Below are 111,103 nucleotides of genomic sequence, written 5' to 3'. Positions count from 1 at the left end.
AGCGCTGGCGTGCCCGGTGGCCCATGGCCTGGGCCTCGACGTCATCGGCGATGAGGCGGTTCATCGCCGCTGCCAGCGATTCGGGATCCTCGGGGGGGACGACAAAACCGGTTTCCAGATGCTGGTTGATGAAACTGGTGCCGGTGCCGATGTCGCAACTGATTTGCGGTTTGCTGTGCATGGCGGCTTCGAGCAGCACCATTCCGTAGGCCTCGGATCGCAGGTGTGAGGGCAGTGCCAGTGCCGTGCAACGGCTGAGCAACTCGTGCTTCTCGGCTTCACTGACCTGACCGGCAAAGACCACGTTGTCGAGTCCCAGGCGGGCGACCTGCTGGCGCAGGTTCTGGTCTTCCGGGCCACTGCCCGCCAGCACGATGGTGCCGCGGGTGTGCTTCGCCGCTTCGACCAGGACATGCAGGCCCTTGTAATAGCGCAGCACACCCAATGACAGGATGAACGGCTGATCCGTCAACCCGAGCCGGGCCACTATGGAGTCCGCGCCGTCGTCGACCGCCAGTGGCAACGCATCGTTCATCCCCAGCGGGATCACCTTCAGTTGCTCTGCGCTCACCAGTTGCCGCAGCACCGGGCTGGTCTGTGCATAGGCCGGCGAGGTGGCGACGACGGCATCCATGCTGCCAAGCGTGTGCCGCATCAGCGGGTAGTACAGACGACCCAGCACCCGCTGCTTGACGATGTCGGAGTGGTAGGTCATGACTTTGGGCCTGCGCGCTGCCGGCATCAGATTGAGCAGGTCGGCAAATGGCCAGGGAAAGTGGAAATGCAGCACATCGGCCCACCGGGCGAGCTGGTCGAAGTGGCGAAACGCTTCGGGTCCACCCAGGTCGCAGGAGGCGGGGGCCCAGTACGAACGCGAGCGGTGCACCATGCCTTCGGCACGGGACAAGCTGGCCGGGAGCGGGGAGGGTGACAGCGTGAACACCGCTGACTCGATGCCGAGTGGTTGGCAGCCGGCACAGATTTGCTGAATCGCTTGTTGCAACCCGCCCGGTGGATCGGGGTAGTACGTGCGATAGACATGCAGAACTTTCATGGTCTTCGGTATCGCACTGGACTCAAAACGGGATGCAGTTCGATAGCGCTTGCCCTTGTGGTGGAATCAGTCGAACAGGTCGGCGTTTTTCAGCAGGGCACCGGCCTGGTCCTTGCCGGACAGCAAGGGCGCGGCATCGGTCGGCCACTGGATGCCGATGTCCGGATCGTTCCAGACGATGCTGCGCTCGTGGGCGGGCGCGTAGTAGTTGGTGGTCTTGTACAGAAATTCTGCGGACTCGCTCAGCACCAGAAAACCGTGGGCAAAACCTTCCGGTATCCAGAGCTGGTGTTTGTTTTCGCCGCTGAGATGGGCACCCACCCATTGACCGCAGGTCGGTGAGGAGCGGCGGATGTCCACCGCCACGTCAAAGACCTCGCCTTGAACAACGCGCACCAGCTTGCCCTGGGCCTGCTGGATCTGGTAGTGCAGACCGCGCAGCACGTGGCGCGCGGACTTGGAGTGGTTGTCCTGCACGAAATCGACCTTGCGGCCGACGGCTTCTTCAAAGCGCAGCTGGTTGAAGCTCTCGAAGAAGAACCCACGATCGTCTCCGAAGACCTTGGGCTCAAACAGAATGACGTCCGGAATGGCGAGCGGTGTGGCTTTCATGGCTTATCGCACGTCTTCCCGCAGGATCTGTTGCAGGTACTGACCGTAGCCGTTCTTTGACAGGGGCTTGATCAGGGCTTCCATCTGCCCGGCATCGATCCAGCGGTGCCGGTAGGCGATTTCTTCGGGGCAGGCGACCTTGAGGCCCTGGCGCTTTTCCAGCGTGGCGATGAACTGGCCCGCTTCGAGCAGGCTGTCGTGGGTGCCGGTGTCCAGCCAGGCGTAGCCCCGGCCCATCACCTCCACCTGCAGCTTGTTGGCTTCCAGGTACAGGCGGTTGAGATCGGTGATCTCCAGCTCGCCGCGGGGGGACGGTTTAAGGTCCTTGGCCAGGCGGGCCACATCGTTGTCGTAGAAATACAGGCCCGTGACCGCGTAGTTGCTTTTGGGGTGCTTCGGCTTTTCTTCCAGGCTCAGCACCTTGCCCGACGGGTCAAATTCGGCCACGCCATAGCGCTCCGGGTCGGTCACGTGGTAGGCGAACACCGTGGCGCCTTCGGTGCGCTGACCGGCGTTGTGAAGCAAGGCGGCGAAATCGTGGCCGTAGAAGATGTTGTCGCCGAGCACCAGGGAAGAGGGGCTGTCACCTATGAATTTTTCACCAATCACGAAGGCCTGGGCGAGGCCGTCCGGGCTGGGCTGGACCGCATATTCCAGGTTCAGGCCCCACTGGCTGCCGTCGCCCAGCAGCTCCTGGAAGCGGGGCGTGTCGTGCGGTGTCGAAATCACCAGGATGTCACGGATACCCGCCAGCATCAGGGTGCTCAAGGGGTAGTAGACCATCGGCTTGTCATACACGGGCATGAGTTGCTTGCTCACCGCCTGTGTGACCGGGTAGAGGCGTGTGCCGGACCCGCCAGCCAGGATGATGCCTTTGCGTTGAGAGGTGCTCATAAGATCTGTTGCAGTATGTGGTTCAAGCCTTGCTCCCAGTGGGGTAATTCCAGGGCGAAGCTGCGTTTGAACCTGGACGAATCCAGCCGGGAGTCCCGTGGACGTTTGGCCAGTGTGGGGTAGGCGTCGGTGGTGATGGGCATCACCCGGTCCGGGCTCGTCCGCAGTTCGTAACCCTTGATTGTCGCCTGTTCCAGAACGTACCGGGCGTACGCGTGCCAGGAGGTCTCGCCAGAGGCCGTCACGTGGTAGAGCCCGAAAGGAAAAGAGGCGTGGTCGGACTGCTGGAGCTGGCGCACCAGATGGGCCGTGAGATCGGCCAGCAGCGCAGCCGACGTGGGGGCGCCGATCTGGTCGGACACCACGCGCAGCTCGCTGCGCTCTTGGGCGAGCCGCAACATGGTCTTGGCGAAGTTCTGTCCATGCGCCCCGAACACCCAGCTGGTGCGCAGGATGAGGTGCTTGGGACAGGCCTGCCTTAGCGCGATTTCTCCCAGGAGCTTGCTGCGACCATAAACCGACTGCGGCTGGGGGGCATCGTCCTCGACATAAGGCGCCCCTTTCTCACCGTCGAACACGTAGTCGGTCGAGAAGTGGATCACCGGTGCGCCCAGCCGATGCGCTTCTTCGCCGAGCACGCCGGGCGCCACGGCATTCACGGCCATGGCTTTGTCCGCATGGGACTCGGCCAGATCCACCGCCGTGAACGCCGCAGGGTTCACCACCACCTGCGGTCGGACCCGGCGCACCAGCTCGCGCACGGCTTCGCTGTCTTCGAGGTCGCAGTCGCTGGAGTCGACCGCAAACACCCGACCCAGCGGCGCCAGCGACCGCTGCAGTTCAAAGCCCAGCTGACCATTCTTGCCGGTCAGGAGAATGTTCATGCAGCGGCACCGTATTGCGTGCCGATCCAGTTGCGGTAGGCACCACTTTGCACATGGGCCACCCACTCGGGGTTGTCGAGGTACCACTGCACCGTCTTGCGGATGCCGCTTTCAAAGGTCTCGACCGGCTTCCAGCCCAGTTCCGTGTGGATCTTCCGGGCGTCGATGGCGTAACGGCGATCGTGACCCGGGCGGTCTTTCACGTAGGTGATCTGTTCGTTGTAGGGCTTGCCATCGGCCCGCGGGCGGAATTCGTCGAGCAGGGCGCAGACCTTTTGCACGATCTCGATGTTGGCCATCTCGTTCCAGCCACCCACGTTGTAGGTTTCGCCGGGCTGGCCCGCTTCCAGCACGCGGCGGATGGCGCTGCAATGGTCCTTCACGAACAGCCAGTCGCGCACCTGCTGTCCATCGCCATAGATCGGCAGGGGCTTGCCCTGCAGGGCATTGACGATCACCAGCGGGATGAGCTTTTCGGGGAAGTGGTACGGGCCGTAGTTGTTGGAGCAGTTGGTGGTCAGGACCGGGATGCCGTAGGTGTGGTGGTAGGCGCGCACCAGGTGGTCAGACGATGCCTTGGATGCCGAATACGGGCTGTTCGGCGCGAAGGGGGTGGTCTCGGTGAACGGCGCATCGTCGGGGCCCAGGGTGCCATAGACCTCATCGGTGGACACGTGCAGGAAACGGAAGGCGGCCTTGTCGGCGTCGCCCAGCGCTGTCCAGTGGGCACGCACCGACTCCAGCAGGTTGAAGGTCCCGACCACGTTGGTCTGGATGAACTCGCCGGGGCCATGAATCGACCGGTCCACGTGGCTCTCGGCTGCAAAGTTCACCACGGCGCGGGGGGCATGGTCTTTCAGCAGCTGGTCAACCAGTGCCCGGTCGCCGATATCGCCCTGCACGAACACATGCCGTGCGTCGCCTTGCAGGTTCTTGAGATTTTCGGGGTTGCCGGCGTAGGTCAGCTTGTCCAGATTGACCACGGCCTCGCCGCTCTGGGCCAGCCAGTCAATCACAAAGTTCGATCCGATGAAGCCAGCGGCCCCTGTTACCAAAATCATGGGTATGTCCTTGAAGGTGAGTCTCTGGAGTGGAGGTGGAAGCGCGCCCAGGCGCTTCAGGAACGGGTTCTTGAGAAAGATTGCACGAACACGATCGCAAGCACCAGGCTGACGATCAGGTTGATGACCACGAAGGACATCCACTGGTGCCTGGAAATGGGTTGCCGGACTTCGAGCGTAAAGGGGAGGGACAGATTGGATGCGACGCCGTCGATCTCGGCGGGGGCCCCCTTCTTGTGGGGCGTCATGATCACCCGGGCGATGTTGGTCTGGGAGGGCGATTCGGCTGAAATCTGGATGGAAACCTGCTGGTCCTTCAGCTGGCCCAGCGTGGTGTCGTCGAAGCAGATGCGACCAAAGTCGTCCTTGATCACGGCCGTGCTGAGTACCTTGACCACATTCAGGTTGTCGCCAACCAGGGCCAGTTTGAAGGGCACGTGCTTGAAGTGGGGGAAGTTCTTGTCCAGGAACAGCGACAGGCAGATGGGCCGATCCAGGAATTCGTCACGGAAATTGATGTGACCCATGTCCATTTTCTGGCTCAGCAGAAATGACCCGCCGAACGGCCCCACAGGTGAGATGGCGGTGATTTCCTTCTGGTCCAGCACCATCGTGTTGCCGAAGTACGGCACCTTGTCTTTGCTGAGCGACCAGGTCAACGCGGCAAACCCGGCGAACAGCGCCGCAGTGAGCAGCAAGGTCTTGATGAGTTTGCTCATATCCGCACGAATTGGAAGAATGGGATCACATAGGTGGCATAGGCGTTGACATAGGCCCAGCCCATGCCCAGGCAGATCACGAACAGCAGTTGCGCCTGGTACCGGAAGGTCTTGGTGGCGAGCATGAACGAAGCCAGCAACAGGGGGACAAAGGGCAGCAGGTAGCGCCCCTGAATGCCGTGGGGTGATCCCGTCAACAGGATGGCCTTGTAGCCCTGGTAAAACAGCAGTGCCACGAACAGCGTCAGCAGCAGGGGGCCATAGGCGGTCAGCCGGTGTTGAGGCTGGTCGCTCGTGAACACGCTGGCGAGCCCCAGAAAGCCGGCAAACGCCAGCAGAAAGCTGGCGCCAAAAGGCAGTGCGGTCACCCTCCATGCGGAGTTGTGGCTGTTCATCAGCGCAAAGGCCACGCCAGCTGTGCCCAGCGTGAACAGCAAGACAAAGAGCAGCTTGCGAACCGACCCGTTGCCCAACAGGGAAGACGCCCATGCCTGGAAGCTGATCCAGCCTTTCGGCTCTGGACGAACGGCCGTCGCGCGCCAGGCGTTTCGCGCGATGGCCGCCAGCAGCGCCAGCACGCAGACCAGCGCCAGTGCGGTGAACACCCAGTAGGACGGGCCTTCCACCCGGAACAGCTTGACGCCGTGGCACAGGCGTTGAACCTGTTCTGCGGTCTGAGGTGTCTGGCAATAGCCCGAAAACCCGATCAAGGCGTAGAAGTGGTACAGCAGCCATTCGAAAAACGGCTGCTGGCGGAAGAAGTCCAGGAGGGTGTAGTCAAAAACCTTCTGCTTCAGGTGCGACCCATGGATGAAAAAGGGATCGCCAAAGTGGTAAATGTTCCGCCGCATCCACCACAGCGCGGTGCTGACCGACAGCAGCGACACAGCGAGCGCATGCCCGATCCACAACAGGCCCCGTTTGCGCATCTCAAACAACAGAATGCCCACGTAGGCTGCGATCAGAATCCACGCCGTCATCTTGGTTGCCCCGGCGCAGGCCAGCCAGAACGCACACGCGTAGGCGTGCCGGATGTGACCATCCACCACATATTTCACCAGGTAGAGCGTCGCCAGGGCGCTCATCAAGGTCAGAAACAGATCGTTGGAAATGCCCGAGGCGAGGTGGGTCACCATCGGAATGAATCCGATCAGTGAGGCACCGGCCAGGGCCGTCCCTTCGGCGATGCCCAGAAACGTCAGCATCCTGAACAGGACGAGCACCAGCAAGCCGAGCGACAAGGCCGACACCAGCCGCGCTGCACGCGAGAGGATCTGTTTGTCTTCGGTGAATTGGTGAGCGATCGCGTAGGGAATGGCGGCGATGCCGTAGTACAGCGGGGGGTGCTGGACGATGTAGTTTTTCCGGTGGTGATCGACCACGCCTTCGATGTCGCGCCAGATGGTGGGCGGTATCTCCGCCTTGCCCAGCAGGGGGAATGGCCGCCCCTTGGTCATGTCCACCACATAGGCGTAGTGCCCGGTTTCGTCTGGCAGATCACCAGGCGGCGTGACAAAAATGGCCAGGAACACGGCCAGACACGCAAACAGGGTTGCCACCAGGTACGCAGGCCAGGGTCTGTTGTTCATGGTGGGACTTGTGGACGACAAAGGGTCGGTTTCAGCGGTGGTTCTGTACGGGCGGCGGCGACATTTTCAGGCTCACCATGCCCAGCAGGAAGGCCAGCCCGTCACCCAGGATGGAGGTGACGCGCATTGTGACGGAAATGCCCAGGGTCGCGCCGGCGCCAATGACCGGGGTGAACAGCAGCAGCATCATGGCCTCGCGCACGCCCATGCCACCCGGCGATCCGGGCACCACGTAGCCGATGATCCAGGCCACGCTGAACAGCAGGGCAAACAGGAAGAAGTTGCCCCCGTGGGCCTGAAAGACCGACGTGGCCTGCAGTTTGAGCACGGCGCCCAGTACGAACAGGTTGAACAGGATGATCCCGCCCACCACCAGGCTGGTCACGACCCGGGGGGGCTTGACCAGGGATCCGCCACCGAGCTTCAGGCTCAGCCGGGGAAACACCCGGTTCATCACCATGATGCCCACCGTGGGCGCGGCCACCGACACCAGCAGCAGTGCGACCAGCATTTCGGTCGTCGCGAAGCTGTCTTCCAGAACCGACTCGAACCCGCCGATGCCCAGCGCTAGTGCCAGCAGCGTCAGCGCCGCACCCACGATGATGTTCCAGATGGTCTCGATCGAGGTGGTGGCCACCGTCACGCCCATTGGAATGCCCTGTTCCTTGCCCAGCACCGCCCGGCCGGCGAAATGGCCCACATTGCCCGGCAGGTATTTGCCGATCTGCGAAACCGCCACCATCTGCCAGACGTGCAGCAGCGAGACATGCACATCCTGATCCCTGAGCAACAGGCGCCAGTTGAGGGCGATGGTGAGGGTGTTCAACGCTGTGACCAGGATCGACAGCACCAGCGTCAGGATGATCGCGAAGGACCAGTCTATCGGCGGAATGTCGGCCAGATGCCGGTTGAGTTGCAGGCCGAAATAGACCACCGCAACGGACACCAGCCCATACGAGACGATCTTGAAGAGGACTTTTTTGAGGTTCATGCGGTAGCCAGGCCGACCCAGCGACTTCTCTGGTGTGTGGGCTCAGGCCTTTTTGCTCACGACTTCATTCAGGATGGCTTCCAGTCCTTCACCAAGCTTCTGAATGGTGCCGTGTTCGAGAAAGCGCCGATGACCGTTTTCGGCGATCTTTTGGCGCAGGCCTTCATCGCGCTGGAGCTCGAGGATGGCATCGGCGATCGCACGGGGGCTGGCGGCGTCCACCAGGTACACGCTCTCCTTGTGCTGCAGCAGCTCCTGAACCGGTGCGTTGCGGCGTGTGATCAGCGGTTTGGCCATGCCGATCGCTTCGTTGACCTTGTTGGTCAGCACCAGCTCGGCCCGCATGTTGTCGCCAAAGATGCCCAGACACACATCGGCCTCCGCCATGTGGGTCGCCAGTCCGGCGTAGGGAACCGGGTCCAGGATCTTCACGTTCTGGACGTTCAGTTCCTTGAGCAGGGCCATGTCTTGCTCAAAGGTCAGGCCACGACCAATGATCTGGAACGCGACATTCTCGTTTTCCAGCAGTTTGGCGGCCTGGAAGATGTGTTTGACGCCATGGAACGGGATGTACTCACCGTGGAAATGCACCAGGAAAGCTTCGTGCTTCTGCTGGCGTTCCCGGGGGTAGATGACGGTGTTGTCGACGGCCAGGAACAGGCGGCGCAGCTTGCTCGTGCTGGAGCGGGCGTATTCGCCGAAGTGGGCGATCACGTGGTTGCTGTCCAGGATGGACACGTTGGCGGCTTTGTACGACAACCAGTCGGACAGGGCGTAGAGCTTGGCTTTCAGCGAACCGGGTCTGGCCTTTTCCCGGTCAAACACCATGGTGTCGTAGGTCGTGATGTACATGTCGAACACGATCGGCTTCCAGGTCAGCAGGCGCACCAGGGGGGTGAGCAGCTGGCCGTAGAAGCCGGTCAAGACGACGTCGTGCCGAGGCGCTTGCAGCAGGGTTTTCAGCAACAGGCCTGGGTAGTGCTTGAACGACTTGTCGGGAGGAAGGCAGGTCGTGACTTCGTGCCCTCGTTCGGTCAAGGCTTTGATGATGATGCGGGTGCGCGAATACGCCAGTTCCCTGCCGGCCACATAGAGAATTTTCATGTTGTCAGGCCAGGGCGATGGCCAGGTTTCGGTGCGTGCGGATGCTCAGGTGTATTTTGGAAGGGCCGGGGAGCAGGGTCGTTCAATGCGAAATGGAGAGCGGTTGTGCGGCGCTGACGCGGGCCCGCCGGTCGGCGCGCAGGGCCATGGATGCCGGGTCTGTGGGGCCTGATCAGCCGGGCGGGGCGTGCCCAGGACCGGTCAAATTCGCACCCCCGATGATACCTTGTCGCCCCCAGCCCACCCGGTCCTTGCGGTACCCGTGCTCAAGGCGCAGGCAGTGTGGCGCGGCGTTTGCCTGCCAAGGCGTGCTGGGTCACCCAGAGCACACTGATGAACATCAGGGGGACCGCGGGTTCGGTGAAACGGGGCAGGTTGTGCGACAGCAAGGCGTACAAGCCCATCATGCAGACCGGCAAGACACTGATGGCCAGAGAGGCGGTCCGGCGTCGCAGCAAGGCCGAGAGGAAAACGCCGAACAGGGCGGCGCCGGCGGCGAGGTTGCTCAGCGTGGTGGCCAGAGGGCCTATGACCTGGTCCTGGGAAAAGGGCAGCGGTGTGTTGGCCATCAGGGCCCAGAAGCCGCGCCAGAACACCAGCAGCGTCATCCTGAGGTGTTGCAGCGGGTGGCTTGCGAACTGTTTCAAGGCCTCGCGCTGCATGATGCGGTCGGCGGTCTCATGTGGCTTGGGGTGTCCGCCTGCAACCAGCATATTCACCAGCTGGCGGTAGATCGCCGCCGGTTTGTAATAGAAGGTGGTGGCCCGTTCCGGCTGCCCCAGGGCCACAGCGGTCTTTTCCTCGCGGATGTAGGCCGGGTCGAAATAGTTCAGCCGGTTCAGCGCGCCGCCGCGCTGCAGGTCTTCAGGCCGAAAACGACCCCAATCCGTTTCGCTGACCAAGCTCTTGTAGAGCGGCGGACCAAAATTGAAATAGGCGTAGCGCAGCTCTTCAGCGCTCATCTGGTTCATCATCGCGCGCTTGAAGCTCACATAGCCGGAGCGTCCCGAGGACACCTCGGCGGTCCCCAGGCGCAACTGGTTGCGCAGTATCCAGGGCGCAACCACGAGGGCGGCGCACAGCATCAGCCACGCAGACGAACGCCCCCAGGCGCGCAGCCAGCCGCCGGGGTGCTGTTCCCGTGCCAGCATCAGGGCGAACAACACGGCCGCCACGGGCGCCACATAAATGAAGACGGCCTTGGTCAGGCACAACAGACCGAGGAACACCCCGGCCAGGGTCAACGACCACCGGGTATTGCTGTGCCGGGATCGCAGCAGAAAGAAGGACGCCCAGAGCATCAGCGTGGCTGCGGGCAGCTCGGTGTAGAGCGAATTGATGACGAAAGGGCTGCCAAAAAACCAGGTGAAGTTCAGACCCAGGCCCAGCAGCACAGCGACCGGGCTGGCCGTGAGGCTGAAAACGATCAAGGCGGTGGCGAGCAGTCCGCCAAAGACCCAGAACAGATTGCCCAGTTTGATGAGACGGGTGTGGGCACCGTTGTGCCAGGACTCGAAGTCGTATGGCTGGTCGGGGTGGAAAAACAGCTTCAGGTAGGCGGCGGTGACAAACGGCGGCAGGGGTTCCCGGAAGCTGGTCGGCACATGGTGTGTGTGCTGGCCGCCGCGTGAAAAATCGCCGTGGTGGTAGAGGTTGTAGCTGATCACCAGGTTTTGCGTCGCATCACCCTTGATGCTGTCGCCCTTGATGTGGTCGGCGGCAAAAAAACTCAGAACGGCACAGAGGACAAAGGTGAGCAACCACCCCAGGAGCGGCATTTTGGGCGGCGCGGGGTGCAAGGCGTTCATCGTTGTGTCGGTGGTCATCAGGGGTGCAGAAGTATCGTGCATGTTCCGCGGTCTCAACGCCGCGACGCTCGCTGGCACAACGACGGAGCCAGTAACCAGAACAGGCTCAGCAACATGAATGGCACGGCCGGCGCAAAAAAGCGTGGCAGGTTTTGGGACACCAATGTGTAGACCAGCATCATCAGAACCGGCAAGGCGGTCATGAAGAGCAGCGGGGTCTGGCGCTGCAGCAGCGCCTTGAAGAAGACGAACAGCAGTGCCAGTCCGGCGGCGGCATTCAGGCCCACGATGAGCGTGGTGCGGAGATGGGCTTCCGAGACAAGAGGCAGGGGGGTACCGGGTGAAAGACACCAGAAGCCACGCCAGAACATCAGCAGCGAGACCTTCAAATGGCGCCAGGGATGGTCGGCGAACTGCTGCAAGGCCACTTTCTGCATCACCTTGTCGGCTGCCAGGGTGGGATGCGCATCGTGTGCCTGCTCGAACAACCGGGTCAGCTGCACGTGCACCGCAGCGGCCTTGCGGTAGAAGCTGATCACCTGCTCGGGGTGACCGGCGTAGAGGGCGCGTGTGTCGTCGACAATGTAATCCGATCGCGCACCGTTCAATCGCGCCAGACGGCCTTCGCGTTTCACCGCTTCGTCGGCTTTGACGTCGAGCCCGGTGCCGGCCACCAGCTGCTTGTAAGGCTGAGGACCAAACAGGTAAAAGCCGGCCTTGAACTCGTCGTCCGTGATCTGGTCGATCATGGCGCGCTTGAGCAGGATGTAGCCGCTGCGGCCGGCCGAGATCTCGGTCGACTGCATTTGCGCGTGGTTGCGCCCGATCCAGGGCAGCACCGTCACGGCCAGGCCCAGGCCGATGTACAGACCGACACGGCTCATGGGTTTCCAGGCGCGCCAGTCGCTGCCGGGCCGTTCGGGCCATTGCTTGATCATCATCGCTGCAATGACCACAAAGGACACCGGCAAAAACAATGCCTTGGTCAGGCAGAGCAGACCGAGGAAGACCCCGGTCAGCAGCAGACGCCAGGCGCTGGGTTGTTGTGCTGCGCGGACCAGCAGGTACGAGCACCAGATCATCAGGGTTCCGGCCTGCAATTCGGTGTAGAGCGAATTGACGATCAGGGGGTTGGTGAAGAAGAACGGTGCACTCAGCAGCGGCGCTGCCAGACTGAGCCAGCGCCGCTGCGACACTTCAAAAAACAGCAGCCAGCTGCCCAACAGGCCCCAGAAGACCCAGAACAGGTTGCTCAGTTTGACAAAGCGGGTGTGCGCACCGTAGTGCATGGACTCGAGGTCCATCGGACTGTGCCGATCGGCAAACAACTGCAGATAGGTCGCCACCAGCAGCGGAGGGACCGGTTCGCGAAAGCTGGTGAGGCCGCCACCGAGCGAAAACTCGCCATGCTCGTAAATGCCTTTGGCAAGGATCAGGTTCTGAGTCGCGTCGCCCTTGATGCTGCTGCCATCGATCTTTTGCGCAGAAAGAACGCACAGGGCCAAGCACCACAGGATCACAAACAGCCACCATCTGCCACTGACGGCTGGCTTCAAGGATGCAATGTTTTTTTCAGTCATGTCGGGCGGCAAACTGTACCCGGGCAAGACTTAAAAAGTGCTTAGTGCGAAACACTGTTCCCGTACGGCACCTTGCGCACGGTCAGACCGTCAAATCCCGATGGTTGGCGTTTCAAGCATTCCCGCTCGCAGATCCGGGCGAGGTCGGGCGGGAGATCCAGGCCTTGGGCTCAGTGCTTGCCGCCGTCCCGGTTCTCCAGCGTGATGGCGCGGATCTCCTCCATCAGCTTGCGGTTGGCCGAGAGCAGATCGGCCACAAAGGCGATCAGCAGGGTGTGAAAACCCATCACCAGCAGCGAACTGGCCAGGATCAGCGACTGGACATGGCCTTCGTAGCCGCCGTCGCTGTTGACGTATTTGTAGAGAAAGCGCAGGCCGATCGCAAAACCGGCGGTGAACAGCACCCCACCGATTGCGCCAAAGAAGCGGAACGGCCGGTAGATGATGAAGACCCGGATGATGGTGACGATGCTGCGCTGGATATACGACGAGATGCTCTTGACCAGGCGCGAGGGGCGCAGGTCGCCGTTGACGCGGATCGGCACCGAGGTGATGGCCATGTTCTTCTGGCCAGCCTGGATGATGGTTTCCAGCGTGTAGGTGTAGTCGCTGAACACCACCAGATGGCGGGCGGCGGTGCGGCTGATGGCGCGAAAACCGCTGGGTGCGTCGGGGATGTTGGTCTTGCTCGCCACCCGCACCACCCAGCTGCCGAGTTTTTGCAGCAGCTTCTTGATCGGGCTGAAGTGTTCGATGGCCTCGATCGGGCGGGCACCGATCACGAAGTCGGCTTTGCCATCAACGATGGGCTGGGTCAGCAGCGGGATGTCGTCGGCGTTGTACTGGTTGTCGGCGTCGGTGTTGACGATGACGTCGGCGCCTTTTTCCAGGCAGGCCTGGATGCCGTTCATGAAACCGCGCGCCAGGCCCTGGTTGCGTGTGTGGCGCACGACGTGGTCGACCCCGTGCCTGAGCGCCACCTCCACCGTCGCGTCGGTGCTGCCGTCATCGATGATGAGCCATTCCACTGAATCAAAGCCGGGCACCTGGCGGGGCAGGGCCGAGAGGGCAATGCCCAGGGTCTCGGCTTCGTTGTAACAGGGGATCTGGATGATGAGTTTCAAGGGGCTTGCCAGGAATCAGTCGCTGCCAAAAAGATCGCGTGTGTAGACCTTGTCTGCTACGTCGGCCAGAGACTCGGATTGGCGGTTCGCCACGATCACGTCGGCCTTGGCTTTGAAGGCGTCGAGGTCGCGCATCACCTGGGTGTTGAAGAACGTGTCCTCGGGCAACATGGGTTCGTAGATCACCACCTCAATGCCCTTGGCCTTGATGCGTTTCATGATGCCCTGGATGCTGGAGGCACGGAAGTTGTCCGAACCGCTCTTCATGATCAGGCGGTAGATGCCAACCACCTTGGGCTTGCGCCGGATGATCTCGTCGGCGATGAAATCCTTGCGCGTGCTGTTCGACGCCACGATGGCCTGGATCAGGTTCTGCGGCACGTCGCGGTAATTGGCGAGCAGCTGCTTGGTGTCCTTGGGCAGGCAGTAGCCACCGTAGCCAAACGAGGGGTTGTTGTAGTGCTGGCCGATACGCGAGTCGAGACACACACCTTCGATGATCTGGCGGCTGTCCAGACCGTGCGTGGCGGCGTAGCTGTCGAGTTCGTTGAAGTAGGACACGCGCATCGCCAGGTAGGTGTTGGCGAAGAGCTTGATCGCCTCGGCCTCGGTCGAGTCGGTGTAGAGGATGGGCATGTCCTTCTTGATCGCGCCTTGCTTGAGCAGCTCGGCGAACACCCGCGCGCGCTCGGTCTGCTCGCCCACCACGATGCGCGTGGGGTGCAGGTTGTCGTAGAGCGCGCGGCCTTCGCGCAGGAACTCGGGCGAAAAGATCAGGTTTGCGGTCTTGTACTGTTCACGCGCCTTCACGGTGAAGCCCACCGGAATGGTGGACTTGATCACCATCACCGCGTTCGGGTTGATGGCCACCACGTCGGCGATCACCGACTCCACCGAGCGGGTGTTGAAGTAGTTGGTCTCGGGGTCGTAATCGGTGGGCGTGGCGATGATGACGTAGTCCGCGCCCGCATAGGCTTCGTGCTTGTCGGTCGTGGCGCGCAGGTTCAGCGCCTTGTTCTTGAGGTAGTCCTCGATTTCGGCGTCGACGATGGGGCTCTGCTTGCGGTTGAGCATCTCGACCTTCTCGGCCACGATGTCGATGGCGACCACTTCGTTGTGCTGGGCCAGAAGGACGGCATTGGACAGACCGACGTAGCCGGTGCCTGCGATTGCTATTTTCATGATGCGAATTCTAAAGTCTTAGCGACAGAGGTAATCAGGCGCCGGATCGCTGCGCCGGAAAGGGTTGGTCAATTGATCGGTGTATTCGCCCATCAGCAGGCGCTGTTTGGGCAGCAGGTTCTGGCGGAAGAAGCGGCCAAAGGATGCGATCCGCTCGCCCTTGGGGGTCAGCTTCACGCAGTCGCCCTGGATCACGATGGTGCCGGATTCGGTTTGTTCGGTCAGCCGGATGTCGACCAGGCGGTGCTCGCGCATGTACTCGGTGGTGAAGACCTGGTTGAACCGGGACAACTGGATGCCTCCGCCCCGCTGCTGCAGTTTTTCCAGGATGTAGAACGAGAGCGAACGGTCGATCACGGTCGGCACGCTGATCGCCATGATGTAGCCGATCAGCACGCAACTGGCCACTTGCTGGAACTTCTCCAGGCCACTGAAGCCGCGCAGCAGCGGGGTGAACAACACCAGCGCGGTCTGCAGACCGACCGCTATCAGCGCGGTCCAGATGGCCGCATAAAAGACCACGTTGACCTTGAAGAAGTTGACGACCAGCAGCCACACGCTGCACAGCAGGGCTAGGTACAGGGCGGTGGCGAAAACCAGTTTGAGAAATTTCATGCCCAGGCTCCTACACCGGCACTCACTTTTTTCGAAATGCAGCCGAACTCAGACACCATGCAGGTCTCGGCTCGGACTGTGAACGGGTGCGGCCTTGAACACCAGGTGTTTGCCGGCGAGGTAGCCCAGCACCACCTGCATGGCCACGGCGATCAGGAATCCGATGTGGTAGTTGAACTTGAGCAGATCACTCCAGACATAGAGCAGGCTGCCATGCAGCAAGGCGATGGCCGCGTAGAGACCGATGAAGCGCAGCGCCTGCTGCAGCAGGTCACCGCCCTGGCGCTGAAAAACGAAATACCGGTTGCCCAGGAATGAGGTGGCGATGCCCAGCGGCGCCGCGAGCAGGTTGGCCAGGCCGGCCGAACCCAGCTTCAGCACCTCAATGCCCAGGCGCAGCGCCAGGTAGTGCACAGCCGTGGCCAGCACGCCATTGATCAGGAAACGAACAAATTGTGCTGAAGGGCGTTTCATCGAAGTCTGCGGGGCAAGGCGGTCGGCAACACCTCGTCGATCAGGTCCTGGTAGGCCGAGCTCATGGTGGTGCTTCCGCCGCGCACGATGCCGGTCAGCATCAGCGTCATCAGGGCCAGTGCGCCGGTTTGCATGAACATCAAGATCAGGATGCCGATGGCGACCGAGAACCAGCCGCGTGACGAATAGCCAATCACCTTCAGGGCCACCGCCGTACCGGCACCGGCCACCGACAGGGCGGCGATCAGGCCACAGGCGATGCCCACGCGCACCAGCACGTCTTCCGCGAACACCATCAGGCCCTTGAAGCCATGCAGCACCAGGCCGACGAAGTTCATCTTGGACTGACCGGCGTAACGCGGACCCCGGTCCAGCGGGCAGACCCCGGTGCGCAGCTTCGACGCCAGCACGGCACCGGCGACGTGGATCGGTAGCTCCTGCATCGCGACCAGGCGTTTGACAGACGCTCGCTTGAGCGCCATGAAATTGCCGAAGCTGATCGGTCGGCCCGTCATGACCTTGAAGACGCGCTTGTAGATGGCGTAGAACAGCTTGAAGCGCCAGGTTTCGACACGGCTCTTGCGGTGCGCTACGGCCACGTCGACGTCGTCGCGCTGGAGCTGTTCGAGCAGCGTGGGGATGGTTGCGGGCATGTCTTCGCCGTCCGAGTCCATGACGACTACCCGCTGGTCGGGTCCGATTTTGTCGGACACATAGGACAGACCGATGGCGATCGCCTTCTGGTGACCCACGTTGCGCTTGAGCTTGATCACCACGCCTTTGACGCCTGCCGCTTCCAGGCAGCCTACATCCAGGGGCTGGCGCACGGATCCGTCGTCCACGGCGACCACAAACAGCCGGTCATTGAACTGGTCGGCGAGTTCCTTGAACAGCCGGCTGCAGGCCTCCACGTCTTCGTAGACCGGTGTGACCACTATCAGATCGTGCTGCTCCATGATCAGCTCTGCAGGAATTGTTTGAAGTAGTGGATGGTTTTTTCCAGGCCCGCATCCAGCTGAACGCGCGGCTCCCAGCCGAGCTCGGCCTGGGCGCGCGCGATGTCGGGCCGGCGCTGCCTGGGGTCGTCCTGGGGGAGGGGTTTGAACACCAGGCGCGAGCGGCCGCCAACCTTGGTCAGCACTGCCTCGGCCAGTTCCTTGATGGTGAACTCGACCGGGTTGCCGAGGTTGATCGGACCGGTCACGCTGTCGGAGCTGGCCATCAGGCGCACAAAACCTTCGATCAGGTCGTCGGCGTAGCAAAAGCTGCGCGTTTGCGACCCGTCGCCATAAATCGTGATGTCCTCGCCGCGCAGGGCTTGGACGATGAAGTTGCTGACCACGCGACCGTCGTTGGGGTGCATGCGCGGGCCGTAGGTGTTGAAAATGCGCGCCACCTTGATCTTGACCCGGTGCTGGCGGTGGTAGTCAAAAAACAGGGTCTCGGCGCAGCGTTTGCCTTCGTCGTAGCAAGAGCGGATGCCGATCGGGTTGACGCGGCCCCAATAGCTTTCTTCCTGGGGGTGGACTTCGGGGTCGCCGTAGACCTCGCTGGTCGATGCCTGGAAGATGCGTGCGCCGGTGCGCTTGGCCAGCCCCAACACGTTGATCGCGCCGTGCACGCTGGTCTTGGTGGTCTGGACCGGGTCGCGCTGGTAGTGGATGGGCGACGCCGGGCAGGCCAGGTTGTAGATCTCGTCGACCTCCACATAGAGCGGAAAAGTCACATCGTGGCGCATCAGCTCAAAGTGCGGGTTGTTCACCAAGTGAGCCACATTGTCCTTGGTGCCGCTGTAGAAGTTGTCAACGCAGAGCACGTCGTTGCCTTCGTTGAGGAGCCGTTCACAGAGGTGGGATCCCAGAAACCCGGCGCCGCCAGTGATCATCACTCTTTTTCGGTTCGTAATGCGCATAGATGGCTGAATGCCTAAAAGTAAGGGCAGAGAGGGAGCGCAGGCACTGGCGACCACCATGTCATCTGAAACGACCCAGGGGGCAGCACCTGGGCCGCGATCTTAGTCCACATGACTTAATGGGTATTGATATACGTCGACCAGAAAGTGGGCCAGTGAAGACCGTTGCATGGCAACGTCAGGGCCAAGAATGCAGACGGCAAGGCAAAAAAACAAGGCACCTCGGAAGGCGCCTTGTGTTGATACCCGAAACATGGTCAGTGTTTCAGAAACGGAGATTGGCCAACAGGTTGATCTGTTGGGTGTCACTGACGCTTTGAAGATCCGCTCCATAGCTGGCCGAAAAATTGACCTTCTTGGAGTAGTCCAGCGAAGCATTCAATCCCAGCAACGTGCTGCGCACGTTGGGGCGCAGGATGGTTTCACGTTGGGTGAGGCCGGATTGATTGGCTTCGGTCATGGCCACCGCCACCGAGCTGCGGCGGAGGCTCTCCGAGTGGTTGATGCCACCGCTGAAATTCAGTTTCCGACCGCTGCTCAGGCGAACCGGCGCGAACTGGAGATCAAAACCGATGCCCGAATACAGATCGTTGGCGGTGGAGCTGTTGTAGTAGGTGGCGGTGGTGTAGAGCGTTTGAGCCCAATACGGATCGAGCTTGTGGGACTGCGCGGCGAATGAAACCCATGGCGTGAAGTTCAGGAACTCATTGCCCATTGGGCGGCGAATCTTCTGCTCGAATGACCAGGTGCTGCCCGTGCCGTTGTTGACGACATTGCGGTTGAGCAACTCGTCGCGAGCATTGTTTTCGAAGTCCAGCCGCAGGTTGGACACTTGCGTTGTCAACAGGAAATCGCTGACCGGCTGATGCCAGTAGAGGGTTGAGGCGCTGGCGTTGAATTTTTGCAAAAAACGTTCATCGCTGCTGGCAAGCCCCTGCTCGCTGCCATTGCGCGTGTAGGCGAAACCAAAGTTGCCTGGTGTGCCGAACACCCCGGCACCTCCAGCGAAGTTCAGTGCGATGCCTTTGGGAGCAGATCCGCTGGTCGTATTGGTCACGCCCTGGCTTGCCGGGGTAGTGAAGCGGTTGGAAGCCACCGAACTGGACGAGTTGTCACCCAGGGCGCCGATCGGAATGAGATTGAACCCCTGGGCCATGGTGTGGCCCGGCGACTGGCTGGCGTAGCTGAGGATGCCACGGTCCACCTCGGAGCCGAGGCGGGTGGCACTGGAAGCCCCTGCGCTCAGGGTGTTGGCCCAGTTCCATCCACGGGTCAGGTAGTGTTCGTACACGCGTGAAATGATCTGCTGTCCGCGCGATCCGAAGTGCGTGGTGTCGTTGAACAGGGCGTCGATGGCCGAGCGCGTGGAATCGGGGGTCTTGACGTTGGTGAAGCCGAACGCCCCCGGATTCTCGAAAACGCGTTCAAATGCCGTGTACATGTCCACGGCGATCACGTTCTCATGGGCGTTGGCCAATCCGGCAATGTAGTTGTTCCACGCCACCACCTGGGGATGGGTTGAGGACTGGATGCCCGGGTTGCGGCTCCAGTCATGGAGCTGTGTGAGGAAGAGTCTGCTGTTGGTGTTGGCGGCACCCATGCTGATGAGCCGGTCAACCCCTTGGGTGTAACTTCTCCGTGCGCCGGTCAGGTTGTCGGGACTGCCTGCTTTGTTGATGTCGTTGTGGCCCAGGTAGACGATGGTCAGGTCCGAGTCGGCCACCACGTTGTTGTTCCTGGCCACCATGGTGTCGATCTGGCGGTTGAATGACTTGTAGTTGGCGTCAGCTGCCCGCGCGCCGCCGATCGCATAGTTGTCCACGATGTCGGTGCTGATGGCTCCCCGGAGGTTCTGCACCCAGTTGCCGGTACGGCGCGAGTTGGTGAAATTCAGGTCTGAGTAGCTGTCCCCGAACACCCGCAGCTCGTGGATGTGAGGTTCCGTGGATTTTGAGGCAGTGGTCGCGATGAACGGATTCGGGACAGCAGCTTCTTTCGAGCCGCTGGCGCAGCCCATCAAAGCCAGTGCAGCAAATACGGATGCAGCCAAAGGCGTCAACCTGGCGATGCGTTCGGGAGAGAACATGGGTGGATTCCTGAAAGTACCCGTTGGACACGGCCTGCATGCGATCACGCACATGGTGGGCCTGAATGGGCTAAACCGTACCAATTTTGCCATACCGTCATTGAACAGGCCTGTCGCTGTTCAGTTCCACTGGTACGCGTGACCCGATGCATGAGGCCGCCGACCCAGCAACCGTTCATGCCCCTCAAACTGGATCAGAGCGCGTTCAGGACGCCAATTGCAAACGGCAAACTCACCATCCCCAGCAAGGTGGACAGTGTGACCAGCCCTGCCACATACGGCCCGTTGTAGCCCATGCGGGCGGCCAGCACGTAACAGCTGGACGCGGTGGGCACGGCGGAGAACATCAGCAGGACCGTGGTTTGTGTGGCATCGAGCTGGAACAGGCGGGACAGGCCCAGCGCCATGAGCGGCATGCCGAGGTGTTTGACGGCCAGCACCGCCACCCCGAGCGTCTTGGCCGCGTGCAGCGAACCGAGCTGCATCCCTGCACCGGCCGCCATCAGGCCGAGCGCCAGCGAGGCCTGGCCGATGCGGCTCACCGTGGGTTCCAGCCAGACTGGGATCTGGAAGCCCAGCAGGTTGGCCACCAGGCCCGAAGCGGTACCGATGATCAGTGGGTTGCGCAGCAGTTCACCCACAAAGTGCTTCTGTGCGTGGCGGGCCATGGGCCACACGGCACCCACATTGAACAGCGGCACGCACACGCCGATGATCACCGCGATGAGCTGCAGGCCCTGCGGGCCGGCCACTTTGTCGGCCAGGGCCAGGGCGATGAAGGAGTTGAAGCGAAAGCCGATCTGTGCGCTGGCGGCGTGCAGCCGCACGTCCAGCCGCTTGCCGAGCCAGGGCCAGTGCGGCAGTGAATACGAGAGCCCGATGCCCAGCAGGCCGAGTGTGAAGCCGGCGGCCATGAGGCTGGAGGTGGCCCCCAGGTCCAGCGGGCTTTTCACGATGGACTGGAACAGCAGCACCGGAAACAGGAAGTAGTAGACCAGGCTCTCGATGGGCTCCCAGACCTTGCGGTCGAGTGCGGTGAAACGGCAGAGCAGGTAGCCGATCAGGATGAGCGAAAAGTCGGGGAAGAGCAGCTGGGCAAAGTTCACGGAAGGAGCATAGCGCCCGCCGTCGGTTCGATACGGGGGTTTGTACTTATGTAGTCTCCCCATGGCCAAGGGCCTCGCGGCTGTCTACAGTGTCTGTCGAGGCGGGTTCGATCAACAGCCTGTCTGATCTGGCGCGCGCGCGCCGGATCGCCGCAGGTAATATGACCCTGCTATCCTTTTTGTTGCCTCTCTTTCAAGGAGTGTTTGCCATGGTATTGCGTCGTCAGCTGTTTGCCTGGGGTCTGGTCACTGCTTCGGTCGTTGCGGCCACCGGGGCCTGGGCACAGGCTTTCCCGAACAAGCCCGTGCGGATCCAGGTGCCGTTTGCGCCCGGCGGGACGACCGACATCATTGCGCGCGTCATGTCCGAGCCGCTGGGCAAGACCCTGGGCCAGAGCGTGGTCGTGGAGAACAAGGCCGGCGGCGGCGGCGTGGTGGGGGCCCTGGAACTCTCGCGGGCCTTGCCCGACGGACACATCCTGGGCATGGCCACCGTGTCCACCACAGCGGCCAACCCGGCCATCAACCCCAAGATCCCGTACAACACGCTCACGGACTTCACGCCCATCATCAACATCGCGGCCACACCCAACGTGATCGCGGTGCACCCCAGCTTTCCGGCCAAGGACTTCAAGGCCTTCCTGGCCGAGCTGAAAAAGAACCCGGGCAAGTACAGCTACGCCAGCTCGGGCACGGGCGGCATCGGCCACCTGCAGACCGAGCTGTTCAAGAGCCTGGCCGGCGTTTTCATGACGCACATTCCCTACCGCGGCGCCGGTCCGGCGCTCAACGACACCGTGGGCGGCCAGGTCCCCATCATCTTTGACAACCTGCCCTCAGCGTTGCCACACATCAAGGCCGGGCGGCTGATCCCCATCGTGGTGGCCGCGCCCGACCGCCTGGCCGCGTTGCCCAACGTGCCGACCTTCAAGGAAGTGGGCATGGAGCCGGTCAACCGCATGGCTTACTACGGTCTGATCGCGCCCAAGGGCCTGCCCAAGGATGTCGTGGACAAGGTCTACAACGCCACCAAGCAGGCGCTGGCCGACCCGGCTGTGAAAAAGCGCATTGAAGACACCGGTTCGCTCATCGTGGGCAACACCCCGGCCGAATTCGCCGAGCAGATCAAGGCCGAGTACGAGGTCTACAAGACGGTGGTCGCCAAGCAGAAACTCAAGCTGGACTGATGGACAAAGCCCTGGCAACGGCCAGCGAGGCCAGCGCCGGGGCCTTCATCGATGCGCTCTGGCTGGAGGAAGGCCTCTCGCGCAACACGCTCGACGCCTACCGGCGCGACCTCACGCTGTTCGGCCAATGGCTGGCCGCACGCGGCACGGCATTGCCCGAGGCCGGTGAAAGCGACATCAACGCCTACTTCGCCGAACGCCACGCCCAGACCCGCGCCACCACCGCCAACCGGCGGCTCACGGTGTTCAAGCGCTATTACCGCTGGGCGCTGCGCGAACGCCTGATCACCACCGACCCGACGCTGCGCCTGATGGCCGCACGGCAGCCGATGCGCGTGCCCAAGACGATGAGCGAGGCGCAGGTCGAGGCCCTGCTCAACGCGCCCGACACCAGCACGCCGCTGGGCCAGCGCGACCGCGCCATGCTGGAGCTGATGTACGCCAGCGGCCTGCGCGTGAGCGAGCTGGTGAAGCTCAAGACCTTTCATGTGGGCATGAACGAGCACGTGCTGCGCATCACCGGCAAGGGCAACAAGGAGCGGCTGGTGCCGTTCGGACAGATTGCCGGGCAGTGGCTGCAGACCTGGCTGGGCCAGGGGCGGCGCGAGGTGCTGGGAGGCTTGCAGAGCGAAGACCTGTTCGTCACCTCGCGCGGCTCGCGCGCGGGTGAGGCCATGACGCGCGCCATGTTCTGGCAGCTGGTGAAGAAATACGCGCTGGTCGCCGGCATCACCTCACCACTGTCGCCGCACACGCTTCGCCACGCTTTCGCCACCCACCTGCTCAACCACGGCGCCGACCTGCGCGCGGTGCAGATGTTGCTGGGCCACGCCGACATTTCCACCACCACCATCTACACGCACGTGGCGCGGGAGCGGCTCAAGAGCATCGTGGCGCAGCACCACCCGCGTGGCTGAATCAGTCCACGCAGCTCACTGCGCCATGCGCAGTCGACGTGCCGCGTCTTCATCGCGCGCGTCGTCGATCTCGCGCATCACGCTGGCCAGGTCCACTTCGGCGTGGGACGGCGTGTAGCGCCCGGTGAGCAGCGTGTCGTTGCTCAGCAGGCCACGCTGGTAGAGGCTCCAGATCTCGGGACCGTACCGGGTGGCCAGCAGCTCGGGCGCAAACTGGCCAAAGAAGTCGCGCAGGTTGGCCACGTCGCGCAGCAGCATGCGCGGTGCGTGGTTGTTGCCGGCAGCGTCCACCGCCTGCGGCAGGTCGATGATCACGGGGAAGTCCTCACCGTCCGCTTCGCCCGAATGCGCGAGCAGGATGTTGAATTCCGACAGATCGCCGTGCACCACGCCCGCGCACAGCATGCGCACCACCTCGGCCACCAGGGTGGCGTGGTGCTGGCGCGCCTGACCGGGCGTGAAACGCACATCGTTCAGGCGCGGGGCGGCGTCGCCATGGGCGTCGGTCACCAGCTCCATCAGCAGCACGCCGTCACAGAAGTTGTAGGGCTGCGGCACGCGCACGCCGGCCGCGGCCAGGCGGTACAGCGCATCCACCTCGGCGCTTTGCCAGGCCGCCTCCTGCGCCTCGCGGCCAAATTTCGTGCCTTTGGCCATGGCGCGGGCCTGGCGCGAGTTCTTGACCTTGCGGTTTTCGGTGTAGTCCACCGCCTGGCGAAAGCTGCGGTTGTTGGCCTCTTTGTAGATCTTGGCGCAGCGCGTTTCATCGCCGCAGCGCACCACAAACACCATGGCCTCCTTGCCGCTCATGAGCTGGCGCACAACGGAGTCGATCAGACCTTCTTCGATCAGCGCCTGCAGGCGGGGCGGCGCCTTCATGCGGACCAGCGTTCGTTGCGGGAAGCGCTCACTTGGGCGCCAGCGACCAGCCGGCGCGCTGGTTCGTCTTGTCGTTGGTGTAGTGCCAGTGGGCGCCGCAGCGGTCGCAGAAATAGCCGGTGATCGTCACCTGCACATCGCCGCGCAGTTCCTTGCGGTGGTTGCCCTGCTGCAGCTCGGCATGGCCGGGTGCGCCGCGCCAGTTGCGCTGGATGCCCTGGCATGGTTCGCACAGCGGCGAGGGTTCGATGGGGCTGGTGGCGTCTGGTGCTGGATTCATGGCTTTAGGGGGGCGTGCGATCACGCGGGTTCAGGAAAGAGATTGTGCGCCCAGCGACTGGTGTGCTGCGACTACATCAGGAAGTCGAGCAGGCTGGCGATCGGGGCGATGGCGCGCATCTTGAACAAGGTGTCCTCATCGGCGTCTTTCACCAGGGCATTCAGCCCGCCCGCGTTGGCCCCACCCACCACCGCGCGGGACTGCGCGATACGCAGGCGCATGTTGTGTTGCAGGGTCTCGGCGAGGAAGCGGTTGTTGCGGCAGACCACCATCAGCTCCGAGTTCAGGTTGGCTGAACGGGGATCGATGTTGTAGGTGCCGACGACGATGGTGTGGTCGTCGAACACCGCCCGTTTGGCGTGTACGCCCCAGCGCGGCGAAGCGGAGGGCCGCTCGCTGCCCGCCAGCGCCTGCCCGCCATAGGCCCAGACTTCCAGTTTCGGCAGGGACAGGCGATCGAGGGAATTCGCCAGACTGGCCACGGTGTAGAACGCGTCGGTGGAATACAGGCTGTTCGTCAGAATCTGCAGCTTGACGCCGCGTTGCGCCACCTGCTGCAACACCGCGAGACCGTCGTCGCGCAAGACCAGGTAGGGGCTCTCCACCATGATCTGCTGGCGCGCCTCTTTGGCCAGCCGGGTGAGCTCCAGAAACACCTTGCGCCGCTCCACGCCCGAGCCCGGGTAGTCGGTGACGAAGTGCATGTCGTTGCAGGTGCTCAACGCGTGCTGGGGCGGGTGGCGCTGCAGTTCGGCGGCCAATGCGGCCTCGGCGGCGGTGGGCAGGCCCAGCAGTTCCGGGCCGGGCAGGGTCGACGATGCGGCCACGTCGATGGGGTTGGTCACCCAGTCCGATGCCCAGTACAGCTCGAAGCTGTCCGTGATGCCCGACGCCACGGGGCCATCGATGTACATGTCGCTGTCGAGGAAGTTGTAGCGTTCCGAGAGGTCGAAATAGTCGTCGGCGATGTTGCGCCCGCCGATGATGGCCTTCTGGCGGTCCACCACCAGCAGCTTGCGGTGGGTGCGGTGGTTCGAGGCGAAGAACCGGGCCAGGCCCGCGGTGTTGTAGTAACGCACCTCCACGCCTGCGGCCTCCAGCGCCTGGGCGTAGTGCGGCGCGAGCTTGAAGACCGGCAGCGCGAAGTCCACCAGCAGGCGCACCTTGACGCCTTCGCGGGCCTTGCGGGCCAGGGCTTGCGTCACCAGCCGGCTCGCGGTGTCGACCTCGTAGATGAAAAATTCCAGCTCGATGGACTCTTTGGCTTCTTCAATGAGCCGCATGCGCGTGGCCAGCGAGTCGAAGCCCACGTCGAGCAGGGCCACCGTGTGGGGCTCGTGCGAGCGCACGTCGATGGCGGGGTGCGTGGGGGCCTTGCCCAGCCACTGCCGTTCGCTCGCTTCCTGGATACCCAGGAAACCGAGGTAGAGCAGCACGGGCAGGCCCACGAAGATGCCCGCCAGGCTCCAGGCCAGGACTTTCGCGGCCCGCCAGAGGGTCCATCGGCTCCCACTCATGCTGTATTCCCTGTCATCGTTTGAATGAGGTGTGCGGGCGCAGTATCGCACCCGTTGTCAGGCGCGAAGTGACAGCCGGCCGGGGCCTACAGCGGCCTGGTGACCAGCTCGACCGCCAGGCCTTGATCGGTCACGGTGATGCGACCCGGTCGCAGACCCAGCAGGTCGGCCATCGCCGTTTCCTGGGCGTTCAACTGGTACAGCACCACTTCGCGCAGGGACTGTTCGGCCAGCGCCGGCGCATAGGTGTTGAGCAGCTCCGCCGCGTCGGCCGGCAGGCCGGGGAAACGCATGCGGTAGACCTTGAGCTGGTGGGCGCGCAGCGTCCGATCGCTGTGCTCGTAGCGCAGCGCGAAATCGACGGTGAACGTGCCCGGCTGGCTGCGCTGCAGGATCGGGCCGGCCGCGTTCACCGCCATCTCGGCGCGCAGCCGGTTCGAGGCCGGCAGCAAGCCCAGTTGCGGCACCGCCAGGTCCAGGTTCACCAGCCCGGCCACCGGGTAACGCAGTGGGAAACGTTTGCCCACCTCGCTCTGCAGCACATCGAGCGGCACGTTCAGGCGGGGCGGCGAGGCGGGCGCCGCGTCCGGTGAAGGCGCGGCCTGTGCCCGTGCCGCGCCGATCCAGGGCAGCAGCGGTATCCAGGCGGTCAGCAAGACGCGGCGGTGCATGGCGGTCTACTTGTAGAACACCTCGACCTGGCCCTTGAGCTGGATCAGCAGGGGCTGCCCTTTGCGGTCCACCGTCTTGCTGGAGGGCACTTTGACCCAGCCTTCGCTGATGCAGTATTCGGCCACGTCGAAGCGCTCCTTGTGATTGAAGCGGATGCCGATGTCGTGTTCGAACACGGCGGCCACGTGGTGCGGGCTGCGTGGGTCGATGGAGAGGCGGTCGGGCAGGGCGGGTTGGGCCGGTTGGGTGTTCGTGTCGTTCATGGGTCTATTTTCGGGGAGTTCTGGTGGGTCGGCAGGCGGCGGTCCGGCGGCATCAATCGGCCAGCACCCGCACCTTCACGCTCTTGCCCTTGATGCGGCCATCGTTCAGCCGGCTGGCGACCTGTTCGGCGATGGCGCGGTCCACCGCGACGTAGGTGGACCAGTCGTTGACGTTGATCTTGCCAACCTGTTCGCGCGTGTAGCCGAGGTCGGCGGTGAGCGCGCCCAGCACGTCGCCGGGGCGGATCTTTTCCTTGCGACCGCCCTGGATGTGCAGTGTGACCATCGGTGGCATGAGCGGGCCTTTGCCGGTGGGAACCAGTTCGGCCAGTTCGTGCCATTCGGATTCGCGGCCCTGCAGCTGCTCGATCTTGCCCACGCTGCCCATCTCGTTCATGCTGGCCAGGTTCAGCGCCAGGCCGCTTTCGCCGGCGCGCCCGGTGCGGCCGATGCGGTGGATGTGCACCTCGGGGTCGGGCGTCACGTCCACGTTGATCACGGCGGCCAGGCTCGCGATGTCGAGCCCGCGCGCGGCCACGTCGGTGGCCACCAAGACCGAGCAACTCTTGTTGGCAAAGCGCACCAGCACCTGGTCGCGCTCGCGCTGCTCCAGTTCACCGAAGAGCGCCAGTGCGCTCATGCCTTGCGCCTGCAGCACGGCCACGAGATCGCGGCACTGCGCCTTGGTGTTGCAGAACGCGAGCGTGCTCGCCGGGCGGAAGTGCAGCAGCAGCTGGCTCACCGCGTGCAGTCGCTCGTTGTCCTTCACCTGGTACCAGCGCTGTTCAATCTGGCCACCGGCGTGCTGCGCCTCCACCGTCACCGTGACGGGATCGCGCATGAACTGCGCGGCCAGCTTGGCGATGCCTTCCGGGTAGGTGGCGGAGAACAGCAGGGTCTGGCGATCTTTCGGGCACTGGCGTGCGACCTTCACGATGTCGTCGAAGAAACCCATGTCGAGCATGCGGTCGGCTTCGTCGAGCACCAGGGTGTTGAGCGCGTCGAGTTGCAGACTCTGGCGCTCCAGGTGGTCCATGATGCGGCCGGGTGTGCCGACCACGATGTGCGCGCCGTGCTCCAGCGTGGCCAGCTGCCCGCGCAGCGGCACACCGCCGCACAGCGTGACGACCTTGATGTTGTCTTCGGCGCGCGCCAGGCGGCGGATTTCGGTGGTCACCTGGTCGGCCAGCTCGCGCGTGGGGCAGAGCACCAGGGTCTGCACGGCGAAACGGCGCGGGTTCAGGTTGGCCAGCAGGGTGAGGGCGAAGGCGGCGGTCTTGCCGCTGCCGGTCTTGGCCTGGGCAATGATGTCTTTGCCCAGCAGGGCGGCTGGCAGACTGGCGGCCTGGATGGCCGTCATGCTCAGGTAGCCGAGCTGCTGCAGGTTGGCCAGCATGGCCGGTGTGAGCGGCAACTGGCTGAAATCGGCGGCGGATGCCGCGAGGGGAGAAGCGTTCGGGGAAGCGGTGGTCATTCCCGATTATCGGCGCACCGTTCGGGTGAACGGTATCGGTTCGCCATCTTGCCGGCGCTCACACCGCGACGCATGAACTGATCCAACCCAGGGCACCGCCGGGCCGGCTTTGCCGGACGGCCAGTGCCGCCCCCTTGAGGGGGTTGCGCGAAGCGCGGCGGGGGTGTTTCAAGTCAAGTGCTCAGCGTGAAGTGGAACGCGGCGCCCAGACCGGGCTCGGAAAAGGCCCAGACCCGGCCGCCGTGGCGCATGACGATGCGCTGCACGATGGTCAGGCCGATGCCGGTGCCGGCGTACTCGTCTTCGCGGTGCAGGCGCTGGAAGGGGCCAAAAAGGCGGTCGGCCGAGGCCATGTCGAAGCCGCATCCGTTGTCGCGCACAAAGAAAATGGTTTCGCCGTTGAGGGTCTTGCTGCCGACGTCGATGTGGGTGATCTCTTTGCGGGCAGAAAACTTCCAGGCGTTTCGCAACAGGTTGTCGAGCAGGCTGCGCACCAGGGTCGGGTCGGCCATGGCTTCCAAGTTCGGGGCGATCCGCACCTGGGCCACCCGTTCGGGGGCGGCCTCCATGAGCTGGGCGGCGATCTCGCTGGCGATTTCACTGACATTGACCACGCGCAGTTGCATCGGCAGCTGGTTCAGGCGCGACATGTGCAAGAGCGCGTCGATCAGCGCCCCCATGCGCTGGCCCGCGGTCACGATCCGGTTGACCAGATCGATGCTGTCGGCACCCAGTTCGCTGGCGTGTTCCCGGATCAGTTCCTGGCCAAACCCGACGATGACCCGGACCGGGGAGCGCAGGTCGTGCGCCACCGAATAACTGAAGGCTTCGAGCTCTTTGAGGCACTGCTTGAGCTCGATGGTGCGCTCGGCCACCAGGCTCTCCAGGCTGTCGTTGAGCAGCTTCAGCCGGAGTTCGCTGTTCTTGCGCGCCGAGATGTCCTGCACCACGCCCGTCATGCGCCGGCCGGAGGCGTGGCCCGCGTCGAGCTTGATCCAGCGCGGCGGGACGTCTTCGGACAGCACACGAAACTCTTCGCTGAACCGCTTCAGTTTGGCCAGGCTCTCGTCCAGCCGGGCGGTCACCTCGGCCCGTTCCTCGGCGTCCACGCACGAGAGCAGGTCGTCCCGGCAGTGTGGCTGGTTCGGTGACCAGCCCAGCAGATCGGCCGTTCGGGGCGAAGCGGTGATGGCCGAGGTGGCCGTGTTCATTTCCAGCACACCCATGCTCGCGGCATCCAGGGCCTGCTGCAACAATTGGCGGTTGTCCACGAGTTCAACTTCCAGCTTGTATCGCTCGAAGGCCATCTGGATGGTGGCGTGCAGCTCGCGCTCCGAAAAGGGCTTGAGCAGGTAGCCATAGGGGCGGGTCTGTCGCGCGCGCTCCAGCGTGGAATCTTCGGAATAGGCGGTGAGGTAGATCACCGGCGTCGAGTGGGTTTCACGCAGCCGGGATGCCACCTCGATGCCGTCCATGTCGCCCTGGATGTGGATGTCCATCAACACCAGATCGGGCAGGGTCTGCGAGACCATTTCCATGCATTCTTCACCGGAAACCGCTATGGCGGGCACGTCGTAGCCCAGCTGCGCCAGACGCTGTTGCAGGTTGAAGGCGACGATGCTCTCGTCTTCCACCACCAGGATGCGGGAGGGACTGTTCATTTTTTTCGTTCCAGAGGAAAACGCAAGGTGAAACAGGTGGGTCCACTGCGCTGCACGTCCAGCCGGCCATGGAGCTGGCGCGTGAGCAACTGGACCAGTTGCAGGCCGAGTGAACCGCTGCGTTCGAGGTTCTGATGCTCGGGAATGCCGAGACCATCGTTGCTGATGGCGAGTTCGATGTGGTGGTCGTCGTCCTGGCGCATGAGCACGCGGACCGTGCCACACTGCCCGGCCGGAAAGCCGTGTTTGAGCGCGTTGCTCACCAGTTCGTTCACGATGAGGCCACAGGGGATCGCTTCGTTGATGGGCAGCTTGACCTGGTTGGCCTCGATCGCCATGGCCACATGCCCGGCCACCATGCCGTAGGAGTCCATCAGGTTGGGCAGCAGTTCACCCAGAAACTGCTGAAACTCCACCTGGGCGAAGTCGTGCGACTGGTACAGGGTCTGGTGGATCATCGACATCGACCGGATCCGGTTCTGGCTGTCGCGCAACATGGCCACGAGATCCGGGTCCTTGATCTTGAGCGCCTGCAGGTCGAGCAGGCTGTGGATCACCTGCAGGTTGTTCTTGACGCGGTGGTGCACCTCTTCCAGCAGCAATTCTTTTTCCTGCAGGGCGTCGTGGATGCGCTTCTCGTTTTGCTTGCGTTCGCTCAGGTCCAGAATCACCGACAGGATCATCGGGCCTTCACCGGTATCGACCGGGTTGATGCCGATCTCCACCGGAAACTCGCTGCCGTCCTTGCGCAGGCCGCTGAGGTCGCGGCCGGCGCCCATGGGGCGGGCGGTGGCTTCGGACTGGAAGCCCCGGCGGTAACCCGGATGCGCATGGCGGTAACGCTCGGGCACCAGCACCTCGACCGGTTGCCCCAGCAGCTCTTCGCTGGTGTAGCCGAAGGTGGACTCGGCCAGCCGGTTCAGGCGCGTGATCACCCCCTGCTGGTTGACCACCACCATGGCGACCGGTATGCGGTCAAAGGCCTGCCCGAGGTACTCGTCCAGCTGGATGTGTTTTACGCTCATTGCCAATATTCGGAAAGGTCATTGCCTCACCGCCTGCCCTCATGCAACGCGGCTCTGCGGCGCAGCATAAGCGCGAATCGGCAACACTGCACGTGGAAGAACCCTTGTCCGCACAGGCTGTGCGGGCCGCGGGCAACAAACCGCTTCGTCGCGCGGTTCAGTCCCCCAGCAGATAGTCCAGTTCCTGCTGGCTGAAGCCGGCCTCGCGCCGGGCCGCGTCGTTGAACGGTGGTTTCAGTCTGGGCGCGTTGTGCGTGCGCGAGAGCACACGGTAGTGCGCCAGCGGGTCCAGTCCCTGCTGCGCGCAGAGCCAGCCGTACCAGCGGTTGCCGATGGCGACATGGCCGATCTCGTCGCGCAGGATCACGTCGAGGATTTCGACGGTGCGAAGGGCTGCGGGGGTGTTGACCTTGCGCAGGCGGGCCTGGATCAGCGGGGTGGCGTCGAGCCCGCGCGCTTCGAGCGTGCGCGGCACCAGCGCCATGCGCGCGGTGATGTCGTGCTGCGTCTTCACGCACATTTCCCACAGGCCATCGTGCGCGGGAAAGTCGCCGTAGTGGAAGCCCAGGCTTTGCAGGTGCGTGTGCAGCAGGTCGAAATGCGTGGCCTCTTCCGCGGCCACGCGCAGCCAGTCGCGGTAGAAGTCGAGGGGCATGCCGGCGAAGCGCCAGACCGCATCGAGCGCCAGGTTGATGGCGTTGAATTCGATGTGGCAGACCGCGTGCAACAGTGCGGCCAGGCCGTCGGTGGTGAAGGGCGAACGGTGCGGCACGTCCATGGGTGGCACCAGGGCGGGTCGGTCCGGCCGACCCGGCAGGGGTGCGCCGGGCGCGGGGTTCAGGGGGTCGTTGGGGCGCAGGGCGTCGAGGCATCGATCCGCATCGGCGCACGCACCGAGGGCTGCCCACAGCACCAGAGCCGCCTGGGCCTTGTGGCCCGGGTCGGGGATGCAGAGCGTGTGCAAGGCGCGTTCCCTCAGGCTGGTGCCGGGCATGTCGGAAGGGGGGCGGTCATCGGGGCGCTGCATCCCTACAATTCTAGGTTTCGCGTGTGGCCCCCCGGGCACCGCAACAACAACCAGGATTGGAGACACCCGGCATGGCGATCTATGAACTCGATGGCGTGGCGCCGCGCGTGGCCGATTCGGCCTGGGTGGCCGAGAACGCGTTGGTGATTGGGGATGTGAGTCTGGGCGAGCACGCGAGCGTGTGGTTCGGCACCACGGTGCGCGGCGACACGGCCACCATCACCGTCGGCGCCGGCAGCAACATCCAGGACGGCAGCGTGCTGCACGCCGACGACGGGCTGCCTTTGACCATCGGCGCCCACGTGACCGTGGGCCACCAGGTGATGCTGCACGGCTGCACCGTGGGGGACGAATCGCTGATCGGCATCGGTGCCATCGTGCTCAACGGCGCGAAGATCGGCAGGAACTGCCTGGTGGGCGCGGGCGCGCTGGTGACCGAGGGCAAAGAATTTCCCGATGGCTCCATGATTATTGGCAGCCCGGCCAAGGTGGTGCGCCAGCTCACGCCCGAGCAGATCGAAGGCTTGCGCCTGAGCGCGAAACACTATGTCGAGAACGCGGAGCGCTTCCGGCGCGGCTTGAAAAAGATCGCTTGACCCCGATCTGCCAGCGTTGACCGAATCGAAAGAACCCCTTGTCCGAACTCCACAAATTCATGTTTGAAGGCCTGCCCGTGCGCGGCATGCTGGTGCGCCTGACCGGTGCCTGGACCGATATCCTGCAGCGGCGCGAGCAGGCGGGCGGCTATCCGGCGGCGGTGCAGGAACTGCTGGGCGAGATGACCGCCGCGGCCACGCTGATGCAGGCCAACATCAAGTTCAATGGCGCGCTGGTCATGCAGATCATGGGCGACGGCCCGGTGAAGCTCGCCGTGGCCGAGGTGCAGCCCGACCTGAGCCTGCGCGCCACGGCCACGGTGTTGGGCGAGGTGGCGGCCGATGCGCCGCTCTCGCACATGGTCAACGTGAACAACACGGGCCGCTGTGCCATCACGCTCGACCCGAAGGACCGCCAGCCGGGCCAGCAGCCCTACCAGGGCGTGGTGCCGCTGTTTGGGGACCGCCACGAGAAGCTGGAAAAGCTCAGCGAGGTGATCGAACACTACATGCTGCAGAGCGAGCAGCTCGACACCCGCCTGGTATTGGCCGCGAACGACAAGGTGGCCGCAGGCCTGCTGATCCAGCGCCTGCCGCTGCAGGGTGAGGCCAACCTGGCCGGTGCCGGCGCGGTGGCCAGGGACGAAGACCAGATCGGCCTGAACGAGGACTACAACCGCATCGCCATCCTGGCCGCCAGCCTCAAACGCGAGGAGCTGCTGGAGCTGGACGCCGAAACCATCCTGCGCCGCCTGTTCTGGGAAGAAGACCTGCGCCGCTTCGAACCCCTCGTGGGCGACGAAGGCCCGCGTTTTGCCTGCACCTGCTCGCGCGAGCGCGTGAGCGGCATGCTGCGCAGCCTGGGGCGCGACGAGATCGAATCCATCATCGCCGAGCAGGGCCAGGTGGAGGTGGGCTGCGACTTCTGCGGCGCGCAGTACCGGTTCGATCCGGTGGACGCGGCGCAGGTGTTTCTGCAGCCGCACACGCAGCCGCCCGCCACGCCCAATCTTCAGTGAACGGCGGGCAGGGTCAGGTTGTCGCGCGCAGCCGCCGCGCGCCCTGGCCCAGTGTGTCGAGGACGTCGTGACACGCCCCCATGGTGTGGTAGTCCACCTTGCCTGCGGGGCTTTTTTCGTCGCTGATCTTGGTGTTGTCGGCGCGCAGGATGCGCCACCAGACACCGTGTTGATGGTCCACGAAATGCTGCCAGGCGTAGGCCCATAGGCGGTCGTAGTCGGCCCAGTAGCGCGCCTCGCCGGTGGCCTGGGCCAGGCGCGCCGCCGTGGCCAGCGACTCGGCCTGGACCCAGAAATACTTGTCGCTGTCGCACACGCTGCCGTCGGGCGCGAAACCATAGAACAGGCCGCCGTGTTCGGTATCCCACGACTTCGCCATCGCGGTGTCGAAGAACAACCGGGCGCGCGGCAGGTGGTCGGCGCGTGGGCGGCGCTGATCGAGCAACAGCAACAGCTTGGCCCATTCGGTCAAGTGGCCGGGCTGGAAGCCCCAGGGGCGGAAGATGTTGCTCTTGTCGTCCTTGTTGTAGTCCCAGTCGACTGACCAGTCGGCGCGGTAGTGTTCCCACACCAGGCCATCGGCCAGCGCCGCCTGGCGGATGCAGATGTGATCGGCCAGGCGCTCGGCGCGGACGAGGTAGCGGGTCTCGCCGGTGGCGTCGAAGGCGGCCAGCAGCGCCTCGCACAGGTGCATGTTGGCGTTCTGGCCCCGGTAGTCGCTGAGCACCCCGTCGGGGCCGATCTCGTCGGCGTAGAGGCCGTGGTCCGGTTCCCAGAAGCGCTGCTCCAGCAGTTCGAAGGTTTCGGCGATGCCGGCGTGCGCCTCGGGCAGACCGGCCATGAAGGCGTGTGCGTGGGCCAGCAGGACGAACGCCAGGCCGTAGGCGTGCTGGGTGCTGTCGAGCACGGTCTTCTTCCCGTCGCGCCAGTCCAGCAGCCAGGTGTAGCCACCGCTGTGGGGGTCGCGGTGCGCGCGGCGCAGGAAGTCGAAGGCGTGGGACAGCGCCTGGCGGTGCGAGGCGTCGGCCCCCGAGCGCACGGCCATGGCGTAGGTGAAGACGAAGCGGGTGCTGCTGACCAGGTGACGGGTGTGGCGGTCGTAAACCTCGCCGTTGTCCCGGAAAAAATGGAACAGACCACCGCTGGGGTCGATGGCCCGGGGGTGGTAGAAGGCCATGCAGTCGCGCACGTGTGCACGCAGGAAATCGGGTGAACGGAAGTCGGGCAGGGGTTGCGCCGGGATCATGGTGGCGGGTCCTTGGCGTGATCGGTGGTCAGAAGCTGGCTGAACAGGCGGTGTTCGCAGTCCGGGTCGCTGCAACTGTCGCAGACCCAGCGCCCCCGGCCCTGGCGCAGCACCGGGTCGTCGGCCAGCAGCGGCCGGCCGAGGTGCTTGCCGATGGCCCTCAAGGCCTGCTGCAGGCGTGCGGGGCCTTTTCCATAGATGGTCTGGTAACGCACGCCGGCGATCTGCAGCTCGCGTCGCAGCACCGCGTCGGTGGCGTCGCGCACGGCCGGGCTGTCGCGAAACAGGCCGTCGGCGACCCAGGGCAGGTCCAGCCCCATCAGCAGTGTCAGGCCGTAGCCGCGCTGTTCGGCCCGGGCGGCGAGCAGCAGTGAGGAGTCGTTGAAGTACAGCTCGCTGTAGGCCGCGATCACGAGCGAGGTGGTATCGGCCACCACGAGCTCCACACCCTGCTGGCTGGCAGCCTGCGCGATGAGCGCTGTCTGCTCGGCCGCGCGAGCGGACTGTTCATCGGCGCGCGGCGCGCGACCCATGGTCTCGCACCAGTGCCGGAGTTGTTCGGCAACGAGCGCAGTGGGGATGTGGAGCACGTCGTTGAGGTGCCGGCACAGCGCCTGCGCCAGGTCGGACTTGCCGGTGGATTCACCACCCAGCAGCGTGATCGTCGTGGCCACGGGCGGGGCGTTCAACGGTGCGTGATGGCGGTGATGCGCGAAAGACGCTCAGCCGCTCAGGGCCGGGTCTGTGCGATCTGGACAAAGACCTCGTTGGGCTTGACCATGCCCAGGTTTTGCCGGGCCAGCTCTTCCACCATGTCCAGGCCCTCTTGCAGGTCGCGCACCTCGCTGGCCAGCTGGTCGTTGCGCAGTGTGGCCTCGTGGTTGCTGTGCTCCAGCTTGGCCAGCTCCTGCTTCATGCCGGACACCGTGGGCACGCTGCCCCGACCGAACCAGAGCTGCGCGTGCAACACAAGCAGCAGCGTGATCAGGAGGGCGGGGATGAAGCGTGAACCCATGGTGGCAGGAGTCTATCGGTGCAAGAGGCCCGCAGACATCACTTCAAGTTGTAAAAGGCGGCGCGACCCGGGTACACGGCCACTTCGCCCAGGTCTTCTTCGATGCGCAGCAGCTGGTTGTACTTGGCCATGCGGTCCGAGCGCGACAACGAGCCGGTCTTGATCTGGCCGGCGTTGGTGCCGACGGCGATGTCGGCGATGGTGCTGTCTTCGGTCTCGCCCGAGCGGTGCGAGATCACGGCGGTGTAACCCGCGCGCTTGGCCATCTCGATGGCGGCAAAGGTTTCGGTCAGCGTGCCGATCTGGTTGATCTTGATCAGGATCGAGTTGGCAATGCCCTTGTCGATGCCTTCTTTCAGGATCTTGGTGTTGGTGACGAACAGGTCGTCGCCCACGATCTGCACCTTCTTGCCCAGGCGGTCGGTCATGAGCTTCCAGCCGTCCCAGTCGCCTTCGGCCATGCCGTCTTCGATGCTGATGATGGGGTACTTGTCGACCCAGTTGGCCATCATGTCGGTCCACTCCTGGGCGGTGAGGCTCAGGCCTTCGCCGGCCAGCTCGTACTTGCCATCCTTGTAGAACTCGGAGGCGGCGCAGTCCAGGCCCAGGGCGATCTGCTCGCCAGCCACGAAGCCGGCCTTGTCGATGGCTTCCAGGATCATCTGGATCGCCGCTTCGTGGTTGTCCACGTTGGGGGCAAAGCCGCCTTCGTCGCCCACGGCCGTGCTGATGCCGCGGTCGTGCAGGATCTTCTTCAGCGCATGGAACACCTCAGCGCCGTAGCGCAGGGCCTCGCGGAAGCTCGGTGCCCCCACAGGGATGATCATCAGCTCTTGCAGATCGAGGTTGTTGTTGGCGTGCTCGCCGCCGTTGATGACGTTCATCATCGGCACGGGCATCTGCACCGCGCTCATGCCACCAAAGTAGCGGTACAGGGGCAGGCCGGCTTCTTCGGCGGCGGCGCGGGCCACGGCCATGGACACAGCGAGCAGGGCGTTGGCGCCCAGGCGGCCCTTGTTGTCGGTGCCGTCGAGGTCGATCAGGGTCTTGTCCAGGAAGGCCTGCTCGGAAGCGTCGAGGCCCAGCACGGCTTCGGAGATTTCGGTGTTGATGTGTTCGACGGCCTTCAAGACACCTTTGCCGAGGTAACGGCTCTTGTCGCCGTCGCGCAGCTCGATGGCTTCGCGGCTGCCGGTGGAGGCGCCCGACGGCACGGCCGCACGGCCCATCACGCCGCTCTCCAGCAGCACGTCGCATTCAACGGTGGGGTTGCCACGGCTGTCCAGCACTTCGCGGCCGACGATATCAACGATTGCACTCATGTTTTCAACCTTTGGATCAACAAAACAAAAAAGATGAGGACGCTCAGACGCCCTCGACAGCAAACATGCGGATCGAGCCCGCGCCTTCCCGCAACTGGCGGGCATGGGTATAGGTTTCGGAGTGGTAGTAGGCCTGCGCGGTGGCCAGGTCCTTGAACTTGAGCACGACCACACGCTGCGGATGCCAGTCGCCCTCGAGGGGCTCGACGCGACCGCCGCGGACCAGCGCCTCGGCGCCAAATTCCGTCATGGCGCGCGAACTCCATTCGCGGTAGACCTTCATCTGCTCTTCGTTGGTGACGGTCACTTCCGCAATGATGTACGCACAAGGTATTGAACCTTCGCCCTCACGGGCTGCGGTGCGAGCTTGCTTGGGGCGGTCCGGCGCTTCGCTCATTGGAAGTCGTTCTCCAGCAGTGGTGTTTTCTTGACGACGGCATCGAGCGCCACCAGTGTTTCGAGCAGCGCCTTCATGTGCTTGAGCGGCACGGCATTGGGGCCGTCCGACCAGGCCTCGGCGGGCTTGGGATGGGTTTCCATGAACAGGCCCGCGACCCCGGCGGCCACACCCGCACGCGCCAGCACCGGCACCATCTCGCGGGCACCGCCACTGACCGAGCCCAGGCCGCCCGGCTTCTGCACCGAGTGGGTCACGTCGAACACCACGGGCGCGCCGGACTTGCGCATCTCGGCCAGGCTGGTCATGTCGGCCACCAGGTTGTTGTAGCCAAAGCTCACGCCGCGTTCGCAGGCCAGGAAACGGTCTTCGGACAGGCCGGCTTCCTTGGCTGCATCGCGGGCCTTATCGATGACATTCTTCATGTCCCAGGGCGCGAGGAACTGGCCCTTCTTGATGTTCACCGGCTTGCCCGACTGCGCCACGGCGCGGATGAAATCGGTCTGGCGACACAGAAAGGCCGGCGTCTGCAGCACGTCCACCACGCTGGCCACTTCGGCCACGTGCGACGTGTCGTGCACGTCGGTGAGCACCGGCAGGTCCAGCTGGCGGCGCACCTCGTCCAGGATCTTCAGGCCGGCGTCGATGCCCACGCCGCGCTGGCTGGTGCCCGAAGAACGGTTGGCCTTGTCGAACGAGCCCTTGTAGATCAGCGGAATGCCCAGCGCCGAGCAAGCCTCCTTGAGCTGACCGGCGACGTCGATGGACATCTGCAGTCCTTCGATCGAGCAGGTGCCGGCGATCAGGAAGAAGCGCTGGTCCAGACCGACATCGAATCCGCAGAGTTTCATGAGGGCGTTCCGTTACGCGGCAAGGGCGGCCTGGCGGCTGTGCTGGTGTTCCACCGCGGCCTTGACGAAGGCGTTGAAGAGGGGGTGTCCGTTCCAGGGCGTGGACTTGAACTCGGGGTGGAACTGCACGCCGATGAACCAGGGATGCACAGCCTTGGGCAGCTCGACGATTTCAGTCAGTTGCTCGCGCTGGGTGAGCGCGGAGATCACCAGGCCGGCCTTGCGCAAGCGTTCGAGGTAGTTGACGTTGGCCTCGTAGCGGTGGCGGTGGCGCTCGGTGACCACATCGCCGTAGATGCTGTGGGCCAGGGTGCCGCTCTCGACGTCGGAGCTCTGGGCGCCCAGGCGCATGGTGCCCCCCAGATCGGAGCTCGCGCTGCGTGTCTGGATGCTGCCATCGGCGTCCTTCCATTCGGTGATCAGGGCGATCACCGGGTGCGGGGTGGCCGGGTCGAACTCGGTGCTGTTGGCACCTGCGAGGCCGGCCACATGGCGGGCGTACTCGATGGTGGCCACCTGCATGCCCAGGCAGATGCCGAGGTAAGGCACCTTGTGTTCGCGGGCGAAGCGGGCGGTGTTGATCTTGCCCTCGACGCCGCGCTGGCCGAAACCGCCCGGCACGAGGATGGCGTCGTACTGAGCGAGCTTGTCCGCGGCGTCGGCGCCTTCCATGGTCTCCGAGTCGACGTGATCGATCTTCACGCGCACGTGGTTGCGCATGCCGGCGTGGCGCAGCGCTTCGTTGACCGACTTGTAGCTGTCGGACAGGTCGACGTACTTGCCGACCATCGCGATGCAGACCTCGCCTTGCGGGTGTTCGGTCTCGTGCACCAGGCTGTCCCAGCGCTTGAGGCTGGTGGGGGGTGTATTCAGACGCAGCTTGTCGCAGATCAGGCCGTCCAGGCCCTGCTCGTGCAGCATGCGTGGCACCTTGTAGATGGTGTCCACGTCCCACATGCTGATCACGCCCCACTCGGGCACGTTGGTGAACAGTGAAATCTTGGCGCGCTCTTCTTCCGGGATGCGGCGGTCGGCGCGGCAGAGCAGGGCGTCGGCCTGGATGCCGATCTCACGCAGCTTCTGCACCGTGTGTTGCGTGGGCTTGGTTTTCAGCTCGCCAGCGGCGGCAATCCACGGCAGGTAGGTCAGGTGCACGAAGGCCGTGTTGTTCGGCCCCATGCGCAGGCTCATCTGCCGCACGGCCTCCAGGAAAGGCAGGGACTCGATGTCGCCCACCGTGCCGCCGATTTCAACGATGGCCACGTCCACCGCGTCGGGCGTGCCGATGCCGGCACCGCGCTTGATGAACTCCTGGATTTCGTTGGTGACGTGCGGGATCACCTGCACCGTCTTGCCGAGGTAGTCGCCGCGGCGTTCCTTCTCCAGCACCGACTGGTAGATCTTGCCGGTGGTGAAGTTGTTGGTCTTCTTCATGCGCGTTTCGATGAAACGCTCATAGTGGCCCAGGTCCAGGTCGGTTTCGGCGCCGTCGTCGGTGACGAAGACCTCACCGTGCTGGAAGGGCGACATGGTGCCCGGGTCCACGTTGATGTACGGGTCGAGCTTGATGAGGGTGACGTTGAGGCCGCGCGATTCGAGGATCGCAGCCAGGGAAGCAGAAGCGATGCCCTTGCCCAGGGAGGACACCACACCGCCGGTGACGAACACAAATTTGGTCATGTCTCGGGCGAGCCGGTCGCTCGCAGGAGGTGGAAATGCCGATTATAGAGGGCACCCCACGCCATCATCGCCCCTGAGGGTGGGCGCGGGCTCAGTTGCCGCGCACCATCAGGAGAAAGCTTCGCGAGAGCATATTGCTGCCACCCTGGACTTGTGCAGTCACCGTGACTTTGAATTCCTGTGTCGCCGCGGTTTCGTTGTCGTAGCAGTCCGGGAAGCCCTTACAGACCTGCGTGACCAGGCCATTGTCTGGTCCAATACGTAGGTTGGCGCGCATGGCGTTGACCGCCGCGGTCGACACATTGCTGCTGGGGTCGATCTGCATTTTGTAGGTTAACGCGTGGCCAGCGGGCTCCGACGCGGCCGACGCATTGATTGCCCACTTCGACTGGCTCGGATCGGCGGCCGAATAGGCTGGGTTCACCGGTCCCGGATCACGCTCGCCACTTGCGAAGAAAGCGCCATTGGACTTGAGCCGGTCGAGCGGGTGGTAGCTCTCGCTGTCGGCAAACCACACATTGGCCAAAGGAGCGCCGGTGGGTTTCACATGGTCAAGGGCATCGTCCGAACCACCCCCGCAGGCCATCAGCAGCGTTGGCAGCAAGCACAGCACGGTGACAGAGAACAATTTGCGGGGGTTAAATGGGAGGTACATGGGCGTGTGGTGCTGGATGGTTTTTGATGGAGACTGTATCGCCTTGCGATTATGTCCGCTCGGCTGTTTGGGCCTCTCGCCTCTATATGGTGGGCATACAAACTGATACATTGAAGCCATGAACGACCTCGCCGGAAAACACATCGTCCTGGGCCTCTCGGGTGGCATCGCCTGCTACAAGGCGGCTGAGCTCTGTCGCACGCTGATCAAGGAGGGCGCCTCGGTGCAGGTGGTCATGACCGAGGCGGCCGAGCAGTTCATCACGTCGGTCACGATGCAGGCGTTGTCGGGGCGCCCTGTGTTCACCTCGCAGTGGGACCAGCGCTCATCCGGTGGCTCGGACAACAACATGCCGCACATCAACCTCAGCCGCGAGGCCGACGCGATCCTGGTGGCGCCGGCCAGTGCCGACTTCATGGCCAAGCTGTTGCATGGCCGGGCCGATGAACTGCTGAGCCTGATGTGTCTGGCGCGGCCTCTGGAAAAGGTGCCGCTGATCCTCGCGCCCGCCATGAACCGCGAGATGTGGGCGCACCCGGCCACGCAGCGCAACGTGGCCCAGCTGCGCACCGACGGCACCACCGTGCTGGATGTCGGCGTGGGCGATCAGGCTTGCGGCGAAACGGGTGATGGCCGCATGCTGGAATCCGACGAACTGCTGTACGAGCTGGTGCGGTTTTTCACACCCAAGGTGCTGGCGGGCCAGCAGGTGCTGGTGAGCGCCGGCCCCACGTACGAGGCCATCGACCCGGTGCGCGGGTTGACCAACCTTTCCAGCGGCAAGATGGGTTTTGCCATCGCGCGTGCGGCGCACGAAGCGGGCGCTCACGTGACCCTGGTGGCCGGACCGGTGAGCCTGCCCACGCCGCGTGGGGTGGGGCGCATCAATGTGAAGTCGGCGATGAACATGCAGAAGACGCTCAACGTGTTGAGCCAGACCGCGACGGTGTTCATTTCGGCCGCCGCCGTGGCCGACTGGCGCCCTGTGGAGTCGGCCAACGAAAAAATCAAGAAGGACGGCAGTGGCCGGGTGCCCACCTTGTCCTTTGTGGAGAACCCGGACATCCTGGCGGGGATCGCCTCGGGCGCCCGGGCCCAGAACCACCAGCTGTTCTGCGTGGGCTTTGCGGCCGAGAGCCACGATCTGCTGGCGAACGCCCAGGCCAAGCGCGAACGCAAGGGCGTGCCCCTGCTGGTGGGTAATATCGGGCCCGACACCTTCGGTCAGGACGACAACGCCCTGCTGCTGGTGGATGCCCAGGGCACCACCGATCTGCCCAAAGCCTCCAAGCTGCAGCTCGCCCGCCAGCTCGTGGCCGAGATCGCACGGCGTCTGCCGACCTGATCCTGTCGCCGGTCCGCTTGCCAGCTTGGCGGTTCCCGTCTTATGATCAAAAATAAGCACATGCTTATTTGATGATCCGAAGACAGGAGACACCCCATGAAGCAGCGGACCTCACCGGCGGACACCGGTAACGCCCTCAACCCACACACGACCGAACGCAGCCGCCGCGCGTGGCTTCGCATGATGGGGGGCGCGGGGCTGGGGGTGGCCGGACTGGCCCTGGTTCCTGAAGTGAGGCTCTTTGCCCAGCAGGTGCACGAGTTCATCGAAGGGCCGCCGGTGCCCGATGTGAAACCCGAGCAGCTGTCGCCGCACGTCTGGATGGTCTATGCCAAAGAGGGCTTTCCGACGCAGGAGAACCAGGGGTTGATGGCCAGCATCATCTTCGCCATCACCCAGAAGGGCGTGGTGGTGCTGGACACCGGGGCTTCGGTGCAGATCGGCCAGATGGCGATCCGCATGATCAAGACCGTGACGCCCAAGCCGGTGATCGCGGTCTTCAACAGTCACTACCACGGCGACCACTGGCTGGGCAATCAGGCCTTTGCCGAAACCTATGGCGCTGACCTGCCGATTCACGCGCTGGCCCACACGCGCGACCAGATCGCAGGCAATGAAGGCAATCTCTGGCGCAGCCTGATGGAGCGCTGGACCAACCAGGCGACGCTGGGCACCAAGGTGGTGGCGCCCAACAAGGTGGTCGAACATGGCCAAGTGTTCGACTATGGCGATGTGCAGATCAAACTGCACCACTACGGCCGCGCCCACACCCCGTCTGACCTGTGCTTCGAGATCGTGCAGGACAAGCTCACCTACGTGGGTGATATCGCCATGGCGAACCGCATCGCCAACATGGACGATGGCTCCTACCCCGGCACCTTCAAGTTTTACGATGAACTGAAGAAGGCGGCGGGCGATCAGCTCTGGCTGCCCGGCCACGGTCGCGGCAGCAAGGATCTGCTCGACACCTACGGCACTTTCATGAAGGGTATCTGGGAACCTTGCGTGCGGGCGGTCAAGGAAGGCATACCGATCGACGGCGCCAAGACACTCGTATTGAGCGATCCACGGGTCGCCAGCCGCGCCAAGACCATGGACGGCTTTGACAGCAACATCGGCAAGTACACCAGCCTGGCGTATCTGGAAGCGGAAAAAGAAGCTTTTTAGCTGGGCACACCCCCATCGCTTGCCCACTGCGTGTGGCTGCTCCGCCCCTCAAGGGGCTTTGTCGGGCCGCTGGCATCGCCCCCTTGAGGGGGTCGCGCGCAGCGCGGCAGGGGTGACCCTCTACCGCCACCAGGGCAGCAGGCGTTTCATGGCGGCCACCTCGCCACTGTGATCGCTCGTGTACCCAGGCAACCTGTCCAGTCGCGCCTGCCACGCCTGGCTGCCCAGCAGGGCGAGCAGACGCTTCACCGCGGGCAGCTCCAGCGCGGACTTCAGACACACCAGCAGGTAGCGCTCATCGGTCAGGGGCACGAAGCCCAGGCCCTGGCTGCGCGCCGCGTATTCGGTGCCCAGGCCCGCATCACCGTCACCGCTGGCGATCGCCTGCGCCACGGCGGCGTGTGAGCTTTCCACGCGGTCATAGCCCCGCAGATCGATCGGGTCCATGCCGGCCTGCGTCAGCAGTTCTTCGAGCAGTAGGCGGGTGCCTGTGCCTTTGGCGCGGTTGATGAAGCGTGCCTGCAACCGTGCCACATCGCGCATGTCCCACAGGCGCAGTGGGTTGCCCGGCGCCACCATCAGGCCCTGGGAGCGGCGGGCGAAGCCGATGATCTTGTGCGTGCCCGGTTTGAGCAGCGGGCGGTAGGTGCGTGCGCTCAGGCTGGTCGCGTCGGCGAACGGCTGAGTGTGAAAACCCGCCAGCACGCAGCGCCCTTCGTTCAACGCGCGGATGGCGTCCACGCTGCCGCAGAAGCGGATGTCCAGGTGCAGACCCGTTGCCCCGGCCACCGGGCTGGCGGCGATGTCCTGTAGCTCGTTCAGGGCGTGGTCGTGGCTGGCGTACAGGGTCAGCACTTCGGCGCCCGCTTCGCTGGTTTCGGGCTCGAACGCCAGCGCAAAGGCGCGCTCCAGCTCGGCCCGCAGGCTTTCCATCTGCGGCCCCAGGCGCGCCTGCGCCAGCCGCTCAGCCATCAGCAGGCGCTCGCCGAACGGGCTGAGCAGGGCCGACTGGCCACGTTCCCACACCAGCAGTTCCTGGCCCAGCTCGGTTTCCCAGGCCTTGAGCTGGCCCCAGACGTGGCGGTACGACAGACCCAGAAAGCGCGCCGCGCCCGAGATGGAACCCCGCTCCCGGACGGCGTGCAGCACGTCCATCATGGTGTTGCGCAGCAGCGCGTGGTGGGGCGTGCGGCCCGTGCCATGTGCTGTGAGCGAATACGAAAGCTCGACCTTTCTCATGGCCGCGAGTGTGCCTCAAGCGCCGTCGCCGCTGGCCTGGAGCCTATGCACACGGGTTCATACCGCGTCACTACGTACTCTCAAACCCGCGGTGCCCACGTAAGCTCGTACGCACCATATGAACACCTTTTCCGATAGCGCGGGAACCGCGCTGCAACTGATCCTCTCGGGCGACGCGGGCCTCTGGGCCATCGTGCTGCGCTCGCTGGCGGTGAGCGCCACGGCCTGTTTGCTGGCCTGCAGCCTGGGGCTGGCGCTCGGCGCCTGGCTGGGGGTGTCGCGTTTTGCGGGTCGGGGCGTGGTGCTGACGCTGCTCAACACCTTTCTGGCCGTGCCGGCGGTGGTCGTGGGGCTGGTGGTGTACCTGCTGCTCTCGCGCTCGGGGCCGCTGGGTTTTCTGGGCTGGCTGTTCAGCTTCCAGGCCATGGTGCTGGCGCAGGCCATCCTGGTGCTGCCATTGGTCACCGCGCTCACACGCCAGGTGGTGGAAGACGTGGACCGCAGCCACGGCGAACAGTTGTCGTCGCTCGGCGCCCGCCTGGGCCTGCGCAGCCTGCTGCTGGCCTGGGACGAGCGCTACGCCCTGCTCACGGTGCTGATCACTGCTTTTGGCCGCGCCATCGCCGAGGTGGGCGCGGTGATGATCGTGGGCGGCAACATCGAAGGTTTCACCCGCGTCATGACCACCGCCATCGCGTTGGAAACCAGCAAGGGCGATCTGCCGCTGGCCCTCGGGCTGGGCATCGTGTTGCTGGCCGTGGTGCTGCTGCTCAACAGCCTGGTGGCGCTGTTGCGCCGCTGGCGCGAGCACCTGGACGGTGGCGACCTGCGGATGGCCACGACATGAGGATCGAACGCCCCACCGAAGGCAGCGCGGCCGGCGCCACGGTGCGACAGGACACCGTGCTGGAACTGCAGGACGTGAACGTGAGCCTGGGTCCTGCGGCCCAGGTTGAAGCGCTGCGCAACATCACGCTCACCATCGACGCCGGTGAGCGCGTGGCCCTGGTCGGACCCAACGGTTGCGGCAAGAGCACGCTCTTGCGCACGCTGCACGGTCTGCTGCCCATCGCCTCGGGACAGCGTCGGGTGCCACAGGCCTCGCGCATCGCCATGCTGTTCCAGCGGCCGCACATGTTGCGCATGTCGGTGCGGCGCAACCTGCAGCTCGGCCTGTGGCTCAGCGGAGTGCCCTGGGTGCAGACGCGCGGTCGTGCGCAGCAGGCACTCGTGCGTGTCGACCTCGTGCACCTGGCCGATCGCAACGGCCGCGCGCTCTCGGGCGGGCAGCAGCAGCGCGTGGCACTGGCGCGAGCCTGGGCGCTGCAGCCCGACGTGTGGCTGCTTGACGAACCCACCGCCAGCCTGGACCCGCACGCCAAGCGCGATGTGGAGGCGCTGATCGCCGACTTTGGCGACGAGCTGCCCGCAACCGGACGACGGCCGCCCACGCTGGTGCTGGCCAGCCACAACCTCGGCCAGGTCAAGCGCCTGGCCAGCCGCGTGATCTATCTCGAACAGGGGCGTGTGCTGGCCGATCTGCCGGTGCACGACTTCTTCAACCAGGACCTGCTCGAACAACGTTCGCCGCAGGCCAGCGCTTTTGTCAAAGGAGAAACCACATGAAAGCTTCCCTCTCTTCCCGCCGCACCGTCGTGCGCCTGCTGGCCGCGGCCGGCTTCATCACCGCGGGCCTGCTGGCCAGCACCGCCGCGCTGGCGCAAAGCAGCATCGTCGTGGCGTCCACCACATCCACCGAACAGTCCGGCCTGTTCAGCTACCTGCTGCCCGAGTTCAAGAAAGCCAGCGGCATCGACGTGAAGGTCGTGGCCCTGGGCACCGGCCAGGCCATCGACATGGCACGCCGTGGCGATGCCGACGTGCTGTTCGTGCACGACAAGGTGGCCGAAGAGAAGTTCGTCGCCGACGGCTTTGCCGCCAAGCGCCAGGAGGTCATGTACAACGACTTCGTGCTGATCGGCCCCAAGGCCGACCCGGCGGGCACCAAGGGCAGCGACATCGTGGCCGCGCTGAAGAAAGTGGCCACGGCCAACGCGCCCTTCATCTCGCGTGGCGACAAGAGCGGCACGCACGCCGCCGAGCTGCGCTTCTGGAAGATGACCGACACCGATACCAGCAAGGGTTCTGGCTACAAAGAATGCGGTTGCGGCATGGGCCCGGCCCTCAACATCGGCGCCAGCAGCGGCGCCTATGTATTGGCCGACCGCGGCACCTGGTTGAACTTCAAGAACCGCGCCGACATGGTGGTGCTGGTCGAAGGCGACAAGCGCCTGTTTAACCAGTACGGCGTGATGCTCGTGAGCGCCGCCAAGCACCCGCAGGTGAAGACGGCCGAAGGCCAGAAGTTTGTCGACTGGGTGACTGGCGAGGCTGGGCAGAAGGCCATCGCTTCTTACAAGATCGGTGGCGAGCAGCTGTTCTTCCCGAACGCTGCAGCCGCTGCCCGCTGATTTCTGCTCATGGCCTCATGCCCCGGTAGGCCGAGGGCGTGAGGCCCACCGATTTGCGGAACTGGCGTGTGAACGAGGCCTGGTCGGCGTAGCCACACGACAGGGCAATCTCGCTGATCGGATCGCGCGAATGGCGCAACAGGTCGCACGCCCGCTCGATGCGCGCCTGGATCACGTATTGACCCGCCGTCACGCCAAACAGGCCGCGGATGCGCTGGTCCAGCTGAAACACCGACAGACCGGCCAGGGCGGCGAGTTCTTCCAGCGGCAGCGGTGAGTCCAGGTGCCGTGCGACGTGCTCGATGGCGCGCGACACCGCGGCGGCCTCGTTCGTTGAGCCCATGGGTTGCTGGATGTCGCGCGACAGACCGGCGAGCCCGACGATGCGGCCTTGCGCGTCGGTGATCGCGACCTTCCAGGTGAGGCACCAGCCCGGTTTCCGGTTGCCGTACAGGTGCAGCTCCAGCTGAGCGTTGATCGCGGGGCCGCCTTGCAGGACGCGCTGGTCCTGTTGCGAATACCCGGACCCCAGCGGGAGCGGGAACACCTGTTCCGCCGTCTTGCCGATCAGCTCTGACTTGTGCTCGAAGCCGCAGCGCTGGACCAGGGTCTGGTTGACCGCTGTGTAGCGCCCCTGCGTGTCCTTGAGGAAGAACACGGTGTCGGCCACGTGGTCGAACAGCAGGTCGCCCCGGAAGAACCCGTGGTCGATCAGGAGCCCTGGCGACAGGGGCGCTGGCAGAGAAAAATCCATGGCATTCGGGGCCCGAGCGTTTGTGCAATTTCCCCAGTCGACACCCCACTTTCCGACAAGACGTGGAGCGCCCGAACTGCGAGACTGCCGGCAGCTTAACAGTCACTTGAACGGAGCTTCCCACCCATGAAACGGAACATCTTCAGCGGCACGATCCCTGCCTTGATGACCCCTTGCACGCCCGACCGGCAACCGGATTTCGACGCCCTGGTCAGCACCGGCCGCGACCTCATCGAAGCCGGCATGTCGGCCCTGGTGTACTGCGGTTCCATGGGCGACTGGCCCCTGCTGAGCGACGAGCAGCGCATGGAAGGCGTCGAGCGGCTGGTGCGCGCACGCCTGCCCGTGATCGTGGGCACCGGGGCGCAGAACACGGCCCGCGCCAGCGCGCTGGCCGCGCACGCCAAGGCCTGTGGCGCCAGGGGCCTGATGATCATTCCCCGCGTGCTGTCGCGCGGCAACTCGGCGGCGGCCCAGCGCGCGCACTTCGCCGACATCCTCACGGCGGCGGTCGACCTGCCCAGTGTGATCTACAACAGCCCCTACTACGGCTACGAAACCAAGGCCGACCTGTTCTTTGAACTGCGCTCGCGCTTCCCCCACCTGATCGGCTTCAAGGAGTTCGGCGGCGCGGCCTCCTTGCGCTACGCGGCGGAGCACATCACCTCGCGCGATGCGGGCGTGACGCTGATGGTCGGGGTGGATACGCAGGTGTTCCACGGCTTCGTCAACTGCGGCGCGAAGGGCGCCATCACGGGCATCGGCAACGTGCTGCCCAAGGAAGTGTTGCAACTGGTGGCCCTGTGCGAGCAGGCGGCTGACGGCGACGTGCTGGCCCGCCAGCGCGCGCAAGAGCTGGAGGCGGCGCTGGCGGTGCTGTCGTCTTTTGACGAAGGTGTGGACCTGGTGCTGTACTTCAAGCACCTGATGGTGCTGCAGGGCCACGAGGCCTACACCTTGCACTTCAACCCCAGCGATGCGCTGTCCGACAGCCAGAAGCACTACGCCACCCACCAGTTCGAGCTCTTCAAGCGCTGGTACGCCAGCTGGCCGGGGAGGGCCTGACCATGGCACCGAACACGACGCGGATCGAGATGCAGGTCATCGACTCCCACACCGAGGGTGAGCCCACGCGCCTGGTGGTGGCCGGCGGGCCCCCCTTGGGCCACGGCCCCCTGAGCGAGCGCAAAGCCCTGTTTGCCCGCGACTTCGACCACTACCGCGTGCTGGCGGCCAACGAACCGCGCGGTTACGACGCTGTGGTCGGCGCCCTGTTGTGCGAGCCGGTGGACAGCAGCTGCGCCGCCGGCCTGATCTTCTTCAACAACACCGGCTACCTGGGCATGTGCGGCCACGGCACGATTGGCGCCGCCGTCACGCTCGCCCACATGGGCCGCATCGCGCCCGGCGTGCACCGCTTCGAAACGCCGGTCGGGGTGGTGAGCGTGGACCTGCGCTCCGCCAATGAAGTGACGATCCAGAACGTCGAGAGCCAGGTCTTCCGGCGCGATGTGGCGATCGACGTACCCGGCCTGGGGCGCGTGGTGGGCGACGTCGCCTGGGGTGGCAACTGGTTCTTCCTCTGCCACAGCACCCCCTGCAAACTCACGCTGCAGAACATTGGCGAACTCAGCCTCCAGGCCGAGGCCGTGAAGGTGGCGCTGGTGCGCGACGGCATCACCGGGCGCGACGGGGCCGAGATCGACCACGTCGAGTTCTTCGGCCCGGCGGTGTCTGCCGACGCGCACAGCCGCAACTTCGTGCTGTGCCCCGGCGGCGCCTACGACCGCTCCCCGTGCGGCACCGGCACCAGCGCCAAGCTGGCCTGCCTGGCCGCGGCCGGCAAGCTGCAACCAGGCGAGACCTGGGTGCAGGAAAGCGTGATCGGCAGCCGCTTCGAGGCCAGCTACCAGCCCACCGAACACGGCGTCATCCCCAGCATCACCGGCCGCGCCTACGTCACCGCCGAAGCCCGGCTGATCGCCGATCCGGCCGATCCCCTGCTGCCGGCGGCGTTTCGCGCGGCGCTCTGACCTCAACAGACGCATGACATCAGGCATCAACTCAGCCTCCGCAACCGCCGATGTGGCGGTGGTGGGCGCCGGCATCATCGGCCTCTCGGTGGCGATGCACCTGGTGGCTCAGGGCCGTTCGGTGCTGCTGATCGACCGCAAAGGCATTGCCCTCGAAACCAGCGCCCAGAACGCCGGCGCGCTGGCCTTCTCAGACATCCTCCCCTTGGCCTCGCCGCGCATCCTGCGGCAGGCGCCGCGCTGGCTGCTCGACCCGCTGGGGCCGCTGGCCATCCGCCCGGGCTACGCGCTGCAGATGTTGCCCTGGCTCATGCGTTTCGGCATGGCCAGCCGGCCCTCGGCCTACCGCGCGAGCCTGCAGGCCCAGACGCAGCTGATGCGCCTGGCCGCGCCCGCGTTTCACGCCATGCTGGCCCGCGCGAAGGCTTCGCACATGATCCGCCAGGACGGCTCCTTGCAGGTCTATGAAAGCGATGCCGAGTTTCGCTCCAGTCTCCCGGGCTGGCAGCTGCGCGCCGAAGCGGGCATCGCCTTCGAGCACGTGAAAGGCGAGCGGCTGCGGGCGCTGCAACCGGGCCTGGCCAGCGCCATCATCGCGGGCACCTTCGTGCCGCATTGGGAAACCGTGAGCGACCCGTTCGAGGTGGCTTCGGCGCTGGGCCGCCATGTGATGCAGGCGGGCGCCCGCTGGCGGCAGGCCGAAGTGCGGTCCATAGCCGTGCGCGATGGCGGTGTGGAATTGCAGCTCGCGCAGGGCAGCGCAGTGCGCGCGAAGCAGGCGGTGATCGCCACCGGCGCGTGGTCGCGCCATCTCGCGGCCCAGCTGGGCGATGCCATCCCGCTGGACACCGAGCGCGGCTACAACACCACGCTGCCGTCCGGGGCGTTTGACCTCCAGCGCCAGATCATCTTTGGCGCCCATGGCTTTGTGGTCACGCCGCTGTCGACCGGCATCCGGGTCGGAGGTGCGGTGGAACTGGGCGGGCTCAAGCTGCCGCCCAACTTCAAGCGGTCGGCCCACATGCTGGAGAAGGCTTCGCGCCTGCTGCCGGGGTTGCGCACCGAGGGCGGCACGCAGTGGATGGGCTACCGCCCCTCGCTGCCCGACTCGCTGCCCGTCATCGGGCACGCCAGGGCCATCCGGCAGGTGGTCTACGCGTTCGGCCACGGGCACCTGGGCCTGACGCAGAGCGGCGCCACCGGGCAGCTGGTGGCCGAGTTGCTGGCGGGGCAAACACCGTCCATCGCACTCAATCCTTTCCGGCCCGACCGGTTTTAGTTTCTGGCGCTTAACGCACCATCGCCACGCCCTTGATCTGCGCATACACCGGCAGACCGGGGGTGATGCCCAGCCGCTCGCAAGAGAGCCGGCTGATGCGCGAGAGCAGGCGCGTGTCGTGGCCCAGGCGCAGGCCCACCAACACCTGTCCCGGGCCGTCGTCGCAGACATCACTCACCGTGGCCGGCAGGCAGTTGAGCACGCTGGTCTGCTCCGGCTTCATCAGCGACAGGCTCACGTCGCGTGCCTGGATGCGCACACGCACCGGCGTGCGGTCCGGCAGCGGTGTGGCGCGGGTTTGCGGCAGCAGCAGCGTGCCGCCGTCAAAGCGCAGTTCGCACAGGTCGCTGTCGCTTTGCAGGCCGCAAGTGACGGCTTCCACCAGGGCGCCCGCGCTGTCGCCGTGGGCCAGCGGCAGATCGGCGCGGGTCATCAGTTCCAGCACCGGCCCTTGCGCCAGCACCCGGCCTTGCTCCAGCAGCACCACGTGATCAGCCAGGCGCGCCACCTCGTCCACCGAGTGCGTCACGTACACCACCGGGATGTCCAGCGCCTGGTGCAGCTGCTCCAGCCAGGGCAGGATCTCGGCCTTGCGCGGCGCGTCCAGCGCGGCCAGGGGCTCGTCCATCAGCAGCACGCGCGGGCTGGTGGCCAGCGCCCGGGCCATGGCCACGCGCTGGCGCTCGCCGCCCGACAGCTCGTGCGGCATGCGCCGCAGCAGGTGGCCAATGCCCAGCAGCGCCAGGCCGTGGTCCCAGCCGTAGCGGCGCTGCGCGGCGGGCGTGCGGCGGTAGCCGAAGCGGATGTTGTCCTGCACGCTGAGGTGGTCAAACAGGCTGGCTTCCTGAAACACATAGCCCAGCGCGCGCTGGTGCGGGGGCACGAACAGCCCCCGGGCGCTGTCTTGCCACAGCTCGCCGCCCACGCTCAGGCGCCCGCTGGCCGCGGGCTCCAGGCCCGCGAGCACACGCAGGCAGGTGGTCTTGCCCGAGCCCGAGGCGCCGAACAGGGCGGTCAGCCCGCGGCCCGGCAGCGTGAGGTCCAAGGCCAGCGTGAAGGCGCCGCGCACCAGCCGGGTTTGCAGGGTCAGGCCAGAGGTCATGCGGCGCTCCGGCGGCGGCGCGCGTTGTAGAGCTGCAAAGCCAGCAGCACGGCGAACGAAAACACCAGCAGCACGGCGGCCAGGCGGTGGGCCTCACCGTATTCCAGCGCCTCCACGTGGTCGTAGATCTGCACCGAGGCCACGCGCGTTTCGCCCGCGATGTTGCCGCCCACCATGAGCACCACGCCGAACTCGCCCACCGTGTGGGCAAAGCTCATGATGATGCCGGTGACCAGCCCGGGGCGGCACAGCGGCAGCACCACGCTGAAAAACGTGTCCAGCGGCGAAGCCCGCAGGCTGGCCGCCACCTCCAGCGGGCGGTTGCCCATGGCCTCCATGGCGTTGTGCACCGGCTGCACCATGAAGGGCAGCGAATAGAACACCGAGGCCACCACCAGGCCGGTGAAGCTGAAGGGCAGCAGACCCAGGCCGAGCGCCTGCGTCCATTGGCCGACCGGGCCGTTCGGCCCCATGGCCACCAGCAAATAGAAGCCCAGCACCGACGGCGGCAGCACGATGGGCAGCGCCACCACCGTGGCCAGCGGCGTCTTGAGCCAAGAGCGGGTGCGCGCCAGCCACCAGGCCAGCGGCACGCCCAGCAGCAGCAAGATGGCCGTGGTCAGCGTGGCGACTTTCAAAGTCAGCCCGAGGGCCTGGAGATCGGCGGGGGTCAGCAGCATGCGGGGCGCGCGGTGTCAGATGTCATATCCGTATGAGCGGATCAGGTCTTTGACGTTCGAGCTTTTGAGCAGTGTGAGCAGCGCCTGCGCCGCCTCGTTGCCCGCACCGCGTTTCAGCAGCACGGCGTCCTGCCGGATCGGATCGTAGAGCGTCTGCGGCACCACCCACATCGAGCCGCCCTTGAGCCGCCCGCCCTCCAGCACCTGCGACATCGCCACAAAACCCACCGCGGCGTTGCCGGTGTGCACGAAGCTGTAGGTCTGGCCGATGCTCTCACCCTGCACCAGCTTCGGCGCGAGCGTGGCGCTCAGGCCCAGCCGGTCCATCGCCTGCACCGCCGCCGCGCCGTAGGGCGCCAGCTTGGGCGCCGCGTGGGCCACCTTGCCCAGGCCGGGGCTTCGGAGGATGTCGCCCCGGGCATCCACGGTCGTGGCGCTGGCCGACCACAGCACCAGCTTGCCGGTGGCGTAGGTGAAGCGGCTGCCCGGCTGCGTCAAACCTTCTTTCTCCAGCGTCTCAGGCGTCTTGGTGTCGGCCGCCAGCAGCAGGTCGAACGGCGCACCGTTCCTGATCTGCGCATAGAGCTTGCCGGTGGAGCCCAGCGTGATCTTCAGCGTGTGGCCCGTGGTTTTTTCCAGCACGGCGGCGATGGCCTTGATGGGTTCGGCGAAGTTGGCGGCCACAGCCACCTGGGCTTCTGCAGACCAGGCGGCGCAGTGGGCGAGCGTGGCGAAGAGCAGGGCGGCTAGAGGGCGAAAGGGCAGGGGCATGGTGACCTCGGATTGGAGCGGGACGCGGCAGCTGGGACTCGTTATCCCAGAATGGAATAGCGAGTGTAGCTGGTGTTTTCTTGGAGTCGAAGTAGTTGACCTGGCTCGGCTGGCGCAGCAGACAGCTGTCGGGGTATCGATTCTGCAAACCTCTTGAAGCCTGCAGTACGATGCGCTACAGAATTGATTTGGAAAGACTTTTCATCAAGGCGCGCAACTTGTTTTACGACTGCGATTGCGGGTATTCTGGGTTTTCTCATTCGAATCAGAAGGCGCCATGACCTCCCCGTATCGCCAAAGCATTGCTCGGTTCATGAACCACTTCCGCGGGCAACTCGCGCAGATCGACCTTGTTCAGTCAGAGCAGTTCAGGCAGACGCTCTACTGCTTGGCGCTCGATCCCTTTGCGACCGCTGCTTATCCGAAATCTGGTAGCCGAAGCGGCGTTGTCAGACTGCTTCGAGAACTGTCCGACTGGCCAGATGCAATGCGAGTGAGCCGTCTCCAACTTCGCCTTGCACTTCAAGTCGAAGGCCTTGCGAAGGGCAAGCTTTACCGGGAAGTTCAAAGCCACCTCAGACACCAGCCGATTCGACACAGGGCGCCGCTGTCGACATCTCCCCTCGCCTCTGAACTCGTTCCCTACGCCACAGTCAAGCAAGAGTTGAAGGTTTTAGAGATGTGCACATACAGCCATCTTTTCTACACGTTCAGGAGCAACCTCGTGCACGAGTTTCGTCCGCCTGGCTATCAGAATGATTGGGGGCTAGACAGTGTTGATCCCTACTATGGAAAGTCGGCGTTTGACAAGCACCAACTGGTCTTCCCTGTCGCTTTCGTTTCCCGTATTGCGCACAAGTCTCTGGAAAAACTAGAGACTTATCTGCTTGCGAACAAGATCGCTCCACATTCAAAGTTTGCTTTTGGCTCTTTGTGGCGGTGGCATTGACGGTCCGCTCAGCTCAGGCAGACCGAAAATCTGCCTACCCTCTCTTCCTCGTCCCATCAATACAACGAAAACCATGAATGCACTCAAGTTGATCCCAGCAATCTTGGTTCTCGCAGCCTGTGCCAATGCGGGGGTTGTGCAGGTCGCTCCGGATACCTACCTGCTCTCGAAGCAGGACAACGCCGGAATCTTTGGGAACTTCGCTAGATTCAAGACGGAAGTGATTCAGGAGGCCAACGACTTCGCGACGGGGAAAGGTAAGGTTGCCATCCCGGTCACGATGAACGAGACGCCTGCGGGCCCTGGTAGATTCGCGACATTCCAGTACCAATTTCGTTTGGTTGATGCGAGTGATCCAACGGCCCAACGAGTTACGTTGACTAGACAGCCGGATGTGCTGATTGAGTCAACGAGTCGCTCTACAGCAGACGTTAACCTTCGCACGCCGCCAGCGCAAAGCACTGATCTCTATGCAGAGCTTCTAAAACTCGATGATCTGCGCAAGCGAGGCATTCTCACCGAGGCAGAGTTTGGCGTTCAGAAGACGAAGTTGCTTGAGCAGAAGCGGCCTTAAAAGCGAGCGGCTAGGCACCGCCGCCGATCCTTTCGTATGTGGACTCCACCTAAACGGCAAGGTACTGACCGATAGGGTACTTTGGGGTACAGGACCTGCAGTCGCCGATCCGGCGTGGAATCGTGAATCTCCCTTGCAGACAAAAGCCTGCGACTTCCATGACCTCACCTCTTCACACCGCACTCTCAGAAGCCCTCGGCCACGCCATCAGCGACAAGCGACTGGAGGTGTTGCGCCGGGTGGGCGAGACGGGTTCCATCTCGCAGGCCGCTCGCGACACGGGCATCAGCTACAAGGCCGCGTGGCAGGCCATCGACACGCTCACCAACTTGAGCGGCGTGCCGTTGGTGGAGCGCACGGTGGGCGGGGCGGGTGGGGGCGGCGCGCGCATCACGCCGCAGGGGCTGCAGCTGCTGGCTCTGGCGGACGAGCTGGCCCAGGCGCGTGAGGCGGTGTTGACGCGGTTTGCCGGTGGGTCTTCTGGTTTGCGCTTTGGTCTGGGTTTGCGCACCAGCATGCGCAACCAGTTGCCTTGCCGTGTCGAAGCGGTGGAGTCGCTGGGGCAGGGCGATCCCACGGTGCTGGTGCGGCTGCGCACGCCGGGGCAGGCGCTGCTCACGTCGAGCGTGACGCGTGAGAGCGCCGATCTGCTGGGCCTGCGCGCGGGGCTGGAGGTGCTGGTGTTGTGCAAGGCCACGGCGGTGCGGGTCGGCCGGGATGAGGTGGAAGACACGCCCGGCCAGTGTGTGCTGCCCGGTCGCATCGAGCGGCTGGCGCGCGGGCAGGGGCGTGACGAGGTGGTGCTCGCGCTGGATGGGGGTGGTCAGTGGGTGGGCTTTGCGGAGCACCCGTCGGCGGCGCGCAAGGGGCAGCGGGCCTGGGCTTCGATGGGCGTTTCGTCGCTCGTGATCGGTCTGGCGGGGTAACCGGCATCGAGCGTTGGCACCCGCGTTCATATGAACGGGTGTGCCGTACCAGGCTGGCGCAGTGCGCAGCGGTTTGGGCCTGAATGGCGCAACCCTTCATTTTGTGTTGTCAAAAAAGTGAGCAATCGTCTCAATTTGAGTCGGTCTTCTGGCGTGGCACGGAAGTTGTGGTGATGAAGGCAGCCCATCGGGCGATTCACTTTTTATCCACCATCCCAGAGGACGACAAACATGATTTACGCAGCCCCAGGCGTCGCCGGCGCCAAGATCGCCTACAAGCCCCGTTACGACAACTTCATTGGCGGCAAGTGGGTCGTGCCGTGCAAGGGCCAGTACTTTGACGTGATCACGCCCGTGAGCGGCCAGGTCTACACGCAGGCCGCGCGCTCCACCGCCGAAGACATCGAACTCGCGCTCGACGCCGCCCACGCCGCCGCCGACAAGTGGGGCAAGACCGACGCCGCCACGCGCTCCAACCTCCTGCTGAAGATCGCCGACCGCATCGAGCAGAACCTGGAGCTGCTGGCCTACGCCGAGACCGTGGACAACGGCAAGGCGATCCGCGAAACGCTCAACGCCGACATCCCGCTGACCGTCGACCATTTCCGCTATTTCGCGGGCTGCGTGCGCGCGCAGGAAGGTGGCGTCAGCGAAATCGACGAGAACACCATGGCGTACCACATCCAGGAACCGCTGGGCGTGGTCGGCCAGATCATTCCCTGGAACTTCCCCATCCTGATGGCGGCGTGGAAACTGGCCCCGGCCATCGGCGCGGGCAACTGCGTGGTGCTCAAGCCGGCAGAGTCCACCCCGATCTCGATCCTGATCCTGGCCGAGCTGATCGCCGACCTGCTGCCCCCGGGCGTGCTGAACATCGTCAACGGTTACGGCCGTGAAGCCGGCATGCCGCTGGCCACGAGCAAGCGCATCGCCAAGATCGCCTTCACGGGCTCCACCACCACGGGCCGCGTGATCGCCCAGGCCGCTGCCAACAACCTGATCCCGGCGACGCTGGAACTCGGCGGCAAGTCGCCCAACGTGTTCTTCGCCGACATCATGGACAAGGACGACGCCTTCCTCGACAAGGCCGTCGAAGGCCTGGTGCTGTTCGCGTTCAACCAGGGTGAGGTCTGCACCTGCCCGAGCCGTGCGCTGATTCAAGAGTCCATCTACGACAAGTTCATGGAGCGCGTCCTGAAGCGCGTCGCCGCCATCAAACACGCCAACCCGCTGGACACCGACAGCATGATGGGCGCGCAGGCTTCCAAAGAGCAACTGACCAAGATCCTGTCGTACCTGGAACTGGGCAAGGAAGAAGGCGCTGAAGTGCTGGCCGGCGGTGGACAAGCCCACCTGGGTGGTGATCTGGAAGGCGGCTACTACGTGCAGCCCACGCTGTTCAAGGGCCACAACAAGATGCGCATCTTCCAGGAAGAAATCTTTGGCCCCGTGCTGGCCGTGACCACCTTCAAGGACGAAGCCGAAGCCCTCGAAATCGCCAACGACACGCTGTACGGCCTGGGCGCCGGGGTGTGGAGCCGCAACGGCAACGTGGCCTACCGCATGGGCCGCGCGATCAAGGCGGGCCGTGTGTGGACCAACTGCTACCACGCCTACCCGGCACACGCTGCGTTCGGTGGTTACAAGGAATCGGGCATCGGCCGCGAAACCCACAAGATGATGCTCGACCACTACCAGCAGACGAAGAACCTGCTCGTTTCCTACTCGGAAAACAAGCTGGGATTTTTCTGATCCGTCCGGATTGAAGTGAGATCAAAGGGGAGCTGGCAACGGCTCCCCTTTTTGGCTTTCGGAACAAGGAGACAAGTCATGGTTGAAAAAGTCATTGCCACACCGGCCGCGGTCGAGCTGATTCAGTTCCTGAAGACCAAACACGGGCCCGAACTCATGTTCCACCAATCGGGTGGCTGCTGCGACAACAGCGCGGCCAACTGTTACCTGCCGGGCGAGATCACCATGGGCGCGGGCGATGTGTACCTGGGCCACATAGGAGGGTGCCCGTTCTACATCGGCAAGGCGCAATACGCCTACTGGCGCCACACGCAGCTCATCATCGACGTGATCGAAGGCCACGGCGGCACCTTCTCGCTCGAAGGGCCGGAGGGCAAGGCCTTCCACACGCGCTCGCGGGTGTTCAGCGAGGCCGAGATGGCCGAACTCGACGCCGAAGAGTTGGCCGGTGGGGGCCGGGCTTCGTCCCGGTGAGTTCGGTCGGGGTTGCGCAGGGTGTTCCATTTCGGCGCAGAGGCTGGTGGCATAAAACTTGTATCCAGCATGCATGTTTAAAAAGAACCCGGCCATGCGAACATTGATGGCGGGCACCACCACCCCACGACAGGAGACAAACATGAACCCCCTCAACACCCTGCGATGCACACGCCTGACGGCGGCCATGGCCCTGGCCTGGGCGGCAGCACCGATTGCCACCAGCGCCCAGACCCTGTCGGAGGTGGTGGTCACCGCCAACCGCGAGGCGCAGCGGAGCTTTGACGCGCCGGCCGCCATCCAGGGCATTGGCCGCGAGACCATCGAGGCCGCCGGGCCGCAGGTCAACCTCTCGGAAGCCATCAACCGCATCCCGGGCGTCACGGTTCTGAACCGCCAGAACTACGCGCAGGACCTGCAACTCTCCATCCGCGGCTCGGGTTCGCGTGCGCCCTTCGGCATCCGCGGCGCGCGCCTGATCGTGGACGGCATCCCCGCCACCATGCCTGACGGCCAGGGCCAGGCGTCCACCATCAGCCTGCCGTCGGCCGAACGCATCGAGGTGCTGCGCGGTCCGCTGGCCCAGCTGTACGGCAACTCGTCGGCGGGCGTGCTGCAGGTCTTCACCGCCGACGGCCCCGAGCGGCCCGAGCTGCGCACGAGCGTCGACCTGGGCAGCGACGGCCTGCGCCGCTACGGCCTGCAGGCCGCAGGGCAGAGCGGGGCGCTCAACTACGTGGTGGACGTGAGCGACTTCCAGACCGACGGCTGGCGCGTCAACAGCGCGGCCGAGCGCCAGCACCTCAACGCCAAGCTGCGCTGGGCCTTCAGCGAGCAGACCCGCCTGACCCTGGTGGCCAATGTGTTCGACCAGCCCGTTTCCGGTGATCCGCTGGGCCTGACGCGCGAGCAGTTTGAAGCCGACCCGCGCCAGGCGGTTGCCAACTCCACGCTCTACCAGGCCGGCAAAGACGTGTCGCAGAGCCAGCTGGGTCTGGTGCTGGACCACCGGGTGGACGCCGCGAGCAGCCTCACGGCGCGGGTCTACGCCGGCCAGCGCGATCTGGACAACCGCCTCTCCATCCCGCTGTTTGTGCAGACCGCGCCCACGGCGGCCGGTGGCATCGTGCAGCTGGACCGCAGCTACAGCGGGGCCGGCCTGCGCTACACGCGCCGCATCCCCGCCGGTGAGGGTCAGGTGCAGCTCAGCGCCGGGCTGGACCTGGACCGCATGAGCGAACAGCGCCGCGGCTACATCAACAACTTCGGTGTGCAGGGCGACCTCAAGCGCGACGAGGACGACAGCGTCAACAGCGCCGGCCTCTACACCCAGGCCGACTGGGCCATCAACGAAGACTGGAGCGCGGTGGCCGGCCTGCGCCTGAACCGGGTGGACTTCCGCGTGAAGGATCACTTCATCAACGGGACCAACCCCGACGACAGCGGCGAGGTCGACTTCAGCGCCACCAACCCGGTGCTGGGCATCACGCGCCACCTGAGCGCCGACACCAACGTGTACGCCAACGTGGGCCGGGGATTCGAGACGCCCACGCTCACCGAGATCGCCTACACCGCCGACGGCAGCGGCCCCAACCTGTCCCTGCGCTCGGCGCGCAGCACGCACATGGAACTGGGCCTGAAAACGAAGCTGGCCGAGGGCCACCGCCTCGACGTGGCGCTGTTCCGCATCAACACCAGCGACGAGATCGTGGTGGCGTCCAGCAGCGGGGGCCGCACCATCTACACCAACGCCGGCAGCACCCGCCGCTCCGGCCTGGAGCTGGCCTACAGCGGGCAGCTCGCGCCCGAGTGGCGCACGCACGTGGCCCTGTCCACGCTGAGCGCGAAGTTCGCCGACGCCTTTGCCAGCAGCAGTGGCGCCACGGTGGCCAAGGGCAACCGCATTCCCGGCACGGTGGACCGCGCGCTGTTCGCGGAGCTGGCCTGGCAGCCGCGCGCCGTGCCCGGCATGACGGCCGCGCTGGAGCTGGTGCACCAGGGCGGCATGGCGGTGGACGACCTCAACAGCGACCGCACCGAGGCCGCCACCCTGTTCAACCTGCGCCTGGGCTTCGAGCAGAAGCTGGGCGCCTGGAAGCTGCGCGAGTCGCTGCGCCTGGACAACGTGGCCGACAAGGCCTACATCGGTTCGGTCATCGCCAACGACGGCAACCGCCGCTTCTTCGAGCCCGCGCCGGGTCGGCAGTGGGGTCTGGGCCTCTCGGCCACCTACACGTTCTGATCCCGCTCCTCCCCCTCTCCCCCTGGGAGAGGGCAGGGGTGAGGGCGCATGCGCTCACAGGCTTGGCTTCTCCAGCGCGCGCAGCACCTCGGTCTGGAAATCGCCGCCCTGCGATGCCTGCATGAAGGCGTCGATCGAACCGTCGAAGCGCACCGTGCCCTGGTGCAGCAGCATCAGACGGTCGGCGACCTTAACCTCTTCGATCAGGTGTGTGGCCCAGAGCACCGCCATGCCGCGCGTGTGGCACAGGCTGCGCACGGTGTCGAGCAGGTGCTGGCGTGAGGCTGGGTCCAGGCCCACGGTGGCCTCGTCCATCAGCAACACGGCCGGTTCGTGCAGCAGCGCGCGCACCAGCTCCACCTTGCGCCGCGTGCCACCCGAGAGGCTGCGCACCACGGCCTTGGCCTGATCGCCCAGGCCCATGGCGGCCAGCCCGTCGGCGATGCGCTGTTTGGCCACCGCGCGCGGCAGGCCGTGCAGGTCGGTGTGGAACAGCAGGTTGGCCATCACCGAGAGGTCCATGTCGAGCGCGCTCTGCTGGAACACCACGCCCAGCGACGCCAGCGCGCGGCTGGGGTGGCGCTGCATGTCGTGACCCATCACCACGATCGTTCCCTGGTCGGGGCTGAACAGGCCGGTCAGCAGTTGCAGCAGGGTGGATTTGCCCGCACCGTTGGGCCCCAGCAGGGCCAGCATCTCACCGGCCTGCAGCGCCACGTTGACGCCCTTGAGCGCGGGTTTGCCGTTATAGGCCTTGTGCAGGTTCTGCGCGGTCAGCAAAGGGGTGGTGGTCATGGTGGATGTGGACTTGGTTCACTGCGCGTTTCGCGACTCGCTATGCATGAAGCGGTCCCGCCAGGGACACCGCCGGGCCGGCTTTGCCGGACGGCTGGTGTCGCCCCCTTTGAGGGGGTCGCGCGCAGCGCGGCGGGGGTGTTCATCCTAGCCGGCGGGGCGGGCCAGCAGGTTCATGCGTTTGAGCAGGCGCTTTTCATGCTCCACCGTGGCCAGCACGGCTTGCCGGTAGTCGTGCGTGTTGAGGTAGTCCAGGCCCTGATCGTACTTGGCCAGCGCGGCCTGGTGCCGCTCGCTGAACATGGCGCGGCGGAACACCTCGTGCAGTTTCTGCACCACCGCCTCCGGCGTGCCGCGCGGTGCGGCCAGGCCCCAGGGCGAGGTGTAGACCGCCTGCTCGTAGCCCAGCTCGCGCATCGTCGGCACCTCGGGCCAGCGTGGGCTGCGCTGCGCGCTGAAGGTGGCCAGCAGGCGCATCTGGCCGCGGTCCACCCAGGGGGCGAAACCGGTGGAATTGACGCCGGCCATGATCTGCGCGCCCGCGATCGCCAGCATCTGGTCGGCCGTGCCTTTGTAGGGCACGTGCACATAGCGCACATCGTGGTTCAGCAAGATCTCTTCCATCGCCAGGTGCGCCGTGGTGCCGATGCCGGTCGAGCCCAGCACCAGTTCACCCGGGTGCTTCTGGGCCCAGTCCACCAGATCGGCGAGTGTCTTCCAGGGGCTGCTGGCGGGCACCAGCACGCCGAAGGTGACGCCCGAGACCTGCAGGATGGGGCTGAGGTCGGTCACCGGGTCCCAGGGCACATGGTTCATCAAGGCGTGGCGGTACACCGTGATCGGCACCTGGCCGATGGTGTGGCCGTCGGGTTCGGCGGCCTTGAGCAGTGGCGCCACCTGCGTGCCCGCCGCACCCGGTTTGTTGATGACCACGATGGGCTGGCCCAGCAGCGGCTCGGCCTCTTCGCACAGCACCCGCAGCGTCAGGTCGGTCTGGCCGCCCGCGGGCCAGGGCACGATGAGCTGCAGCGGTTTGCTCGGCCAGCTGGCGGTGTTGCTGCTGCCCGGTTGCGCCAAGGCGCGGGGCAGGGCGGATGCGAAAGCGAGCGATACGCCCAGGCCCATGAAGCCGCGCCGTGAAACTCCGATCGTGCAGTGCTGGAGCGCATCAAGGGTTTTCCCTGTGCCATTTTTGAACGCTGGGCGTGACGGTATGTGTCTCATGGGGCGGTGTTTGTGTCTCCAGCGCCCGGGAAAGCCCCGGGCACCGGTGGTTTTCAGGCAATTTCTGTTCCCGTGCGCCTGGCACCTTTTTTGCAGACCACTCGTGTGCACCTCGACGTGCGCCGGACGAACACCGTTCGCCGATACCCAACAAGACAGGAGACTTTTCATGCCCCTTCGTGCCCCGATGGCTTGTGCCCTGCGCGCCGTGTCACTCGCCGCAGCCGCCGCCTCGCTCGCCTTGTCTGCCCAGGCCCAGGGTGCCGGCAAGGTCTATGTGTCCAGCGAGAAGGACAACAAGATCTATGTGTTCGACACCCAGGGTGAGCGCACCGGCGCCATCGACGTCTGCAAGCGTCCGCGCGACATGAGCTTCAGCGGCGACGGCCAGCAGATCCTCGTGATCTGTGGCGACAGCAACGCCATGGGCCTGGTGGATGTGGCCACCGGCAAACTGGCCGGCACGGTGCCCCTGGGCGACAGCCCCGAGATGTTCGACCTCAGCCCCGACGGCAAGACCGCCTACGTGTCGATCGAAGACGAGAACGTGGTGGCTGCCTACGACATCGGCACGAAGAAGGCGGTGTTCGAGGTCAAGACCGGTGGCGAACCCGAAGGCGTGCTGGTCACGCCGGACGGCAAGACGGCCTACGTCACCTCCGAGGTGGCCAACGTGGTCCACGTGATCGACCTCGGCACGAAGAAGGTCACCAAGAACATCAAGGTCGGCAAGCGTCCGCGCCGCTTCGTGCTCTCGCCCGATGGTGGCGAGCTCTGGGTGACCAACGAACTGGACGCCACGGTCAGCGTGGTCGACACCAAGACGAACACCGAAAAGCAGAAGATCAAGTTCGAGGTGAAGGGCATGCGCCAGGCCGACATCACGCCCGTGGGCATGACCATCAGCCCGGACGGCAAGAGCATGTGGGTCGGGCTTGGCAAGGCCAACCATGTGGCGCAGGTGGACGTGGCCACCAAGGCGGTGAAGACGCAGGTCCTGGTGGGCAAGCGCGCCTGGGGCATGGGCTTCCACCCCGATGGCAAGACGCTGTACGTGGCCAATGGCCTGTCGGACGACATGACGATGGTGGACACGGCTTCGGGCAAGGCGCTGAAAACAGTGCCGGCTGGTCGCGTGCCGCACTCGATCCTGGTGGGTAAATGACCCACCCCCGTCGCTTGCCCACTTCCCCGGCATCGGCGAATGTCGATGACGCAAGTGGCCGCTCCGCCCCTCAAGGGGCAATGCCTACGGCCTGGCGAAGCCAGTTCCGCGGCATTCTGGGTTTGGGTCTGTGGCGCGCCTGCGGGTTGGCTTTGCTGGGCGTTTCGGGTCTTGTTTCTTTGCCCTCTTTCGCGGCCACCAAGGTCACCATCGCGGTGGTGTCACTCGACGGCGATCCGCGGCACGCGCCGCGCCGCATGGAGAAGGCCTATCCGGGTCACCCGACCGGCCGCGCCATCGACGGCGTGAAACTGGCGGCGGAGGATTCGGCATTTGAGCTGGATGCGGCCGGGCTGGAGCTGGTGGTGAAGGACGTGGTCTTGCTCAACGCCGCTGCGCTGCCCAAGGCGCTGGCCGAGCTGAAGGCTTTGAGGGTGCAGCACGTGGTGGCCGATCTGCCGCTGGCCGAGTTGCGCGCGCTGGTGCAGGCCACGCCCGCTGCACTGGGCGGTGCCATCGTGTTCAACGCCGCGCTGGACGACGACAGCCTGCGCGGCGCCCAGTGTGCCGCCCACCTGCTGCACACCGCCCCCAGCCGTGCCATGCTCGGCGACGCGCTGGCCCAGTACCTGGCCGCGCGCAACTGGCGCAAGGCGCTGCTGTTGCAGGGTCCGTTGCCCGGCGACGCGCTGATGACCGAGGCCTTCAACCGCTCGGCCAAACGCTTTGGTATCAAGGTCGTGGCGCAGAAGCCGTTCAAGCTCACCGGCGACCCGCGCGAACGCGACCTCGGCAACACGCGCCTGCTCACCGGCGACCGCGAACACGAGGTGGTGGCGGTGATGGACAGCGACGGCGAGTTCGCGCGTTTGCTGCCCTACGCCACGCAGTGGCCGCGCCCGGTGGTCGGTGCCAACGGCCTGGTGGCAACGGCCTGGCACCCGCAGTGGGAGCGGTACGGCGGCCCGCAACTCACGCGCCGCTTTGGCAAGCTGGTGGACCGGTCGATGCAGGGTCCTGACTGGGCGGCCTGGGCTGCAGGCCGCGCGGTGGCCACCGTGCTCGCCGAGAACCCGAAGGCGCCGGTGGCGCAGCAGCTCAAGGCGCTGCGCGGCGGCAGCACCACGCTCGACGGCTTCAAGGGCCGCACCCTGTCGTTTCGCGCCTGGGACGGCCAGCTGCGCCAGCCGCTGTTCCTGAGCCATGTGGACGGCGTGGTCGGCACCGCGCCACTCGACGGCGTGTTGCACCCGAAAGAAGTGCTCGACACGCTGGGTGTCGATGAACAGGAGAGTGCATGCAAGTCGCGTCCGTGATACCGATCGCAGCGCCCCCGCTGCCCGTTCACCTGCTGCGCGCCCTGCGCGCGGTGGTGGGCCGCGAGCTCAACCGCTTCCTGCGCCAGCCCACGCGCCTGGGCTCGGCGCTGGTGCGGCCGCTGCTGTGGTTCGTGGTGTTTTCGGCGGGTTTCAACAACGTGTTCGGCGTCGCCATCGTGCCGCCCTATGAGACCTACATCGAATACAAGGCCTACATGGTGCCCGGCCTGCTCGGCATGGTCGCCCTGTTCAACGGCATGCAGAGCTCGCTCTCGATGGTGTACGACCGCGAGATGGGCGTGATGCGCCTGCTGCTTACCGCGCCGCTGGCGCGCGGCTGGCTGCTGGCCTTCAAGCTGCTCGCGGGCACCTGTTTGTCGGTGCTGCAAATGGTGGTGTTCCTCGCCATCGCCTGGGCCTTTGGCGTGGAGGTGCCGCTGACCAACCTGCCGGGCCTGCTTGTCGCCATGGCCTGCGGCGCCACCATGCTCGCCGCGCTCGGGCTGATGCTCTCGGTGTACGTGAAACAGCTGGAGAACTTCGCCGGCACCATGAACTTCGTGATCTTCCCGATGTTCTTCATCAGCCCCGCGCTGTACCCGCTGTGGAAGCTCGAAGAGTCGGGCGCGTGGTGGTTGCTCCACCTCGCTGAGTGGAACCCGTTCACCCACGCGGTCGAGGCCATGCGCTATGCGCTGGTGGGGCAGTTCACGGCGTTGTCGTGGTCGGTGGTGGTGGGCTGCGGTGTGGTGTTTTTTGTGGCGGCGCTCTGGGGCTACGACCCGCAGCGCGGGTGGGTCAAGACCAAAGGGGGCGGCGGATGACGCGGTTTTTTCAACGCAGGCAGTTGCTGGCCAGCGGCTTGCTCGGGGCGCTGCTGCCCGCTGCTTTGCGAGCGCAGGACGACCAGACCGGTGGCGATCCGCTGGGCTCCATGCAGTACCCCAGCCTGCGCGAGCAGACCATCGGCAAGGCCATGGCGAAGTTCTCCGACGCGGTGGTGATCAAGGGCCCGGCCTTTGCCGACGACGCGATGAACGTGCCGCTGCTGGTGGACGCGCGGGGACTCGACAAGGTGGGCGGCGGAGTCGCGCGCATCCGCGTGGCGGTGGACCGCAACCCGGTGCGCCAGGTGCTGGACTTCGAGCCCCTGCGCGCGCTTCCCATGCTGGCATTCCGCATCCGCATGGAGCAGGCTTCGCCGGTGCGCGCTTTCGTTCAAACCAAAGACGGGCAGTGGCACGTGGGCAGCACCTGGGTGCAGGCGGCGGGCGGCGGCTGCACGGTGCCCGGCCTCACGCGCGCCGACGGTTCCTGGAGCAAGACCCTGGGCCAGGTGCAGGCGCGCTTTTTCAACAACGTGCTCGAAGGCAGCCGGCGCCTGCGTGTGCGCGTGATGCACCCTATGGACACCGGCCTGGTCGCCGGCATTCCGGCTTTCTACATCGAAGACCTGCAGCTGGTGGACAGCACGGGCCAGGCCTGGTGGAAGCTGACCTTGCACGAACCGGTGTCGGAAAACCCGCTCATCACCTTCGAACTGCCACCGCAGGCGGTCCCGGGTCTGCGACTGATCGGTCGCGACAACAACGGCAACCGCATCGATGCCGAGGTGGGGGCATGAGCGCAGCGCAGGGCCGTTCCCAAGCAAGCTCGCACCGCAGCCCTCAGGGCGGAGGTATCTCATTGAAGCGCTGGCTTTGCGCGGCCGTCTTCGCCTTGGCGGGTACCGCGCAGGCTCAGACCATCGCCGTGCCTCCGCCGGCATCGAAGCCCGACGCCGCCACCTTCAACTACGACCTGCAGCCGCGGCAGATCGCCGAAGGCACCTGGGTCATCGAAGGCGCGGTGCAGGACTTCAGCCGCGCCAACGGCTGCAACATCATCAACACCGCCTTCATCGCCACCGGCGCGGGCGTGGTGGTCATCAACACCGGGCCTTCGCGCCTGTACGGCGAGCAGCAGCGCCGCGCCATCGAGCGCATCACGCGCGAGCCGGTGCAACGCGTGATCGAACTCAACCTGCACCCTGACTACTTCTTCGGCAACCAGGCCTGGGCCGACCGGCCCACGCAGGCGCTGCCCGGCAGCATCAGCGGCATGCAGGCCGAAGGCACGGCCTACGCCGACAACCTCTACCGACTCTGCGGCGACTGGATGCGCGGCACAGAGTCCACCCCCGCGCGCGAGGCCGTGTTGCCGCAGACCCTGCAACTCGGCCAGCACAAGCTGGAACTCAAACGCCTGCACGGCCACACCGCCGACGACCTGGTGCTGCTCGACCACCGCACCGGCGTGCTGTTCGCCGGCGGGCTGGTGTTTGCCGAGCGTGTGCCGACCACACCGCACGCCGACTTCGCCGCCTGGCTGGCCAGCCTCGACGCGCTGGAGCAGTGGCACGCCAGCGGTGCGGTGAAAACCGTAGTGCCAAGCCACGGCCCGGTGCACACGGGTCTGGCCGGTGTGCAGCAGACGCGCGGCTGGTTGCGCTGGCTCACCACGTTGATGCAAGAGAGCGCCGAGCGCGGGCTCGACCTCGGCGAAGTGCTGGGCACCCCCGTGCCCGAACGCTTCAAACGCTGGGCCGCCCAACCCGCTGAGCTGCACCGCAGCCTGACCCAGTGGTACCCGCGCTACGAACAAAAGGTGATGGCCGCACCCAACTCCGGGCGTTGACCTGAAGGGACGTCCCTGCGGGAACGGGGAGGGCCAGAAAACACCTCCGGAGCGAGGTGCCCCACCCAGAACGCGGCGGAACCGGCTTTGCCGAGCCGCATCGCGTTGCCCCCTGGGGGGTCGCGCGCAGCGCGGCGGGGGGGATCAATTCCTGAACCGGTAACCGACCCCTGTTTCGGTGATCAGGTGCTTGGGCATCGAAGGCTGGTCCTCGATCTTCTTGCGCAGGTTGGCCATGTGCACCCGCACGTAGTGCATGTCCTCCTGGTGCCCGGGGCCCCACACGGCCTTGAGCAACTGGGCGTGGGTGATCACGCGGTCGGGCTGTGAGGCCAGGTGCGTCAGCAGCTTGTATTCGATCGGGGTGAGGTGCAGCTCCTGGCCCGCACGCTCCACCACGCGGCGCACGAGATCGATGCGGATGTCGCCGAACGCGATCTGCGGCTCGCCGGCCGGCGTTTGCTGCTGGTGGCGGCGCAGCTGGGCACGCACACGCGCGCTGAGTTCGCCCGAGCCGAAGGGCTTCACCAGGTAGTCGTCGGCGCCGGCGTCGAGTGCGGCGATCTTGCTCGCTTCGGCGCTGCGGGCCGAGAGCACGATCACCGGCATGGACGACCATTGCCGCAGTTCGCGGATGAGCTCCACGCCGTCGCCGTCGGGCAGACCCAGGTCGAGAATGACCAGATCGGGTGGGCGGGTCGCGGCCTCGATCAGCCCGCGCTGGTAGCTCTCGGCCTCGTGCACCGTGTGGCCCTCGGCCACCAGCGTGAGTCGCACGAAGCGCCGGATGTGGGCCTCGTCTTCGACGATCAGGATCTGGCTGCCGGGTGGGGTCATGGCTCGGGGGGTTCCTCGGCGGCGGCGGTGGTTCCCAGGTCGGACGGCGGCTTGCCGCGCGGCAGGGTGATGACGAAGCGGGCACCCTGCACGACACCACCTGCCTCGCGATTGTGACCCTCGATCGTGCCACCGTGGGCCTCCACGATGGCGCGGCAGATGGCCAGGCCCAGGCCAACGCCCGGCAGGGCGCTCTCGCGTTGACCCCGTTCGAACTTCTCGAACACCCGCTCTTCGCGTCCCCTGGGCAGACCGGGGCCGTGGTCGTCCAGCGTGAGCACCACGGTGTCGCTGCGCGAGCGCGCAAAGAGGTGGATGTCGCTGCCAGCGGGGGTGTATTTGCTGGCGTTCTCCAGCAGGTTCACCAGCACGCGCTCGATCAGCACGGCGTCCAGGTGCAGCAGCGGCAACCCGTCGGGCAGGTCCACGCGGATGTCGCGTCCGGCCAGCAGGCTGTCGCAGACCGCCAGCGCGCTGCCCATCACCTCTTCCAGCGGCTGCCAGGCGCGGTTGAGCTGCACGGCGCCGGCCTGCAGGCGGGCCATGTCCAGCAGGTTGTTCACCAGCGCGCTCATGCGCTGGGCCGACTGCCGCATGGCACCGGCCACCTCGCGCTGCGCCACGCTCAGGCCCGGCGGTGTGAGTTCCAGCGCATCGGCCAGGCCCACCATCGAGGTCAAGGGCGTGCGCAGGTCGTGCGAGATGGCCGAGAGCAGCGAGTTGCGCAGGCGTTCGGATTCGATCTGCACCGTGCTGCTCTGCGCCACGTCGATGTAGTGGATGCGTTCCAGCGAAATCGCCAGCAGCGAGGCGCAGGTCTGCAACAGGCGGCGCTGTTCGGTGCCCCAGGGTCGCTGCCCCGGTGGCTCGATCACCAGCACACCGCGCACGCGCATGGGTGCCTTCAGCGGCAGCACCAGGCAGGCACTGGCGGGCAGGGTGTCGGTGCCGCGGCCGGCTTCCTCGCCGCGGTCGAAGGCCCATTGCGCCACGGCGGTGTCCACCGGCGCGGTGGCACCATCCATGGTCTGCAGCCGGTCGTGTTCGTCGGCCACGAGCAGGGCCGAGCGCGCGCCGAACTCGCCGGTGAGGAACCGCGCACCGATCTGTGCCACCTGCGTGTTCATCAACGCGGCGGACAGGTCGCGAGACATGTCGTACAGGCTGCGCACGCGGTGCTCGCGCTGCGTGGCCGCCTCGGCCTGTTGCTTCAGGCCGGCGGTGAGCTGGCCCACCACCAGCGCCACCACCAGCATCACGCCGAAGGTGACCACGTATTCCACGTCGCTCACCGCGAAGGTGAAACGCGGCGGCACGAAAAAGAAATCGAACAGGCCCACGCCCAGGAACGCGGCCAGCACCGCCGGCCCCCGCCCGAACACCAGGCTGACGCCCACCACGGCCAGCAGGAACAGCATGACGATGTTGCTGAGTTCCAGCACGCCCAGCAGCGGCGTCGCCAGCACAGCGGTGGCACCGCAGACTGCGGCCGCCCACAGGTAGCCGCGCCAGGTCCCCTCAACGCGTTCCGCGGGCGCGGTGGCCTGCCGCGTTTCGGCGGTGGCCGGTTTCCCCACCTGCACCAGGTCGAGGTCGTCGGCCTGGGCGGCGATGCGGCCGGCCACGCTGCGCGACCAGGGCCAGCGGCGCGCGCGGCGTCCGAGCACCAGCCGCACCAGGTTGTGCTCGCGCGCATAGCGCACCAGGGCGGTGGCGGTGTCGGGGGCGGAGAGGGTGGCGGTGGTCGCGCCCAGCGATTCGGCGAGCTGCAGTGTGCGTTGCGCCCCCTCGCCCAAGGGGCGCCCCGGGGTTTCCACGTGCACCGCGTGCCAGGGCACGCCGAGCTGGGCCGCCGTGCGCGCGGTGCTGCGCACCACCTTCTCGCCGTGCGCGTCGGGCCCCACAGCGGCCAGCAGGGCTTCGCGGTTGGGCCACACCGGTTTGTCGGCGCTGCCCTGGCGGTAGGCGCGCATCTCGTCGTCCACCCGGTCGGCGGTCCGGCGCAACGCCAGCTCGCGCAGCGCCAGCAGGTTGCCCTTGCGGAAGAAGTTGGCCGCCGCGCGCTCGGCGCGGTTGTCGCCGTCGCGCGGCAGGTAGACCTTGCCGGCCTTCAGGCGCTCCAGCAGCTCGTCGGGTGGCAGATCGACCACCACCACCTCGTCGGCTTCATCGAAGAGGCGGTCGGGCACGGTCTCCCAGACGCGGATGCCCGTGATGCCGCTGACAATATCGTTGAGGCTCTCCAGGTGCTGCACGTTCATCGTCGACCAGACGTCGATGCCGGCGGCCAGCAGTTCCTCGGCGTCCTGCCAGCGCTTGGGGTGGCGCGAACCGGCCACGTTGCTGTGGGCCAGTTCGTCGAGCAGCACCAGCGCCTGATCGTGCAACGCGCCGAAGGCGAGCGCGGCGTCGAGATCGAATTCCTGCAGCTGGTGGCCCCGGTAGGGCACGGACCGCAGGGGCAGGCGCGGCAGATCGCGCGCCAGTGTTTCGGTGTCGGGCCGGCCGTGGGTTTCGACCACGCCGATGATCACCGGTGTGCCTTGGGCGTGGGCGACGCGGGCCGCGGCCAGCATGGCGTAGGTCTTGCCCACGCCGGCCGAGGCACCAAAGAAAATCTTCAGGTTGCCGCGTCGCGCACGCGCTTCTTCCTGCTGCACCCGGGCGAGCAGGGCGTCGGGGTCTGGGCGGGAGGGCTCGGTCATGGCTGGGGGCATTGTCACCCGCCATCGCTCACGGTTTGGCCTGGGCGTCGAGCGCCAGGTTCAGGGCCAGCACGTTCACGCGCGCCTCCCCCATGAAGCCGAGCCACGCGCCCTCGGTGTGCTGGTCGACGAGGGCGTTCACCTGCTCGGTAGGGAGACCCCGCACGCGCGCCACACGTGTCACCTGGTAACGCGCTGCGGCCAGGCTGATGTGCGGGTCCAGACCACTGGCCGAGGCGGTGACCAGGTCCACGGGCACGGGCGCGTTGTTGCCGGGGTCGGCCGCGCGCAGCGCAACGATGCGCGCCTGCACCGCTTCGGCCAGCGCCGGGTGGCTGGGACCGAGGTTGGAGCCACCGGACGCGGCGGCGTTGTAGGCCATCGGCCCGGTCGCCGAGGGGCGGCTCCAGAAGTGGCCGGGCAACGAGAACGGCTGGCCGATGAGTTCGGAGCCCACGGTCTGCCCGTCGCGCTGGACCAGGCTGCCGTTGGCCTGGTGCGGAAAGACCGCCTGCGCCACGCCGGTGACCAGCAGCGGGTACAGCAGGCCGGTGACCAGGCTCAGCACGAGGAACAGCACGATGGCTGGGCGCAGCACCGGGCTCTTGTCGTCGGGCTCAGTGGGGGTGGTTTGAAGTGAGTGGTTCATGGCATTCCCTCGGGAAGGTTCAGGCAAGGCCGGCAACAGAAATCAACAGGTCGATCGCCTTGATACCGATGAAGGGCACGACCACGCCGCCCAGGCCGTAGATGGCCAGGTTGCGGCGCAGCAGCACGGCGGCGCTGACGGCGCGGTAGCTCACGCCCTTGAGCGCCAGCGGGATCAGGAACACGATGATCAGCGCGTTGAAGATCACGGCCGACAGGATGGCCGAGTTGGGGCTGGCGAGCTGCATCACGTTGAGCGCCGACAACTGCGGGTAGGTGGCGACGAAGGCCGCCGGCACGATGGCGAAGTACTTGGCCACGTCGTTGGCGATGCTGAAGGTGGTGAGCGCGCCGCGCGTCATCAGCATCTGCTTGCCGGTCTCGACGATCTCGATCAGCTTGGTCGGGTTGCTGTCCAGGTCGACCATGTTGCCGGCCTCCTTGGCGGCCTGCGTGCCGGTGTTCATGGCCACCGCCACGTCGGCCTGGGCCAGGGCGGGTGCGTCGTTGGTGCCGTCGCCGGTCATGGCCACCAGCCGGCCCTGCGACTGGTGTTCGCGGATCAGCTTGAGCTTGGCCTCGGGCGTGGCCTCGGCCAGGAAGTCGTCCACCCCCGCTTCGGCGGCGATGGCCGCCGCCGTGAGGCGGTTGTCGCCGGTCACCATCACGGTCTTGATGCCCATGCGGCGCAGTTCGGCAAACCGTTCCTTGATGCCGCCCTTGACGATGTCCTTGAGTTCGACCACACCGAGCACCTGGGTGCCGTCGGCCACCACCAGCGGCGTGCTGCCGCGGCGCGCCACGTCGTCCACCGCGGTCTGCAGTGCCGCCGGGAAACTGCCGCCCAGCGCTTCGACATGGCGACGGATCGAGTCGGCCGCGCCCTTGCGCACCGCGCGACCCTTGCCGTCGGGGCCCTGCAGATCCACACCGCTCATGCGGGTCTGCGCGGTGAAATGAACGAACGTGGCGCCGAGTGCGGCCACATCACGTTCACGCAGGTTGAACTTCTGCTTGGCCAGCACGACGATGCTGCGGCCTTCCGGCGTTTCGTCGGCGAGCGAGGCGAGTTGCGCGGCATCGGCCAGGTCGGCCTCCTTCACGCCGGGCGCGGGCAGGAAGGCGCTGGCCTGGCGGTCGCCAAGGGTGATGGTGCCGGTCTTGTCGAGCAGCAACACGTCCACGTCGCCGGCGGCCTCCACCGCGCGGCCCGAGGTGGCGATCACGTTGGCCTGCATCAGCCGGCTCATGCCGGCCACGCCGATGGCGCTGAGCAGGCCGGCAATCGTGGTCGGGATCAGGCAGACCAGCAGGGCGACCAGCACCACCAGGCTCACCGGCTGGCCAGCCCCGCTCGCCGCCACACCGAATGTGGAGAACGGCAGCAGCGTGACCACGACGCCGAGGAACACGATGGTCAGCGCCACCAGCAGGATGGTCAGCGCGATCTCGTTCGGCGTCTTCTGGCGCTTGGCGTTCTCGACCATCGCGATCATGCGGTCCACGAAGGTTTCGCCCGGGTTCACCGTGACGCGCACGACCACCCAGTCCGACAGCACGCGCGTGCCGCCGGTCACGGCCGAGAAGTCACCGCCCGATTCGCGGATCACCGGCGCCGATTCGCCGGTGATGGCGCTCTCGTCCACAGAGGCCACGCCGTCGATCACCTCGCCGTCGGCGGGCACGGTGTCGCCGGCCTCGACCAGCACAAGGTCGGTCTTGCGCAGGTTGTCGGCCTCCAGCGGGTGCCAGTGCAGGGCGGTGCGCGGCGTGCCGCGCTCGTAGCTGGATTCGAGCTTCTTGGCCCAGGTCTGTTTCTTGAGGCCGCGCAGGCTGGCGGCCTGCGCCTTGCTCCGGCCCTCGGCCATGGCTTCGGCGAAGTTGGCGAACAGCACCGTGAACCACAGCCACAGCGCCACCGCGATGGTGAAGCCCTCGGGCTGGGCGATGGCCAGGGCGGTGGTGAAGGCGCTGCCCACGTAGACCACGAACATCACCGGGTTGCGGCGCTGCACGCGGGGGTCGAGCTTGCGAAAGGCGTCGATCAGGGCCGGACGCATCAGCGCCGGGTCCAAAAGGGGCAGGGTTTGTCGACTCATGGTGATCCTCCTCAGCGTGCCCACAGCGTCAGGTGCTCGGCCACCGGGCCCAGCGCCAGCGCAGGCACATAGTTCAACAGGCCGACCAGCAACACGGTGCCGACCAGCAGGGCCACGAACAGCGGGCCGTGGGTGGGCAGGGTGCCGTCGGTGGCGGTGGCGCGCTGCTTGGCGGCGAGCGAGCCGGCCATGGCCAGCACCGGCACGATCACGCCGAAGCGGCCGAACACCATCGCCAGGCCGAGCAGCACGTTGTAGAACGGCGTGTTGGCCGACAGGCCGGCGAAGGCGCTGCCGTTGTTGTTGGCGGCCGAGGACAGCGCGTACAGCACCTCGCTGAAGCCGTGTGCGCCCGGGTTCAGGATGCCGGCGCGGCCGGCGTCGGTCATCACCGCCACGGCCGTACCCACGAGCACCAGCAAGGGCGTGACCAGGATGGCGATGGCCACCATCTTCATCTCGTGGGCCTCGATCTTCTTGCCCAGGTAGGCCGGCGTGCGCCCGATCATCAGACCGGCGATGAACACGGCCATGATGGCGAACACCAGCATGCCGTAGAGGCCCGCACCGACGCCGCCGAACACCACCTCGCCCAGTTGCATCATCACCATCGGCACCATGCCGCCCAGCGGCGTGAAGCTGTCGTGCATGGCGATCACGGCGCCGCAGCTCGCTGCGGTGGTGATCACCGCGAACAGGCTGGACGCGTTGATACCGAAGCGCACCTCCTTGCCTTCCATGTTGCCGCCGGCCTGCAGGGCGCTGGCGGTCTGGTCGGCACCGAGTGCGGCCAGCACCGGGTTGCCCTGCTGCTCGAAGTGGGTGGCAGCGACCACGAAGGCCACGAACAGCAGCGTCATCGCGGCGAGCACCGCCCAGCCCTGGCGCTGGTCACCCACCATGCGGCCGAACACGAAACACAGCGCGGCCGGGATCAGGAAGATGCTGAGCATCTGCACGAAGTTGGACAGCGGTGTGGGGTTCTCGAACGGGTGGGCCGAGTTGGCGTTGAAGAAACCACCGCCGTTGGTGCCCAGCATCTTGATGGCGAGCTGCGAGGCCACCGGCCCCATGGCCAGGGTCTGCGTGGGGCTGCTGTGCGCCTCGGTCTGCGCCGGTTGGCCGTCGGCCGCCGGGGTGGTGGTTTCCCAGTTCACGGTCTCCAGGGTCTTCACCTCGGTGGTGGGCGAGAAGTTCTGGACCACGCCCTGGCCCGCGAAAAACAGCGCCAGCACCAGCGACAGCGGCAGCAGCACCCACAGCGTGACGCGGGTGAGGTCCACCCACACGTTGCCGATGGCCTGGGCCGAGTGGCGCGCGAAGCCGCGCACCAACGCGATCACCACCACGATGCCGGTGGCGGCCGAGAGGAAGTTCTGCACCGCCAGGCCCAGCATCTGCGTCAGGGTGCTCATGGTGGTTTCGCCGCCATAGCCCTGCCAGTTGGTGTTGCTCATGAAGCTGATGGCGGTGTTGAAGGCCGAGTCGGGCGTGACCGCACCGAAGGCCTGCGGGTTCAGCGGCAGCACATGCTGGAGGCGCTGCAGCGCATACACCGCGAGCACGCCCAGGGCGTTGAACACCAGCAGGCCCAGCGCATAACGCAGCCAGCCGGTTTCGCGCTCGGGCCGCACACCGGCCAGGCGCCACAGCGGCGTCTCGATGCGCTGCCCCAGCGCGAAGCTGCCGGCCATCACGGCGTCGATCGCACGCGCCAGTGGCCAGGCCAGTGCGAGCAGCAGGGTGAGGAAGACCGCGAGTTGCAGCCATGCCAAGGTGTTCATGAGAAATCCTCCGGCCGCAGCAGCACCGCCACCAGGTAGATCAGAAGGCCGCCCGCGAGCAGGGCGGCGAGTTGGGTCCAGCCGTTCATGACCGCCTCCCTTCGGTGGGTTGCAGGCGACGACACAGGAGCGCCAGCCCCCAGACGACAGCGCCGCACGCGGTGGCCAGGGCCAGGTAGAAAAAGTCCATGGAAACCTCCGTTCAAGACATGCCACCGATGCTAGGAACGTAGGCGTCAAGACGGGCGCAAGACTGCGCGGCCCGGTATCAAGAAAGCATCAAGAAGTCGGGCGGACGCGGTGTGTACCAGACAGTGATTCATTTTTGAACAGTGTCACGGTCGCGTCAGCGCCGTTGAACACCGGGTGGCGCATTTGCGGCCGTCCGGCGGCCCGGGCGCGGCGTTGTGGGGGTATTCCGATCAGTGAAAACCCTAGGGTTTGCACTGGCACAGAAGTTGCCATTTCTTCCCTGCGTGCATGTCCGAGACCGGAGGGGCTGGAGCCAGAAGAGCGGTCAGGCGGCACGGCCAGTTCCCACAAGCCATCAACCTCACAAACGAGCAGGAGACCACCCAGTGAAACGCACTCTATTGAGCCTTTTGGTCATGGCCGCCACGGCCCACGTCAGCGCCCAGGGCGTGACCGACGCGATGATCGCGGACGACGCCAAGACCCCCGACAACGTGCTCAGCTGGGGCATTGGCACCCAGGGCCAGCGCCACTCGCCGCTGACCGGTATCAACGAAAAAACCATCAGCAAGCTGGTGCCCGTGTGGTCCATGTCCTTCGGTGGTGAAAAGCAGCGCGGCCAGCAAAGCCAGCCGCTGGTGAACAACGGCAAGATGTTCGTCACCGCGTCCTACTCGCGCATCTACGCGGTGGACACCAAGACCGGCAAGAAGCTCTGGAAGTACGAGCACCGCCTGCCCGAAGGCATCATGCCCTGCTGCGACGTGATCAACCGCGGCGCGGCGCTGTACGACAACCTGGTCATCTTCGGCACGCTGGACGCCCAGCTCGTGGCGCTCGACCAGGAAACCGGCAAGGTGGTGTGGCGCGAGAAGATCGACGACTACTCCGCCGGCTACAGCTACACCGCCGCACCCCTGATCGCCGAAGGCCTGCTCATGACCGGCGTCTCCGGTGGTGAGTTCGGCGTGGTTGGCCGCGTCGAAGCGCGCGACCCCAAGACCGGCAAGATGGTCTGGACGCGCCCCGTGGTCGAAGGCCACATGGGCTACAAGGACGGCAAGGAAAACGGCATCACCGGCACCACCAACGCCACCTGGCCTGGCGAGACCTGGAAGACCGGCGGCGCGGCCACCTGGCTCGGCGGCAGCTACGACCCCAAGACCAAGCTGGCCTATTTCGGCACCGGCAACCCCGGCCCCTGGAACAGCCATGTGCGCAAGGGCGACAACCTGTATTCGGCTTCCACCGTCGCCATCGACGTGAAGACCGGCCAGATCAAGTGGCACTACCAGACCACGCCCAACGACGGCTGGGACTACGACGGCGTGAACGAGTTCATCACCTTCGACATGGACGGCAAGCGCGTTGGCGCCAAGGCCGACCGCAACGGCTTCTTCTACGTGATGGACGCCGAAAACGGCAAGCTGCTCAACGCCTTCCCCTTTGTGAAGAAAGTGACCTGGGCCACCGGCATCGACCTCAAGACCGGCCGCCCGAACTTCGACCCGGCCAACCGCCCGGGCGACCCGACCGCCGCCGGTGGCGACGGCGCCAAGGGCAAGTCCGTGTTCTCCGCGCCCGGCTTCCTGGGTGGCAAGAACCAGATGCCCATGGCCTACAGCCCGAAGACCGGCCTGTTCTACGTGCCCACCAACGAATGGGGCATGGAGATCTGGAACGAGCCCATCACCTACAAGAAGGGCGCCGCCTACCTGGGCGCGGGTTTCACCATCAAGCCGCTGTTTGACGACCACATCGGTTCGCTGCGCGCCATCAACCCCAAGACCGGCAAGGTCGAGTGGGAAGTCAAGAACGAAGCCCCGCTCTGGGGTGGTGTGCTGACCGCGGGCGACCTGGTGTTCTGGGGCACGCCCGAGGGCTACCTCAAGGCCGCCGACGCCAAGACCGGCAAGGTGGTGTGGCAGTTCCAGACCGGCTCCGGCGTGGTGGCACCTCCCATCACCTGGACCGAAGGCGGCGAGCAGTACGTGAGCGTGGTCTCCGGCTGGGGCGGCGCGGTTCCCCTGTGGGGCGGTGAAGTGGCCAAGAAGGTCAACTTCCTCGAACAGGGCGGCTCGGTCTGGACCTTCAAGTTGATGAAGTGATGTGAGTTCACTCCCCCCTGCGCCGCTGCGCGGCTTCCCCCTGGGGGGACCACACCTTGGACCGGCGGAGCCGGATCCTGGGTGTGCGCTGGGTGGGGGCTCTTCGCTGCTTGTGCCGCGTTGGGGTCCTCACCCTTTTTGTTTTCTTCTTTTGGTGATTGCTGACATGCGTACTCTTTCTCTCCTCACCGCTGGCCTTCTGCTCGCTTCCGGTGCCGCGCACGCGGTGGACGAAGCCGCTGCCATCGAGCTGGCCAAAAATAACGGTTGCCTGTCCTGCCATTCGGCGAAAGAAAAGATCGTTGGCCCGGCCTACAGCGCCGTGCACGAAAAATACAAGGACGACAAAGACGCCGTGGCCTCGCTGGTGCAGTCCATCCAGTACGGCTCCAAAGGCAAGTGGGGCCGCATCCCCATGCCGCCGCACCCCGGCATGAGCCCGGCCGACATCAAGACCCTGGCCGAGTGGGTCATGACCATCAAACCATGAACCTGCGGCGCACACCGCCCGCTGCGCGCCGAAGCTGGCGCGGGGGGCTGGCGTGTGCGCTGCTGTGTGGCCTGAGTCCCACCGCGGGTGCCCAGGTCTTCGAGCTGAGCGGCGAGAAATCGCTGGTGGCGCTCACCAAGGATGGCCAGCGCACCCGCATCGGCGCGGTGTTTTTCGAGCCGCAAGGGCAGGGCACCGCCCGCTTCCGCGTGCAGATGGACCCCGCCGTGATGCGCGACCATTTCCTCTCCATGCGCGAATTCAAGTGCCTGCCCGCTGCGCAGGAAATCAGCTGCTTCGTGCCTTATCCCTATGCCCAGCCCGGCACCGTCTCGCCCGGCCAATTCGCCTGGCTGGAGCACAGCCTGCTGTTCTTCTTCAAGCAGCCGGCCGACTTCGGTGCCAAGCTGTGGAACGGCATCATCTTCAAGTTCAGTCTTACGTCCACCGGCCTCGTGGGCAAACCCCAGGCGGTGGATCTCAACCGCATCGGCGTGCCGCCCGACAACCTGAACGAGCCACCCTACGGCCCCTTTGATCGTGACGACTTCACCCCCGGTGCGCGCTGGGTGCAGGAGCTGCGCATCGAGTGAGGCGGGCCCGGGCCCGGGGCCGGTGTGCCGGGAGCGCTTCCCGCGCTTGAAACGCCCGCCGCACAGGGCCTGCGACCGCGCGGCAGTGCGTTTCAAGGGGGGCGCCCTTTTTTCCGGTAATGTGCCGGTATGTCCTTCCCCCACCCGTTCAGATACGGCCTTCTCAGCCTGCTTGCGGTGCTGGGCATGGTCGCCATCGTCAGTGTCCCACCCGACACCGCCAGCGGGCTGCTCGCCGGTCGCATGCTTGAACTGCACCTGCTGCTGGAGCTGTTTGCCATCGTGATCGCCGCGCTGGTGGTCACGGTGTCCTGGCACACCTTCGACCGCCAGCAGGACCACAGTGCCAACGCCTTGCTCGCGGGTTTTGTGGTGGTCATCGGCTGCGATCTGATGCACGCCCTGACCTACGAAGGCATGCCGCCCCTGCTCACCGAGAGCAGCACGCCCCAGGCCATCTTCTTCTGGCTCATGGGCCGCAGCTTCGAGGTGGTGACACTGGGTGCCGTCGCGGCGGGCCTGGCTCCCCGCTGGCCCCGGGCGACCTTGCTGGGCATTGGCCTGGTGGTGGCGGTGGCCACCATCGCCTATGGCTCTTTCGCGCTCGACCGATTTCCCGTCACCTTTGTGCCGGGGGAGGGTGTGACGCCCTTCAAGGCGGGCTACGAATACGTGCTGGTGGGGCTCAACGGCCTGCTCGCGCTGGTGCTGTGGCGCCGGGCGAAATCCGAACAATCGCGGCAATACGCGTTGCTCGCGCTCTCCTGCCTCTTCATGGGCCTGGGTGGATTTGCCTTCACGGCCTACGTGGCTCCCTCGGATTTCCAGAACGTGGTGGGCCACCTCTACAAGGTGGCGGCCTACGCCCTGTTGTACCGCGCCACCTTCATCACCAGCATCCATGCGCCTTTCGAAGCCTTGCGGCTCTCGGAAGCCCGGGTGCGGGAAAGTCAGGCTCGCATGCACCTGCTGGGCGCCAACCTGCCGAACTCCGTGCTGTACCAGGTGGTGCTGGAGCCCGACGGCCACCGCCGCTTCACCGAGGTGTCCGACTCGGTGGAACGCGTCTGCGGTGTGACCGTTGCCGATGTGCTGCGTGACCCGGTCACGATGTACGGCAGTATCCACCCGGACGACATGGCCAGCCTCGCCGCCACCGAGCAGCGCTGCGCCGAAACCCTGCAGGTGTTCGACTGCGAAACCCGCTTCTGCCGGCCCGACGGCAGCGTGCGGCGCATGCACCTGGTGTCTGCGCCGCGCGCACTGGGCGAAGGCCGCATCGTGTGGGACGGCCTGCTCACCGACGTCACCGACCGCACCGAGGCGCAGGAGGCCCGCCGCCGGCTGGAGCAGCAGCTCAGCGAAGCGCAGAAGATGGAGTCCATCGGCACGCTGGCCAGCGGCATCGCCCATGACTTCAACAACGTGCTCGCCGCCATCCTCGGCAATGCCCACATGGCTCAGGAAGACCTCAAGGGCGGCAACCCGGCCGATGTGGCGCTCAGCCTGGAACAGATCATCAAGGCCAGCGACCGTGCCCGGAACCTGGTCGACCGCATCCTCAGCTTCAGCCGGCGCGACGCCGCCCGGCGCCAGGTGCAACCGCTGCTGCCGGTGCTGCGTGAAAGCTTGTCGCTGCTGCGGTCCACTCTGCCGGCCGGCGTGCAGCTGATCGAATGCATCGACGACCCCGAGGCCAGCGCCGAGATCGACCGCACCCAGTTTGAACAGGTGCTGCTCAACCTCTGCACCAACGCCTGGCATGCGTTGGGCGACCAGGGTGGGCGCATTGAAGTGGGGCTGGACACCGTGGTGCTCGGTGCCGCCGCGGCCATGCCCCTGGGCCTGCTACCCGGGCGCCATGTGCGCCTGTCGGTGCAGGACAACGGCAGCGGCATGGACGATCAGGTGCGCCAGCGTATCTTCGAACCCTTCTTCACCACCAAGCCGGTGGGCAAGGGCACTGGGCTGGGGCTGTCCGTGGTGCACGGCATCGTGCGCTCGCACGACGGCGCCATCGGCGTGCATTCACACCCCGGTCAGGGCACCCGGTTCGACATTTTCATTCCGACTCCGCCCGGTGGAGTGGCGCCCGCCCCGGCCCGCGGCGCAGTGGCTCAGCCCGATGCCGGGCGCGGGCAAGGCGAACGGGTATTGCTGATCGAAGACGACCTGCTCATGTCCGCCATGCTGGAAAAGCTGCTCGCGCGCCACGGTTACCGCGTGTTGCACCACAGCGAGCCCGAGCAGGCCATGGCCGCGGTGCGCGCCGACCCGCAGGCCTTCGACATCGTGGTGACCGACTACAACATGCCCCAGCACTCCGGGCTCGACGTGATCACCGCCATCCGCCGCATGCGCCCGGGTCTGCCGACCATCCTGGTCTCGGGCTACGTCAGCGACGAACTGCGCGCCCGCGCGGCCGCACAGGGTGTGCGCCACGTGCTGGAGAAAACCCGCGTGCTCGATGAGCTGGTGAAGCTGCTGGGTGACACGCTGCGTCCTTCGGTGGTACAGGTGGCTGAAGCTTGAACCTGCGGGGCCGCATGGTCTTTCGCAAGGCGCCCGCGTTCAGGTCTCATTCAATCCTTGCCGTCGTCCTCACAGGCCGATTTGCCCACGGCGTCGCAGAGGTCGTCGTTGCCGCTGTCCGAGTCATCGTTGGCGTCGTTGTCGTCGTCCGCGTTGTCATCGGAACCACTCTGGTTTTCGACCTTGACACGGCTGGCCACCATCGTGCCGTTGCTCATCGCTCCGTACACCTCGACGCGCATGCCGATGGCCAGGGTGGTGGGGACGGCGTTCGCGTCGACGGCAATGCCATCCACGCTGAAACGGGTAGGCCCTGAGTAGGCCGTCACACGGCCATCGAGTTCGTTGGGGTCTGTGTTGCCGTCGTCGGTGTCGTCGTTGTCATCGAGCTCGACGCGTCGGGCCTGCAGCCTTCCGTTGACCATCTCGCCCTGAATCTCGACCCGGGTTCCCGTGGCCATGCCCTGGGGCACGGCATTGGAGCCACTGGCGTCGACCGGGATGCCGTCCACGCTGAAGCTCTGCGGGCTGTCAAAGCTGGTCACCGTGCCCTTGTACGACTTGGCTGCGGCGGTGGTGTCCCCGTCGCTGCCGCCGCCGCAGGCGACCAGGCCGGCCATGAGCAATGAGGCAGACAGCAGCCGCAGCGCTGCCAATGGGGAACGGTTGGGGAGTGTGTGGGCGTGGTTCATGCGTAGGTATCCTCTGTGGGTGTTTGTGGTGACGCTGCTGACCCCAAACCGGGATCGGCTGTTGGTGGGTGCCCTTGCACCGCCAGCGCAACGATGCGGGCCGTTGCTTAACGCCACCTGAAGCCGGCGAGGCTTTCTTGGTGGTTGTGCTTCATTGGCCGGCCCGCAAGGCTGGTCGTGCGGTGCTTCAGCCATACATCTCGTCACATTTGGTGACGGGACTTGCCGCTACCCTGGGTAGCATCCCGTCTGTCTTTTCGTTCACATGGAGAAACTCATGAACACAACACACCGAATCCCCACCCTTCGCCCGCTTGTGCTGGCCATTGCCTGCCTGGCCGCTGGCGCCAGCTGGGCCCAAGTCACCGTGGACGTGGTGGTCGAACCGGTGGAGGTTGCCGACCCCGCGGTGGCTACGCGTCAGCAAGAGATGACCCTGCAACTGGCCCGGGCCAACCTCAGCCAGCAGGGCATCAGCGAGCCCAGCACCGGGCAGCTCGCCCTGGCCACCAGCGATGTGCAGGCGCTGCGCGACAGTGGCATGGGCTGGGGCCAGATCGCCAACAGCCTGGGCCTGCGCCTGGGTGCCGTGGTCAGCGCGGCCAACCGGGCCGACAAAGCCGACAAGGCCGACGGCGTGGCCGTCGCGGCCACCACCACCCGCCTGGCCACGGCTGGCAGCAAGGCAAAGGGTGGTAACAGTGGCAACAGCAATGCCGGTGGCGGACAAGGCGCTGGCAACAGCGGCAACCAGGGCGGTGGTTCCAATGCGGGCGGCGGCGGCAACGCTGGTGGCAAGGGCGGCAACTCCGGCAATGCCGGCGGCAAGGGTGGCAACTCCGGCAATGGCGGAGGCGGCAATGGCGGAGGCGGCAACGGCGGTGGGAAAGGCGGCGGCAACGGCGGCGGCAAGCGCTGAGCCTGTGAGGGCCTGATGAATCCAGATCCGGATGGTGGGGCTGTCGACCGGGATGGAGTTCAGTCATCGATGCCCTCTGCTTCAAAGGCAGGCTGATCGTCCAGCATTCACATGCTGGACGATGTCGCCATGAACCTGCGCCTTCAGGTGATTGGCCTGAGGCTGATCATGATCTGGGCAAAGGCGGACAACGAGGTGGTCGTCATCTCCGACATCATCGGACCCAGAAGTTCAAAGAACAAAAAGTGCCTGCACTGAGCCGCATGTCGGTTCAGTTTCCCCCGGACGGACCGCTGTTGTCATCATCGTCGTCGTCGTCGTCATCGTCGTCGTCGTCGTCATCGTCGTCATCGTCGTCATCTTCTTCATCGTCATCGTCATCTTCGAGTTCAATGCGACTGGCCTGCATCACTCCGTTGACGATCACGCCATGGATTTCCACTTCATCGCCAAGGGCGAGCGTGATCGGGACGGCGGTTGCATCGACGGGAATGCCGTCCACGCTGAAACTGGTCGGACTGGTGAAAGCGGTCACCCGACCTTCGAGCTCGTTGGGATCGTCGTTGTCGTCGTTGTCGTCGTTGTCGTCGTCCAGTTCGACGCGCCTGGCAACAAAGATGCCATCCACCACTTCACCGTGGAGTTCCACCTGACTGCCTGTTGTCAGGCCCTGTGGCGTGGCCTGTGCGCCCGAGGCGTCCACAGGGATGCCATCCACGGTGAAGTTCGATGGACTGACAACGTCGGTGACGACGCCCTTGAAGGATTTGGCGTTCGTCAACACGCTCTCGTCGTCAGAGCCACCACCACAGGCGGCCAGTGACGCCAGTGCCAGTACCGCAGTTGCTCGTTTGATGGCATTCCAGCGAAAAGGTGAGAACGGAATGAATGAAGTAGGCTTGTTCATGATGTGTCTCCAAGAAGGTGGACTGAACATGCCGGCGTCGGTGCTGGCGCCGGCACGGATCGGATTTTCAGTCCCCTGACTTGTGTAAGACGAAAGTGGCGCCCAGCGATTCGGGAATTACATTTGGTATTGACTCACCTGACTGATCTGTCAGTTCCTCAGCCGTAATTGGAGTCCTTGAGACCTCGGGCGCCGTCCCGATTTCATTTCTCTGTGAGGCGTGCTGGCTGTTATGGTTTGCGGTCACCGCTGCCACTCAACCGTGAGCAGGCCTCCGCTCAGGAAACCCGTGGGCACCTTTTCCTCCCGCTCGAATTTCACCAGCCCCTCGCCCTGGCAATACCACTCGCGGCTGATCAGGGGAACGTCGGTGAAGCCGTTGACCGGATCGGTGTAGAGGTTCAGTCGCGCCTGGCCGACCACGCGCAGGCAGGGTCGGTGTTCGCTGCCATCGCCGAGCTTCACGGTGTCGTCGACCGCTTCGATGCGCCAGGTCATCTGCGCCTTGTGGGTGTACTTCAGATCGCGCGGGTGTTCGTTCTTGCGCTGGATCAGGTAGGGCACGGTGGGCGTGGTCCATTCGGTGCCCACCTGGTAGGGCGCTTTCAGTACCCAGATCGGTTCGGCGTCTGCCGTGGGCTCGTTGTCAATGTCGGTGCGGGTGGCGATGCGGCGGATGCCTTGCTCGTCTGCCTTGAGGTAGTAGCTCACGCCGGCGGAATGGTGGCGCACGGCGACGGTCTGGTCCTGAAAGGTTGCGGGCTGGGCCACGCGCAGGGTCCATTGTTCGGGCTCGCGCGGTTCTTCGCCAGCGTATTGCACGGCGTAGTCCTGTGTTTCGCCTTCGCGCAGGGGGAACCACTGATTGCCCTGGTTGCGGTTGCCGCACCCGGTCGCGAGCAAGGCGATCACAACAGAAGCCAGCCACGTGTGCGCGCAACCCAGCACCCACCGTGGAACTGGCTTTGCCAGGCCACGGGTGGGGTCCCCCCCGTGGCGGGGAAGACGCGAAGCGGCGCAGGGGGGGCTCATCATTTCTCCGGCAGCTGCGCGCGCGGCAGGTCCGTCAACTTGATCTCCACCTTGTCGTTGCTCGCGGGCAGCAGCCAGGCCAGGCCGCCCTGGCCACGCTTGGGCTCGGTGCTGCCCATCTGGGTGTTGCCTTCGCGCGCTTTCTTGATGCCGTCGCCGAGGATGCGGTGCAGGTCTTTTTCATACGGCAGGCGAAACACGCGCGGCATCTCCAGCGGCGCGTTGTCTTTCATGGGGTTGACCCAGATGTAGATGGCACCCTTGTGGCCGCGGCCGGGGCTGGGCTCGTCGAACACGGCCGAGAGCAACATGAAGCGTTTGGGCAGGGCGTCGTCGCTCGGCCAGCCGGCGATGCCTTGCAGCGTGTGGTGGCCAAACACGTAGAAGCCGCTCACCAGCAGCACCATCGCGCCCTTCACGGCCCAGTGCCAGCGCGTGGCCAGGCACAGGCAGAGCAGCAGGAACGCCAGCAGCGCGTACACCAGCACGAGCAGCAGCAACTGGGAGGAGACGGCAGGGATCATGGTTGTTCTTGTGGGGGGTCAGAGGCCGGAGCGTTGAACGATCGTCAAGGGCCGGGTGTTGAGGTCGATGACGTTGCCGCCCTCGTCGATGCTGAAGCGCACGAGGGTGCGCTCGTCGCCTTTGGCGGGGATCTGCTGCGTGCCGGTGTAGACGATCTCGGCCTGCGGGTTGACCTTCACCACCGCGACGGACACGTCCACCGGCAGCTTGTCCTTGCTCTCGTAGTAGTGGGCGTTCACCACGTATTCGCCCGGCACCAGGCCGCGCAGGGTGACGATCTCCTGGCGGATCGGGCTGGTGATCTCACGGCCGTTGACGATGACGCTGTTGTTCTTGGCGCCGCGGTCGTCGCGGTCCAGGTGCAGCATGCCGGCGTCGCGCTGGCGGAACCACAGCGTCTTGCCGCCGGGCTCCAGCACCCAGGCGTCGACGTCGTTGGGGTTGTTGTCGGGCCAGGACACGGTGACGATGAATTCGGCCTTGGCCGGGATGTCGCCGGCCTTGCGGGCCTTGGGGTTGAACGAGAGGATGGCGATGACGAACAGGAAGACGAAGGCGATCAACATGTTGAACAACATGTCGTAGAACGGATCGGTCTCGGTGTCACGGACCGCGCGGCCGATCGCCATGGGGCGGCTCCTGCGGTGGGGTGGCGGGCGGCGCGAGGCCGGCGGCCAGGGTGTCGGCCACGAGCGCATCGGCAAAGCGGTCGAGGCGCATGAGCTGCAGGCCGAGCAGGATGTTGCCGGTGAGGCCGGTGACGGTGGTGAGCAGCGCGATGCCCAGGCCACCGGTGAGGTTCTTGAGCAACTGCGACGACTGGCTGGCGTCGAAGCTGTCCATCTGCCCGAGTTGCAGCGCGAGGATGGAAAAGCCGATCACCTTGCCCAGCAGGCCCAGCTTGAGCTGGATGCCGTTGAGCCACCAGGCCATTTCGTGCGGACCGTGGGCGCGTTCGCCCAGCACCTGCAGCCAGATGGAGTGGTCGGCGCCGGGCAGTGCGCAGCCTTGCTGGTATTCGGCGCTCCAGCCGGTGGGCTCTCTGAGGCTGGAGGCAGCGAGCCGCGCGTCGAGCCGCTGGCGCTGCTGGCCCAGCACCCAGGCGCGCTTGCCTGCCCAGATCGAGCAGCCGGTGAACAGCAGCACGATGGTCACGGTGAGGCCGGTCGGGTCGGCGTCGATCAGCCGGTGCCAGGCGCCAGCCTGCCACAGCAGCAAAGCGCCGAACACCAGCAGGCCCATGTAGGCCAGCCAGAGCAGGAACAGGCCGTGCTCCATGCGTTCCAGCGCGAGCGGACTGTGGCGCGCGCCCGGAATGCGGCTCACCAACGCTGCACCGAGCATGCGGTGGTGCGGGGCGTTCGCGGGTGTGGGTGGGTTCATGCGCTGGGTTCGGCGTGCAACAGCCTGGATTCGGCATCGCTGCGGAACACGATCGGGATGCTGCGTCGCGTGGGCGCCTGCTTCACCAGCTGCACCACTTTCTCGTGGTGCGGCGATTTGCTGCACACCGGGTCGGCCTCGGTGGCGTCGCCGGTGATCAGGAAAGCCTGGCAGCGGCAGCCGCCAAAGTCCTTGTGGCGCTCGTCGCAGGTTCGGCAGGGCGCCTTCATCCAGCTGTCGCCACGGAAGGCGTTGAAGGCGTTGCTGCGTTGCCAGATCTCGGCGATGGACGTGTCTTTCACGTTGGGCAGTTGCAGGCCCGGCAGGTCGCGCGCGTTGTGGCAGGGCATGGCCAGGCCGTCGGGCGCGATGGAGAGGAACACCGCGCCCCAGCCGTTCATGCAGGCCTTGGGGCGTTCTTCAAAGTAGTCGGGCACCACAAACAGCACGCGGGTCCTGGGGCCGGTCTTGCCTTCCTGTTCAGCGCGGAAGCGGTTGACCACCGCCTCGGCTTCCTGCAACTCCTCGCGCGTGGGCATGAGGTGGTCGCGGTTGATCCAGGCCCAGCCGTAGTACTGCGTGTTGGCGAGTTCCAGGTACTCGGCTTCGAGCGCCACGGCCATTTCGATGATCTTGCCCACGTGCGGCAGGTTGTGCCGGTGCAGCACGCAGTTCATCACCATCGGCCAGTCGTGTTGCTTGATGAGCCTGGCCACGCGCTGCTTGAGTTCGAAGGTCTTGGTGTGGCTCAGAAAATCGTTCAGCTCCTTGGTGGAGTCCTGGAACGAGAGCTGCACGTGGTCGAGTCCGGCGTCCTTCAGCTTCTGCGCGCGAGTCGGCGTGAGGCCCACGCCGGAGGTGATGAGGTTGGTGTAGTAGCCCAGGCGGTGCGCTTCCTGCACCAGTTCTTCCAGGTCGTCGCGCAGCAGCGGCTCGCCACCCGAAAAGCCCAGCTGCGCCGCGCCCAGCTTGCGCGCCTGCTGCATCACGTCCACCCACTGCGCGGTACTCATCTCGTCTTGGATGCGCGCGTGTTGCGTGGGGTTGTAGCAAAACACGCAGTGCAGCGGGCACTGGTAGGTGAGCTCGGCCAGCAGCCACAGGGGCTGGCCGACGGTGGGGGTTTCAGTCAATCCAGCCACGGCGTTGTCCCTCCTCAAGAAGTGCCTGGACCTGCGGCGCCAGCCCTTCAGTGTTGAACGCCTGCTCCAGCTCGGCCACGATGGCGTCCAGGCTGCGCTCGCCATCGCAGCGCTTCAGGATTTCCGCCGCGCTGTCGTTGAGCTGCACCATGCCCTCGGGATAGAGCAGCACCCAGCGGCTCTGCGCTTCTTCGTACTGCAGGCGGAAGCGGCGCGAGAGCTTGGGTTGATTCGGCAACGGACTCATCGCAGTGCCCATGTTGGTTGTTCGATACGGTGCAGAAACCTGTCCGGCGTGCGTGTCAATCCCAGCACACGCCGAAGATCCGGCTTTGCCGGTCCAAAGGTGTGGTCCCCCTGGGGGGAAGCCGCGAAGCGGCGCAGGGGGGCGTCCATCACTGACAGGCTTTCTCGATGGCGTCCAGCATGGTCCAGAGGATGTCCAGCTTGAACTGCAGGATGTCCAGTGCGTGGTGCTGCGCTTCGCGGGTGTTGAAGTGGCTCAGCGTGACCTGCAGGCCGTGTTCCACGTCGCGGGTGGCGAGCGGGATGCGGCTGCGGAAATAGGCCAGGCCGCTGGCCTCGATCCAGGGGTAATGCGTGGGCCAGGTGGCGAGGCGGTCCTTGTGGATCTGCGGCGCAAACATTTCGGTGAGCGAGGAGCACACGGCTTCCTGCCACGGCGCCTTGGCCGCGAAGTTCACGTACGCGTCACAGGCGAAACGAACCGCCGGCACCACGCCCTGCAAAGACCACAGGTCTTCGCGCGATATGCCGACCGCTTCGCCCAGCCGTGTCCAGGCTTCGATGCCGCCTGCGGCCGAGCCCTCGTAGTCGCCATGGCCGTCGTGGTCCAGGATGCGTTCGATCCACAGCCGGCGGTGCGCGCGGTCGGGCATGTTGGCGAGGATGACAGCGTCTTTGCGCGGGATGCAGATCTGGTAATAAAAGCGGTTGGCCACCCAGCAGCGGATCTCGTCGGGCGTGCAGCCGCCCGAGTTCATGCGCACGTTGAAGGGGTGGTGAATGTGGTAGCTGCGGCCCTTGTCGCGCAGCTGGGCCTCGAAGGCTTCGGGGCTCCAGGCGGGCAGGTGGCTGTCGTTGCGGATGGCTTGGGCGATTTCCATGGCCGGGCTCTTCAGAACGTGATGTCCATGCCGTCAAAAGCCACCTCGATGCCGTGCTGGGTCAGCAACGCGCGTTCGTCGGAGTCTTCCACCAGCATGGGGTTGGTGTTGTTGATGTGGATGAGGATCTTGCGGATGCCAGCCGGCAACTGGTCGAGCTGTTCGATCATGCCGCCCGGGCCGCTCTGCGGCAGGTGGCCCATGTCGAGCGCCGCCTTGGCCGAGAGGCCCAGGCGCTGCATTTCGTCGTGGGTCCAGAAGGTGCCGTCGATCAGCACCACGGCGCAGCCGCTCATGAGCTCGATCAGCGCGGGCGTGACCTCCGCCAGGCCTGGCGCGTAGAACGCGCGCTGCCCGGTGGCGGGGTTGGTGATCAGCAGGCCGATGTTGTCACCGGGGCGCGGGTTGCCGCGGAACGGTGAATACGGCGGTGGCTTGGAAGAGAGCGACACGGTCTGCACCTGCAGACCTGGCAGGCCGGGCACGTTCACCGTGCTGCCGTCGATGGGCAGCTCCTGGCGTTGCACGCCGCAGTAGTGCGACAGGATGCCGGTGATCGGGAAGCCGCTGGAGATGTCGGAGAACACCTCGGGCGTGGCGAGCAGGGGCAGCGGTGTCTGGCGTTCGCGCAGCATCAGCAGGCCGGTGACGTGGTCGATCTGCGCGTCCATCAGCAGCACGGCGGCGATGCCGCTGTCGCGGATGGCGCGGGCCGGCTGCAGCTCGGGCGCTTCCCGGATCTGGGTCAGGATGTCGGGCGAGGCGTTGACCAGCAGCCAGTCGCTGCCGTCGGCGCTGATGGCGATGGACGACTGTGTGCGCGCATGCGCCTTGAGCGTGCCACGGCGAAAGCCGTCGCAGTTGGGGCAGTTGCAGTTCCATTGCGGGAAGCCTCCGCCGGCCGATGAGCCGAGAACCCGGATGCGCATGGTCGAGCCTGTTGGTCGTTGGGGGTGGGGTGAAGAAAAAAGCGCACGGAGGTGGGGCCGTGCGCTTTCAGGTCAAAGCCCTCCGCGTTTCAGCGGTTGGCGATGTACATCGTGATTTCAAAACCGAAACGCAGGTCGGTGAAAGCGGGGGTGGTCCATTGCATAGTCTGTCTCCGGTAGATGGGTTGGCATGAAACATGTCTGCTAACTTGTCAGCACCACTGCACCTCAAGTTGCACCCCATGAACAGCAATATCGATGCCACGAAAGACCAACCTAGGGATACCCCTGAGTCGGCGCTTTCCGCGTGTCGGCGCAGCGCCTGGCCACCGCCGGCCTACCTGTCCGTCGGACGCGCTCACCGCATGGCGTTTCGCACCGTGGGCAACCCGCAGGGCGCACCCTGGCTGCTGGTGCACGGTGGCCCCGGCAGCAGTTGCCAGCCGGGCATGCTCGCCCCGCTGGACCTGTCGCGCCAGTGGGCGATCGCGCCCGACCAGCGCGGCTGCGGAGCGAGCCGCCCCAGAGGGAAAACCGCGGCCAGCACCACCCACGCGCTGGTGGCCGACATGGAGTTGTTGCGGCAACATCTGGGCATTGAACGCTGGTCGCTGCTGGCGGGTTCGTGGGGCACCGTGGTGGCGCTGGCCTATGCACGAGCACACCCGCAGCGGGTGCAGCGACTGGTGTTGCGCGGTGCGTTTGCGCTCAGCCGGCGCGAGGTGGGCGGGCTGCTGCAGCCGTCACGCCGGGTGCTACAAGCCCTCGGCCGCGAGGCCGCCTGGCCCGCCGCGCCGGGTGTGTCGTTGCCCGCGACGCTGGCCCGGCTGAGACAACTGCTTCAAAGTGGAACACCCGGTGTTGCAGGCCTGCGCGTGTCGCGGCGCTGGGCCTTGCTGGAGACGGCCTGCGTTTCGAACGGCATGCGCCGCGCGCTGCGGCAGGCGGTGACGCAGGCAACGGCTGCCCAGGCCGCCGCGATCCGGCGCGACTGGGCCGCGTTGCGGCGCCGGCAACGGAAGGCACAGGCCAGCCGAAACCGCCTCGCCACGCAGTCGCCGGATCGGGCGGCGATGCACAAATTCCGCATCCAGGCGCACTACCTGCAGCACCGCGGCTTTGTGCGGCCCGGCGCGCTGGATGACGCCGTGCTGGGCCTGGCGCGCCAGGGCGTGCTGGTGGACTGGGTGCACGGCGCCTGCGACGCCGTCTGCCCGCCCGCCAACAGCCGCGTCTGGGCCGCGCTGGGCAGTAGCCTGGCGCCGCAGCAGGTCACGCTGAGTGAGCCCCTGAGCGGCCACCTGGGCGCCGAGCCGGGCATGCTCGCCGCCTTGCGCGCGGTGGTGCGGAGGCAGGGATGAAGACTCTCGCGATCCGTACCTACCGCTGTGTCGCGCAGCACGCAGGCCCTGCGATGAGCGCCGTGCTGATCCGCTGGCTGGTCGCGCTGTTGTGCTTCGGCGGCTTCGTGGCGCCGTCGCACGCGGCCGGCCCGTCAACCGATTGCCAGGCGGTCGAAGCCGTGCCGTGGCAGCGTGTGGCCCCGGGCATCTGGGTCTGGCCCGCGGCGGAGAACGGCGAGGTGTCGCCCGCCAACGCCGGCCATGTGCTGCCCACCAGCGTGGTGGTCAGCCGCGGCGAGGCGCTGGTGATCGACCCTGGCCCGAGCCACCGCCACGGCCTGCGCGTGCGCGCGTCGCTCGCCTGCCGTTTCAAGGCGCGTGTGCGCTGGGTGGTGAACACCCACGCGCACGCCGAAAACGTGATGGCCAATTCGGCCTTTGCCGACCTGCTGGAAGCCGGCGAACTGGAGATCCTGGCCAGCGCCGCCACGCTCAGGGCCATGCAGCAGCGCTGCCCGGACTGCCTGGCCAGTCTGACCCACCGCGCAGGCGCGACGGCAATGACGGGCACGCGCATCGTGCTACCCAGCCGCACGCTGGCGGTGGGCGAGCGGCTGCACGTGGGCTGGCTGAGCTTGCGGGTGCAGACCATTGAGCCCGGCCACACCGAGGGCGACCTGGTGCTCTGGAGTGCCCGCCACCGCGTGCTGTGGGCCGGTGGTCTGGTGTACGACGGGCACGTGCCCGAACTCGCGCAGGGCAGCCTGGACGGCTGGCTCGCGGCGATGCCGCGGCTGCAGGCGTTGCGGCCGCGGCAGGTGCTGGGCACCGTGTGGTCCCGCGCGCCGGTGGCCGGCGAGCCACCCCCGGCGCTGGCGGCCACACAAGGCTACCTGGCGGCGCTGCGAGCGCGCGTGCTGCAAGCCATGGACGAAGGCCATCAGCCGCAGGAAACCGCCTGGGGCGAACTACAGGCCTACCGCGACTGGGCCGGGTACAGCGAGCGCCACGGCTTCAACCTGCAGCGCGCCTGGCGCGAGCTGGAGCCGGTGTGGATGGAAAGGAGTGACCCCCCCGCGCCGCCTGCGGCGTCACCCCCGAGGGGCGGCGCGAGTGGCCCGGCAAAGCCGGTTCCACCGCACCCTGACACAAGACCCTCCGCGCCGGAAACGCGCTGACTGTCATCAGCGCTGGAAGTCACAAGACATCCGGCGGCAGCAAGTCCTTCTTGCGATAAATGGTGTTGCGCGAGACACCCAGCGCCTTGGCCGCGGCCGACACGTTGCCCTTGTGCAGCCGCAGCATCTGCGCCATGGCGTTCAGTGCCACGTCTTCCAGGCGACTGCCCTCGGGCGCCGCTGGCTCGGGCATCGGGGCGGTGTTGGGCTCGTCGGGCAGCGGCTGGGCCGGGCCGATCGATCCCATCAGGCGCGACGGGATCGGGTTGGGCAGGCCGTGCTCCAGCTCTTCCAGGAAATCGTCGGGCAGATGGCTCAGTTCGATCACGCCTTGGCAGCCCACCATGACCACGGCGGTCCGCATCAGGTTGTGCAGCTGGCGGAAGTTGCCCGGCCAGTGGTAGCGCTTGAAGATGTTCATGACCTCGGGCGAGATGCCGATCTGCTCGCCGTTCTCGCACAGGGCCTTGAGGATCTTTCGCACGACGAGTTCGAAGTCGGTGCGCTCACGCAGCGCCGGCAGTCGCACCACCAGGCCGTTGAGCCGGTAGTAGAGGTCTTCGCGGAAGTCGCCGCGCGCGATCATGTCCTTGATGTTCTTGTGCGTGGCGCAGACCACGGCCACGTCCACGTCGACTTCTTTGCCCGCGCCCAGCGGGCTGACCCGGCGCTCCTGCAGCACGCGCAGCAGCCGCGCCTGCAGGTGTTTGGGCATGTCACCGATTTCGTCAAGGAACAGCGTGCCGCCATGGGCCTGCAGGATCTTGCCGATGGCGCCCTTCTTGCGCGCGCCGGTGAAGGCGCCTTCTTCGTAGCCGAACAGCTCGGACTCGATCAGGGTCTCGGGTATCGACGCGCAGTTGACCGACACGAAGGGCTGGCCGGATCGGTCCGAGTCACCATGGATGGCCTGCGCCAGCAGGTCCTTGCCGGTGCCGGTTTCACCCAGGATCATGACCGGGATGTCCTTGCCCGACACCATGCGCAACTTGTGGATGACCGACGACACCTGGGGATCACCGGTGTCCAGGTATTGCAGCGACGAAAGCTGCATCTTCTTGACCGGGGGTTTGGCCGGCGCGTGCGCTGCCACGCCCTGACCCGTTTCCGCGGTGAAGGCCTGCTGTCCCTGGGGCGCGTCCGGCCGGGTCGCCGACCAGGGATGGGCCGTCTTGACCTTGACGCGGCACCACACCGAAACACCGTTGTGCAGCACCAGCTGCTTGGGATTGGGCATGGCGCCGCTGAACAGCTCGAACAGCGCCGAGATCGGGATGCCGAACAGCGAAGAAAAGGTGTGGGCCTTGAGCGCCGCGAAGGGCAGGCCGATCTGGAACTGCCCGCTGCGGTTGGCCGAGATGAAACGCCCCTCGGGCGAAAACACCGCGATGCCTTCGACCAGCGTGCCCAGGAACTCGGAGCGGGTGTGGAAGTGGATGCGGATCGCCTTCGGGAAGATGTCGGCGAACATGTGGTTCTCGATCATCTGTGCCGACATGCGCACCAGCGCCAGCGTGTGCTGGTGGAAGCTGCGGTGGTCACCCGTGACGTCGAGCGCGCCGATGACCTGGCCGTAGGGGTCGAAGATGGGTGCGGCGGAGCAGGTGAGGAACTTGTTGGCGTTCAGGTAGTGCTGGTTGCCGTGCACCGTGAGCGCTTCTTCTTCGGTCAGCGCGGTGCCGATGGCGTTGGTGCCCTTGGTCTGCTCGGACCAGTCCATACCAGGCGTGAGCGCCACGCGCGAAGCTTTTTCCAGAAAATCGGTGTCGCCCAGCGAGTGCAGCACCATGCCGCGTGCCGAGGTCAGCAGCACCATGCTGTGGGTGTTGACGATCTGGTCGTACAGCGTCTCCATCACGGGGGCGGCGTGCTGGAAGAGAAAGCGGTTTTCGTCCAGCGCGTCGTTCAACACGCCACGCGAGGGGCTGGAGAAGTCGGGTTCGGCCTGCGCCGTGATGCCATAGGCCTGCGAACGCCGGTGGGATTGGCCGATCAGGTCGGGGTTCGGGGAGGCGCCAGCTGGCGCAGCCCCGACGCGTCCTTCGTCTGGGCGCGTGTGGATGCCTGCACTCATGTCGTCTCCAGGGTCGGGCGGAAATCCCCCCCAATAGTCCATGGCCCAGGGCGCATCGCGTGGGGTCAGGAGGGGTGTTGTCTCGTCTGTGTCTTGTTGGTCTTGGTGCATGTGATTCTCTTCATATCTGTCCCATGAATCAACACTGGGTATTCCCGGTATGAAACATGTTGTACCGACTGCCTCTTTGTGAGACATAGCAATTAACCCGCCACCGGGTGCAGCCACCTGGGTGCCACTGGCGGGTGCTTTTGAATGCCAGTCTGTGACAGCGCGCCGGTCCGATGAGGCGCAAATGATTCAAATTGGAACACCCGTGCCCGGCGCGTTCGCGCTGGATGGCCGCCTGTCCAAGGATTTCAAGGCATCCGGTGTCGGTGGCCCGCATATTGCTGATTGGGGGTGGAAGCCCTTTGACAACAGGAGACATCCCCCATGAAAGCCTCACTCTTCAAGAAACCTTCTCGCACCACGCTGCGTGTCCTGGCCCTGGCGGCCAGTGGTCTGGTGGCCGCCGCCGTCATGGCCCACGGTGACGTGGTGCCGCAAAGTGTGGACACCACCACGCTGCCGCAGCTCGGCGCCAAGTGGCTGGACGCCAATCCCTACAACGAACAGAGCCCGGCCCGCAAGGAAGCCTTGCGCATCGGCACCTCGGCCTACAACCAGAACTGCGCGCGTTGCCATGGTCTGGAAGCCATTTCCGGCGGTATCTCGCCCGACCTGCGCAAGATCGACAGCGACTGCACGGGCCTGGCCGACGCGGCCAAGAAGGCCGCCTGCTTCAAGGAGATGGACGACTACTTCCTCTCCACCGTGCGGCGCGGCCGCGTGCGCGATGGCCGTGTCTACATGCCCCCGTTCGAGGGCACACTGACGCAGGAAGCGGTGTGGGCGATCCGCACGTACATCGAGACCCGTCGCGAGCCCTGATCCGCCCCCGTCGCCACACCCATAACCACCAGAGAGAGACAACACACCATGCCGTCCGTTTCGAAAAGCTTTCAGGAGCTTCCGCCTGTGACCAACGGCCTGACCCGCCGGCAGACCCTGGCCGTGCTGATGCCACTGGTCGCCGGGCACTACTCGGTGTACGCGCAGACCGAGCTGACCGATCTGGCCCGCATCCGTGCCAACGGCATGTTGAAGGTGGCGGTGTACAAGGACAACGCGCCGTTCTCCGATGGTGCTGCGGCCGAGATGAAGGGACTGGATGTGGCGCTGGCCGAAGCGCTGGCGCGCCAGATGAGCCTGAAGCTTTCGCTGCTGCCCTTCGATGCCGGCGAGAACATGGGCGACGACCTGCGCAACATGGTCTGGAAGGGCCACTACCTGGGCTATGGCCCGGCCGACGTGATGCTGCATGTGCCGGCCGACAAGTACCTCGCACAGAAGAACCCGCAGGTGATGATCATGGCGCCGTACATGCGGGAGTCGGTGGTGCTGGTGCACGACACGCGCAAGCTGGCCGACGCCGCGGCGCCCGAAGACCTCAAGGGCGTGCAGCTCGCAGCCGAGCGCGGCGCGGGTGCGGCCAGCGTGCTCATGGGCTACGGCGGTGGCCTGTTGCGCAACCAGGTGTCGATCTTCAACACCGGCACCGAAGCGGTCCAGGCCGCGGTGGACGGCAAAGCGGCGGCGGCCCTCGTGACGCGGGCGCAGGCCGAGTCGGTGCTGTCGCGCAACCCGGGCAGCGCCACCCATTTCCGCATCACCAAGCTCAACTTCAACAACGGCATCGCCGACACCGGCTGGCCCGTGGGCATGGCGATCAAGTCGGGCCACAGAGAGCTGGGGCTGGCGCTGGAGGCGGCACTCAAGTCGCTGCGTGAAAACGGTGAGCTGCTGAAGATTTTCCAGCAGCACGGGATGACGCTGACTGCGCCGTAGAGGCCCCCCCCGCGCCGCCTGCGGCGTCACCCCCCAGGGGACAACGCGAGCGGCCCGGCAAAGCCGGTTCCGCCGCGTTCTGGGTGGAGGCACGCTGCTCCGGCGGGATCTCGGGCGATTGATTGCCTCACGTTCTGCAAGTACTTTTTCGGAGAACGTGTATCAACGAAGAACGCGGTGGAACCGGCTTTGCCGGGCCGCTCGCGTTGCCCCTTGAGGGGCGGAGCGGTTACGCGCAGCGAACAAGCGACGGGGGTGGGGCGAGTGCCCCGGCTCTGCCGGTCCAAGGGCGTGGTCCCCCTGGGGGGAAGCCGCGAAGCGGCGCAGGGGGGGGCTACCGTCTTCCGATTTTGCGGTACACCGTGGCCCGGCTGATGCCGAGCACGCGGGCGGCTTCCATCACGTTGCCGCGCGCTTCTTCCACCGCGCGGCGGATGAGTGCGGTTTCCACGTCTTTCAGCGGCACGCTGGTGCTGAGCGGTCGCTGCGAGGCGGCCGTGCTGGCGCGCCCGTCGTTGAGGCGCGCGAGCACCTGCAGGCGCAGGCCCGACCACAGGGGCAGCTCGACCGCACCGCGTTGCGCGCGGGCGGCATCGAACAGGCTGTCGGGTGGCACGGCGATCACGTCGCTGCAATGTGGCCAGGGCGCGCCGGCGGGCAGGGTCAGCATGTCGGCCGCCGCGCGGTTGGCGCCGGTGATGCGGCCATCGGCATCCAGGCACACCAGACCGTCGCTCTCTTCGCCGGGCGTGCGCCCGGGCCAGTTCAGGCGCAGCAGCAGGTGGTGCGGCTGCGCCAGCGTGAGCGCGTTTTCAATGCTCAGCGCCGACTGTGTCACCAGGTGTTTGAGGGCCGGGCGTTCGGGCACGTTGATGCCGGTCAGGTCGAGCATGCCGACGCAGCGGCCGTCGGGCCCGAACAGCGGGGCGCCAGCGCAGCTGTAGGCGCTGGTGTCGTCAAAGAAGTGTTCGCCGCGGTGCAGCCACACGGGCTGCTGCTCGGCCAGCGTGGCGCCGATGGCGGTGGTGCCCACGGCCTGCTCCGACAGGTCCACGCCCACGCGGGCGATCAGGTGCGCGAGGCGGTTGTGGTGGTCGATCGGGCCGTTGACATCGATCACCACGCCCTGGGCATCGGTGAGGATGGCGAAGTAGCGGGTGTCGGCCATGGCGCGCGCGAGCTGCTGGATGACCGGCGCCGCCGCGCGCAGCAGCGGCTGGTTGGCCTCGATCACGCGGCGCATGGCCACGCTCGACACCGGGTCGAAAGCCAGGCGCTGGTCGGGCTGCAGGCCTTGCGCCAGACAGCGCCGCCAGGAACGTTCGATCCAGGGCTCCAGCCGGGGCGCGGCGGCCATGCCGTCGCTCTGGAACACCGCCTGGCGCGCGTGCTCGATGAGGGTCAGCCGGTCGGATGTGCTGCTGGCTGCCTGGGGGGGCTGGCGGATGCTCATGGGAGTGTCTCGTTTTTGTTCAGTGTTCTGTCTGCCATGCCACAGACAGCATCAAGTATGCCAACGGCTGCGGTGTTTCATTTTGAGAATTTCCGCGGGTGCGGCGGAGCGAATGAGGGATAACCCTCACCACAAAGTGGAACAGCCCACCAACAATGGCTAGGCAACTCTTTTCATAAGCATGGCGCAGCACAAGTGGCGCCGCACCCCCACAGGAGAACCTCATGCAGAAAGTCCTGCACATCAACCCGGACAAATGCACCGGCTGCCTGCAGTGCGAAATGGCCTGCTCGTTCGAGAACTACGGCACCTACGCCACCTCGAAGTCGCGCATCAAGGTCTTCGATTTCCACCACACCGGCAAGAAAGTCCCCTACACCTGCACGCAGTGCGACGAGGCCTGGTGCCTGCACGCCTGCCCGGTGGAGGCGATCACGGTGGACAAGATGACCGGCGCCAAGGTGGTCAACGAAACCACCTGTGTGGGCTGCAAGGTCTGCACCATCGCCTGCCCCTTCGGCACCATCAACTACGTGCAGGAAACCGGCAAGGTCCAGAAGTGCGACCTGTGTGGTGGCGAGCCGGCCTGCGCCGAAGCCTGCCCGACCGCGGCGATCACGTTCGTCGACGCCAACTGGACCGGTATCGACAAGATGAAACAGTGGGCCGACAAGCTGGGCAACCAGCCGTCCGCTGCCGCCTGATCCCCCCAACCCATTCAAGGAGCACAACATGTCTTGGGCTGGAAAAATCCTCCGCGTCAACCTGACCGCGGGCACCGTCAAATCCGAACCGCTGAACATGGAGTGGGCGCGCGCCTACCTCGGTTCGCGCGGCCTCGGCAGCAAATACCTGATCAGCGAGATCGACCCCAAGGTCGACCCGCTGTCGCCGGACAACAAGATCATCTGGGCCACCGGCCCGCTGACCGGCACCATGGCCTCCACGGGCGGGCGCTACACCGTCATCACCAAAGGCCCGCTGACCGGCGCCATCGCCTGCTCGAACTCGGGCGGCTACTGGGGCGCCGAGCTCAAGATGGCCGGCTGGGACATGATCATCTTTGAAGGCAAGTCGGCCAAGCCTGTCTACCTCTACATCAACGACGACGACGCCGAACTGCGCGACGCTTCGCACCTCTGGGGTCAGAGCGTGTGGAAGACCGAAGAGATGCTCAAGACCGGTCTGCAAGATCCGCTGCTGCGCGTGTCGAGCATCGGCAAGTCGGGCGAGAACGGCGTGCTGTACGCCGCCGTCGTGAACGATCTGCACCGCGCGGCCGGCCGTTCGGGCGTGGGCGCCGTCATGGGCAGCAAGAACCTCAAGGCCATCGCCGTGCGCGGCACCAAGGGCGTGGGCAACATCCGCGATCCGAAGGCCTTCATGAAGGTCACCTTCGAGAAGAAGAAGATCCTGGCCGAAAACGCCGTGACGGGCCAGGGCCTGCCGGCCTATGGCACGCAGGTGCTGATGAACGTGATCAACGAGATGGGCGCGCTGCCCACGCGCAACCACCGCGACGTGCAGTTCGAAGGTGCCAAAGACATTTCGGCCGAAGCCATGGCCACGCCGCGCGAGAGCGATGGCAAGAAGCACCTGGTGACCAACCAGGCCTGCTTCGGCTGCACCATCGCCTGCGGGCGCATCAGCAAGATGGACGAAGGCCACTTCACCGTGGCCAACAAGCCGCAGTACTGGGGCGCCAACGGCGGCCTGGAATACGAAGCGGCCTGGGCGCTGGGCGCTGCCAACGGCGTGAACGACCTGGAAGCGCTGCAATACGCCAACATGTTGTGCAACGAAGAGGGCTTCGACCCGATCAGCTTCGGTGCCACCGTGGGCGCGGTGATGGAGCTCTACGAAATGGGTGTGCTCACCGCGGAGCAGCTCGGCATCGATGCCAAGTTCGGTTCGGCCCAGGCGCTGGCCCACTTCGCCGAGATCACCGCCAAGGGCGAAGGCTTCGGCAAGGAGATCGGCCAGGGTTCCAAACGCCTGACCGAAAAATACGGCCACCCCGATCTGTCGATGAGCGTCAAGGGCCAGGAATTCCCGGCCTACGACGGTCGCGCGATCCAGGGCATCGGCCTGGCCTACGCCACCTCCAACCGCGGCGCCTGCCACCTGCGTGGCTACACCATCGCGTCGGAAGTGCTGGGCATTCCGGTCAAGACCGATCCGGTCGAGAGCGAAGGAAAGCCGGAACTGGTGAAGGCGTTCCAGGACGCCACCGCCGCGTTCGACTCGTCGGGCCTGTGTGTTTTCACCACCTTCGCCTGGGGCGTGGCCGATCTGGCGCCTCAGCTGCAGGCTGCGTGCAACGAAGAGTTCACCACCGAAGAGCTGGAAAAGATCGGTGAGCGCATCTGGAACATGGAGCGCGAATTCAACAACGCCGCCGGCTTCACCGCCAAGGACGACAACCTGCCCAAGCGCCTGCTGACCGAAGCGGCCAAGACCGGTGCCTCCAAGGGCATGGTCAGCAAGCTGCCCGAGATGCTGCCCAAGTACTACGCCGCGCGCGGCTGGGACCCCGAAGGCCGCCCGACCGCCGAGACCAAGGCACGCTTGAGCCTCTGATCTTTCGCATCGGGGACATCAAAGAAGCGGTCCCCTGCGACCGCTTCTTTCTTTTGGAGAACACTTTCATGACCCACCACGTCATCCTCGGCGCCGGCCCGGCCGGTGTCATCGCGGCCGAGACCATCCGCAAGCACGCGCCCCACGACCGCATCACCGTCATCGGTGATGAAAACGAAGCGCCGTATTCGCGCATGGCGATCCCCTACCTGCTGATCGGCAAGGTCGGCGAAGAAGGTACGCACCTGCGCCACACGGCCGGCCATTTCGAGGCGCTGAACATCAAGGTCTTGCGCGGCGTTCGTGCCAAGCAGCTGGACTCGGCCAACCGCAGCATCGGGTTGAGCGACGGCAACACGCTGCACTTCGACAAGCTGCTCATCGCCACCGGCTCATCGCCCGCGACGCCGCCGATTCCGGGCATTGACGGCCCGGGCGTGCACAGCTGCTGGACGCTGGCCGACGCGCGTGCCATCGCCAACCTGGCCAAGCCCGGCGCCAAGGTGCTGCAGATGGGTGCCGGCTTCATCGGCTGCATCATCATGGAATCGCTGCAGCAGCGCGGCGTGGAGTTGTCCGTCGTCGAGATGGGTGACCGCATGGTGCCCCGCATGATGGGCCCCACCGCGGGCGGCATGATCAAGGACTGGTGCCAGAAAAAGGGCGTGAAGGTCTTCACCGGCGCGCGGGTCGAAGCGATCGAGCGCGGCGATGGTGCCGAGCCCGGCCTGCTGGGCAAGATCGCGCAGGTGGTGGGCATCGGGTCGTCGACCGCATCCAACGGCAAGATGCAGGTGCGCCTGTCCACCGGTGACCGCCTGGAGGCCGATCTGGTCATCAGTGCCACCGGCGTCAAGCCCAACATCGGCTTCCTGGAGAACAGCGGCGTGCGCTGCCTGGTCGGCGTGCTGACCGACGAACACCTGCAGACCAACGTGCCCGGCATTTACGCCGCGGGCGACTGCGCCGAGGCTTTCGACAAAGTGAGCGGCAAGACCATCGTCAGCGCCATCCAGCCCAACGCCGCCGAGCAGGCCCGCGTGGCCGCGCTCAACATGGTGGGCCAGTCTGCCGAACTCAAAGGTGTGACACAGATCAACGTGCTCGACACGCTGGGCATGATCTCCACCAGCTTCGGCAACTGGGAAGGGCTGCCGGGTGGCGAACACGTGGAGCTGACCGACGAGAAGTCGGGCCGCCACCTGAGCCTGCAGTTCAAGGACGACCTCATGGTCGGTTGCAACAGCGTGGGCTGGACCGACCACGTGGGCGTCATGCGGGGCCTGGTGGAAGGGCAGGTGCACCTGGGCGAATGGAAGGACACGCTGATGGCCGACCCGACCAAGCTGATGGACGCCTACCTCGCCAGCGCGCAGGGGCAGGGGCAGTGGAGCGGCGCTGCCGACGACCGCCGCCGCTGAATCCATTCCGTCGCTCCGTCAGGGGCGATACCCGGCGCCGCTAACGCGGCGCAGCCCGGAATGGGAAAATCTCATCCATGAAAATCACGTTCAAGCTCTTCGCCACCCTGACGGACTACCTGCCCGCCGAGGCGCGGCGCAGCAACCTCGTCGAGCTGGACGTGAGTCCGGCCGCACCCATCAGCCAGATCATCGAACCCTTTGGCCTGCCGCCGAAGCTGGTGCACCTGGTGCTGGTCAACGGCAAATACGTGGAGCCTGAAAAACGCATGACCGCGACGCTGGCCGAAGGCGACGTGCTGGCGATCTGGCCGCCCATCGCGGGCGGTTGACTGTGCACCCCCGCCGCGCTGCGCGCGACCCCCTCAAGGGGGCGGCACTGGCCGTCTGGCGGAGCCAGCCCGGCGGTGCCTCTGGGTTGGATCGTTCTCTCTGGTTCGGATCGTGGTCCGCGTGGTTGAAATCCTGACATGCAATCGAGCTACGCCGAGTCTTTCGAACGCGACATGGGCTGCACCGAGGCCGAATGGCTGGGCTGGTTGCCAGCGGCCATCGGCAGTTGCCCCTGGCAGCTTGATGGTGGATCAGCCCGGGTGGATATCGCCCCCGGCGCGCTGCAGCTCCGCTGGCGGGTCATGCCGCCGCGCGTGATCGCGCTGATGCGCATGCCGGTGCTGCGTGTGAACTTCGCCTTCAGCGGGCTGGACGCGGCACAGCGCTTCGCCTTCATGAAGCGCTTCGACCTCTACATGCAGCGCGGGGGTGGTTGAGCGCTGCGCAGGGCGTGGCCTTGCGCGGTGTCCTGAAAAGACGAAGGCCGCTGCGAGCGGCCTTCGTCTTTGGAGCGGACGACCGGGGTTCAGGCGGGAACGGCTTCCGGTTCGGGCATCGCCACCTTGTTCCCGGTGCTGAACTGGTAGTCCTTGAACACGTGTTCGGCGCTGAGCAGCTGGAAGCTGCCGTCGGCGTTGCGCACGGTGGTGTCTTTCAGGCGCCAGGTGAGCTGGCCGCAGGTCCAGATGTCGAAGTTGCGCATGTGGGTGCACAGGCAGGTCTTGTCCATGACCTTGATGCGTTTTTCATCGGGGTGCGCCGCCACTTCCCGGTTGTAGGCCGTGACGTAGGCGCACTTGCCGTTGGCATCGAGCAGGTAGCCGTAGGCCTCGCAGTTCGGGCGGATGCCGTCGCCGATGCCGGGGCTGCTCTTGATCATGCGCATCGGGTAGCCCGTGGGCGAGATCTCGTTGACCTCGATATCGTCTTCGTTGGCCTTGAAGTACTCCTGCTTGATGTCGTCGGGCAGGCCGCATTCTTTGGTGACGGTGAAGCGCGTGGCCACCTGCACGCCCGAGGCGCCCATCTCCATGAAGCGCACGGCGTCACTGCCGGTGAAGATACCGCCGGCGGGGATGACCGGGATGTCGAGCTGCTCGGCCTTCATCCAGGCCAGGATCTCGGCCACGATGGTGGCCAGGTCGTACTGCGCCCAGTCCATGCCGAAGCCCAGGTGGCCGCCGGCCAGCGGGCCCTCGACTACCACGTAGTCGGGCAGGCGGTTCAGGCGGCTGTTTTTCTTCAGGAACAGCTGCAGCGCACGCAGCGAACTGACGATGATGCCGAGCTTGGCGTCGCGGAAACGCGGGTGGTCTTCGATCAGCGCGAACGAGCCGAGGTGCAGGCCGGCGGCGAGCGTGATGCCGTCGATACCCGCGTCCAGCGCAGAACTCATGCGCACCTTCAGCGTCTCCTTGGGCGCGTTCATCGTCAGCTTTTCCATGCAGTTGATGAACACCTGACCCGGTCCCGATTTGCGGGCCATGGTGTGTTCCACATGCAGTCGTGTCGCTTCGGCCAGATCGTCCAGGTTGAACTTGATGGCGGACTTGTCCTCCGAGGCCATGTTGTACTTGTACATGGCCTGTTTGGCCTTGACGAACTTGGTCTTGTAGCGGCGGTCGGTCACCGTCTTGATCATGGCGTCGGAGATGTGCCCGACGCCGCCCAGGCGGGCGGCTTCCAGTGCCAGATCGGCAGAGGAAATGTCCACACCCATGCCGCCGATCATGATGGGCACCATTTCCTGGCGGCCCATCTTCAGGCGGAAATCTTCCAGTCGTCTCATAGTCAGCTTTCGAATGTACGGCCCAAGCTTACCCGGTCCATGACACTGTTTTTTTCACGGATTTGTCAAATTTGAACCGGCGTCGGCCGGCGCCCGTCGTCGGGCGCGAAGGTTCAATTGTTCTGCACAGGGGTGATTTTCGGTCAAACCTGTGACGGTACCCGGAAAAAGCGACATAGCCCTTACGCGATGTCGCTGAAAAAGGCGAAGACCGCGCTGCGGCGGCCTTCGCAAACGGGCTGGCTGTCGTGTTCAGCTGGCCGCTCGCCGCGGGGACATCCAGCCCATGAGGGTGTAGGTCAGGATCACGGTGGCGACCAGACCCACGCCGTAGACGAGCGCGATCAGGAACCAGTCGGCCGGGCCACCAGCGTCGGTGAAGCCCGAGGATGACACCTTGGCCATGATCACCAGCGCAAGCGCTCCACCAAAAACGCCGAGCACTTCGGCGCGCACGAGGCGGCGCGAAACAAGGCCGCGTTCGCGCACCAGCAGCGCCAGAAACGCCACCGTGCCGACCACCGCCACCAGCAGCATGACCCAGAGCAGGGGCCCCAGCATCTCCTGGAACACGGCGACAAAAACCAGCGGATCGAGTTCTTTCATGGGAATCTCCAGTGGGTCAGGCGCGGCCGCGCAGCATGCTGATGTAGGTGGGTTTGAGGGCCATGGTCTTCATGACCCAGCTGATCCAGAGTTCTTCGAGCGGTGCGATGACGCCGGGGAAGGACATGATCAGGTTGTCCTTGTAGTCGAACTCGATCAGCATGGCCTGGCCCAGGCGGGTGATCAGCGGGCAACTGGTGTAGCCGTTGTAGACCTCGCTGGAGGCCTTGCCGGCGATGTCGCCGATCAGGTGCGACACGGCCACCGGCACCTGCCATTTCACGCTGGCCGCCGTCTTGCCCTTGGGGACACCGGCGATGTCGCCGACGCCGAAGACGTTGGGGTAGCGCTTGTGGCGCAGGGTGTCGCGGTCCACCTCGACCCAGCCATCGGCCGCGAACGGGCCTTCGGTCCAAGGCAGGGGGCTGTTGCGAACGACCTCGGGCGCCCGCATGGGCGGCACCACATTGATGAAGTCGTATTTCTGTTCGGCCGTCCCGGTGAGGGTCTTGTAGGTCGCGATGCGCTTGTCCAGGTCGATCGCCTGCAGCACGTGTTCGTGGTTGACCTTCACGCCCCGGTCCTGGAACAGCATGCGCACTTTTTCAGCCACGATGGGCACGCCGAACAGCGACTTGCTCTGGGCCATGTAGACGATCTCGGCCTTGCCGCGGTTGCCACGGCGACGCAGGTGGTCGTCGGTGATGAAGGTGTATTTCAGCGGAGCGCCCGCACATTTCATCTCGCCCGCCGGGCGGCCGAAGACGCCGATACCGCCCTTGTCCGCAAAGGCCGACATGGCCTGCCAGGTGGCGGTCGCGGCCTGCGGGCTGTGGTAGATGCTGCCCATGCCGTTCTGGCCGATGCGTGCGGTGTCCATGCCTTCGATGCCGGCGTAGTTCAGCTCCAGGCCGGTCGCGAGGATCAGGAAGTCGTAGGCCACGGCCTTGCCACTTTCGGTGACCACCTTGTTGCCTTCCGGATCGATCTCAGCCACCCGCTCGGTGATCCACTCGACGCCCTGGGGCAGGTAGTCGCCGGTGTTCGACACGGTGTAGTTCTGCGGCTTGATGCCCGCGGCGACCAGGGTGAAGCCGGGCTGGTAGTAGTGCTCCTTGCGCGCATCGATCACGGTGATGCTGGCGCCCTGCAGACGGGCCGCCAGTTGCGAGGCGGCGGCCAGGCCGGCCGCACCCGCACCCGCGATCACGATGCGGGCGCTGCTCTTGACGCTGGCGGCCTGCGCCGGCGTGCTGGTCTGCGACAGCGCCGCGGCCAGGGGCAGGGCGCCCAGACCGGCCAGGAAGCGTCGGCGCGCGGTTTCAACCCGCGGGTCGGGTTGCAGGGTCTCGGACATGGGTGTCTCCTGTGAGTGAATGGCTTCGGTTGTTTTGATACCCCGGGGAGTTTGTTAATATAGAGATCGACCGCAGATCAGGATTTGACCTTTGTCAATTTGGTGACCTGTGCACCCTATCGGATACCCTCGACCACCGACCCCGCGCCGAGCGGTCGCCAACTTCAGGAGCTCCCATGAGCGAAAACGCCAGCGTGACCATCACCCGCCAGTCGGGTTACCAGTTTCTGGTGGATTTCGGCGCGGCCATCCCGCAGATGCTGGCCGACGAACCCGCGCCTCTGGGGCTGGGTGCAGGCCCGGCGCCCGACCACATGCTGCTGGCCGCGGTGGCCAACTGCCTGAGCGCCAGCCTGCTGTTTTCGTTGCAGAAGTTCAAGCAGGACCCGGGCGCCCTCAAGGCGACCGCCACGGCCGAGGTCGGGCGCAACGAAAACAAGCGCCTGCGCATCATGGGCATCAACGTGAAACTGGAGCTGGGTCAGGCCGCAGCCGACATCGAACACCTGGACCGGGTGCTCGCGCAGTTTGAGGAGTTCTGCACCGTTTCGATGAGCGTGCGCCAGGGCATTGCGATCAACGTGCAGGTGCAGGACGGCACCGGAGCCCTCCTCAAAGGCTGAGCACCTGGTCGACTGGCCATGAAGCGGGACCGGGTGCGGGAGTCGCTGCGATCTGCAAGGTGAGGCCCCGTGACCATTGGGCCTGCCGCCTTGATGCAGGGCGCCTGGCGCTCGCTGTTTTGACGGTACAGTGGCCTATTCTCGAACGCCCATTCTTCTGACAGGCTGATGATCCCATGCGACTCACCCAATGGACCGACTACAGCTTGCGCATGCTGATGTATTGCGCGGCTTGTGAAGGGCGCGAGCATCCGCCAACGGTGAACGAGATCGCCGAGGCGCATGGCATCTCGCGCAGCCATCTCACCAAGATCGCCATGATCCTTGCCGCTTGCGGCTGGATCGCGACCACGCGGGGTCGGGGCGGTGGTCTGCGCTTGCTGAAGCCGGCCAGAGAACTGACCCTGGGCGAAGTCATCCGCCAGACCGAAACCGATATGACGCTGGTGGAGTGTTTTGACCGCAAGACCAACACCTGCCGCCTGGATGGCTATTGCCGGCTCAAAGATTCCTTGCACAAGGCGATGCAGGGCTTCTTTGACGTGCTCGATGGCATCACGCTGGCCGACCTGCTCGCGCCGATGGCGGCAGGCAAGGGGCCTGCGGGGCAGTTGCCCCACCTCATTCCCATTCAGTTTGCGTCGCTGGCCAGACCGAAAAAGGCTTTGCCCGACGCCACCCAGCTCGCTCGCCCGGCCAAGCCCGCGGCGACGCGAAAACCGAAGCAGGCCAAGGCCGGTTGAAGCAGCGCTGGGGGGGCGTTTTCAGGCCGCTTGCAGGCGTTCGCCCATGCGTCCCGTGATGAGGACCTTGGCGCTGGCGTCCACCATCAGGCTGTCCACCCCGCGCAGGGGCGCAAGCAGGTGCTGTCCAGCGGCGGCACCCGCCACCATGATCGCGGCGCCCAGGCCGTTGACGGGATCGGGCTGGCGCGTCACCGTGACCACGCCCCGCATGCCGCGGCTGGGCATGCCGGTGCGCGGGTCCAGCACGTGGTGGTAACGCTGGCCGTTGCGCAAGAAGCAGCGCTCGTAGTCACCGGATGAGGCCACGCAGGCATCGCGCACTTGCACCGTGCCGATCAGCCGCTCGGGGGCCCGCGGGTCGCGGATGCCCACGCGCCAGTCCTGGCCCAGGAGCTGGCCCCGTGTGAGCACGTCACCACCGCCGTTGACCATGGCGTGGCGCAGGCCGTGTTGTTCGAGCACGCGCAGACCCGCCTGCAGGATGGGCAGTTTGGCCACGCCTCCCAGGTCGATGCGCATGCCCGGGCGGCTCAGGCCGGCCTGACCCGTCGCGGGGTGAATCAACACATCGCGGAAGTCCACCAGCCGGCGTTCGCGGCGCAGCTCTTCCGGCGCGGGCATGCGGGCATCCCGCGGGTCGAAGGACCAGCCGTGGTAGGCCCCCACGGTGATGTCGAAAGCGCCCTCGCTGAGCCGGGACAGCTCGGCGGCGTGCTGCAGCACCGAGACCAGTTCGGGCGGCGCCTGCACCAGGCCCCGGCCCGCGCTGCGGTGCATCGCGCTCACCAGGCTGTCGGCGCGGTAGCGGCTCATCATGCGTTCCAGGCGCTGCATTTCCGCAAAGGCCGCCTGCACGGCGGCGGCCGTGGCGTCGGGGTTGTCGCCTTGCGCCACGATGTCCACCCGCGTGCCCATCAGGACGCGGGACGCGCGGTGGACGGCGGGGCTGGCCAGCGCCGGGCGCATGCCCAGGCCGGCGACGAGCAGGCCGCCCAGCCCGGCCAGGCATTGGCGGCGTTGGAGCAGGTGGGTCATGGTGGGGCCGGGTGGGTTCAGAGCGACTGGGCGACCATGTAGTCCACGGCGGCCTTGAGTTCGTCGTCGGTGAGGGCGCTGCCGCCGCCGCGCGCGGGCATCATGCCCTTGGCACCGGTGAAACCTTCGACGGCGTGCTTGTAGAGCGTGTCCTTGCCTTGCGCAATGCGCGGGCCCCAGTCGGCCTTGTCACCGGGCTTGGGTGCGCCGGCCACGTTGGCGGCGTGGCACATGGAGCACACCGAGCCATAGACCTTTTTGCCCACGGCGTTCTCGGCCATGGGGGCCGGTGCGGGTTCCGGGGCAGGCGCGGGCGCAGCGGCCACCGGGGCGGGAGCCGCCGGCGCCGCAGCGGTGTCGGCGGGCTTTTCGCCGCAGGCCATCAGGGCAGCGCTGCAGCCCAGGATCAGGAGAAGGTTCTTGGCGTTCATGGGGCGTCCTTGCGTGAGGTGGTGAAAGGGGTGGGGTGGATTTTAATATTCATTCTATATGAATAATAAGATTGGCATTTGACACGCATCAAAGTGGGTCGGACTTCAGTGGGCGTGCGGGGCGAGCCGCTGAAGCGATGCGGGCAGGCCCTGGCGCAAGCGCGTGGCCGTGAGCCACTCGCCGCCTTCCCGCGCGGCGAAGGCGCGCGCCTGGTCCAGCGTGGCGAACGCGGGCAGGTTGCCCGACCGCATCGGGCCCATCTGCCCGGACCCGTGCACATACCAGGCCTGCCCGGCGGGTATCCAGGCGCCGGTGTCCAGGTCGGTGACGTACGAGGCCAGGATGCGGGCGGCGCTCTGGCCGACGGTGTAGCGCGGCACCCGTTGCAGGTACAGGAACAGGCTCAGGGGCGAGTCGAGGTACTGCACGTCGCCGTTGTCGAAGATGACCTGGGCCGCCCAGCGCCGCTGGCGCGCCGGGAACATGCCGCAGACCGGGCAGCGCGCGTCCGGTGGCACCTCGCGCGCTGCGTTCAGGGGCAGGCCAGATGTGGTGTCGTAAGAGAAAGTGGGTGCCACCAGGCAGACGTCGGACGGCAGTTCTGAGCCGGTACGGGCCGCTGCCACCGAGTCACCGGGCGGTCGCAAGCCCAGACCGGCGAACACCGCCACGCTGCCCAGCACCGAGAGACCGATGAACCGGCGGCGTTGCGGCATCACATGCGCGTGTCGTGCAGGGCGCCACCGCTGAGATCCACCATCTCGGGCTTGATGTCGGCGTAGCGCAGCAGGCGGCCGCCGTATTGCTGCACGAAGGCTTGGGCCTCGGCTTCGGCGGCAAAGCTGGCGGCCGTGGGGCCCATGGACCCGTGGCGTTTGCTGCCCAGCACGTAGAGCGCCTGGCGCGCGTCGATCCAGTGCCCCCGGGGCTGGTCCCAGTCGGCCTGGCCCATGTCCTGCACGTGCACCGACACCACCGCGCGCACCTGCTCGGGCGCCAGCAGCACCGACAGCAATTCCACCGAATCACAGAACCACTGCACCTCGGCCACGCCGGCGTAGCGGATCTGGCCTTTGGGACCGGGGTAGTCGGACAATTGCATGCCGTCCAGCGAGCAGCTGGACTGGGCGTCGATCTCGGCCGGGGCGCTGGTGGTGGCATCGCCGCGCTGGCCGCAGCCCAGCAGGCTGAGGGTGGCCAGGCCGGCGCAGCCGCACAGCAGGCGGCGGCGGTTCAGGGGGAAGTGGGATGGGGTGTTCATGGTCGGAATCTCCAGGAAGCCAGGGCAAGGGGTGCGACGATCCAGGCCAGCATGGCGCTGCTGAGCCAGCCCACCTGGCTGAGGGCCGGGGGCAGGATGCTGGCCAGGCCATACAGGCGTTGCACGTCGTCGAGCGAAAACACGTTGAGGATGCGGAAGATGTCGGCCGGGTTCAGCAGCAGCAGGTAGGCGACGGATTCGCCGCCGAACTGGCCGCCCGTGGCCACCAGCAGGCCCAGCAGCAGCAGGTCGAACACCAGCACCAGCGCGAACCACAGCGCAATGGCCTGGCCCGAAGCGCGGGTGCGGTCGCGGGCCAGCACCGACAGCAGCACGGCCAGGCTCAGGAAGGCCAGCCCCAGCAGCACCGAGCTGAGCACGAAGCCGGCGTAGTGGTACAGGCCGGCCCAGCTGAAGCGCTGGTACAGCAGCAGGGCCACCAGCGCAAAGCCTGACACGGTGGACAGTGTCAGCGCACCCGCGAGCCCGAGGTACTTGCCCAGCAGCAGTTCCAGCCGCGTGATGGGCAGGGCCAGCAACAGGTCGAGCGAGCCGCGCTCGCGTTCGCCGACGATGGCGTCAAAGCCGAGCAGCAGCGCGATCAGCGGGATCAGGTAGATCACCAGGCTGACCAGGCTGGCGATGGTCAGCTCGATCGAGCGCGGACCGATCTGCCCCTGCGCGGCCGAGCCGAAGTAGGTGATGAGCAGCGAGAACACCGTGAAAACCACGGCCACGGCCAGCACCCAGCGGTTGCGCAGCCGGTCGCGGAATTCCTTGGCGGCCACGGCCTGCACCTGGCGCCATTGCAATGAAACGTTCATGGTGCCTCCCTCAGGCCGAAGTACACGTCCTCCAGCGAGGGTTCGTGGATCTGCAGGTCGCTCAGCTCCGCGTTGGCCAGCCAGGCCAACACCCGCATC

General features: G+C 65.7%; 109 protein-coding genes and 1 pseudogene (1 of these 110 cut by a window edge). 40 read left to right on the top strand and 70 right to left on the bottom strand.

Annotated features, from left to right (window positions below):
• From F3K02_RS22610 to F3K02_RS22520, 19 genes are all read right to left on the bottom strand, one after another.
• Positions 1-1,054: the 5' portion of a glycosyltransferase gene (locus F3K02_RS22610; protein ID WP_177138192.1), read on the bottom strand. It extends 74 nt beyond the left edge of the window; 1,054 of the gene's 1,128 nt are visible here — the first part of the coding sequence; the start codon lies at positions 1,052-1,054; its stop codon lies beyond the left edge, outside the window.
• Between the two features lie 66 nt (positions 1,055-1,120).
• On the bottom strand, positions 1,121-1,666 hold the full coding sequence (gene rfbC, locus F3K02_RS22605) for a dTDP-4-dehydrorhamnose 3,5-epimerase (protein WP_177138191.1): 546 nt from the start codon (positions 1,664-1,666) through the stop codon (positions 1,121-1,123).
• A 3-nt stretch (positions 1,667-1,669) separates the two neighbouring features.
• Positions 1,670-2,560, bottom strand: a complete 891-nt coding sequence (gene rfbA / locus F3K02_RS22600; protein ID WP_177138189.1) for a glucose-1-phosphate thymidylyltransferase RfbA — start codon at positions 2,558-2,560, stop codon at positions 1,670-1,672.
• Positions 2,557-3,444 (bottom strand): dTDP-4-dehydrorhamnose reductase, encoded by an 888-nt coding sequence (rfbD, locus tag F3K02_RS22595; RefSeq protein ID WP_177138187.1) that lies wholly within the window; start codon positions 3,442-3,444, stop codon positions 2,557-2,559. Before rfbD ends, rfbA begins: the two co-directional genes overlap by 4 nt.
• On the bottom strand, positions 3,441-4,505 hold the full coding sequence (gene rfbB, locus F3K02_RS22590) for a dTDP-glucose 4,6-dehydratase (protein ID WP_177138185.1): 1,065 nt from the start codon (positions 4,503-4,505) through the stop codon (positions 3,441-3,443). Before rfbB ends, rfbD begins: the two co-directional genes overlap by 4 nt.
• A 56-nt stretch (positions 4,506-4,561) precedes the next feature.
• Positions 4,562-5,224 carry a hypothetical protein gene (locus F3K02_RS22585; RefSeq protein ID WP_177138183.1) on the bottom strand — a complete coding sequence of 221 codons (663 nt, stop codon included), beginning with the start codon at positions 5,222-5,224 and terminating at the stop codon, positions 4,562-4,564.
• Positions 5,221-6,813: a glycosyltransferase family 39 protein gene (locus F3K02_RS22580; RefSeq protein WP_177138181.1), complete on the bottom strand. Its 1,593-nt coding sequence runs from the start codon at positions 6,811-6,813 to the stop codon at positions 5,221-5,223. The genes F3K02_RS22585 and F3K02_RS22580 overlap by 4 nt, the downstream gene beginning before the upstream one ends.
• A gap of 31 nt (positions 6,814-6,844) precedes the next feature.
• Positions 6,845-7,804 (bottom strand): lysylphosphatidylglycerol synthase domain-containing protein, encoded by a 960-nt coding sequence (locus tag F3K02_RS22575; protein WP_177138179.1) that lies wholly within the window; start codon positions 7,802-7,804, stop codon positions 6,845-6,847.
• Positions 7,805-7,846: 42 nt separating this feature from the next.
• Positions 7,847-8,908, bottom strand: a complete 1,062-nt coding sequence (locus tag F3K02_RS22570) for a glycosyltransferase (protein ID WP_177138169.1) — start codon at positions 8,906-8,908, stop codon at positions 7,847-7,849.
• A 266-nt stretch (positions 8,909-9,174) separates the two neighbouring features.
• A complete protein-coding gene (locus F3K02_RS22565; protein WP_218179555.1) occupies positions 9,175-10,758 on the bottom strand; it encodes an ArnT family glycosyltransferase in 1,584 nt (527 codons plus the stop codon).
• 11 nt (positions 10,759-10,769) lie between these two features.
• Complete coding sequence (locus tag F3K02_RS22560) at positions 10,770-12,296, bottom strand: hypothetical protein (RefSeq protein ID WP_218179554.1); 1,527 nt, start codon at positions 12,294-12,296, stop codon at positions 10,770-10,772.
• Between the two features lie 170 nt (positions 12,297-12,466).
• Positions 12,467-13,420, bottom strand: a complete 954-nt coding sequence (locus F3K02_RS22555) for a glycosyltransferase family 2 protein (RefSeq protein WP_177138165.1) — start codon at positions 13,418-13,420, stop codon at positions 12,467-12,469.
• 15 nt (positions 13,421-13,435) lie between these two features.
• Positions 13,436-14,602, bottom strand: coding sequence for a nucleotide sugar dehydrogenase (locus tag F3K02_RS22550; protein ID WP_177138164.1), 1,167 nt, complete (start codon positions 14,600-14,602; stop codon positions 13,436-13,438).
• Between the two features lie 18 nt (positions 14,603-14,620).
• Positions 14,621-15,217: a hypothetical protein gene (locus tag F3K02_RS22545; protein WP_177138162.1), complete on the bottom strand. Its 597-nt coding sequence runs from the start codon at positions 15,215-15,217 to the stop codon at positions 14,621-14,623.
• Positions 15,218-15,265: 48 nt separating this feature from the next.
• Positions 15,266-15,691: a GtrA family protein gene (locus F3K02_RS22540; protein WP_177138161.1), complete on the bottom strand. Its 426-nt coding sequence runs from the start codon at positions 15,689-15,691 to the stop codon at positions 15,266-15,268.
• Entirely contained in the window at positions 15,688-16,647 is a 960-nt protein-coding gene (locus F3K02_RS22535; RefSeq protein ID WP_177138160.1) for a glycosyltransferase, read from the bottom strand. Before F3K02_RS22535 ends, F3K02_RS22540 begins: the two co-directional genes overlap by 4 nt.
• A 2-nt stretch (positions 16,648-16,649) precedes the next feature.
• On the bottom strand, positions 16,650-17,603 hold the full coding sequence (locus tag F3K02_RS22530) for a UDP-glucuronic acid decarboxylase family protein (protein WP_177138158.1): 954 nt from the start codon (positions 17,601-17,603) through the stop codon (positions 16,650-16,652).
• Between the two features lie 265 nt (positions 17,604-17,868).
• Entirely contained in the window at positions 17,869-19,689 is a 1,821-nt protein-coding gene (locus F3K02_RS22525) for a GDSL-type esterase/lipase family protein (RefSeq protein WP_177138156.1), read from the bottom strand.
• A gap of 194 nt (positions 19,690-19,883) precedes the next feature.
• Positions 19,884-20,795, bottom strand: a complete 912-nt coding sequence (locus F3K02_RS22520; protein WP_177138154.1) for an AEC family transporter — start codon at positions 20,793-20,795, stop codon at positions 19,884-19,886.
• A gap of 209 nt (positions 20,796-21,004) precedes the next feature.
• Between F3K02_RS22520 and F3K02_RS22515 the strand changes: the two genes are divergently transcribed.
• Both F3K02_RS22515 and xerD read left to right on the top strand, forming a co-directional pair.
• The gene (locus tag F3K02_RS22515; RefSeq protein WP_177138153.1) at positions 21,005-21,982 is read left to right on the top strand and encodes a tripartite tricarboxylate transporter substrate binding protein BugE; all 978 of its coding nucleotides are present in this window, start codon (positions 21,005-21,007) and stop codon (positions 21,980-21,982) included.
• The gene (gene xerD, locus F3K02_RS22510) at positions 21,982-22,899 is read left to right on the top strand and encodes a site-specific tyrosine recombinase XerD (RefSeq protein ID WP_177138150.1); all 918 of its coding nucleotides are present in this window, start codon (positions 21,982-21,984) and stop codon (positions 22,897-22,899) included. Before F3K02_RS22515 ends, xerD begins: the two co-directional genes overlap by 1 nt.
• 15 nt (positions 22,900-22,914) lie before the next feature.
• On the opposite strand, the gene F3K02_RS22505 is transcribed toward xerD, so the two are convergent.
• From F3K02_RS22505 to F3K02_RS22465, 9 genes are all read right to left on the bottom strand, one after another.
• Positions 22,915-23,778 (bottom strand): PA4780 family RIO1-like protein kinase, encoded by an 864-nt coding sequence (locus tag F3K02_RS22505; protein ID WP_177138148.1) that lies wholly within the window; start codon positions 23,776-23,778, stop codon positions 22,915-22,917.
• Between the two features lie 28 nt (positions 23,779-23,806).
• Positions 23,807-24,058 carry a hypothetical protein gene (locus tag F3K02_RS22500; RefSeq protein ID WP_177138146.1) on the bottom strand — a complete coding sequence of 84 codons (252 nt, stop codon included), beginning with the start codon at positions 24,056-24,058 and terminating at the stop codon, positions 23,807-23,809.
• A 71-nt stretch (positions 24,059-24,129) separates the two neighbouring features.
• Positions 24,130-25,575: a phospholipase D-like domain-containing protein gene (locus tag F3K02_RS22495; protein WP_177138144.1), complete on the bottom strand. Its 1,446-nt coding sequence runs from the start codon at positions 25,573-25,575 to the stop codon at positions 24,130-24,132.
• 86 nt (positions 25,576-25,661) lie between these two features.
• Positions 25,662-26,246, bottom strand: coding sequence for a DUF1439 domain-containing protein (locus F3K02_RS22490; protein ID WP_177138142.1), 585 nt, complete (start codon positions 26,244-26,246; stop codon positions 25,662-25,664).
• Between the two features lie 6 nt (positions 26,247-26,252).
• Positions 26,253-26,510 carry a DUF3297 family protein gene (locus F3K02_RS22485; protein ID WP_177138141.1) on the bottom strand — a complete coding sequence of 86 codons (258 nt, stop codon included), beginning with the start codon at positions 26,508-26,510 and terminating at the stop codon, positions 26,253-26,255.
• Positions 26,511-26,562: 52 nt separating this feature from the next.
• Positions 26,563-27,984, bottom strand: a complete 1,422-nt coding sequence (gene dbpA / locus F3K02_RS22480) for an ATP-dependent RNA helicase DbpA (RefSeq protein ID WP_177138139.1) — start codon at positions 27,982-27,984, stop codon at positions 26,563-26,565.
• A 173-nt stretch (positions 27,985-28,157) separates the two neighbouring features.
• Positions 28,158-29,645, bottom strand: coding sequence for a sensor histidine kinase (locus F3K02_RS22475; protein ID WP_177138136.1), 1,488 nt, complete (start codon positions 29,643-29,645; stop codon positions 28,158-28,160).
• The gene (locus tag F3K02_RS22470; protein WP_177138134.1) at positions 29,642-30,670 is read right to left on the bottom strand and encodes a sensor histidine kinase; all 1,029 of its coding nucleotides are present in this window, start codon (positions 30,668-30,670) and stop codon (positions 29,642-29,644) included. The genes F3K02_RS22475 and F3K02_RS22470 overlap by 4 nt, the downstream gene beginning before the upstream one ends.
• A gap of 157 nt (positions 30,671-30,827) precedes the next feature.
• Positions 30,828-31,697, bottom strand: coding sequence for a ferritin-like domain-containing protein (locus F3K02_RS22465; RefSeq protein WP_246309725.1), 870 nt, complete (start codon positions 31,695-31,697; stop codon positions 30,828-30,830).
• 71 nt (positions 31,698-31,768) lie between these two features.
• Between F3K02_RS22465 and F3K02_RS22460 the strand changes: the two genes are divergently transcribed.
• Both F3K02_RS22460 and hslO read left to right on the top strand, forming a co-directional pair.
• Positions 31,769-32,293 carry a gamma carbonic anhydrase family protein gene (locus tag F3K02_RS22460; RefSeq protein ID WP_177138132.1) on the top strand — a complete coding sequence of 175 codons (525 nt, stop codon included), beginning with the start codon at positions 31,769-31,771 and terminating at the stop codon, positions 32,291-32,293.
• 38 nt (positions 32,294-32,331) lie between these two features.
• Entirely contained in the window at positions 32,332-33,312 is a 981-nt protein-coding gene (gene hslO / locus F3K02_RS22455; protein ID WP_177138129.1) for an Hsp33 family molecular chaperone HslO, read from the top strand.
• Between the two features lie 13 nt (positions 33,313-33,325).
• Here the strand turns inward: hslO and F3K02_RS22450 are convergent, their stop codons facing one another.
• The 8 genes from F3K02_RS22450 to F3K02_RS22415 form a co-directional block, all read right to left on the bottom strand.
• Positions 33,326-34,558 (bottom strand): AGE family epimerase/isomerase, encoded by a 1,233-nt coding sequence (locus F3K02_RS22450; protein WP_177138127.1) that lies wholly within the window; start codon positions 34,556-34,558, stop codon positions 33,326-33,328.
• Positions 34,555-35,232 (bottom strand): AAA family ATPase, encoded by a 678-nt coding sequence (locus F3K02_RS22445; RefSeq protein WP_343067133.1) that lies wholly within the window; start codon positions 35,230-35,232, stop codon positions 34,555-34,557. The genes F3K02_RS22450 and F3K02_RS22445 overlap by 4 nt, the downstream gene beginning before the upstream one ends.
• A 56-nt stretch (positions 35,233-35,288) precedes the next feature.
• Complete coding sequence (locus F3K02_RS22440) at positions 35,289-35,573, bottom strand: FtsB family cell division protein (RefSeq protein WP_177138123.1); 285 nt, start codon at positions 35,571-35,573, stop codon at positions 35,289-35,291.
• A gap of 38 nt (positions 35,574-35,611) precedes the next feature.
• A complete protein-coding gene (eno, locus tag F3K02_RS22435; protein ID WP_177138121.1) occupies positions 35,612-36,895 on the bottom strand; it encodes a phosphopyruvate hydratase in 1,284 nt (427 codons plus the stop codon).
• A gap of 43 nt (positions 36,896-36,938) precedes the next feature.
• Positions 36,939-37,292 (bottom strand): DUF1330 domain-containing protein, encoded by a 354-nt coding sequence (locus F3K02_RS22430; protein WP_218179552.1) that lies wholly within the window; start codon positions 37,290-37,292, stop codon positions 36,939-36,941.
• On the bottom strand, positions 37,289-38,143 hold the full coding sequence (kdsA, locus tag F3K02_RS22425) for a 3-deoxy-8-phosphooctulonate synthase (RefSeq protein ID WP_177138118.1): 855 nt from the start codon (positions 38,141-38,143) through the stop codon (positions 37,289-37,291). The genes F3K02_RS22430 and kdsA overlap by 4 nt, the downstream gene beginning before the upstream one ends.
• 12 nt (positions 38,144-38,155) lie before the next feature.
• Complete coding sequence (gene pyrG, locus F3K02_RS22420) at positions 38,156-39,823, bottom strand: CTP synthase (protein ID WP_177138116.1); 1,668 nt, start codon at positions 39,821-39,823, stop codon at positions 38,156-38,158.
• A gap of 91 nt (positions 39,824-39,914) precedes the next feature.
• Positions 39,915-40,478 (bottom strand): hypothetical protein, encoded by a 564-nt coding sequence (locus tag F3K02_RS22415; RefSeq protein WP_177138115.1) that lies wholly within the window; start codon positions 40,476-40,478, stop codon positions 39,915-39,917.
• Positions 40,479-40,596: 118 nt separating this feature from the next.
• Here F3K02_RS22415 and coaBC point away from each other — a divergent pair, with 118 nt between their 5' ends.
• Together coaBC and F3K02_RS22405 are read left to right on the top strand one after the other, a co-directional pair.
• Positions 40,597-41,823, top strand: coding sequence for a bifunctional phosphopantothenoylcysteine decarboxylase/phosphopantothenate--cysteine ligase CoaBC (coaBC, locus tag F3K02_RS22410; protein ID WP_177138113.1), 1,227 nt, complete (start codon positions 40,597-40,599; stop codon positions 41,821-41,823).
• Positions 41,824-41,919: 96 nt separating this feature from the next.
• On the top strand, positions 41,920-42,990 hold the full coding sequence (locus tag F3K02_RS22405; RefSeq protein WP_246309723.1) for an MBL fold metallo-hydrolase: 1,071 nt from the start codon (positions 41,920-41,922) through the stop codon (positions 42,988-42,990).
• A 120-nt stretch (positions 42,991-43,110) separates the two neighbouring features.
• On the opposite strand, the gene F3K02_RS22400 is transcribed toward F3K02_RS22405, so the two are convergent.
• Entirely contained in the window at positions 43,111-44,229 is a 1,119-nt protein-coding gene (locus tag F3K02_RS22400) for a substrate-binding domain-containing protein (RefSeq protein ID WP_177138111.1), read from the bottom strand.
• Positions 44,230-44,347: 118 nt separating this feature from the next.
• Between F3K02_RS22400 and F3K02_RS22395 the strand changes: the two genes are divergently transcribed.
• From F3K02_RS22395 to F3K02_RS22385, 3 genes are read left to right on the top strand one after another with little or no spacing between them, the layout of a single operon-like run.
• Positions 44,348-45,076 (top strand): ABC transporter permease, encoded by a 729-nt coding sequence (locus tag F3K02_RS22395; protein ID WP_177138108.1) that lies wholly within the window; start codon positions 44,348-44,350, stop codon positions 45,074-45,076.
• The gene (locus F3K02_RS22390) at positions 45,073-45,855 is read left to right on the top strand and encodes an ABC transporter ATP-binding protein (protein ID WP_177138106.1); all 783 of its coding nucleotides are present in this window, start codon (positions 45,073-45,075) and stop codon (positions 45,853-45,855) included. Before F3K02_RS22395 ends, F3K02_RS22390 begins: the two co-directional genes overlap by 4 nt.
• Complete coding sequence (locus F3K02_RS22385) at positions 45,852-46,700, top strand: ABC transporter substrate-binding protein (RefSeq protein WP_177138104.1); 849 nt, start codon at positions 45,852-45,854, stop codon at positions 46,698-46,700. Before F3K02_RS22390 ends, F3K02_RS22385 begins: the two co-directional genes overlap by 4 nt.
• Positions 46,701-46,707: 7 nt before the next feature.
• Here the strand turns inward: F3K02_RS22385 and F3K02_RS22380 are convergent, their stop codons facing one another.
• On the bottom strand, positions 46,708-47,454 hold the full coding sequence (locus F3K02_RS22380; protein WP_177138092.1) for an AraC family transcriptional regulator: 747 nt from the start codon (positions 47,452-47,454) through the stop codon (positions 46,708-46,710).
• Positions 47,455-47,580: 126 nt separating this feature from the next.
• On the opposite strand from F3K02_RS22380, the gene F3K02_RS22375 reads away from it, so the two are divergent.
• Genes F3K02_RS22375 through F3K02_RS22365 form a run of 3 tightly spaced genes read left to right on the top strand, consistent with a single transcriptional unit; the run spans position 47,581 to position 50,766 of the window.
• Positions 47,581-48,519 carry a dihydrodipicolinate synthase family protein gene (locus tag F3K02_RS22375; protein ID WP_177138090.1) on the top strand — a complete coding sequence of 313 codons (939 nt, stop codon included), beginning with the start codon at positions 47,581-47,583 and terminating at the stop codon, positions 48,517-48,519.
• 2 nt (positions 48,520-48,521) lie between these two features.
• Positions 48,522-49,487, top strand: a complete 966-nt coding sequence (locus F3K02_RS22370; RefSeq protein ID WP_281362873.1) for a 4-hydroxyproline epimerase — start codon at positions 48,522-48,524, stop codon at positions 49,485-49,487.
• Positions 49,488-49,500: 13 nt separating this feature from the next.
• Complete coding sequence (locus F3K02_RS22365; protein WP_177138088.1) at positions 49,501-50,766, top strand: NAD(P)/FAD-dependent oxidoreductase; 1,266 nt, start codon at positions 49,501-49,503, stop codon at positions 50,764-50,766.
• A 10-nt stretch (positions 50,767-50,776) separates the two neighbouring features.
• On the opposite strand, the gene modC is transcribed toward F3K02_RS22365, so the two are convergent.
• The 3 genes from modC to modA are packed head-to-tail and all read right to left on the bottom strand — an operon-like array spanning position 50,777 to position 53,319.
• On the bottom strand, positions 50,777-51,868 hold the full coding sequence (gene modC / locus F3K02_RS22360; protein WP_177138086.1) for a molybdenum ABC transporter ATP-binding protein: 1,092 nt from the start codon (positions 51,866-51,868) through the stop codon (positions 50,777-50,779).
• Entirely contained in the window at positions 51,865-52,548 is a 684-nt protein-coding gene (gene modB, locus F3K02_RS22355; RefSeq protein ID WP_177138084.1) for a molybdate ABC transporter permease subunit, read from the bottom strand. Before modB ends, modC begins: the two co-directional genes overlap by 4 nt.
• Before the next feature lie 15 nt (positions 52,549-52,563).
• Positions 52,564-53,319 carry a molybdate ABC transporter substrate-binding protein gene (modA, locus tag F3K02_RS22350; protein ID WP_177138076.1) on the bottom strand — a complete coding sequence of 252 codons (756 nt, stop codon included), beginning with the start codon at positions 53,317-53,319 and terminating at the stop codon, positions 52,564-52,566.
• A 277-nt stretch (positions 53,320-53,596) separates the two neighbouring features.
• Here modA and F3K02_RS22345 point away from each other — a divergent pair, with 277 nt between their 5' ends.
• The 6 genes from F3K02_RS22345 (at position 53,597) to F3K02_RS22320 (ending at position 60,236) form a co-directional block, all read left to right on the top strand.
• Positions 53,597-54,268, top strand: a complete 672-nt coding sequence (locus F3K02_RS22345) for a hypothetical protein (protein WP_218179551.1) — start codon at positions 53,597-53,599, stop codon at positions 54,266-54,268.
• A gap of 73 nt (positions 54,269-54,341) precedes the next feature.
• A complete protein-coding gene (locus F3K02_RS22340; protein WP_177138072.1) occupies positions 54,342-54,842 on the top strand; it encodes an SHOCT domain-containing protein in 501 nt (166 codons plus the stop codon).
• 158 nt (positions 54,843-55,000) lie between these two features.
• Positions 55,001-55,768, top strand: a complete 768-nt coding sequence (locus F3K02_RS22335; RefSeq protein WP_177138070.1) for a TOBE domain-containing protein — start codon at positions 55,001-55,003, stop codon at positions 55,766-55,768.
• 231 nt (positions 55,769-55,999) lie between these two features.
• Positions 56,000-57,520 (top strand): acetaldehyde dehydrogenase ExaC, encoded by a 1,521-nt coding sequence (exaC, locus tag F3K02_RS22330; protein ID WP_177138068.1) that lies wholly within the window; start codon positions 56,000-56,002, stop codon positions 57,518-57,520.
• A gap of 78 nt (positions 57,521-57,598) precedes the next feature.
• A complete protein-coding gene (locus tag F3K02_RS22325) occupies positions 57,599-57,994 on the top strand; it encodes a DUF779 domain-containing protein (protein WP_177138065.1) in 396 nt (131 codons plus the stop codon).
• 142 nt (positions 57,995-58,136) lie between these two features.
• On the top strand, positions 58,137-60,236 hold the full coding sequence (locus F3K02_RS22320) for a TonB-dependent receptor family protein (RefSeq protein WP_177138063.1): 2,100 nt from the start codon (positions 58,137-58,139) through the stop codon (positions 60,234-60,236).
• A gap of 54 nt (positions 60,237-60,290) precedes the next feature.
• Here F3K02_RS22320 and F3K02_RS22315 read toward each other — a convergent pair whose 3' ends face one another.
• The gene (locus F3K02_RS22315) at positions 60,291-61,031 is read right to left on the bottom strand and encodes an ATP-binding cassette domain-containing protein (RefSeq protein WP_177138061.1); all 741 of its coding nucleotides are present in this window, start codon (positions 61,029-61,031) and stop codon (positions 60,291-60,293) included.
• A gap of 147 nt (positions 61,032-61,178) precedes the next feature.
• Positions 61,179-62,156 (bottom strand): tripartite tricarboxylate transporter substrate binding protein, encoded by a 978-nt coding sequence (locus F3K02_RS22310; RefSeq protein WP_177138050.1) that lies wholly within the window; start codon positions 62,154-62,156, stop codon positions 61,179-61,181.
• Between the two features lie 268 nt (positions 62,157-62,424).
• Here F3K02_RS22310 and F3K02_RS22305 point away from each other — a divergent pair, with 268 nt between their 5' ends.
• The 5 genes from F3K02_RS22305 (at position 62,425) to F3K02_RS22285 (ending at position 67,415) form a co-directional block, all read left to right on the top strand.
• On the top strand, positions 62,425-63,420 hold the full coding sequence (locus F3K02_RS22305; RefSeq protein WP_177138047.1) for a PQQ-dependent catabolism-associated beta-propeller protein: 996 nt from the start codon (positions 62,425-62,427) through the stop codon (positions 63,418-63,420).
• A 179-nt stretch (positions 63,421-63,599) separates the two neighbouring features.
• On the top strand, positions 63,600-64,736 hold the full coding sequence (locus F3K02_RS22300; protein WP_246309721.1) for a type 1 periplasmic-binding domain-containing protein: 1,137 nt from the start codon (positions 63,600-63,602) through the stop codon (positions 64,734-64,736).
• Entirely contained in the window at positions 64,718-65,563 is an 846-nt protein-coding gene (locus tag F3K02_RS22295) for an ABC transporter permease (RefSeq protein ID WP_177138043.1), read from the top strand. Before F3K02_RS22300 ends, F3K02_RS22295 begins: the two co-directional genes overlap by 19 nt.
• Entirely contained in the window at positions 65,560-66,363 is an 804-nt protein-coding gene (locus tag F3K02_RS22290) for a quinoprotein dehydrogenase-associated SoxYZ-like carrier (RefSeq protein ID WP_177138041.1), read from the top strand. Before F3K02_RS22295 ends, F3K02_RS22290 begins: the two co-directional genes overlap by 4 nt.
• A 62-nt stretch (positions 66,364-66,425) precedes the next feature.
• Positions 66,426-67,415, top strand: a complete 990-nt coding sequence (locus F3K02_RS22285) for a quinoprotein relay system zinc metallohydrolase 1 (RefSeq protein WP_246309719.1) — start codon at positions 66,426-66,428, stop codon at positions 67,413-67,415.
• A 144-nt stretch (positions 67,416-67,559) separates the two neighbouring features.
• Here the strand turns inward: F3K02_RS22285 and kdpE are convergent, their stop codons facing one another.
• The 6 genes from kdpE to kdpF are packed head-to-tail and all read right to left on the bottom strand — an operon-like array spanning position 67,560 to position 75,577.
• Positions 67,560-68,252, bottom strand: coding sequence for a two-component system response regulator KdpE (gene kdpE / locus F3K02_RS22280; RefSeq protein WP_177138037.1), 693 nt, complete (start codon positions 68,250-68,252; stop codon positions 67,560-67,562).
• Entirely contained in the window at positions 68,249-70,957 is a 2,709-nt protein-coding gene (locus F3K02_RS22275; protein ID WP_177138035.1) for a DUF4118 domain-containing protein, read from the bottom strand. The genes kdpE and F3K02_RS22275 overlap by 4 nt, the downstream gene beginning before the upstream one ends.
• A 28-nt stretch (positions 70,958-70,985) precedes the next feature.
• On the bottom strand, positions 70,986-71,606 hold the full coding sequence (gene kdpC, locus F3K02_RS22270) for a potassium-transporting ATPase subunit KdpC (protein WP_177138033.1): 621 nt from the start codon (positions 71,604-71,606) through the stop codon (positions 70,986-70,988).
• A gap of 19 nt (positions 71,607-71,625) precedes the next feature.
• Positions 71,626-73,704, bottom strand: coding sequence for a potassium-transporting ATPase subunit KdpB (kdpB, locus tag F3K02_RS22265; protein ID WP_177138031.1), 2,079 nt, complete (start codon positions 73,702-73,704; stop codon positions 71,626-71,628).
• Positions 73,705-73,715: 11 nt separating this feature from the next.
• On the bottom strand, positions 73,716-75,488 hold the full coding sequence (gene kdpA, locus F3K02_RS22260) for a potassium-transporting ATPase subunit KdpA (RefSeq protein ID WP_177138029.1): 1,773 nt from the start codon (positions 75,486-75,488) through the stop codon (positions 73,716-73,718).
• Positions 75,485-75,577: a K(+)-transporting ATPase subunit F gene (kdpF, locus tag F3K02_RS22255; protein ID WP_177138027.1), complete on the bottom strand. Its 93-nt coding sequence runs from the start codon at positions 75,575-75,577 to the stop codon at positions 75,485-75,487. Before kdpF ends, kdpA begins: the two co-directional genes overlap by 4 nt.
• A 519-nt stretch (positions 75,578-76,096) precedes the next feature.
• Here kdpF and F3K02_RS22250 point away from each other — a divergent pair.
• From F3K02_RS22250 to F3K02_RS22235, 4 genes are all read left to right on the top strand, one after another.
• Complete coding sequence (locus F3K02_RS22250) at positions 76,097-77,788, top strand: PQQ-dependent methanol/ethanol family dehydrogenase (RefSeq protein ID WP_177138631.1); 1,692 nt, start codon at positions 76,097-76,099, stop codon at positions 77,786-77,788.
• A gap of 166 nt (positions 77,789-77,954) precedes the next feature.
• Positions 77,955-78,278 carry a c-type cytochrome gene (locus tag F3K02_RS22245; RefSeq protein ID WP_177138025.1) on the top strand — a complete coding sequence of 108 codons (324 nt, stop codon included), beginning with the start codon at positions 77,955-77,957 and terminating at the stop codon, positions 78,276-78,278.
• Complete coding sequence (locus F3K02_RS22240; protein ID WP_177138023.1) at positions 78,275-78,871, top strand: hypothetical protein; 597 nt, start codon at positions 78,275-78,277, stop codon at positions 78,869-78,871. Before F3K02_RS22245 ends, F3K02_RS22240 begins: the two co-directional genes overlap by 4 nt.
• A gap of 129 nt (positions 78,872-79,000) precedes the next feature.
• Complete coding sequence (locus tag F3K02_RS22235; protein WP_177138021.1) at positions 79,001-81,403, top strand: MASE3 domain-containing protein; 2,403 nt, start codon at positions 79,001-79,003, stop codon at positions 81,401-81,403.
• A gap of 50 nt (positions 81,404-81,453) precedes the next feature.
• Here the strand turns inward: F3K02_RS22235 and F3K02_RS22230 are convergent, their stop codons facing one another.
• Positions 81,454-82,095 (bottom strand): DUF5666 domain-containing protein, encoded by a 642-nt coding sequence (locus tag F3K02_RS22230; protein ID WP_177138019.1) that lies wholly within the window; start codon positions 82,093-82,095, stop codon positions 81,454-81,456.
• Positions 82,096-82,372: 277 nt separating this feature from the next.
• Here F3K02_RS22230 and F3K02_RS22225 point away from each other — a divergent pair, with 277 nt between their 5' ends.
• Together F3K02_RS22225 and F3K02_RS22220 are read left to right on the top strand one after the other, a co-directional pair.
• Positions 82,373-83,014: a hypothetical protein gene (locus tag F3K02_RS22225; RefSeq protein WP_177138017.1), complete on the top strand. Its 642-nt coding sequence runs from the start codon at positions 82,373-82,375 to the stop codon at positions 83,012-83,014.
• Between the two features lie 111 nt (positions 83,015-83,125).
• Positions 83,126-83,272, top strand: a complete 147-nt coding sequence (locus F3K02_RS22220; RefSeq protein WP_177138015.1) for a hypothetical protein — start codon at positions 83,126-83,128, stop codon at positions 83,270-83,272.
• A gap of 190 nt (positions 83,273-83,462) precedes the next feature.
• Here F3K02_RS22220 and F3K02_RS22215 read toward each other — a convergent pair.
• The 10 genes and pseudogenes from F3K02_RS22215 to pqqA form a co-directional block, all read right to left on the bottom strand.
• Positions 83,463-83,921, bottom strand: a pseudogene (locus tag F3K02_RS22215) (DUF5666 domain-containing protein); the annotation flags it as partial.
• 243 nt (positions 83,922-84,164) lie between these two features.
• The gene (locus F3K02_RS22210; protein WP_177138012.1) at positions 84,165-84,833 is read right to left on the bottom strand and encodes a hypothetical protein; all 669 of its coding nucleotides are present in this window, start codon (positions 84,831-84,833) and stop codon (positions 84,165-84,167) included.
• Positions 84,834-84,952: 119 nt separating this feature from the next.
• Positions 84,953-85,477, bottom strand: coding sequence for a hypothetical protein (locus F3K02_RS22205; RefSeq protein ID WP_246309717.1), 525 nt, complete (start codon positions 85,475-85,477; stop codon positions 84,953-84,955).
• Positions 85,478-85,495: 18 nt separating this feature from the next.
• The gene (locus tag F3K02_RS22200; protein ID WP_177138010.1) at positions 85,496-86,107 is read right to left on the bottom strand and encodes a hypothetical protein; all 612 of its coding nucleotides are present in this window, start codon (positions 86,105-86,107) and stop codon (positions 85,496-85,498) included.
• The gene (locus F3K02_RS22195; protein ID WP_246309715.1) at positions 86,082-86,861 is read right to left on the bottom strand and encodes a hypothetical protein; all 780 of its coding nucleotides are present in this window, start codon (positions 86,859-86,861) and stop codon (positions 86,082-86,084) included. The genes F3K02_RS22200 and F3K02_RS22195 overlap by 26 nt, the downstream gene beginning before the upstream one ends.
• Positions 86,858-88,003 (bottom strand): pyrroloquinoline quinone biosynthesis protein PqqE, encoded by a 1,146-nt coding sequence (pqqE, locus tag F3K02_RS22190; RefSeq protein ID WP_177137938.1) that lies wholly within the window; start codon positions 88,001-88,003, stop codon positions 86,858-86,860. Before pqqE ends, F3K02_RS22195 begins: the two co-directional genes overlap by 4 nt.
• Complete coding sequence (gene pqqD, locus F3K02_RS22185; RefSeq protein WP_425485633.1) at positions 87,987-88,262, bottom strand: pyrroloquinoline quinone biosynthesis peptide chaperone PqqD; 276 nt, start codon at positions 88,260-88,262, stop codon at positions 87,987-87,989. The genes pqqE and pqqD overlap by 17 nt, the downstream gene beginning before the upstream one ends.
• Positions 88,263-88,398: 136 nt before the next feature.
• Positions 88,399-89,130, bottom strand: a complete 732-nt coding sequence (gene pqqC, locus F3K02_RS22180) for a pyrroloquinoline-quinone synthase PqqC (RefSeq protein ID WP_177138008.1) — start codon at positions 89,128-89,130, stop codon at positions 88,399-88,401.
• 11 nt (positions 89,131-89,141) lie between these two features.
• Entirely contained in the window at positions 89,142-90,059 is a 918-nt protein-coding gene (pqqB, locus tag F3K02_RS22175) for a pyrroloquinoline quinone biosynthesis protein PqqB (RefSeq protein WP_177138006.1), read from the bottom strand.
• Positions 90,060-90,148: 89 nt separating this feature from the next.
• Positions 90,149-90,223 (bottom strand): pyrroloquinoline quinone precursor peptide PqqA, encoded by a 75-nt coding sequence (gene pqqA / locus F3K02_RS22170; RefSeq protein ID WP_068167214.1) that lies wholly within the window; start codon positions 90,221-90,223, stop codon positions 90,149-90,151.
• Positions 90,224-90,424: 201 nt separating this feature from the next.
• Between pqqA and F3K02_RS22165 the strand changes: the two genes are divergently transcribed.
• Together F3K02_RS22165 and F3K02_RS22160 are read left to right on the top strand one after the other, a co-directional pair.
• Positions 90,425-91,420 (top strand): alpha/beta fold hydrolase, encoded by a 996-nt coding sequence (locus tag F3K02_RS22165; protein ID WP_218179550.1) that lies wholly within the window; start codon positions 90,425-90,427, stop codon positions 91,418-91,420.
• Complete coding sequence (locus F3K02_RS22160; RefSeq protein ID WP_177137996.1) at positions 91,417-92,580, top strand: MBL fold metallo-hydrolase; 1,164 nt, start codon at positions 91,417-91,419, stop codon at positions 92,578-92,580. The genes F3K02_RS22165 and F3K02_RS22160 overlap by 4 nt, the downstream gene beginning before the upstream one ends.
• Positions 92,581-92,599: 19 nt before the next feature.
• On the opposite strand, the gene F3K02_RS22155 is transcribed toward F3K02_RS22160, so the two are convergent.
• Complete coding sequence (locus F3K02_RS22155) at positions 92,600-94,654, bottom strand: sigma-54-dependent Fis family transcriptional regulator (RefSeq protein ID WP_177137994.1); 2,055 nt, start codon at positions 94,652-94,654, stop codon at positions 92,600-92,602.
• 435 nt (positions 94,655-95,089) lie between these two features.
• Here F3K02_RS22155 and pedF point away from each other — a divergent pair, with 435 nt between their 5' ends.
• Together pedF and F3K02_RS27920 are read left to right on the top strand one after the other, a co-directional pair.
• A complete protein-coding gene (pedF, locus tag F3K02_RS22150; RefSeq protein WP_177137992.1) occupies positions 95,090-95,587 on the top strand; it encodes a cytochrome c-550 PedF in 498 nt (165 codons plus the stop codon).
• Positions 95,588-95,674: 87 nt separating this feature from the next.
• A complete protein-coding gene (locus F3K02_RS27920; RefSeq protein WP_177137990.1) occupies positions 95,675-96,544 on the top strand; it encodes a transporter substrate-binding domain-containing protein in 870 nt (289 codons plus the stop codon).
• Positions 96,545-96,878: 334 nt separating this feature from the next.
• Here F3K02_RS27920 and F3K02_RS22140 read toward each other — a convergent pair whose 3' ends face one another.
• Entirely contained in the window at positions 96,879-97,997 is a 1,119-nt protein-coding gene (locus F3K02_RS22140) for a helix-turn-helix domain-containing protein (protein WP_177137989.1), read from the bottom strand.
• A 224-nt stretch (positions 97,998-98,221) separates the two neighbouring features.
• Between F3K02_RS22140 and F3K02_RS22135 the strand changes: the two genes are divergently transcribed.
• From F3K02_RS22135 to F3K02_RS22115, 5 genes are all read left to right on the top strand, one after another.
• Positions 98,222-98,701, top strand: coding sequence for a 4Fe-4S dicluster domain-containing protein (locus tag F3K02_RS22135; protein ID WP_177137979.1), 480 nt, complete (start codon positions 98,222-98,224; stop codon positions 98,699-98,701).
• Positions 98,702-98,729: 28 nt separating this feature from the next.
• Positions 98,730-100,577 (top strand): aldehyde ferredoxin oxidoreductase family protein, encoded by a 1,848-nt coding sequence (locus tag F3K02_RS22130; RefSeq protein WP_177137977.1) that lies wholly within the window; start codon positions 98,730-98,732, stop codon positions 100,575-100,577.
• 68 nt (positions 100,578-100,645) lie between these two features.
• Positions 100,646-101,998, top strand: coding sequence for an NAD(P)/FAD-dependent oxidoreductase (locus tag F3K02_RS22125; RefSeq protein ID WP_177137975.1), 1,353 nt, complete (start codon positions 100,646-100,648; stop codon positions 101,996-101,998).
• Positions 101,999-102,075: 77 nt separating this feature from the next.
• Positions 102,076-102,330: a MoaD/ThiS family protein gene (locus F3K02_RS22120; protein WP_177137973.1), complete on the top strand. Its 255-nt coding sequence runs from the start codon at positions 102,076-102,078 to the stop codon at positions 102,328-102,330.
• A 138-nt stretch (positions 102,331-102,468) separates the two neighbouring features.
• The gene (locus F3K02_RS22115; protein WP_177137961.1) at positions 102,469-102,768 is read left to right on the top strand and encodes a hypothetical protein; all 300 of its coding nucleotides are present in this window, start codon (positions 102,469-102,471) and stop codon (positions 102,766-102,768) included.
• A gap of 89 nt (positions 102,769-102,857) precedes the next feature.
• Here the strand turns inward: F3K02_RS22115 and F3K02_RS22110 are convergent, their stop codons facing one another.
• The 3 genes from F3K02_RS22110 to F3K02_RS22100 all read right to left on the bottom strand — a co-directional run bounded on the left by F3K02_RS22110 (position 102,858) and on the right by F3K02_RS22100 (position 106,083).
• Positions 102,858-104,120 (bottom strand): nitronate monooxygenase, encoded by a 1,263-nt coding sequence (locus F3K02_RS22110; protein ID WP_177137958.1) that lies wholly within the window; start codon positions 104,118-104,120, stop codon positions 102,858-102,860.
• A 252-nt stretch (positions 104,121-104,372) separates the two neighbouring features.
• On the bottom strand, positions 104,373-104,726 hold the full coding sequence (locus F3K02_RS22105) for a DUF5368 domain-containing protein (RefSeq protein WP_177137957.1): 354 nt from the start codon (positions 104,724-104,726) through the stop codon (positions 104,373-104,375).
• A 16-nt stretch (positions 104,727-104,742) separates the two neighbouring features.
• Positions 104,743-106,083 (bottom strand): NAD(P)/FAD-dependent oxidoreductase, encoded by a 1,341-nt coding sequence (locus tag F3K02_RS22100; RefSeq protein WP_177137955.1) that lies wholly within the window; start codon positions 106,081-106,083, stop codon positions 104,743-104,745.
• Positions 106,084-106,259: 176 nt separating this feature from the next.
• Between F3K02_RS22100 and F3K02_RS22095 the strand changes: the two genes are divergently transcribed.
• Both F3K02_RS22095 and F3K02_RS22090 read left to right on the top strand, forming a co-directional pair.
• Entirely contained in the window at positions 106,260-106,706 is a 447-nt protein-coding gene (locus F3K02_RS22095) for an OsmC family protein (protein ID WP_177137952.1), read from the top strand.
• Between the two features lie 176 nt (positions 106,707-106,882).
• A complete protein-coding gene (locus F3K02_RS22090; RefSeq protein ID WP_177137950.1) occupies positions 106,883-107,449 on the top strand; it encodes an Rrf2 family transcriptional regulator in 567 nt (188 codons plus the stop codon).
• A gap of 21 nt (positions 107,450-107,470) precedes the next feature.
• Here the strand turns inward: F3K02_RS22090 and F3K02_RS22085 are convergent, their stop codons facing one another.
• The 5 genes from F3K02_RS22085 to F3K02_RS22065 form a co-directional block, all read right to left on the bottom strand.
• A complete protein-coding gene (locus F3K02_RS22085) occupies positions 107,471-108,487 on the bottom strand; it encodes an FAD:protein FMN transferase (protein WP_177137948.1) in 1,017 nt (338 codons plus the stop codon).
• A gap of 17 nt (positions 108,488-108,504) precedes the next feature.
• Positions 108,505-108,918 carry a c-type cytochrome gene (locus tag F3K02_RS22080; protein ID WP_177137946.1) on the bottom strand — a complete coding sequence of 138 codons (414 nt, stop codon included), beginning with the start codon at positions 108,916-108,918 and terminating at the stop codon, positions 108,505-108,507.
• 105 nt (positions 108,919-109,023) lie between these two features.
• Complete coding sequence (locus F3K02_RS22075; protein ID WP_177137944.1) at positions 109,024-109,635, bottom strand: nitrous oxide reductase accessory protein NosL; 612 nt, start codon at positions 109,633-109,635, stop codon at positions 109,024-109,026.
• A complete protein-coding gene (locus F3K02_RS22070; RefSeq protein ID WP_177137942.1) occupies positions 109,635-110,180 on the bottom strand; it encodes a nitrous oxide reductase accessory protein NosL in 546 nt (181 codons plus the stop codon). Before F3K02_RS22070 ends, F3K02_RS22075 begins: the two co-directional genes overlap by 1 nt.
• Complete coding sequence (locus tag F3K02_RS22065) at positions 110,177-111,004, bottom strand: ABC transporter permease (RefSeq protein ID WP_218179549.1); 828 nt, start codon at positions 111,002-111,004, stop codon at positions 110,177-110,179. The genes F3K02_RS22070 and F3K02_RS22065 overlap by 4 nt, the downstream gene beginning before the upstream one ends.
• Positions 111,005-111,103: the final 99 nt, after the last annotated feature.

Origin of the sequence: Hydrogenophaga aromaticivorans (assembly GCF_013387465.1) — a bacterium.
Lineage (GTDB): Bacteria > Pseudomonadota > Gammaproteobacteria > Burkholderiales > Burkholderiaceae_C > Hydrogenophaga > Hydrogenophaga aromaticivorans.
This window is presented reverse-complemented; position numbering and strand designations above follow the sequence as displayed.

What these genes read in the sequence shown, in the direction of transcription:
- rfbC (WP_177138191.1), bottom strand. Translation starts at nt 1,666, where the DNA reads ATGAAAGCCACACCGCTCGCCATTCCGGACGTCATTCTGTTTGAGCCC.
- rfbA (WP_177138189.1), bottom strand. Translation starts at nt 2,560, where the DNA reads ATGAGCACCTCTCAACGCAAAGGCATCATCCTGGCTGGCGGGTCCGGC.
- rfbD (WP_177138187.1), bottom strand. Translation starts at nt 3,444, where the DNA reads ATGAACATTCTCCTGACCGGCAAGAATGGTCAGCTGGGCTTTGAACTG.
- rfbB (WP_177138185.1), bottom strand. Translation starts at nt 4,505, where the DNA reads ATGATTTTGGTAACAGGGGCCGCTGGCTTCATCGGATCGAACTTTGTG.
- F3K02_RS22585 (WP_177138183.1), bottom strand. Translation starts at nt 5,224, where the DNA reads ATGAGCAAACTCATCAAGACCTTGCTGCTCACTGCGGCGCTGTTCGCC.
- F3K02_RS22580 (WP_177138181.1), bottom strand. Translation starts at nt 6,813, where the DNA reads ATGAACAACAGACCCTGGCCTGCGTACCTGGTGGCAACCCTGTTTGCG.
- F3K02_RS22575 (WP_177138179.1), bottom strand. Translation starts at nt 7,804, where the DNA reads ATGAACCTCAAAAAAGTCCTCTTCAAGATCGTCTCGTATGGGCTGGTG.
- F3K02_RS22570 (WP_177138169.1), bottom strand. Translation starts at nt 8,908, where the DNA reads ATGAAAATTCTCTATGTGGCCGGCAGGGAACTGGCGTATTCGCGCACC.
- F3K02_RS22565 (WP_218179555.1), bottom strand. Translation starts at nt 10,758, where the DNA reads ATGCACGATACTTCTGCACCCCTGATGACCACCGACACAACGATGAAC.
- F3K02_RS22560 (WP_218179554.1), bottom strand. Translation starts at nt 12,296, where the DNA reads ATGACTGAAAAAAACATTGCATCCTTGAAGCCAGCCGTCAGTGGCAGA.
- F3K02_RS22550 (WP_177138164.1), bottom strand. Translation starts at nt 14,602, where the DNA reads ATGAAAATAGCAATCGCAGGCACCGGCTACGTCGGTCTGTCCAATGCC.
- F3K02_RS22545 (WP_177138162.1), bottom strand. Translation starts at nt 15,217, where the DNA reads ATGAAATTTCTCAAACTGGTTTTCGCCACCGCCCTGTACCTAGCCCTG.
- F3K02_RS22540 (WP_177138161.1), bottom strand. Translation starts at nt 15,691, where the DNA reads ATGAAACGCCCTTCAGCACAATTTGTTCGTTTCCTGATCAATGGCGTG.
- F3K02_RS22535 (WP_177138160.1), bottom strand. Translation starts at nt 16,647, where the DNA reads ATGGAGCAGCACGATCTGATAGTGGTCACACCGGTCTACGAAGACGTG.
- F3K02_RS22530 (WP_177138158.1), bottom strand. Translation starts at nt 17,603, where the DNA reads ATGCGCATTACGAACCGAAAAAGAGTGATGATCACTGGCGGCGCCGGG.
- F3K02_RS22525 (WP_177138156.1), bottom strand. Translation starts at nt 19,689, where the DNA reads ATGTTCTCTCCCGAACGCATCGCCAGGTTGACGCCTTTGGCTGCATCC.
- F3K02_RS22515 (WP_177138153.1), top strand. Translation starts at nt 21,005, where the DNA reads ATGGTATTGCGTCGTCAGCTGTTTGCCTGGGGTCTGGTCACTGCTTCG.
- xerD (WP_177138150.1), top strand. Translation starts at nt 21,982, where the DNA reads ATGGACAAAGCCCTGGCAACGGCCAGCGAGGCCAGCGCCGGGGCCTTC.
- F3K02_RS22505 (WP_177138148.1), bottom strand. Translation starts at nt 23,778, where the DNA reads ATGAAGGCGCCGCCCCGCCTGCAGGCGCTGATCGAAGAAGGTCTGATC.
- F3K02_RS22500 (WP_177138146.1), bottom strand. Translation starts at nt 24,058, where the DNA reads ATGAATCCAGCACCAGACGCCACCAGCCCCATCGAACCCTCGCCGCTG.
- F3K02_RS22495 (WP_177138144.1), bottom strand. Translation starts at nt 25,575, where the DNA reads ATGAGTGGGAGCCGATGGACCCTCTGGCGGGCCGCGAAAGTCCTGGCC.
- F3K02_RS22490 (WP_177138142.1), bottom strand. Translation starts at nt 26,246, where the DNA reads ATGCACCGCCGCGTCTTGCTGACCGCCTGGATACCGCTGCTGCCCTGG.
- F3K02_RS22485 (WP_177138141.1), bottom strand. Translation starts at nt 26,510, where the DNA reads ATGAACGACACGAACACCCAACCGGCCCAACCCGCCCTGCCCGACCGC.
- dbpA (WP_177138139.1), bottom strand. Translation starts at nt 27,984, where the DNA reads ATGACCACCGCTTCCCCGAACGCTTCTCCCCTCGCGGCATCCGCCGCC.
- F3K02_RS22475 (WP_177138136.1), bottom strand. Translation starts at nt 29,645, where the DNA reads ATGAACAGTCCCTCCCGCATCCTGGTGGTGGAAGACGAGAGCATCGTC.
- F3K02_RS22470 (WP_177138134.1), bottom strand. Translation starts at nt 30,670, where the DNA reads ATGAGCGTAAAACACATCCAGCTGGACGAGTACCTCGGGCAGGCCTTT.
- F3K02_RS22465 (WP_246309725.1), bottom strand. Translation starts at nt 31,697, where the DNA reads ATGCAGCGCCCCGATGACCGCCCCCCTTCCGACATGCCCGGCACCAGC.
- F3K02_RS22460 (WP_177138132.1), top strand. Translation starts at nt 31,769, where the DNA reads ATGGCGATCTATGAACTCGATGGCGTGGCGCCGCGCGTGGCCGATTCG.
- F3K02_RS22450 (WP_177138127.1), bottom strand. Translation starts at nt 34,558, where the DNA reads ATGATCCCGGCGCAACCCCTGCCCGACTTCCGTTCACCCGATTTCCTG.
- F3K02_RS22440 (WP_177138123.1), bottom strand. Translation starts at nt 35,573, where the DNA reads ATGGGTTCACGCTTCATCCCCGCCCTCCTGATCACGCTGCTGCTTGTG.
- eno (WP_177138121.1), bottom strand. Translation starts at nt 36,895, where the DNA reads ATGAGTGCAATCGTTGATATCGTCGGCCGCGAAGTGCTGGACAGCCGT.
- F3K02_RS22430 (WP_218179552.1), bottom strand. Translation starts at nt 37,292, where the DNA reads ATGAGCGAAGCGCCGGACCGCCCCAAGCAAGCTCGCACCGCAGCCCGT.
- kdsA (WP_177138118.1), bottom strand. Translation starts at nt 38,143, where the DNA reads ATGAAACTCTGCGGATTCGATGTCGGTCTGGACCAGCGCTTCTTCCTG.
- pyrG (WP_177138116.1), bottom strand. Translation starts at nt 39,823, where the DNA reads ATGACCAAATTTGTGTTCGTCACCGGCGGTGTGGTGTCCTCCCTGGGC.
- F3K02_RS22415 (WP_177138115.1), bottom strand. Translation starts at nt 40,478, where the DNA reads ATGTACCTCCCATTTAACCCCCGCAAATTGTTCTCTGTCACCGTGCTG.
- coaBC (WP_177138113.1), top strand. Translation starts at nt 40,597, where the DNA reads ATGAACGACCTCGCCGGAAAACACATCGTCCTGGGCCTCTCGGGTGGC.
- F3K02_RS22405 (WP_246309723.1), top strand. Translation starts at nt 41,920, where the DNA reads ATGAAGCAGCGGACCTCACCGGCGGACACCGGTAACGCCCTCAACCCA.
- F3K02_RS22400 (WP_177138111.1), bottom strand. Translation starts at nt 44,229, where the DNA reads ATGAGAAAGGTCGAGCTTTCGTATTCGCTCACAGCACATGGCACGGGC.
- F3K02_RS22395 (WP_177138108.1), top strand. Translation starts at nt 44,348, where the DNA reads ATGAACACCTTTTCCGATAGCGCGGGAACCGCGCTGCAACTGATCCTC.
- F3K02_RS22390 (WP_177138106.1), top strand. Translation starts at nt 45,073, where the DNA reads ATGAGGATCGAACGCCCCACCGAAGGCAGCGCGGCCGGCGCCACGGTG.
- F3K02_RS22385 (WP_177138104.1), top strand. Translation starts at nt 45,852, where the DNA reads ATGAAAGCTTCCCTCTCTTCCCGCCGCACCGTCGTGCGCCTGCTGGCC.
- F3K02_RS22380 (WP_177138092.1), bottom strand. Translation starts at nt 47,454, where the DNA reads ATGGATTTTTCTCTGCCAGCGCCCCTGTCGCCAGGGCTCCTGATCGAC.
- F3K02_RS22375 (WP_177138090.1), top strand. Translation starts at nt 47,581, where the DNA reads ATGAAACGGAACATCTTCAGCGGCACGATCCCTGCCTTGATGACCCCT.
- F3K02_RS22370 (WP_281362873.1), top strand. Translation starts at nt 48,522, where the DNA reads ATGGCACCGAACACGACGCGGATCGAGATGCAGGTCATCGACTCCCAC.
- F3K02_RS22365 (WP_177138088.1), top strand. Translation starts at nt 49,501, where the DNA reads ATGACATCAGGCATCAACTCAGCCTCCGCAACCGCCGATGTGGCGGTG.
- modC (WP_177138086.1), bottom strand. Translation starts at nt 51,868, where the DNA reads ATGACCTCTGGCCTGACCCTGCAAACCCGGCTGGTGCGCGGCGCCTTC.
- modB (WP_177138084.1), bottom strand. Translation starts at nt 52,548, where the DNA reads ATGCTGCTGACCCCCGCCGATCTCCAGGCCCTCGGGCTGACTTTGAAA.
- modA (WP_177138076.1), bottom strand. Translation starts at nt 53,319, where the DNA reads ATGCCCCTGCCCTTTCGCCCTCTAGCCGCCCTGCTCTTCGCCACGCTC.
- F3K02_RS22345 (WP_218179551.1), top strand. Translation starts at nt 53,597, where the DNA reads ATGACCTCCCCGTATCGCCAAAGCATTGCTCGGTTCATGAACCACTTC.
- F3K02_RS22340 (WP_177138072.1), top strand. Translation starts at nt 54,342, where the DNA reads ATGAATGCACTCAAGTTGATCCCAGCAATCTTGGTTCTCGCAGCCTGT.
- F3K02_RS22335 (WP_177138070.1), top strand. Translation starts at nt 55,001, where the DNA reads ATGACCTCACCTCTTCACACCGCACTCTCAGAAGCCCTCGGCCACGCC.
- exaC (WP_177138068.1), top strand. Translation starts at nt 56,000, where the DNA reads ATGATTTACGCAGCCCCAGGCGTCGCCGGCGCCAAGATCGCCTACAAG.
- F3K02_RS22325 (WP_177138065.1), top strand. Translation starts at nt 57,599, where the DNA reads ATGGTTGAAAAAGTCATTGCCACACCGGCCGCGGTCGAGCTGATTCAG.
- F3K02_RS22320 (WP_177138063.1), top strand. Translation starts at nt 58,137, where the DNA reads ATGAACCCCCTCAACACCCTGCGATGCACACGCCTGACGGCGGCCATG.
- F3K02_RS22315 (WP_177138061.1), bottom strand. Translation starts at nt 61,031, where the DNA reads ATGACCACCACCCCTTTGCTGACCGCGCAGAACCTGCACAAGGCCTAT.
- F3K02_RS22310 (WP_177138050.1), bottom strand. Translation starts at nt 62,156, where the DNA reads ATGGGCCTGGGCGTATCGCTCGCTTTCGCATCCGCCCTGCCCCGCGCC.
- F3K02_RS22305 (WP_177138047.1), top strand. Translation starts at nt 62,425, where the DNA reads ATGCCCCTTCGTGCCCCGATGGCTTGTGCCCTGCGCGCCGTGTCACTC.
- F3K02_RS22295 (WP_177138043.1), top strand. Translation starts at nt 64,718, where the DNA reads ATGCAAGTCGCGTCCGTGATACCGATCGCAGCGCCCCCGCTGCCCGTT.
- F3K02_RS22290 (WP_177138041.1), top strand. Translation starts at nt 65,560, where the DNA reads ATGACGCGGTTTTTTCAACGCAGGCAGTTGCTGGCCAGCGGCTTGCTC.
- kdpE (WP_177138037.1), bottom strand. Translation starts at nt 68,252, where the DNA reads ATGACCCCACCCGGCAGCCAGATCCTGATCGTCGAAGACGAGGCCCAC.
- F3K02_RS22275 (WP_177138035.1), bottom strand. Translation starts at nt 70,957, where the DNA reads ATGACCGAGCCCTCCCGCCCAGACCCCGACGCCCTGCTCGCCCGGGTG.
- kdpC (WP_177138033.1), bottom strand. Translation starts at nt 71,606, where the DNA reads ATGAACCACTCACTTCAAACCACCCCCACTGAGCCCGACGACAAGAGC.
- kdpB (WP_177138031.1), bottom strand. Translation starts at nt 73,704, where the DNA reads ATGAGTCGACAAACCCTGCCCCTTTTGGACCCGGCGCTGATGCGTCCG.
- kdpA (WP_177138029.1), bottom strand. Translation starts at nt 75,488, where the DNA reads ATGAACACCTTGGCATGGCTGCAACTCGCGGTCTTCCTCACCCTGCTG.
- kdpF (WP_177138027.1), bottom strand. Translation starts at nt 75,577, where the DNA reads ATGAACGGCTGGACCCAACTCGCCGCCCTGCTCGCGGGCGGCCTTCTG.
- F3K02_RS22250 (WP_177138631.1), top strand. Translation starts at nt 76,097, where the DNA reads ATGGCCGCCACGGCCCACGTCAGCGCCCAGGGCGTGACCGACGCGATG.
- F3K02_RS22245 (WP_177138025.1), top strand. Translation starts at nt 77,955, where the DNA reads ATGCGTACTCTTTCTCTCCTCACCGCTGGCCTTCTGCTCGCTTCCGGT.
- F3K02_RS22240 (WP_177138023.1), top strand. Translation starts at nt 78,275, where the DNA reads ATGAACCTGCGGCGCACACCGCCCGCTGCGCGCCGAAGCTGGCGCGGG.
- F3K02_RS22235 (WP_177138021.1), top strand. Translation starts at nt 79,001, where the DNA reads ATGTCCTTCCCCCACCCGTTCAGATACGGCCTTCTCAGCCTGCTTGCG.
- F3K02_RS22230 (WP_177138019.1), bottom strand. Translation starts at nt 82,095, where the DNA reads ATGAACCACGCCCACACACTCCCCAACCGTTCCCCATTGGCAGCGCTG.
- F3K02_RS22225 (WP_177138017.1), top strand. Translation starts at nt 82,373, where the DNA reads ATGAACACAACACACCGAATCCCCACCCTTCGCCCGCTTGTGCTGGCC.
- F3K02_RS22220 (WP_177138015.1), top strand. Translation starts at nt 83,126, where the DNA reads ATGCTGGACGATGTCGCCATGAACCTGCGCCTTCAGGTGATTGGCCTG.
- F3K02_RS22205 (WP_246309717.1), bottom strand. Translation starts at nt 85,477, where the DNA reads ATGATCCCTGCCGTCTCCTCCCAGTTGCTGCTGCTCGTGCTGGTGTAC.
- F3K02_RS22200 (WP_177138010.1), bottom strand. Translation starts at nt 86,107, where the DNA reads ATGGCGATCGGCCGCGCGGTCCGTGACACCGAGACCGATCCGTTCTAC.
- F3K02_RS22195 (WP_246309715.1), bottom strand. Translation starts at nt 86,861, where the DNA reads ATGAACCCACCCACACCCGCGAACGCCCCGCACCACCGCATGCTCGGT.
- pqqD (WP_425485633.1), bottom strand. Translation starts at nt 88,262, where the DNA reads ATGGGCACTGCGATGAGTCCGTTGCCGAATCAACCCAAGCTCTCGCGC.
- pqqC (WP_177138008.1), bottom strand. Translation starts at nt 89,130, where the DNA reads ATGGAAATCGCCCAAGCCATCCGCAACGACAGCCACCTGCCCGCCTGG.
- pqqB (WP_177138006.1), bottom strand. Translation starts at nt 90,059, where the DNA reads ATGCGCATCCGGGTTCTCGGCTCATCGGCCGGCGGAGGCTTCCCGCAA.
- F3K02_RS22165 (WP_218179550.1), top strand. Translation starts at nt 90,425, where the DNA reads ATGGCGTTTCGCACCGTGGGCAACCCGCAGGGCGCACCCTGGCTGCTG.
- F3K02_RS22160 (WP_177137996.1), top strand. Translation starts at nt 91,417, where the DNA reads ATGAAGACTCTCGCGATCCGTACCTACCGCTGTGTCGCGCAGCACGCA.
- F3K02_RS22155 (WP_177137994.1), bottom strand. Translation starts at nt 94,654, where the DNA reads ATGAGTGCAGGCATCCACACGCGCCCAGACGAAGGACGCGTCGGGGCT.
- pedF (WP_177137992.1), top strand. Translation starts at nt 95,090, where the DNA reads ATGAAAGCCTCACTCTTCAAGAAACCTTCTCGCACCACGCTGCGTGTC.
- F3K02_RS22140 (WP_177137989.1), bottom strand. Translation starts at nt 97,997, where the DNA reads ATGAGCATCCGCCAGCCCCCCCAGGCAGCCAGCAGCACATCCGACCGG.
- F3K02_RS22135 (WP_177137979.1), top strand. Translation starts at nt 98,222, where the DNA reads ATGCAGAAAGTCCTGCACATCAACCCGGACAAATGCACCGGCTGCCTG.
- F3K02_RS22130 (WP_177137977.1), top strand. Translation starts at nt 98,730, where the DNA reads ATGTCTTGGGCTGGAAAAATCCTCCGCGTCAACCTGACCGCGGGCACC.
- F3K02_RS22125 (WP_177137975.1), top strand. Translation starts at nt 100,646, where the DNA reads ATGACCCACCACGTCATCCTCGGCGCCGGCCCGGCCGGTGTCATCGCG.
- F3K02_RS22120 (WP_177137973.1), top strand. Translation starts at nt 102,076, where the DNA reads ATGAAAATCACGTTCAAGCTCTTCGCCACCCTGACGGACTACCTGCCC.
- F3K02_RS22115 (WP_177137961.1), top strand. Translation starts at nt 102,469, where the DNA reads ATGCAATCGAGCTACGCCGAGTCTTTCGAACGCGACATGGGCTGCACC.
- F3K02_RS22110 (WP_177137958.1), bottom strand. Translation starts at nt 104,120, where the DNA reads ATGAGACGACTGGAAGATTTCCGCCTGAAGATGGGCCGCCAGGAAATG.
- F3K02_RS22105 (WP_177137957.1), bottom strand. Translation starts at nt 104,726, where the DNA reads ATGAAAGAACTCGATCCGCTGGTTTTTGTCGCCGTGTTCCAGGAGATG.
- F3K02_RS22100 (WP_177137955.1), bottom strand. Translation starts at nt 106,083, where the DNA reads ATGTCCGAGACCCTGCAACCCGACCCGCGGGTTGAAACCGCGCGCCGA.
- F3K02_RS22095 (WP_177137952.1), top strand. Translation starts at nt 106,260, where the DNA reads ATGAGCGAAAACGCCAGCGTGACCATCACCCGCCAGTCGGGTTACCAG.
- F3K02_RS22090 (WP_177137950.1), top strand. Translation starts at nt 106,883, where the DNA reads ATGCGACTCACCCAATGGACCGACTACAGCTTGCGCATGCTGATGTAT.
- F3K02_RS22085 (WP_177137948.1), bottom strand. Translation starts at nt 108,487, where the DNA reads ATGACCCACCTGCTCCAACGCCGCCAATGCCTGGCCGGGCTGGGCGGC.
- F3K02_RS22080 (WP_177137946.1), bottom strand. Translation starts at nt 108,918, where the DNA reads ATGAACGCCAAGAACCTTCTCCTGATCCTGGGCTGCAGCGCTGCCCTG.
- F3K02_RS22075 (WP_177137944.1), bottom strand. Translation starts at nt 109,635, where the DNA reads ATGCCGCAACGCCGCCGGTTCATCGGTCTCTCGGTGCTGGGCAGCGTG.
- F3K02_RS22070 (WP_177137942.1), bottom strand. Translation starts at nt 110,180, where the DNA reads ATGAACACCCCATCCCACTTCCCCCTGAACCGCCGCCGCCTGCTGTGC.
- F3K02_RS22065 (WP_218179549.1), bottom strand. Translation starts at nt 111,004, where the DNA reads ATGAACGTTTCATTGCAATGGCGCCAGGTGCAGGCCGTGGCCGCCAAG.